The sequence below is a fragment of the Neptunomonas sp. CHC150 genome (assembly GCF_030397555.1).
Lineage (GTDB): Bacteria > Pseudomonadota > Gammaproteobacteria > Pseudomonadales > Balneatricaceae > Neptunomonas > Neptunomonas phycophila.
In genome coordinates, this window is record NZ_JAPNXU010000002.1 from 57,672 (window position 1) to 170,858 (window position 113,187).

The window sequence follows — 113,187 nt, forward strand, 5'->3', positions numbered from 1 at the left end:
GGTTGCGCAAATGATGCATTGTTCTCTAAAAGCAGTGAGATACGCAGAGCTTCTTGGTGCTGTTCATGAGGCTGTAAAGTGAGCTGATAAGCGCGTATCAGATTTGGAGCCGCCCTAGGGGGCATAGGAACTTCTACTAACTCATAAAAAGGCGCGTACAAAGGGCGAAGTGTGGGGTTATTGAGCCAGTCAGTGCGTTTGAACCAAGCAACCTGAAATAGCAATAAAACAATCAACACTAATGAAAACCCAGCAGCTATGGAGTTGGGTAAGGATATTTTGTTGCTAGGAGCAGGGCTGGTTGAAACACTTATTTTTTCAACAGGAATATATAGCTTTGGCTTGGAGGCTGTATTCAGCGAAGGAGAGTGGCGGTTAAAGGCGTCATCCCTACTAGCGGTAAGCGGCTGGCTTTGAGAGGGGCTGCGAGCTGGTTTCGCTGACGATGCCGGTGCCATAGGCTTGGCTGTCGAGCTTTTGCGCTCTGGCGATATGGCAGGCTTCGCTTCAAAAACTTGTAAGCAAACACCGCAGCGTACTTTTCCAGCGGCAATCTTGAGCTGCCCAGCGTTAACACTAAAGCGCGTTTTGCATTCAGGGCAGCTTGTGATGAAAGAAGCTTCGCTCATCGTTTAACGCCAGTTACCCTGATCCATTCTTCTCGTTCTGCAACAGGGTCAAGATCAAACCAAGGGCTGTAGGCTTGGATTATTTCGTCCGCTTGATGGATAAGTAATCCAGATAACGCTAATAGGCCACCCGGTTTGACTCGTTCGGCTAGGGTAGGGGCCAACTCTACCAATGGACCCGCAAGAATATTAGCAACCAGGACATCGGTTGCTGCTTGTGGGGCAGATTCGGGTAAGTAGGCGTCTAAGCGGTCATCACTGAGTTTATTGCGGCCGAGATTGTCGCGTGTAGCTTGGATAGCCTGAATATCAATATCAACAGCGATGACATGGTCTGCCCCTAATAAAAGGGCGGCAATACCCAAAATACCAGAGCCACAGCCGTAATCTGTTACTTTTTTGCCTTCAAGCGTTTGAGCATCTAACCACTCTAAGCATAACGCGGTTGTGGGGTGAGTCCCGGTACCAAAGGCAAGACCCGGATCTAGCATAAGGTTAACGGCGTTTGGGTCTGGAGCTTCTCGCCAGCTTGGGCAGATCCACAGTCGTTGACCAAATTGCATTGGATGGTAATTTTTCATCCACTCGCGTTCCCAATCCTTGTCCTCTAAGATCTCTGCGCTAAAGGTTGGGAAATCGCTGTTCTTGAAAATCGTTGCGTGGGCTTCTCGAATAAAGGCTTCGGTGGCAGCCATATCATAATCAGTATCAAATAATCCTGAGATGGTGGTGCGCTGCCATAAAGGCGTCGTTCCTAAGTCGGGTTCGAAAATAGGCTGGTCTTCACTGTCTTGGTAGGTGACCGCTGCACAACCGGCTTCCAGCAATATATCTTCATAACGTTCTGCTGAATCAGGGTTGATTTCGAGCTTAATTTGTAACCAAGGCATGATGTTGGATCCTAGAAACTAAAGGGCAGATTATTACGTAAACTAATAGGGGCGTAAAATAAAAAAGCCCGCAAGGCGGGCTTTTTATGGCTTGTTAGTCTTAGAGTCCTAACTTTTTCTCTAGGTAGTGGATGTTAACCCCACCTTCCATAAAGTGCGCGTCGCGGACGATCTCTTGGTGTAGCTGAGTGTTCGTGCGGATACCTTCTACCAGCAGTTCTTCTAATGCATTACGCATGCGAATTAAAGCGGTTTCTCGGTCTTCTCCGTACGTGATCAGCTTAGCAATCAGGGAGTCGTAGTGAGGCGGCACTGTGTAGCCATCATAGATATGTGAGTCAACACGTACACCGTTACCACCCGGAGCATGGAAGTGAATGACTTTACCCGGGCTAGGCAAGAATGTTTTTGAGTCTTCGGCATTGATACGGCACTCAAACGCGTGGCCGCGAACGACAATGTCTTCTTGCTTATAGGAAAGCGGTAAGCCCGCGGCAATACGTAATTGCTCTTTTACAATATCAACCCCAGTAACCATCTCTGTTACAGGGTGCTCTACTTGAACTCGAGTGTTCATTTCGATGAAGTAGAAGCCGCCATTCTCGTATAAAAATTCGAAAGTACCAGCGCCGCGATAGCCAATTTTAATACAGGCATCGACACAAGACTGAAGAACTTTGGCACGAGCGTCTTCATCAATTAACGGAGCTGGCGCTTCTTCCACTACTTTTTGGTGACGGCGTTGCATAGAACAATCGCGATCATACAGGTGGATTGCGTTGCCCTGACCGTCCGCTAATACCTGAACCTCCACGTGGCGTGGGTTTTCTAGGTACTTCTCCATGTAAACAGTTTCATCGCCGAAGGCCGCAGCGGCTTCTGACTTAGTAACGTGTACAGAGTTAATTAGCGAGGCTTCAGAGTGAACGACGCGCATACCGCGACCACCACCGCCAGAAGCCGCTTTGATGATGATAGGGTAGCCAATACGTTTGGCAATGGCGCGTATTTCGTCTGGGTTATCTGACAATGGGCCGTCAGAGCCTGGTACGGTTGGTACACCTGCAGCTTTCATAGCTTCAATGGCAGAAACTTTGTCGCCCATGAGACGGATAACATCCGCGGTTGGGCCAATGAAAGTGAAGCCTGAACGCTCTACTTGTTCTGCGAAGCCTGCATTCTCGGCTAAAAAGCCGTAGCCAGGGTGGATAGCGGAGGCATCAGTCACTTCCGCTGCACTAATGATCGCAGGTATGTTGAGGTAACTTTTGGCTGAGGACGCAGGACCAATACACACCGCTTGATCCGCGAGACGCACATGCATCAATTCGCGGTCAGCTTGGGAGTGAATCGCTACTGTCTTAATGCCCAGCTCTTTACACGCGCGGAGGATTCGCAGGGCGATCTCACCACGGTTAGCAATAACTACTTTATCCAGCATCTGGTTAATTTCCTTTCGCTGTATTGGGCAATATTAAACGATCGTTACAAGTGGTTGGTCATATTCAATTGGCTGACCATCTTCTACTAAGATCGACTCAATGACGCCTGATTTGTCGGCTTCGATCTGGTTCATCATTTTCATCGCTTCAACGATACAAATAACATCACCGGCTTTAACTGTTTTTCCTACTTCGATAAATGCAGGAGAGCTCGGAGATGGTGAACGGTAGAATGTGCCAACCATTGGTGACTTAACAACATGGCCATTAAATTGAGCTTCTGCTGGAGCTTCAACAGCTGCAGGAGCCGCCGGTGCTGCTGGCGCCGCCGCAGGAGCCGGAGCTGCCATTGCAGGCATTTGCATCATTTGAGGAACAACACTAGAGGCGCGACTGATACGTACAGATTCTTCGCCCTCTTTAATTTCGATTTCGTTGATGTTCGATTCTTCAAGCAGTTCGATCAGTTTTTTAACTTTGCGAATGTCCATTCTTATCTCTTTCTCTTAATACTGGGCGTTAGCGGCTTGTATTCTAGTCGGTAATTGAGCTTGTAAATCCATTTGGCTGTAATTAGCAGTCAATTGCTAATGTTTAGTTCTAAAACGTCAAATTATTAGCCTGTGATAGAGGGTATTCAGGTTCTGTAAATCCCCTGAAAAGTACTCGATATCACCTGCAAGTTGCTGCAAAAAGCACAACGACGTAATCACTTTTGTGCGACAGCCATTTTTTGCGATAGTTTGCATTAAAGGCATTTACGTGTCCACCGAATGCTAAAAATTTTGCAGGATACATGCAGTTTTGCCGACGTTCGTTGCACTTTTTCTTTGGCCTTAGACTAAAGGATAGTCAATAAATGAAACTTTTCGCATTTTCTGGATATTTTCAACGACAGTAAAGTACAGTTTTTTACATACTTAGAACGATCCTCGCTCGTGATCCAAGGCGGTGATTGATTATCCGCTGTAAATGGGTGATCATCGAAGGCATAAAAGATTCAGTGTGCAGTGCAAAAATACAGGTGGCCATTGCACGTTTAAGGAGTTGTTTTGGATACAGTTAAAAAAATGTGGTTTCGGTTTTGGGATGGTACAACTGGCTTATTTGCAGGAAGCAAAATTGCTAAGGCTATTTCCTCGTTGGTCATTGTGTATTTGTTGGTTTGCGTTGGCTTGGGGATTTATTGGAGTATTGAACCTTCCGAGTTCAGTGTGCGCGATGCGTCGGTTACGGATGCGTCAGCTCAGCCTGTTGTTGGTGCGGGTACGATGGGGGCATTGGTTAAAATTACTGAAACTTTGTTAGAGAAGCCCGGTGGTTATTTAACAAACGACAAAACGCCGCCAGGTCTGTGGTTGGATAATATCGAGCACTGGGAGTTTGGTGTGCTTGTTCAGGCCCGTGACATGGCACGAGCCATGCGAAAAGATTTTAGTCGATCACAGTCGCAATCGACGGAAGATGTCGATCTTGCTAAAGCAGAGCCTTTATTAAACTTTAACAATAACAGCTGGCTGTTTCCGTCTACAGAATCTGAGTACCGAAAATCGCTTTCTTTGCAAAAATCTTACTTCAATCGATTGCTTGACCCTCAGCAAACCGATGCTCAGTTTTATGCTCGTGCTGATAACTTGAATGACTGGCTGGGCGATGTGAGCACACGTTTAGGTAGCTTGTCGCAACGTCTGAGCGCCAGCGTGGGGCAAAAACGTTTAGATACGGATGCTGGGTTTGAGTCTTCAACGGGTGATTCCACGCAAAAAGCGGACGATACCGAGATTAAAACCTCATGGTTAGAAATTGATGATGTTTTCTATGAAGCTAGAGGGACATCATGGGCGCTGATCCATCTCTTGAAAGGAATTGAGCAAGATTTTGGACCTACGCTTGATAAGAAAAATGCACGTGTAAGCTTGTTGCAAATTATTCGTGAACTAGAGGCCACGCAAGCCACAATTTGGAGTCCTATGATTTTGAACGGCACGGAGTTTGGTTTCTTGGCTAACCACTCATTGGTAATGGCTTCGTATATATCGCGGGCTAATGCGGCAATTATTGATCTTCGAGAACTACTTTCTCAAGGATGATACATAAGGGGATTTAGATGAAGCGTGTGGTTTTTAATCAAAAAGGCGGTGTAGGTAAGTCCAGTATTGCTTCAAATCTCGCAGCGATCAGCGCTCAGCGAGGCTTAAAAACCTTACTGATCGATTTAGATCCCCAGTGTAACTCAACTCAATATATCTATGGGGAAGGGAGTGACCAGCTAGATAAAGACATCAAAGCGTTTTTTGAGCAGACACTGACTTTTCAGTTGAAACCGCAAGGGCCTGAGGCTTTTATTCATGAAACGCCTTACAACAATTTGTTTTTGTTACCGGCAAACCCTGATGTCGCAGACTTACAAACCCGGCTAGAGACCAAGCATAAAATTTACAAGTTAAAAGAGGCTTTGGATCAGCTGACCGATTATGACGCTATTTATATTGATACGCCGCCAGCGTTTAACTTTTTTACCCTATCAGCGCTTGTGGCTGCGCAGCGCTGCTTGATTCCGTTTGATTGTGACGAGTTTGCTCGTCATGCACTTTACTCGTTGATGGACAATATTAACGAAACCAAAATGGATCATAATGAAGGTCTGAGCATTGAGGGAATCGTGGTGAATCAATACCAGCCTCGTGCTTCTTTACCTAAGAAAATAGTAGCAGAACTAGAGGCTGATTCATTACCGGTATTGAGCGCTAAAATATCGTCTTCAGTGAAAATGAAAGAATCGCATAACGTATCAAAGCCGCTTATTCATTTGGCTCCCAACCATAAGCTAACGTTAGAATTTATTGATTTATTTGACGAGCTTCATCGTGACTAAGCGCTTGCTCAATTGCGCGTGACTCACTATAAAAAAACGGAGCCTATCGCTCCGTTTTTAATGAACATATGATTTTTTACATCCCTTTAACGGCATAGATACCGTCTGCATTTCTCCAGTAGCCATGGTAGTCCATACCAAAGCCAAAGATGTAGCGATCGATAACTTCTAGGCCTACAAAATCAGCCTGCAAATCAGGGCGAGCTTTTCTATCATGTAGTTTGTTGACTAAGACAGCCGTTTTAACGCTAGCGGCTCCCTCTGCTTTGCAATGCTCTACAATTTCAACCAGTGTGTGGCCTTCGTCAAGAATGTCATCAATGATGAGCACTGGCCTATCTTTAAAGTCGATCATCGGAGCCACTTTCCACTCTAAACCATGGCCTGATGTGCTGTTACGGTAGCGAGTAGCGTGTAAATAACTGGCCTCTAACGGGAAGTCTAATTTGGTCAGTAACTGACCAGCGATCACAAGCCCCCCATTCATTACTGAAAAAACTACAGGGTTGGCATCACGCATGTCTTGAGTAATGGCTTGGGCCATAGTAGTAATTGCGGCTTCGATTTCGGCGGGTGTAAAAAGCAAATCGGCTTCTGCATACACTTGTTTGATATGCTCAATATCTGTCTGCGACATAGTTCTCTCGTACAGCTTGTACAGTCGTTTAGCTGTTTTTAATGGTTTTTAAAACCGAAACGATACGTCTGCCTCTGATAAAGGGCAAGTGCTTGTCGTGAAATCATGACATTTGAGTCAGGTTTCGTTACTCTTTCGTCTGAGATGAATGGCAAAACGGGCAGGTCGGAAGCCCTATCTATTAGGACATTATTTATGAGCGTAAAAGAGATCAAGCACCCGTTAGTTCGACATAAACTGAGCATTATGCGAGAAGCGTCAAAAAGTACCCGAAGCTTTCGACAGTTAGCGGCTGAAGTAGGGGCTTTGTTGACGTACGAGGCAACCAAAGATTTAGAGCTTGAGAGTTATGAAATTGAAGGTTGGTGCGGCACAATTGAAGGTGAGCGTATTAAGGGTAAAAAATTTACGGTAGTCCCTATCTTGCGTGCAGGTATTGGTATGTTAGATGGAGTGCTAGATTTGGTACCTAGTGCAAAAATTAGTGTTGTAGGCCTCTATCGAGATGAAGAAACGCTTGAGCCTGTCCCTTATTTTGAAAAATTAGCGCACGACATCGAAGAGCGTATGGCGTTAATTGTTGACCCCATGTTGGCTACGGGCGGTTCAATGATTGCTACCATCGAGATGCTTAAGGCCGCTGGTTGTACTGATATTCGTGCTTTAGTGTTGGTTGCTGCACCTGAAGGGCTTGATAAAGTAACGAGTGCTCATCCCGATGTGGATATCTATACGGCATCTGTCGATAGCCACTTAAATGAGCAGGGCTATATTATGCCTGGTTTAGGCGATGCGGGTGATAAGATTTTTGGTACGCGCTAATCAACTACGGGTTAGCTGCTGTCTTCCATTGGCTCTATTTTAAAGTAAGGTTTTTTCATGTTATCAACCGACTCGTTCTTGAAGTCGATGCTCTCTGGTGCCCAAATGCTTTTTGTAGCATTCGGAGCACTCGTTTTGGTCCCACTCTTAACCGGCCTAAACCCTAGTGTGGCTCTATTTACCGCGGGTGTGGGCACGCTACTGTTTCAGTGGGTCACACATCGTTCTGTTCCTATCTTTTTGGCCTCTTCTTTTGCCTTTATAGCTCCTATTTTATACAGCACACAAACTTGGGGTGTTTCAGACACCTTAGGTGGCTTAATGGCTGCTGGTGTTGTGTATATGTTGTTAGGCGTGTTTGTTAAGTTTAATGGAGTAGGTTTTCTCCATAGGTTAATGCCGCCTCTTGTGACAGGACCTGTCATTATGGTGATTGGTCTTGGTTTAGCCCCTGTTGCGGTTAATATGGCATTAGGTAAAACAGGTGATGGTTCGGCCGAGCTATTTCCGTATGTTGATGCGTTAATAGTATCGATGTCGGCTTTGCTGGCAACACTTTTAGCGGCTGTCTTTGCTCGTGGAGTGTTTCGGCTGATACCAATATTGTTCGGTGTCGCCGTGGGAATGATAGTGGCAGCTAGCATGGGGATGGTGTCTACAGCGCCTATTGGTGAGGCGTCATGGTTTGCTGTGCCTGATTTTGTATTCCCTACGTTTAATTGGCAAGCGATCTTGTTCATGATCCCTGTGGCTATCGCTCCGGCCATTGAGCATGTGGGTGATATTTTAGCGATCAGCAATATTACGAACAAAGACTTCATTAAAAAACCAGGCTTACATCGCACACTCTTTGGTGATGGGTTGGCAACGTTTGCAGCGGGTGCCTTTGGTGGGCCACCCAATACCACGTATTCGGAAGTGACAGGCGCTGTGATGTTAACGAAAGCGTTTAATCCAATTGTGATGACGTGGGCTGCCATTTTTGCAATTTTGTTGGCTTGGGTTTCTAAGTTTGGGGCTGTTTTACAAACGATTCCCACCCCTGTTATGGGGGGCATTATGATCTTGTTGTTTGGCTCTATTGCCACGGTTGGTCTTAATACCTTAATAAAAGCACGTGTGGATTTAGCCCAATCGCGAAATCTAGTGATTGTTGCTACTACATTGGTCTTTGGTATTGGCGGTATGACGGTCGGTAACGGCGAGTTTAGCCTTCAAGGGATCAGCTTGTGCGGAATAGTGGCCATCTTCTTAAATGCGGTATTACCGGAAGAAAAAAGTAATACGCCTAGCGATTTGCACGAAGAAAAAGCCGTGGTTGATGATTTAATTGATCATGCTCGTTAGACGTTGCACGGTCTGATTGATTCTTTACTCACTCAGCAGATACGGCCGGTTAAAGTCGTATTTGCTGAGCATGTTCTTGCACTATCAGTCTAGTAGCGGGGTTAGGGTTTGTTACTAGTCTATTTTTTAGAAGATTCGCCCGTTTCATCTTTTTTGTGCGTATGGCCTTGGATGAACTGGGTTAGTGGATTAATGAGGTCTTCTTCCTCTTCTTTATGTGATTGCACACCACCTGTTATGGCAATACGCATGGCCTGCTCTACGCTGATATCAAGATAGGTTAAACGCTCTTTTTCAATGTATACCGTGAAGCCCCCAATTTGGTAGCTCATTGGTAGGTATACTCCCACGCGGCCTTCATCTTTGAATAAATCTTTACCGGCTTCCTCGCCCGTTATAAAACCTATTAACTGCATTCCATTAACATCGACACTAACTACACTTTTCATGTCTTTTTTACCGCTCAGGTTGAAGACTGAAATAATGTCCTGTATTGCCCCATAGACTGATTTGACCAGTGGAATGCTTTCCATGATCTGGCTACCTAGGCGCATTAAGTACTGCATGCCGTAGGTATTAACCATTAAGCCGACAAAGAACAGCAGAAATAAGCCAGCAATAATACCCATACCCGGTGGAATGTCGGCACCATCAGGAAGGATAAATAATAATAGCTGTTGGGTACTATCTTCGAGGAAGGTGATGAACCAAATAATGCAGTAGGCAGTCAAAACAAGCGGTAAGACAGCTACTAATCCTTGTAGGACGAGTTTTAGTGTGCGTTTCATTAAATTTCCTCAATGTGAAGCTGACAGCATACCTTATCCCTTCATAGTTGAGGAAGTTCTTGGAATGAGTCGAATACAAAGTAGGGCGATTGAAAAAATTGCATCCTCCCTATGAAGTTTTAACACGAAAGTGGATTGGGTAATTGAAGTTATTTTCTCGAACTTCTTTTATATCAATGCCTTACGGACTTGGCATGCGGGTTGCAACATTGCTACTAAGTTTACTGGTTGTATCTATTGGCTCACTTTGAGCCTTAAAAAACGTTTTATTTTGTATCACTAGGAGAAACATCATGTCTACTGCAAAAAATGTTGAAGAAGTACAAGCTCATAACACAATTGATAAAGTTGCCACTAAAGCGCATGGGGCCGTTGATCGCGCCGCTTCAGCCGCGGGTGCCGGTGAAGAAAAATTACATGTAGTAGCAGAAGAACTGTCAGCGCAAGCACATCAAATTGCAGAAACAGCTAAAGCGCGTTCTTCTCAAGTGTCTAGCGCTGTGGGTGATTATGCACGTGAAAATCCATTAAAAACGGTTGGTATTGCTTTCCTAGCCGGAGCGGTGGTTGCTTCCTTGTTAGGTAAAAAGTAATCCACAGCACAGAGCAGTCCACTGTTCCTGTTTATTGAAGTTTCCGTCTGAGGATGCAGCATGTCACCACACGCAGAACCCTATATAGCTAAAACTCAAAGTCAGGACCAAAGTTTACCCCAGCAGGGCGAACCCTCTCAGTCTGGTAGTGATCGCACAAGCGAAGAAGAGCTACAGTCTACTTTTGAAGGGAGTTCGCTTTCAGATGTGGTTACAGCCTATAGATCTTGGGGAACAGAAGTTCTTAATCTTGCGCAGTTAGAAGCGAAGTTAGTGGTTCGTTCCGCGATGAGAATGCTAGCGTTAGCTTGTAGTATCTCCATTTTATTAGTGTCGGCGTGGATACTCGGCATAGCTTCCCTCTCAGTATGGATATGGCAGGCAGGGGTCTCCCTGCCTGCTGTTCTTTTGATAACCGCTGTCGTCTTGTTGTGCAGTGCTTTTGTTCTATGGAGATGGTTCCTTAAAACTTCGACGCACTTGTCATTTAACAATACGTTGAGCCAGTTGTCGTCCAAGCATACCCAAAGCTCAGCAATGGATAAGGATGCATAAGGTCAGGCTGTAGATACAGCTTAATATTAGAGAGGAATACAATGGACGAATCACTGTCTAGCCTTGAAAAAAGCGTAAAACATCATGCAAGTCATGCCATGATGAAGCGGCAAATCGCGTCTGGAATGAAAACCGACTGGGTGAGTAGCGTAGAGCGAAAAATGGTTAAGCCCCAAAACTTATTTATTACATTTGGTATTGGATTTTTAACGAAAGTTCCGGCATTTGAGTCTTCTCAAAATGCTGAGCAGCCTAAGCAATCGAGCGCTTTAATGGGGATTGTAAAAACACTGTTAATTACGAGTGTACGTAGCCAATTGCTCAAGTGGCTTAATCGTGAATAATCAGCCAAATGCTGGCTTGTTATTGCCACTATGCGCCACTATGCGGGCTCTATTTCCTTATTGCTTCCCTTTAATTCGGCATGCTAATGCTTTCCTTTCTTAATGTGAAACTGCTGAGAAATTAATTTCTTATAGTTTTACACTATCACTGTTCTTGTGAATTGTTATTTTGTTAAATCGTCATATTCCCCTATGATGTCTAATAAGTAAGCTGTTGCGCTAGTCCATAGGTCCTTACTGGCCTCTGATGCGAGCGAGCAGAAGAGCTTGGACAATTAACGTCTACAATATAGTACTAGTACCGAACATGTATTTTGCTCGGTGAATATTGAAATTACTTGAGCTGCTAGTTTCAGTATTTTCATTTTTGAAAGAAGGGGTTGTTGCGATGCAATCAAGAATATCTAAGTTGCCAATTTGGGTACAAAAAATGAATTGGAAAAAAGCCGCTAGTGCGAGCTTTGTGTTCTTTTTCGCTAAAGGCATGCTTTGGGTTGCCGCCGCCGCTTGGGTTGCTTTAACTGTCTAATTTCAGGTGGCTATTGCAAACACTATAGGCGAGTAAACTCTTAACAAGCGAGTTACTAACCGCTAAATAATCCAAAGGTTAATAGTTATTATGGGCACTTCATCTGATAAAGAGATCAGAATGGTTGCTGTGATCTTTCGAGCCAAAATACAATTTTTAGACGAAGATTATCAAATAATGGCCGCAAAAATGCGACAACTGGCGTTTGATCACTATGGCTGTTTAGATTTTTATGCCGTGACCGAAGGTGATCAAGAAGTGGCTGTTTCGTATTGGCCATCACATGAACACGTTAAAGCTTGGCATGCCGATAGTGAACATAAACAGGCACAACGGTTAGGGCGTAACCGTTGGTATAAAGAATATTCCGTAGAGGTAACAGAGGTTGTTAGGCAATACCGAGCCGAACCTAAGTTTTAGAGCTTACTGTTCTTATCCGGGAGAGTTTTTAACAACTGACCGATAGAAAAAGCGCTGCCGATTTTCCTCGCTCAACAAGTCTAAAAGCCGTGTCATAATAAAAATGACAGAGACCGCGAAAATGAGCCTTCCCCAAAAAATCGTATAAAAATCAGCACCTATCATCAGAATGAGTAGGGTGTCCTCAATAAGACTATGCAGTAAGTTCAGTAGCATTATTGACGTGAATACATCTCTGGCCGCTATTTTCCCGTTTTGTGCTTCATTAATAAGTAGTCCTCCTCCAAATGATAAGCCTAATGTAATGCCTATTAGTGTAAGACTGGTCGCTTGTTGGCTTATTCCGAGCACTTTTAAGAAGGGGCGTAGCGCAATAGCGATGAGTTTTTCGATACGCAGAATACGTAGAATTTTTAGAGTGAATAGAAGCACGGAAATGACTGCCAGAATGATAAATAAGCCGACGATCTGGTCTTTTGCCCATCCCACTAGACTGGTATCGGTAGATACTTCAAAGTGTAGCAAGCTATGGGCTGGTGTGGCGAAGTAATCCCCACTGCTGTAAAGCACATTTAACAAAATACCTAGCAATAACCCACCACCGACTCGCACTAGGAGTGTTATCCACAAGCTGATGCCTGCTTTGCGTGCAATGGCCGCTTCAACCGGTAAAGCGTGGGCTAGCAGCATCATGGTGCCTAGTATCGAAACTTGTGCAATTGTTAACGGGGTGTCTAACGGCGTGTTGGCTAATATGATTAAGCCCGCATAGATGTTGGTAAAAATGGTCGTGGCCCACACTAACCCCATGCTCTCAGGCAAACCAACCCATTGCATGAGAGGGGAGATGGCTAGACCAATATAATATACTAGCCCTAGCTCTTCTAAAATTTTTACACAAATAATAGCTGGGATCAGCACTTTGAATAACGTGGTCGATACCGTAAAAATTTCGCGGACAAGTTGGTAGAAAAACTGCTGAAAATTGGCCATTTGGTGCTCGTAGCTACGGTTAATAAAACGCTATTATAATGCTCATTCATTACCTTGAACGACTTTGCGATATTCATCGGGTGTTGTTTGTGTTTGCCGTTTAAACATTGCAATAAACGCTGATGCGCTCGCGTAACCTAAATCTAATGCAATATTTTCTACAGTCAGCCCCGCTTCTAACTTTCCCATCGCCTTGATGACACGTAAACGGTTGCGCCATTCACCAAGGGGCATGCCTAAATCGCGTTGTGCACGCCTAGATAGCGTACGCTCGGTAGTGTTGGCCAAGGTGGCTAATGTGTGCAGCGTGTCATTGGCGTCTGGATGGTTTTCTAAATAGGTTAATACGGTCGATAAAGCCGGATCATTTGTGCTTGGCAAGTAGCTACCCATTTGAGGCGCTTCTGATAACTGATCCACAATAACCGAGATGAAGCGCCTAACTTTCTCAGAATACGGTAGTGTAGGCGACGTTTCTAGTAAGTGTTCTAATAAGTTACGAAGTAAATTAGAGATAGATAAGGCACAGCACGTGGTTGGCATATCGTTTAATAGATCCCGACTGATATATAAGGAACAGTGATGAGCTTCATAGCGATTGAGTCCTTGATGTCGTACGCCTTCCGGTAGCCAAAAACCGTATTGGGGCGGGATAAGATATAGGTCTTTCCCCACTTTAACCTCCATAACACCGCTGTACGAATAGACAAATTCGCCCCACGCATGTTGGTGTTCTGGGTAAGCGGCATTGGCAGGGACAACCGCGCTTCTATATACGGCTGATTCTGGAAGATGATCTCCATAGAGGGGCGAAGTGAGCTGAGTTTTCGTCATTGTCGATATGAGTGTCTATTGTGCATTATGTTTTGTCCTATTCTAGCTATATGTCTTAAAAATGACAGCGCCATAATGCTAGCTCACTTAAGCGAGGTGGTTTATGGATAATCGTAAAGCGTTAGATGGTCAAGCGTATGGTTTGATGACACTGTTTTGTTTGTTGCTGGGGTTGCAGCAAATAGCATTAAAATTTGTTGCGGCTGACATATCCCCTATCTTACAGATCGCTATTCGCTCAGGTATCGCTGCCGTCTTGGTGGGTTTGGTTATTTATTATCGGCGTATTCCTTTGGTGTTTGCTCAAGGAAGCTGGAAGCCTGGGATTTTAGTAGGCGTGCTGTTTTCGCTGGAGTACGTGTTTCTTGGCGAAGCGTTGCGTTATACCTCGGCTGCTCATGCCGTTGTGTTCTTGTACACATCGCCCATTTTTACCGTGCTGGTTTTGCATTTTATGATGCCGTCCGAGCGCTTAGCGCCATTGCAGTGGGGTGGTGTTCTGCTTGCTTTTATTGGAATCGTAATTGCATTTCTAGAAACGGATACCCGCTTATATAATGATCCTAAGGCTGTATTGTGGGGTGATTTTTTGGCAATTCTTGCGGGTGCTTCTTGGGGACTAACCACGATAGTGATCCGTGTGTCATCGTTATCACGAATATCGTCGATGCAAACCTTGATGTATCAGTTAGTGATTGGTTGTTTAGTGTTGTCTGGCAGTGCTGTTGCGCTGGATCAATTGTATTTTAATCCGAGCGTAGCCGCTTTGTTGAGTATTGGCTTTCAGTCGATAATGGTTTCTTTCTTAGCGCTGATGATTTGGTTCTGGCTTATTAATCAGTACTTAGCGAGTCGCATTGGTGTGCTTTCGTTTATGACACCCGTCATTGGTGTCATTATGGGAGCATGGCTGTTAGGCGAGACTCTCACCACCAGCTTTATTGTAGGCAGTATTTGTGTCTTGCTTGGGGTGGTTTTGGTTAGTGCTTATGGGATGATTATGAGCGCTTATGACAAGCGAAAATCTAAGCTATCAATTCAATCTTAATGCTTGAAATAGCCATGCAAGCTTCCCACACTGAGGGTTGGTATGCATGGCTATTTATAAGATGATTAATCGTTAACGTACAATATCAGTACCCGCTTCGTCTTCTTTGACAATCAACGTTTCTTGAAGTGCAGCGTCGTACCATGTCTGCATTGTCTCTGAATTAAGTACATGATCAGCGTATGCTTGGCTTTCTGCTGAAAGGGGAATGCCGTAAGTTTTAAAGCGCGATACAACGGGTGCATACATAGCATCCGCGATGCTTAATGCACCAAACAACCAAGGTCCATCCGCTTTATGTTCCTGGCGTAGAGCTGCCCAAAGATCATCTATGCGAGCAATATCCTGTTGGGCTTGCTCAGAGAGTTCAACATAGCGAGTCGCACGGCAGTTCATTGGGATTTCATTGCGCAACGCTGTAAATCCTGCATGCATTTCGCAGCAGATAGCACGTGCAATAGCCCGTGATTTAGAATTGTGCGGCCAGGCATTTCCATTTAAATAGTGGTCGTTAACGTATTCGCAGATGGCTAGTGAATCCCAAACCTGTAGATCGCCGTCCTGCAAGGCGGGTACTTTTCCGGTAGGTGACAGGGCTGTAATTTTGTTCCTGAATTCGTCTGTGAATAAAGGCAGGACAGTCTCTTCAAAGTCGACGTTGAAGCTGGCGAGCATAAACCAAGCGCGCAATGACCATGATGAATAGTTTTTATTACCAATGATGAGTTCCATGTTACATATCCTTGTGTCGTCTAAAGCTCTTGAAATGTGCTTGCGTGATAAAAAATATAAAGCCATTGTGTATGCTTGTAAGTTAAACGACTAACGAATAGTTTTAATAGCATCTATTTGATTTTTGAATGGGTTGTGGTGGAGGCTAACGATTGGATATTGAGGCGCTAAGGGCGTATATCGCATTTGTTGATACGGGAAGCTTTACGAGAGCAGCGAAACAGACGTTTCGAACGCAGAGCGCCATTAGTATGCAAATGAAAAAACTAGAAGACGAATCAGGACAAAGCCTGTTTCGTAAAAATGGTCGTTACTTAGAGCTAACGGATTCTGGTCGCGTTTTAGTAAGTTACGCTCGTCGTATTATTGCCACGCATGATGAAGCATTAGGGATGCTAGTGGATAGCGGTCAGCAACCGGCTTTACGTATAGGTTGTCCTGATGATTATGCCGAGTCTGTGTTGCCTGAAATAGTGGCTTTGCTGACCGAATTGGTGCCTACATTATCAATCCGAATAGTGTGTGATTGTAGTACTCAATTACGTTTGATGTTAGATAATGGCGATCTTGACCTAGCTATTCTAACGCGGTCTCCCGAAAAAGAAGAAGGCTACTTGTTGAAGCATGATACCGGTGTTTGGGTGCATGGTGGCTTTGAAGCGTTGTTGAAGCGCCCAGTATTACCGCTAATTTTGTATGAAGCTGATTGTAAGTACCATAGCGCAAGTATTGATGGTTTAGAAAAACGGGGACGGGCTTTTCAGCTATTTTGTGCCACACCTAGTGCAACAGTTATTAAAAACCTACTGCGCAAAGGATTGGGGGTTAGTGCCATGGCTCGTTCAAGTTTATCTGTTGGCTTAGTAGAGCTGACGTCAGATCAAAGCGATGCTAATAACTTACCGCCATTGCCCGCTGTTGATATCGTTTTATCGGTAGCGCCTAAGTCTCATCCGCTGATGGGCGTCAGCCAAGCCGCTGAACTTTGTGAGCGTTTCCGCCAACGTGATAAAACAAAGCATCAGAATAGTTAGAGTCGTTGCCAATTTTTAGTAAAAGCAGGGCTTTGCGCCCTGCATAGCAGCGTTTCGGGTGATCAACAGCTCAGAGGAAAATTACTATCTTTTAGAGCTTATGCATAATTGCCCGCTTAAGTTGGCACCTGCAAATTCGTTGCCCGTAGCGGCGATACTGCCGGTGATATTTTGGAAGTAATTTGTGCCTGCTGTTGCGATTAGCTGTTCGTTTGCAAGAAAGTTGGTCAAATCTACTATCCCTGTATCTTTAAATATAATTTTTCCTAAACGATGACCATGAATCGTTTTAGCGTCCAATACTGTGATAGCAGTAAAGAGTTGTTTTTGGTCAAGAGTTGGGAAATTATTGACGGTTTGCCCTGAGTAAGTTTTGCCCTCCATGGGTAGCCCGCCTAATGTGCCTGTCACTGAGCCAGTAAAGCACGTATCAGGTACACCTACTTCTGATAAAAACTGGACATCGGGATACCAGTAGCGGCGACCAGATAGTTTCGTGACGTCACAGTGATTATCGACGGCAATCGTAAAGGTGCCTTCGAAGGTGTGACACATCGGTTTTTTCCCCGCATTAGCTAAAGCTGGCAGCGATGATAAGGTTAAACCTATCAATAGGGGTGAAATAAAGCGTTTCCGTAACATGTGTTCTCCTTATGGAGCAGACCGCAGTCCAAACAATAGACACGCTTAGTCTCTTCCTATTAGGCAGAGTTGTAATGCGAAACCCGCATTGTTATTTGCCTATATAAGATTGTCTAAGGTGCTAACCGAATGGCTACAACAGCGGGGTATTGCCCGAATTTAAGTTTAAAAAAGCCTGCAGAGGGATACGGCGAGGGAGGGGATAGAGCACACTGTATTACCTTCCATAGTGAGACGCTTAGGGCTCCATCCGTGTATTGCCCAGTCAACAGGTTACTCTACTGTAAGAGAGATTTTTAGTGGATAAAAGGATTTCGTTAGAAATCCTTAATATTTAACTTTTTTGTATGATTGGAGCGTCAAAATTATTGGGTTCGTCGCTGTAAATGGTGACATTCCACTTAATTATGGGTCCATGTTCTGCATCACAGTTCTCTGCAAAGAAGGCTTTTATCTCTTCGCGCTGACAATGAGCTTCAAAGCTTTCCATATCAGCCCAGATTTCATGAAATACGATGGGAAAGCTATCGCCATCAGCGAATGGACTACTGATGTGGCGCGTCACTGTATACAAAATACAGGCATCTTCACGGTGAGCGTTTGGCTCTAGTGCTTGTAGTTTGGCGAACACTTCATCTTCTAAGCCCGCTTTAGGTTGGAATTGAGCTGTGCAATATACTTTTTTAGACATATTTGATCCTTAAGTTGTCAGCGTCATTTAATGGGGTTATCAAGCGTTAATTATTGGGTACAAAAAAACCTCCCGAAGGAGGCTTTTTTAACAAGCGCCAGTAATTTACTTAGCGGCTTCGTAAGCTTTTACACCTTCAATAATAGCGGCACGAGCTGCATCAGCACCTTCCCAGCCATTTAGCTTAACCCACTTGCCTTCTTCTAGACCTTTGTAGTTTTCGAAGAAATGCTTGATGCGTGCTAATGTCATTTCAGGCAAGTCACTGATGTCATTTACGTCTTTATACATCTTAGTTAGCTTGTCGTGCGGTACCGCTAGCAATTTAGCATCTTCACCGGCTTCGTCTGTCATGTTAAGCACACCAATTGGGCGGCAACGAATCACAGAACCCGGTACAACAGGGTAAGGCGTTAGTACTAAAACGTCTACCGCATCGCCGTCGTCAGCTAATGTGTTGTTGATATAACCATAGTTCGCTGGGTAGAACATAGGTGCAGCCATGAAGCGGTCAACAAAAAGAGCGTCTTCGTCTTTTTCTATCTCGTATTTAACCGGCGAGCTTTCCGCTGGAATTTCGATGATTACGTAGATGTCGTTCGGGACGTCTTTACCCGCAGATACTTTTGCAAAGCTCATGCGTATTTTCCTATTTAAAATAAAAGGTCAGTTAAGAGGGAATTGATCCGATTATAAAAGCCGTATCCGATAGTTTGAATACGACTTACCGGTGATTAGTCGTCTTTGCTCACACCTTTTTTGTGGTACTCAAGAAGTATCTCTACTTCTTTAGAAGAGCCCAGTGCAACAGAGACACGTTCGTGGATGTCGTCTGGTTGGACATCCATTACGTTTTTGTAGCAGTTTGTGGCTAGACCGCCTGCTTGCTCTACCAGCATGCTCATTGGGTTACCTTCGTACATGATACGTAGTTTGCCAGGCTTCTTAGGCGTGCGTGCGTCCCATGGATACGCAAAGATACCACCGCGTGTCAGAACACGGTGAACTTCGGCGACCATTGATGCGATCCAACGCATGTTAAAGTTCTTTTCTCGAGGGCCATCAGCACCCAATAAAACATCGCCAATGTAGTCACGCATAGGTTGTTCCCAGTGACGGTGGTTTGACATGTTAATAGCAAACTCACGTGTTTCTTCTGGAATTTGGACATTTTCATGCGTTAGCAAGAAATCGCCTGTATGTGACAGGGTGAACATATTCACACCTTGGCCCGTGGTGAGTACTAACAAAGCTGATGGGCCGTATAAAACATATCCAGCCGCCAATTGTTTGCGGCCTGATTGAAGGTAAGGCTGCTCAGTACTGAAATCTTCGCCTTCAGGGGCTTCTAGGATAGAGAAGATGGTACCAACAGACACGTTCACATCAATATTGGACGAGCCGTCAAGCGGGTCAAAGAGAACTAAGAAACGGCCATCTTTGTTACCCGGAACTGGCCAGCTTTCTTCCTCTGAAGCAACACCTGCTACCAAGGTGTGGTTGAGTAGAACGGTTTTCAAAATCTCATTAGAAATAATATCTAACTTTTTCTGGCTCTCCCCCTGCACGTTGGTATTGTCCGTTGTGCCTAATACACCGGCCAACGCCCCTTGTCTCAACTTTAATGCGATTTCCTTGCATGCCACCGTTAAAGTGGTGATTAGATCCATTAATTCTTCATCAGTGTCTTGACGACGTAGAAACTGGCTAAGCAGTTGCATGAGGGTTTTTACCTTTGTTTGGGATTAGATATGAAAGGATTTTACGTGATTCATGGGCGAAAATCATGGGTTTAGGGTAAAAATGCGGGATAAAACCACGCGGTTTTGTGTCAATGACGGTATTATTGGAGGCATTCGTTTTAAGGAGATTGTTGGGTGCATATTCATATATTGGGAATCTGCGGTACCTTCATGGGGTCATTAGCATTATTAGCGCGCGAATTGGGTTATAAAGTGACCGGTTCCGATGCTAACGTGTATCCACCGATGAGTACGCAGTTAGAAGCTCAAGGCATTGAGCTAATGGAAGGCTATCAGGCTGAGCACCTGCAACCGGCTCCTGATTTAGTCGTGGTGGGAAATGCCATGTCTCGTGGTAATCCGGCCGTTGAGTATGTGCTAGATCAAGGCTTGCATTATGTGTCTGGCCCACAGTGGTTATGCGAGCATGTTTTACAAGATAAGTGGGTACTAGCAATCGCGGGGACGCACGGTAAAACCACGACAACCTCTATGCTCACTTGGATACTAGAGTATGCAGGTATGGAGCCAGGTTATCTGATTGGTGGCGTACCCAAAAATTTTGAAGTGTCAGCGCGTCTAGGCGGATCTCCGTTTTTTGTCATCGAGGCAGATGAATACGATACGGCTTTCTTTGATAAACGATCAAAGTTTGTTCACTATCGTCCGCGGACAGTGGTTTTGAATAACCTTGAGTATGATCACGCTGATATTTTTCCTGATTTGGCGGCCATACAGCGCCAATTTCATCATCTGATACGTACTATTCCTGCCAATGGGCAGATCATTTTATCGGACGCTGAGCCTGCGTTGGATGACGTATTGTCCATGGGGTGTTGGTCGCCAGTTGTTAAAGCATCCTTAGACCCATCTTCTAAGCAAACCGATACGCCTTGGCATGTGGAGCTGGTGGCTGAAGACGGCAGTGCATTCAATATTTACCTTGAAGGAGAGCTTCAAGGTTGTGTACGTTGGGGGCAAACAGGCCAGCACAGCGTGTCAAACGGATTAATGGCTATTATTGCCGCACGCCATGTTGGTGTTTTGCCAAAGCATGCTATTGATGCTCTTTGTCAATTTGGTGGCGTGAAACGTCGTATGGAAAAAATTGGTGAAGTGGCGGGCGTGACGGTTTATGACGATTTTGCCCATCACCCAACAGCCATTGAAACTACGCTTGCAGGCTTACGCGCGAGTGTGGGTAAACAGCCGATTGTTGCTGTGATTGAACCTCGCTCTAATACGATGCGTTTGGGGGCTCATCGCGCACTTTTGGCTGAGTCGGCCGCCATCGCTGATCAGGTTATTTGGTATCAACCTGCAGGTATGGGGTGGTCATTAGACGATGTGATAGAAGGGCATCCCCACCAACACGTCTGTGAATCCATAGATTCAATTGTTCAGCAGTGCACCGGCCTACCTTCGGGTACTCAAGTAGTGGTTATGAGTAATGGTGGCTTTGCCGGTATTCATCAGAAGATACTGAATGCGCTGGCTAATTAGTGTGGTCTTTAAATAATTAATAGGTACGATGTGAGCGATTTTAAACAGCGAGTAACGCTAGCAATCACGGGGGCGTCGGGTGTTCAGTATGCGATACGCCTGTTGCAATGTTTAGTGGCTGCCGAGGTGCAGGTGTTTGTGATGATTTCGCAAGCCGCTAAAGTGGTTACTGCGACCGAAACTACCTTGCAGCTCCCTGGAGGTAGTACAGAGCAAGAGCGCTTTTTTACGCAGTTGCTGAGTGCCAAACCAAACCAAATTAAGGTGTTCTCACGAGAGCAGTGGATGGCGCCTGTCGCTTCAGGTTCAGGCGCGCCTTCAACTATGGTGGTTTGTCCATGCAGCACGGGTAGCTTATCGGCTATCGCGACAGGGGCAAGTAACAACCTTATTGAGCGTGCGGCTGATGTCGCGTTAAAGGAGCGCCGGCAGTTAATCTTGGTCCCCCGCGAGGCCCCTTATTCTGAGATTCATCTAGAGAATATGCTGAAACTTACCCGCATGGGGGCTGTAATATTGCCTGCTAGCCCCGGCTTTTATCATCAACCTAAGTGCATTGAAGATCTGGTCGATTTTGTGGTTGCACGGATCCTGTCGCAAATAGGGATTGAGCAAACCCTGATGCCGCGTTGGGGCGAATCTCTAATCTCATCATCTGATTAATATGTACATACCTTGTCGTACGCAAAGTGTCATGCAGGGTGAGTAATATACTGGCTGTACTAACGGAGCAATTTTAATGGCTAAAATTCTGGCACTTGATACGTCAACAGACGCTTGTTCTGTTGCCTTGAGTCTGGATGGCGAAATCCATGAGGATTTTCGTGTAATACCGCGTCAACATACTAAAGAGCTGTTACCCATGATAGATGCATTGTTGAAGGCGTCTTCTATAACAGTGAATGATCTTGATGCAATTGCCTTTGGGCGTGGTCCTGGTTCGTTTGCGGGTATTCGTATTGCGACAGGGGTGGCGCAAGGCCTTGCTTTTGGTGCAGGGATTGCATTGCTTCCGGTATCCACTTTGGCGGCGTTGGCCTTAGCTCAGCACCGCAAAGGCTACCCACAGGTTGTTTCTGTATTGGATGCGCGCATGAATGAAGTTTATTGGGGCGCTTATCAGGAGGTCGATGGATTGCCTCAATTGATTGGGGAGGAACGAGTGGATGCTCCTGCCAATGTGCGTTTACCCCACGCTAAAAGTCTCGCTGACGCTTCATCATGGTTAGGGGCAGGGTCGGGCTGGTGCTACAAAGAAGATATGTCATCTGAATTGACAGATGCTGTCACCCAGATTGAGAAAGACGTGTACCCCAGTGCTGCGGATATGGTGCGTATAGCTGTCGCTGATTGGAAGCAGGGAAAAGCGGTAGCGCCTGAAGAGGCGTTGCCAGTGTACTTACGCGATGATGTCGCATGGAAAAAGAAGGATCAACAATAGATGGATTGGTTTCAGACGGTCGTATTGGCATTAATTCAAGGCTTAACGGAGTTTTTGCCGATATCAAGCTCAGCTCACCTTATTCTGCCGTCTCAACTGCTGGGTTGGGAAGATCAAGGGTTGGCATTTGATGTGGGTGTTCATGTGGGCACATTAGCCGCGGTTGTCTTTTATTTCCGTCAGGATATTTGGTCGATGATTAAGGCTTTTTTTGCTTCATTTAAGGGCGAAAATTCGGCTGATGGGCGTATCGCTTGGTTTGTTATTTTTGCCACGGTGCCGGCGCTAATTTTTGGCTTTTTAATTAATGACTGGATTGATGCGTATGGGCGCTCCATTTTAGTGATCGCCGGTACAACGCTGATTTTTGGTGCGCTTCTGTGGTATGCCGACAGCACACGTACCGAAGTGGAACCACTTGAAAATATCACGTTTAAGCAAGCTATGTGGATTGGTATTGCGCAAGCCGTTGCGATTATCCCAGGGACGTCTCGCTCGGGTATAACGATGACCGCCGCATTAATGTTGGGCTTTACTCGTCAGGCCGCTGCTCGTTTTTCTTTCCTGTTATCAATCCCTATCATTATGGCAGCGGGTAGCTACAAAGGTCTGGAATTGTGGCAAACGGGAACAACAGCGCAATGGGAATATGTGTTGGGGGGCGTTGTTTTATCAGCGATTAGCGCACTTACCTGTATTTACTTGTTTTTAAAATGGCTGAACCAAATTGGTATGTTACCGTTTGTTATTTACCGCTTCGCTCTAGGTGTGTTGCTCTTAGGCGTTTACTTTTTTGCTTGAATTGAATCGCTCCCCCACGCTGCTTTTATCAGAGCTGTGGGGGAGGGCGCAGCTAATTCTTATTATTAACTAATAAGAAGAGTTAGGCGTGCTTTCGGGGTTGATATCACCATCAACTTCGTCGGGATCAACATCGTTTATCAGTAGGGTTTCTCGGACGGCTTCAATATGGTCTAGGACTTTTTGATAACGATCCCCGTATTCGTACTTGGTAACCTCGATTGCTTTGGGCATATAACTAAACGCAATTTTTAGTGCTATTAACGCGCTTTCGTTCATTTTTTCGCTCATAGTTACCTCATCATTGGCCCATTGGGCGTCTTCGTTGTATGGCGTGATATTTTCTGGCCACTATCATACCTATTTTTGTTAAATCTGGGGGTAAATGGCTAAGGCAAAAGCCTTAAATTGCTTTTTTTGCTATCGTATATTCAATTTTTTCTAATGTATAAGGCCTAGTATATGGGTGATGAGTTCAGTGGCCAGCCAGTGGTGGCTGCGGTAGATTCCGTGTTACAGAAAACAGCCCAAGAATTAGCTAGCGCATTGCAGTTAACGTATGTTGGTGTGGTCAGTGATGTTAAACAAGCCGTTGACCCATTGTTATTATGGGTTACGTTTGAGGGCTTTAAATTACAACAAACGGGCAAGAAAGCTCCGGGCCCTGTGTGGGCGGATTTTGTAACAGGCGCTGTGGCGCATCGGCGCAAATTTGGTGGCGGCAGCGGACAGATGATTGCAAAGGCTGTGGGTATCAAAGGTGGGGTGCGCCCAACCGTCTTAGATGCGACAGCAGGCTTAGGCAAGGATAGCTTTGTGCTAGCTACGCTAGGGTGTGAAGTGACGATGACAGAGCGTTCGCCAGTCGTTCACGCACTGTTGGCGGATGGTTTGGCGCGCGCCCTGCAAGATGAAGAAGTTGCTGATATTGCTCAGCGTATGTCGCTGCAGCAGGCCAATGCGATCGAGTACATAACACAGATGAATCAGGCCCAAAGGCCTCAGGTTATCTATCTGGATCCTATGTTTCCTCATACGGACAAAACAGCTTTAGTAAAGAAGGAGATGCGGATCTTTCGCGATGTGGTGGGCGACGATCACGATGCTTCGGGCTTACTAGAAGCGGCCATTGAAAAGGCTATTGCCCGTGTGGTTGTGAAGCGGCCACGTAAATCCCCCACTATTAATGAACGAAAGCCGAGTTATCAGTTAGAAGGTAAATCGAGTCGTTACGATATTTACGCACTGAGCAAACTGGCTTAAGCATTTGTTAAAGCCTATAGCGCCAACAGCGTGTGGTGTTTATAGAAACGAGCTACGTAATTTGGTAGTAGCTCGTAATTTGATAGTAGCTCGTAATTTGATCGTGTTGAATGCCTCATTCTCCTTTATTAACGGTAAGCGTTAATAGCGGTGTAGTTCCCGTTCTACTAACGTCACTAAGCTGCTTGATAGGAACTGGCGCGCGCGGCGAATAAATGCCTTACTGTCATCATGCAGCATGACTATATCATCGGCTTTTGTGAGTACTTCTTGTTCGAAAAGTTGGTCAATGAAAAGCTGCAACATTTTAGCATCACTATACTCGGGTGAATGAAAACCAAAGTGGTGATGTATGCTAAGCGCAATACGTTGGCTTTCACTAATCAAGTCATCAGTTGATAGCCCTGTGTCCGTCAATAGCCTAAATACAATAAAATAACGAATCAGAATAGGTTCTGCAGTACGGATCAATACCCGGTTAATATGCGAATCGACCACTTTAAGGTGCGTGTCTTCGCGAGTCAGCAATTGGTTTTCTTCGAGTCCAATACGTAGCTCCCTAAACGCAGGTGTGGTCTGATTTTGTTTCCACGGTAAGAACAATTCTGCCCGTAGGTAGGGGTAAAGAGTTTGTAACAGCCGCGGCATGTTTTGTGGCGTAGGCTTTTCGTAACGTTTAACGAGCATTACATAACAACCAGCAAGGACGGTTAACGAATGTAATTGGTTGCGGTAAAAACTCATTTCTCGCGCTTGGGCTTCATTTAGGCTAATGATGTGCTGGTCAGCTGTTAATTGATTGCGCTCAACGGCTAAATCAATCCATTCATTAATATCGCCTTGCGCTAGTTGGCGTGGCGCATTGGGTAGTTTACGAAGCACACAGATAAGCTGCTCAATACTTGCTATGAGCCGTGAGCGCGGTAGTGATAGTTTTGATTCTGTTAAAAGCACGGTAGCAATCAGTGCGGTTTGGTTAGCGTACAAAGCACTGTTGATATGCTGCAAAACTTGGAAACCAAGCGTATCGATTTGGGGGCGAATGGCGTTGGTTGTATCAATTGCTTGCTCTAGCAGGATGGGGTCCCCAAAACTCAGCGCTGCTTCGCCAAATTTGTGACTAAACTTGCGTAAGGTTTTAATGGCACCAAGGAAAGATTCACCACTTTTTTCAGCACCATCGAGTTCACGTTGGTAAGTATCGCTTTCCACTAATTTGTCGTAACTAATCCATACGGGTACTAACGCTACGGGCTTGTCAGGTGACTTTGCAAAATTTTCAATTGTCATCGATAACAGGCCTGTTTTAGCTGGCAGTAATCTGCCTGTTCGGCTTCGGCCTCCCTCAATGAAGTATTCTAGCGAGTGCCCTCTGTTGGCCATGTAGGCAAGGTATTCTTTGAACAAATGCGGGTATAAATCACTCCCTTTAAAACGGCGTCGCATAAAAATGGCACCACCGCGTTTTAAAATACTGCCTAACACCGGGACGTTTAAATTTTCGCCAGCGGCCACATGAGGAATCATAAGGCCGTGTTTATATAAAGCCCAAGACAGCATGAGGTAGTCCATATGGCTTTTATGGCAGGGGAGGTACACAAGCTGGTGGTTAGCTGCGCAGGCTTGCAGTTGTTCCGTGCCTTGAATATGCACTCGGTTGTAAACTTTTCGCCATAAAAAGCTTAACAGAGGCTCTAGAACTTTGGCGGTAGAAGGGCTTAGATTAGCCGCTATGCCATCGAGCTTGCGTCGTGCTTGGTTTTCTACTTCGTCAACGAGCTGTCCAGTGTTGGTGGCTATTAGAGCGATTTGTTGACGTATTTGTGGCGCATTAATCACGGTGTTGAGCATGGTTTCGCGGCCTGAGAGTTCTGGGCCTCTAATGGCTATACGTCTTTTAGTAAAGTGAGCGTCTAATGCTTGCTGTATTTGGTGGGCAATCACGCCTGCAGGCTGATGCGGGTGTCGGTGTATTTCATCTTTAAGCGATAAAGGTTGGTCGAGTTGTAACAAGGTTTGCCGACCATTGAGCAAAATCTGAAAGCAATGGCCTATTAGGCTGTTTTCACGTTGCAACCAGCGATTTAAGCGTTGTAGCGGTGTTAGGTTAATCCGCTCGGGAAGGCGACCATGGTAAATCGATACCGGTATTAACTGGATATCAGGCGCCATAGGATCAAAACTGAGTTTCTCAACTTGTGATTCTAGGCGTTTGAGTAAGCTCGGTAAGTCATGTAAGGATAAAATACGCGCGTTAGGCACTTTATTTGAGTTGAGCTTCAAATGTTTGCGCAGCAGTAAACGATGCGAAGGCCTGCCCGATTGCAAAATATAAAGGCGTTGTTTATCCGGCTGCAATAATGCGGCCCCTTGGACGTTAGTTTTTATCCACAGGTGAATGGCTAACTTTCTGATATTCTTAACCAAATGCATAATGGTTAACCTGCTTAATAGTGCGGTGGTGGCGGCTCATCTGATGGAAGGTCTTGCCGAGTATCCACTTTTTTGAGTTGGTCATTCAAGAGAGTGATAGCTCGGCGCAGATCAATAATTATACGATCTTGCTCGGCAATCACATCGCTAAGTTTGTCGAGTGTATCTTCTTGAAAAGCTACGCGCATTTCTAAATCCGAAATACGTTGTTCTTGATCATTTTCTGGCATTTTAATGGCCGTATCGCTGTTTATATCAGCCTTTAGTTTACAGTAAAAAGCTCATTTATGGGTAAGCTATTGAATAGTTGAGTATTATTCTGTATATCTGAGCGGTTGTTGCCTAAGCTTTGAAGGTGGCGTCTTTTATAATAGTAATTATCATGACAAGAGATATATATAAATATGAGCGGTAACTTAATTATTCGTATAGTAGCTAGTGCTGTTGCAGCATTGTTGATTCCAGTTTTGCTTAAGGCGGTTGCTGGAGTAGAAATCGGGCTAACGCCATTGGTGTTAGGTGTGTGTTTTGTAATTGTTTTAATCAGTCAACTGGTTGGTTGTCTTGGTGGGAAAAGTGCCGGTGCAGTGTCTGCTGCTGAGCATTTTGACGACGAAGAAGATGACATTGACTATGAAAATGATGACCGTGAACTGGGCACAGTAAAATGGTTTAACGTGTCAAAAGGGTTTGGTTTTATTACCCGCGAAAACGGCGATGATGTATTTGTTCACTTCCGTAACATCCGTGGTCGTGGGCATCGTTCGTTAAGTGAAGGTCAGCGTGTTCGTTTTAATGCACGTGAAAGTGATAAAGGCTTACAGGCCGAAGACGTATCAATTGTTCGTAGCTAATCGTTAGCTAAAGCATTGTTACAAGAGCGGAAGTCATTTATGGCTTCCGCTTTTTTTATGCCTGTTGAATGCAGTAGTGCTATTGAATTAGGTTTTCGAGGCGTTTGATAATTGTTTCTGGGGCGACATACCCATCACTGACCCTGTAATACTGGCCTTTGTCCTCATAGCGAAGGGCGGGAAATCCTTGAGCGCCCAAAGCGTGAGCAAATTCGATATTTTCTTCTAGAGTGCGTTGGGCTTCTTGGCTGGTTAACGCTGCACTAAAATCCTCTTTATTAACACCTATGGATACGGCCAAGGCGATCAGAGTGCTGTTATCGGAAGGGTTCTTCGCATCTTGATAATAGGCCTGCTGTATTGCCTGCGTCATTAAAGCGGCTCCATTATCGAGCAGTTGTGCGGCTATGTTGACGGCACGACAGGCGGGGTATGTGCTTCTGCGCGGCGCACATGTATCCCAGAACTCTGTATTAAATGAAACACCGGTACGAGCTTCAATTTGCTGCCAGACTGAACGCAGGTGGTTTTGCATTTCCATTGGCATAGGTTCATCTGAGTCCGGTGCTAAACCACCAGTAATGTATTGGATATCCAGTTGAGGCCACTTTTCTCTAATAGCATTAATGCTCGGGTGGAAGCCGTAACACCAACTGCACATAGGGTCCATAATGTAAAAGAGTGTCATTAAAATAGCTCCGTCTGCGATGTATTGTTTAACCACGTATGTGATGGGAGTTGAAGGCTCGGCACTTGCGGGCATAAAGCTTTCAGTTGTTCATTAAAATACTGCGCCAGTTGAGGCGCGGCTTGGTTGTCGGGAGTGTGAAAAAATAAATAAGGTTTTTTCCCTTCGTGAATCCACCCAGCCACTTTTTTTATCCAAGGAGCTAAATAGTCATAGCCTAATTCGATATCTAAAGGTGTAATGAAACGAATAAAAGGGCTGTTACCTGTGGCGATAACGTGCACTGGCATACGAGGTTTCGCTCGAAAAGCTTCCTGAGTAACAGGGTCATTTTTGGGGTGGGCAAAAAGTGCGCGAGTATCAAAGCTGACACGATTAACGCCATGCTGCATCAATATTTGATTAAAGCGCTTTTCATTATCGGCTTTATCAAAAAAACCGAGATTCCTGACTTCTATACCATATTCGAAGTCTGGCGCTAAGTTGCTAAAGAAGCGTGAAAGCCGTTCGAGATGTTCAGGGCTGAATTGATTATTCATCTGCAACCAAAGTACTCCCGTTTTATCACCTAGGGGCGCAATTCGGTTAAGAAATTCAGTGACTTGCCGATCACATTGGTAGAGTGCTGAATGATGAGTAATGCTTTGCGGAAATTTAAAGCAAAAAGCAAAGGGGGAGTGGGCTCTTTTTGCCCAGTCATCAATACTTTTTGTGGATGGTAGTCCGTAAAAGCTACTGTTTCCTTCTACACTGGTAAAAGCCTTAGAATAAAGAGCAAGCGCTAAGGATGAAGAGTCTGCTGTTGTATACCATGCGGGATGGTGCCATTGGGCAAGTCCTAAGTAATAAGGTGTGTGCTGATTAATCGTCATGGTCACTATGGTGCCGATTGATACGTCGAGACACAAGTCATTGAGCTGCGTTAAAGCGGAGTAAAGTTTTAAATGGATATCGCTTCTTTAGTTGGCATTATTTCAGGATTGGTCTTAATTGTATCCGCTATATTTATTGGCGGCAGTGCAGATATTTTTGTCAATGTGCCTGGCTTAATGATCGTCATTGGCGGCACGATGGCAGCAACCTTGTTGACGGTTCAATTTAAAGATGTAACCAATGCCTTTAAAGGAGCCTACATCGTCTTTACACGGGACAACACCAACCCCATTGAGATGATAGATACTATGATTAAGTTGAGTAAAATCAGCCATCGTCATGGGCTACTAAAATTAGGTGATGTAAAGACAGATTCTGCTGTGCTCAAGCGTGCCTGTAATTTGTTGTCTGAGGCAGCTTCTGAGCAAGTGATTCGTAACACATTGCAAAATGAAATTGATTCCCTGCTGGCTAGGCATTTTGCGGTGCAAGACGTCTTTAGGAAAATGGGTACCTATGCTCCTGCGTTTGGGATGTTGGGAACGTTGATAGGGTTGATCCAAATGTTAAGTGAGTTAGACAACCCCGATAAGCTTGGCCCAGCTATGGCTGTTGCGTTGTTAACCACGTTTTACGGATCTGTAATGGCGACTATGATGTTTTTACCTATAGCCGGTAAGCTCAAGGCCCGCACGGTACTTGAGGTGACTAATTTAGAAATTATTCGCGAGGGCAGTATCAGCATATTGACCAATGATCATTATGCACATGTATATGAGCAGTTATCTTCGTATTTGCCAGAGCGCGAACGTAAACCTATCAATAGTGATAAAGCAGCTCCGGCAAAAGGTAAAACAAAATGACGATGAACCGGCTAGTGACAGAAGAGTCTGATCAAGGCTTTTTGACGACCTATGCTGATTTGATGACGCTGTTGTTGGTTTTCTTTGTACTCTTATTCTCGATGTCGTCACTTGAAAAAGTTGAATTTTCTAACATGGCACGTGCATTCCAAAAAGCCCTAGGTGATGATGGCGGTAGTATTATTCCATTACCGGAGGAGCTGAAAGCCCCCACTATCACCCCTCCTGATACCTTAGAAACTGAAAATCCCAGTGAAATGGTGCCGTCAGATTTGATTGTTTCAGAACCTGAAAAGCCAATAGCTCCTGAGTTACCCGAAAACACTGATCTGCAAGATCAAATGTACATCAGCAATAGCTTAAAAGATGTTTTTGCATCCATGGGGGTGCAAGATGACTTAACGGTTACTGACCCTAAAGATGGGAAAATACGAATAAAAGTGAATGGCTCAGTTGCGTTTGAATCAGGAGATACGGCGTTTAAGCGTGGAATGATGCCAATCATGGATAGCGTAATTGAGATTTTAGAAAAGTACCCTGAATATCACGTAGACATTCAAGGTCATACTGACAACGTGCCCATCAACACTCCTCAGTTTCCTACGAATTGGGAACTATCTGCTGTACGTGCAACAACCGTATTACGCTATTTTATGCGCGGAGGAATTCAGCCAGCTCGGGTTACTGCCACCGGATATGGTGATTCAATGCCGTTGGCTTCCAACAGCACACTGGATGGCCAAGCAGAAAATAGGCGTATAGAGTTTGTACTAGAAAAGGTGGAGGAGCCATGAAGCCTAAAATCGAAATCGATATTGATGAAGATGCAAAGCGCCGCAATTTCAGGGTAACGCCTCATGCTGATGATGCTGTTGAGCTAAAAATTGCCGGTATTAGTATGGAAATTATCAATATTTCAGCTCACGGTATTGCGTTTTTGTTCCCCGGTGATGCCAAGAAAGAAATCTACCCAATACAGCTCGCATTTACGACAGACAGGGATTATTTAATAGAATGTGATCTGCGCTTAATTCGTAAACAAAAACCAGAATATGCCGGTGAGTTCGAGAATGCCAGTGAGCGAGACATTAGCCGGATAACGTCGCTTATAGTGGAATGCCAGAAAAAGGAAATCCGCCGTGCTAATAGACCGGATGACGATGGCGAGCCTCAAGCCACGGGTGATGTTGATAAATAGTGCTTGCGTATCGCTAAAAGTCTCTGTAGTATTCGCACCAAGTTGATGCGGGATGGAGCAGTCTGGTAGCTCGTCGGGCTCATAACCCGAAGGTCATAGGTTCAAATCCTGTTCCCGCTACCACTTCAAAATAGCCTAACTAAGCGTCTGAGAAATCAGTCATTTAGTTAGGCTTTTTTGTGTCTAAAGGTAGGGTGCTAGTTAGAGTCAACTGGCGGTTAGAGCTTAGGCATGAACGCTTTAGGAATAACAGCTCCCTTATGTTGTATTACGGTTGATGCAAGCTTATGACCCGATGCGGCGGCATCGGCGGCGGTTCCTTGTAATAAGCGTGTCTTTAAAAATCCAGCGTTAAATGAGTCACCAGCGGCATTCGTATCGACTATGTTGTCTACTTTTAACGCAGGTACTTCTGATACGTTGCCTTCCACTACCACGAAGCAATTGTCGGCGCCACGCTTGATGATCACTTCTCGTACATTGGCGTTAAGCGATCTTTCAATGCAAGCATCGATTGCATGCTCGCCGTATATTTCTATCTCATCATCAAATGTAAGCAGGGCGGTATCTGTCACTTGTAGCGCGCGATTATACCAATAAATCGCTTCCTCCTTTGATGGCCACAATTGTTTGCGAAAGTTGTTATCAAAGAAGACTTTGCCGCCATGTGCCTTATAGCTGCTCAAAAAGGTGAGGAGTGTTTCCCTATCTTGCTCTGACAAGATAGCTAATGAAATTCCGCTTAAATACAGTGCATCAAAGTGCATGAGTTGTTGCAACAAAGAAGGGGTTTCTTTTTGACAAAATAAATAACGGGCCGCTGAGTCATTACGCCAATAGTAAAAGCTTCTTTCACCGGTATGATCGATTTCGATGTAATAAATGCCAGGGCATTTGTCGATTAAGCGCATGACCAAATCGGTATTAATGCCTTCTTGGCGCCAGCTTTCAATCATTGAATGGCTAAAAGGGTCCATACCCAATGCAGTGACATAGTGGACTTGAATATCGTGCTGGGCTGTAAGTCGTGATAGATATACAGCGGTGTTTAGCGTATCTCCACCATAAGACTGTTTTATATCACCTTCTTTGGTTTGTAGTTCAACCATGCACTCGCCGATGCAGGCAATAGTTAATGTTGTCATAAGTTACCTATAGCCAATTTAGTCAAGAAGAAAGTCTTCACGTAATGGAGAGAAAACGTCCAGTAATATGCTGTTGTCTTCGAGCGCGACAGCCCCGTGAATAAAGTGTTTATGGGCAATGTAAGCGTCACCCGCTTTGAGGATTTGTTTTTGTCCGTTAACTTCTGCTTCGAAACTGCCTGCGACGACATAACCGATTTGATCGTGTATTTCATGGGCATGAGGTGTGCCGATAGCTCCTTTTTCGAAGCACACATGGACGGCCATTAAACTGTCGGTATAACCGACAATCTTACGTTTAATACCGCCGCCCAAATCATCCCAAGTATGTTGTTGTGAATTAAAAAAAGGGCTCACATCTAGCCTCCGTCGTTTTCTTTCGCTTAAGTATTATGCAGCTAATGAGATTGATTTCTGTATTAGTGCAATTAGTCAGTAGCTGTGGATAGTTTGTTAACATTGGTTAGCCCTTCTTCTTATCCAAAAAAGAGCCAGTGAGAGGCTCACTGGCTAAAGGAGGTGGAGAGGAGTCACCGTTTAGATTAGTTGGCCAGCCAATTTGGCAGTGTCATGGAAATAGCAGGTATAAAGGTCACTAATAGCAACGCAGCTAGCATGGCTAAATAGAAAGGCCATATGGTCCTAACTGCTTTTTGAATAGTCACGCCACCCACAACACAGCCTACGAATAAACAAGAGCCTACAGGCGGTGTGCATAACCCAAGCCCTAAATTCATCATCATCATAATGCCAAAATGGACGGGGTCCATGCCGAAGCCCACTACGATAGGCAAGAAGATCGGTGTACAAATGAGGATAAGGGCAGCCATATCCATGATCATGCCTAAAAGCAGTAGCAATAGGTTTAATAATATCAAGATGACAATCGGGTTATCCGATATGGAAGTGATAAGGTTAGACAGCACGGCAGGTACTTGATAGAAAGCGAGCATGTAACCAAACGCTGAAGCGCAGCCAATCAAAATCATTACCATGCCGGTAGTTTTTATTGACCCTGACACGGCAGCCCAAAAAGCTTTCACCGTCATCGAACGATAAACAAAGAACGCGACAATCATGGCGTAAACCGCACCAATAGCTCCTGACTCTGTTACGGTGAAGACGCCAGATAATGTACCGCCAACCACAATAATCGCGGTTATTAGGCCGGGCACTGAAGCTAAAAATGATAGCGCTAAAATCTTGAATCCAACGAAAGGCTCAGTAGGGAATTTCTTTTTGATGGCTATCCAGCGCGCGACAAAAGCGAGTAATAAACACATCAAAATACCCGGGACAATACCGGCCATAAATAGGCTAGATATTGAGATGCCTCCACCTGCAGCAACTACAAATAAAATCATATTATGGCTAGGCGGTATAACGATCCCAGCAATTGAGGACGTTACTGTAACGTTGACAGCAAAATCATCATCGTAGCCTTTCTCCTTCATGACCGGTATAAGGAGGGAGCCTAGCGCTGATATATCAGCGACGGCAGAGCCTGAAATTCCCCCAAATAACATGCTAGAGAATACGTTGACCTGCGCAAGTCCTCCACGCATCCAGCCGACCGAGGAAGAAGCAAAGCGAATAAGTCGAGCTGCTATGCCTCCATGAAGCATGAGTTCGCCCGCAAAAATAAAGAAAGGTACGGCCAGTAACGCAAAAGTCGACATACCTGCGACTATCCGCTGATAACCGACCATTAGCGGTAAGCCTTCGTACATGAATGCTGAAATAGCAGCGATGCCTAAAGCGAATGCGACAGGCACCCCCATTAACATCACGCCAGCAAAAACACCTAATAAAATAGCTAAGCCCATTTTAATTATTCTCCTGGCTAAGAGGTTTGGTGCGAGTTAGGTGGTGAATAGTTCTGACCACTCGATCTAAGGAGAAAACAAATATTAATGAGCCAGAAATAATAACGGGGAAGTAGCGGGTGGCATCGCTTATGCCGAGTAACGGGATTTTCTTTGACCAAGCGAACTCCGCTAAATCGACGGCGTTGATTGCCATAAGCAATCCAAAAATGGCCATAATGATATCAGCGGCGATACCCACCATAGCTTGACCAGATACAGGCAGCATCTGCGTTAAAATATCTACACTCAAATGCGTTCTCTCGTGTATACCCACCGCTGCGGTGAGAAAACTAATGGTAATGACGAGAAGCAAAGAGAGTTGTTCTACCCATGTTGGTGTGTCATTTAGAACATATCGACCATAAACTAACCATGCAAATGAAAACACTAAGGTAATCATTGCTAGGCCAGAGACAATGTTGGCAACCCTTTTTATGTATACAAGTAGCTTGTCGTATACATACAGAATATTCTTATTATTCATGATGTGTCTCAAAATAAAAAAAGCGAGAATGTCGTTTCTTACATTCTCGCTAGTTGACGCCTAATCGATGCTCTGAATCTCTTTAATAAAAGGTTCCAGTTCAGGTATCGCTTCAATGGCTTGAGCATAAACGGGTTTCATTGCCTCAGAAAACGCGGCCTTATCAGCTACTTCATTGAATTGAACGCCCGAGTCGATTACCAACTGGCGGCTTTCTGCTTCGCGTTTTTTCCAAAGCTCACGTTGCATAGCGACGCTTTTAGTGGCCTCTTGTTTAAGAGCGGCTTGGTCTGCTTCGGAGAGTGCTCCCCATGCCTTAGTGCTCACACATAAGCATTCAGGGATGATCAAATGCTGAGAATTAGAATAAAACTTGGCGACTTCGTAATGGTTAGTGGATTCGTATGACGGCCAGTTGTTCTCTGCGCCATCAACTACTCCTGTTTTTAGGCTTTGATACACTTCGTTAAAAGCCATTGGAGTCGCGTTGCCTTTTAAGGATTCGATCATGCTAACGTACAGCTCGTTATTCATGACTCGAAACTTCATTCCTTCCACATCACTCGGGTTAACAATCGGTTTTACATGGTTATAAAACGATCGAGCCCCGGCGTCATACCAGCCCAATGAAATAATGCCGTGTTTAGACATAGCTTCGCTCAAGTGCTCACCAAAAGCACCGTCCATGACACGGTGCATATGATCTACGTCTTTGAAAATGAACGGCAATGAAAGCACATTAACTTCGGGAATCGCTGTACCCATAGGGCCAAGGTTAAAGCCTGCAAAATCAACTGAGCCAATTTGCATCATTTGAATTGCATCGCCTTGGCTTCCCAGTACCGCACCGTTGTACAAGGTGCCGGATACTCGGCCATCGGTTACTTTTTCTGCATTCTTAATGAAAGATTCAAGGGCATCCGTAATCGGGTAGTCCTTGTTGTGAATGTTCCATCCCGTCCAAGCAGACAAGGCTGAACCGGAAAAAATCAGACTGGCAATAGCGGTTGATGCAATAAGAGTTTTTCTCATTATTTTTGTCCTCTTTTTTTTATTAGTTGCTTACAAAAAGCAGTTTTATAGTGAGTGGTATAAAGTTTTACCGTATCTATCGAACATTCACAATAGTGTTATTGTATTATTTTATAATATTTATTGATGTGAGAACGAGCCTCATTGCACGCAGTAAACCGTGTTGGGCGCGAAGGGGTTACACCAAGTTGCACTTAAGCTGAAAGGGCGTGGGGAGGGGAAGAATAAAAAAGCCTTCTAAAACAGTTTGGTAGAGATGATTAAAAGGCTTGATAGGGTAAATAGGCGTGTTAAGCGATGCTCTTTTCTGGAAGCCGGTGCTTGTTGGATTGGAGATGATCTAGGGAGGCTTCTTTAGCAAGCTTTGCATTGCCCGCCATAATAGCTTCGTAGATTAACCGGTGCTCATCAAGGCAAACATCCCCATCTTTGGAAGAGTGAATAATAAACGTTTCAAACATGGTAGTAAGAATGTTACCGAAGGGGAGGTAAAAGTCATTATTGGTCGAGTTAAAGATTAGTCGATGGAACTTCAAATCGACCGCTGTCCAAGCCTTCTGGTTAAAATTTTCTGCGATTTTGACCATTTTTTGAAAGGTTTCCGACAGCTCTATTCGTTGTTCAGCCGTTGCGTTAACTGCAGCTAATGCGCAGGCTTCAGGTTCTACAGCACGTCTTAGCCCCAAAAACTGCAAACAAAACTCTTCAGAGTCACTAAGGCCTTCCATCCACTCAATGAGTTGAGGGTCTAAAAAATTCCAATAAGCCCGGTTAACAACTTTAGTGCCAATTTTAGGGCGTGATTCTAATAAACCCTTTGAAGTTAGTAATTTTATTGCTTCACGCAGTGCTGTTCGGCTTACACCAAACTGCTCACACAATGCCATTTCGCTAGGAACTATAGACCCCTGAGCTAATTCGCCCGATAAAATTCGACGCGCAATTGTACGTGCAACTTGCACATGCAAACTTCTTGACGAGGTGGAAATGGTACTGAAATTATTAGTCATAATGTCCTTTACTGGGAGGTAGCAGTCAATTTTTTGTCAATAAATAACACAAATTGCCAAGATAGCTAACAAATTTTAGCACAGGAGTGCGTACCTTCCCTTAATTTCCCGCACTTTTTGTATGTTTAAATCTGAATTCTAGCCATAAGAATCAGGTATTTTGTGGGAGCGCTAGTACCCAGCAGACCATTAACTTCTGCTTTTTTGCCAAAATAATAAAAAAAATCGATTTGTCCTGGTAATGGCTTGTAGTCTGAAAATTTTAAATTTATATTAGCCATATTGTAGTACAAATAAAAATAAATTAAGGAGTATGTAATGTTTGGTGATTTAGTAGGTAAGCGAGTTCTTATTACAGGCTCTACAGCTGGTATTGGTTTAGCCGTTGCGAAATTGTTTGCTCATAAAGGGGCAAAATTGGCCATTAATGGTCGAGCCTTGAGCCCAGCGGCCGAGTCGGCTTTGAAAGAAGTACGTGAGCTAGCTAATGAAGGCGATGTGATTTTTATTCCCGCGGATCTAACCCAATCGAGTGAATGTGAGAAGCTGGTAAATAGTTTTGTAGCGGAGTTTGGTGGCATTGATGTGCTAATCAATAATGCGGGAGGCCTCGGAGGCCGTTCGAGTTTAGAAGATATTGATGATGCGTTTTATGACAAGGTTATGGATCTCAATGCTCGGTCGGCATTAATGGTTACACGGTATTCTATCCCTTATCTTCGTTCTTCAGCGGCAGAGTCAGGCACCACGGCTTCGGTTATTAGTACTGGCTCAATAGCGGGTCGCGAAGGTGGCGGTTTAGGGGCCAGCTTATATGCCGCTTCTAAAGCTTGGTTACACAATGTTCATCGTAATTGGGTCAAAGAGTACACTAAGGATAATATCCGTTTTAACATTATCGCCCCCGGTACAATCGACACTGATTTCCATGCAGATAAGAGTGACGAATTAAAAGAGAAAATTGCATCAACGATTGCTTTTGGTCGCTTTGGTTTGTCAGAAGAAATGGCTCCATCATTTGCATTTTTTGCGTCTCATAACTGCAGTGGGTATATCACAGGACAAATCCTCGATGTTAACGGTGGACAGATGTGTCCATAAGCTGAGTTAGCATGTTTATTACTTATTCAGCGGCCGATCGCTGGATAAGTAATCTTTTTGTAAACAAAGCTTGCGTACTGGTTAACTGGTCTGTAGTATTCGCCCCAAGTTGATGCGGGATGGAGCAGTCTGGTAGCTCGTCGGGCTCATAACCCGAAGGTCATAGGTTCAAATCCTGTTCCCGCTACCACTTCAAAATAGCCTAACTAAGGGTCTGAGAAATCAGTTTTTTAGTTAGGCTTTTTTGTGCTTTTTTATCAGCGCTCCAGCTCTTTTACAACGCTTAATCCTCCATGTATTGCCCTTCCCATACTGCCATTAAAGATCGTGATCCATAATGGTTCGATTTCATCAATACTTGAGTTCAGTTTTAAGGACTTGTTCTGGTTTTCTTTTCTGTTAGCGTTAATGCGAATAAAAATAAATAATCATCAGTACTGGGTAATTCTATGATTGATAACAATCGCAGCAATGGCGTTAGCCCGTTGTCTTTTTTTAAGCCGCGTTTCAATGTTCCAAAGCTTTGCGCGGGAGTAGTCGCGGCATCATTAATAAGCTTATCTGCTACATCGCAAGCTGAATCAAACAGTGAGGATACACGCCCTAATATTTTGGTCATTATGGCTGACGATTTGGGGTATTCTGATTTAAGTGCATTTGGTAGTGAAATCCAGACGCCCAACATCGATTCATTAGCCTCGACAGGTCGAATGCTAACAAACTTCCACACAGCTGCTGTTTGCTCACCAACACGTGCAAGTTTGATGACGGGAGTTGATCATCACTTGGCGGGCTTAGGGAATATGGCTGAGGTTGTTGGTCTTAATATTGTCAGGGATAAACCGCTAAGTGCTCCGTGGGGCCAGTCGAATACATACACATTTGACAACATACCAGACGGCTATCGCGGTTACATAAGCGAGAAGACGGTTACTATGCCGGAGCTATTGTCTGATGCTGGCTATCATACTTACATGGTCGGCAAGTGGCACTTGGCCTTTGATGTGTTGGCCCCAACCCAAAAGCAAAAGCGTTGGTATAGATTGAAAGAAAGCGCTTTGCCTTATGCGCGCGGTTTTGAAAAATCTTTTTCTTTGGTTGACGGAGCGGGAGCTCACTATGCGCCGCCACAAATCCCTACGCCGCTTGATTTAACTCTTTATGCTGAGGATGACCGAGTTTTTCCTGCTAAAGAGTTACCTAAAGATTTTTACTCAACTGAATTTTTTACGGATAAATTGTTAAGTTACATCGATGCGAGTCAGGAAGATGGCAAACCGTTTTTTGCGTATGCGGCATACACTGCCCCGCATTGGCCTTTACAAGCACCACAAGACTTTATCGATGAGCAAAAAGGGCGCTATGATGAAGGATATGAGGTTGTTAAAGAAAAACGACTAGCTCGGATGCAAGAGCTGGGCTTGCTAAAAAATGTATCAGAGCCTAGCCCTGGGGCTATAGGTCCGAAAAGCTGGAACGATCTAACCCCAGAGGAGCAGCAAAAAGAAGCAAAGGCTATGGAAATTTATGCGGCGATGGTGACCAACTTAGATCATCATGTTGGCCGGTTGATTTCTCATCTCAAAGACATAGGTGAATATGATAATACATTCATTATTTTTATGTCTGATAATGGAGCCGAGGCGGCACCAGCGTTTATGTTGCCGATACCGGGGACACAAGTTGATGAGTCGCTAGAGAACATGGGAAAACCAGGCTCAGTTGTCGCTTACGGTCCGCGTTGGGCTGAAGTGAGCTCGGCGCCATTCCGCTTTTTTAAAGGGTTTACCGGTGCGGAAGGTGGAACTGCGTCTCCGTTGATTGTTAAGTTGAATCATCAAGCTGAGCAGCGGCCGACTTCTGATGCTCGTTTGCAAGTAACGGATATTTTCCCGACGGTGTTAGACGTTGCAGGAGTTGATGTGCCGGGTTCAGTGTATAAAGGCAAAGAAATTTTTGAGCCTAAAGGAGTTTCTTTCCTCTCAAGCTTACAAAAGCCTGAAGCGTTTTCTGCAGTCCACCCTGAAGGAACGGTATTTGCTGACGAATTGATGGGTGCTAGTTATGTTGTGAAGGATAACTGGAAATTAGCCCAGCAGGCTCCATTATCGAAAACGCCAGTCTTCAGGAAAGATGTACCATTTTCACTGTACGACTTATCCACGGATAGGGCGGAAACTCGGGACTTGTCGGCTACTCATCCTGAGGTTGTCGAGCAGATGAAACAAGCCTATCAAGTTTATCTTCGTGATAATAATGTGTTAGAACATGCCTCTTCGGCAAATGGGCGATAGGTTAATATCTTGATACAGACGGGATTGATCTGATGGTGCGAATTAATAACTTTGGCGTGATGGCTAAGCCGAGCAGCTCGGTATGTAATATTGATTGCTCTTATTGCTTCTATTTGGAAAAAGAGAAGTTATATCCAAATAGGAAAAAACAATGGCGCATGAATCACGACACATTAGAGAATTATATTCGTGATCAGATTCAATCCCAAAAAAGCGAGGTTGTTGAGTTTGTGTGGCAAGGTGGTGAGCCGACCTTGCTTGGTCTTGATTTCTTTCGTCAAGCAGTTGATTTTCAAGAAAAATACAAAGGCTTTAAACGCATTGTAAATTCGTTGCAAACAAATGGGACGTTAATTGATGCGCAATGGGCCTCTTTTTTTAAAGAACACCAATTTTTGATTGGTATATCAATTGATGGTGATCGGATTAGTAATGATACCTATCGTCTATCGCGTAAAGGGAAAAGCACTTTTGACGAAACGCTTAAAGGTATTGAGTTGCTCAAACAATATCAGGTGGATTTTAATACCCTCACAGTTGTAAATGCCGAAAATGTGAAACGTCCCTTAAATGTCTATGCTTTTCTTAAGCGTATTGGCAGCCAATACATGCAGTTCATTCCTTTAGTAGAGCGCAAAGCGATTTTGCCCGACAGTAACGGACTTACACTGATCCAGCCTACCTTCAACGGCGAGTCAAACTTGGCCGAATGGTCTGTGCCTGCTAAGGCTTATGGTTCATTTCTCAATGCGATTTTTGATCACTGGATTAAAAATGATCTAGGGAAAATATTTGTGATGAACTTTGAGCAAACGATGAGCCAAATGGCGGGGCGTCCAGGCGCTTGCGTCTTTAGCGAAACGTGCGGCAATGGACTTGCAATGGAATCCAATGGTGATGTGTACTCGTGCGATCATTACGTATATCCAGAACATAAGCTGGGTAATGTAAATCAAACGTCGTTAATTGATTTAGTCAATTTGCCGCAAAATCTCCAGTTTGGACAAGATAAATTGACTAATATTAGTACGGACTGCTTAGCGTGTGAGGTCCGCCATGTGTGTCATGGCGGTTGCCCTAAGCATCGGTTTGAAGTGTCTAGCGATGGACGTCAAAATCGCAATTACTTATGTGAAGGTTTTAAAGTCCATTTTTCCCACGCTGTTCCACGCATGGCCGACACGTTAGAGATGTTGCACCATCAATTACCTATTAAAAAAGTAAAGCAAGAAATTAAGAAACGATTTTATTCTTAACTGCTTTCGTCCACTCAAGGTTGCCGGTTGCGTAGCGTCTATCCCTAGGGCGCTTTAGACCTTTTGCTCTAAGTCCATATTGGTTGTTGCTTCCCTTAGCGTTTGAATCAACCACATTAATCCTTCGTCATTATTTCTATACTGATGCCACTGAACAGACTGCTTCATCGGTGGTATATCAAAGGGTAATGCCAGTATTTTCAGAGGCCAAACTTTTGACATTTTTTGGGCCAGCCTCGCGTGTATCGTTGCAATATTTTCAGAACCAATCACTAAGGCAGGGAGAGACGCAAAGCTTGAAGTGGTAGCCACTAATCGGCGATTTATATTGTATTTTGGCGCAAAAACGGTTTCAAAGAAGTCCTTTTTAACAGCAGCGGGTCGCATCAAAACATGACCGGCTTCTGCATATTTTTCGGGTGTGAGTTCTCCCTTTGCTATTTGGCTGTGCTTCCATACAACGCAAACAAACTCCTCTTCGTGTAGTACCTCACTGGTATGTTGCTTGGAAACAAAGTTTGAAGGGATGATTAATAAGTCAGCTGTGCCTTGCTCGAGTTGTTCGTCAGGCTTTTCGACTTGGGCTAAGAACTCAAAACGAGCCGTACTTTTCTGTTTGCCCACAAGTTCTAACACATGCGGGGCCAAAACTGTTTGTGTGTAATCTGAGCAGTAAATGCTAAAGATGCGGTCGGTGGTTTGGGGGTTGAAACTAGGTTGAATAAGAATAGTACTTTCTATGTTGTACAGCGCATTACGTACTTGCACCTTTAAGTTTTCGCCCAGTGGGGTAATCACCATTTTCCTACCAATTTGCGTTAGTAAATCGTCTTCAAAGTATTCCCTTAGCCGAGATAAGGAGTTGCTTAACGCGGATGGGCTCATGTTTAACTTTTGCGCACCTTTCGTGATGCTTTGCTCAGAAAGAAGTGTATCCAATGCTACTAGCAAATTGAGATCAAGTTTTTTAAAACGCATGAAAAAACTCCGAATTTATTATTTTTATCGTTCGATGGTATCGAATGGTTGATTCAGTTTAAAGGGTTTTTCTGAAAGGTTGAAGTCAATTAAATTGTAAGCTTCCTAAATGATAAAAATAAAATACAGAGGAATGCAGGTGAATATAATGACTAAAACGCCGTTTAGGCTAAAGTTAGTTGCTTTAGCTATTGCCTCAAGTGCGAGCAGTGCATACGCCTTTAATTTTGAGACAGGTAACCCTGACCTTAGAATTAGTTTGGATAACACCATCAAATACAGTACATCATTTCGTGTTAAAGATGCCTCAGCGGCCTTAACTGATGGTGACTCTAATAAAAACCAAAATGATGGTAACAATAACTTTGATAAAGGCATGGTGTCTAACCGTCTCGATTTATTAACTCAGTTTGATGCTTCGTATAAAGATAGGTTTGGTGTGCGCGTTACTGGTGCTGCTTGGTACGATGATGTCTACCATGGTTCGACTGATAACGACAATGTAGATGGCACATCTAATCATACACCCGCGAAGGAATTCTCCGACAAGGCAGAAGAGGTGATGGGGGGTGATGCCGAAATTCTAGATGCTTTCGTGTATGCACGCTTCCCTTTTGTAGATGGAATGGATGGGACGATCCGAATTGGTCGGCACACCTTGCTGTGGGGTGAAAGTTTATTCTATGGCGGTAATGGCATTGCTGGTGGTCAAGGGCCTGTAGATGTCGTTAAGTTATCATCTGTCCCAAATTCTCAATTCAAAGAAACACTCCGTCCTACCGGTAAAGTGTCTTTAGATGTTCCTTTATCAGAATCTATGTCGTTAGGTGCTTATGTTGGATATGAGTGGGAAAAATCTCGTTTGTTACCGGCAGGCGCATTTTTGTCGGCAGGTGATGCATTAGAAGGCGAGCGAATTAATACCTTTGGTCCTTTTGCGTTTATTAATGAACACGATATGGATGCATCTGATTCAGGGCAATACGGTATCCAGTTGCGCTATTCAGATTTTGATACTGAGACTGACTATGGTCTCTATGCTACTCGTTATCATGCAGCCGCTCCGAGTAATAACTACTTTATGCCGACAGGCCCAGGTTCGGGTACTTACCGCTGGGTATTTGCTGAAAACATTGAAGCTTATGGTTTCAGTGTTGCAAAAACCGTGGGCCGTTGGAGTTTGGCCGGGGAGGTTTCGTATCGTCGTAACACTCCATTAGCCAGTAAAGGTCAGACATTCGACGTACCTAACCAGTACGACAACAATAAAAACCCAGGCTACGCCGTGGGTGAAACCGCTCATGCGCAGTTTAGCTGGATCGCGAACGTACCTTCTTTTATTGCTCAGGAAGCTTCTTTTCTTGGTGAAATTGCTTGGAATACCCGCCTTAAAACAACTGAAAATGCAGACATGTTAAACACTAATGCTGATAAATCAGCTATTGGTATGAGACTCGTTTATCGACCTACCTATAGGCAGGTATTTGATGGGCTGGATTTAACACCGTCTATTGGTATTAGCCGTACTTGGGGTAAATCTTCTGCTATAGGGCCTGCTTTTGGTGTTGATGGCGGCGGCGATATCAACATTGGCGTGAATGCATTGTACTTGAATAAATGGAATGCCTCGCTGAATTTCGTTTCTTATTATGGCCCGAAAGGCGCCTTCTTGGATGACGAGGGCTCACCACCAAAAGCTCAATATAAACAGGCTCTTAAAGACCGAAACTTTATCTCCGCTTCTATAAGCACCACTTTCTAATTTTGGAGAATGCAATGAATAACAATAAAAAACATCCTCTTAGTGTTCTTGTAGCATCTACGGTACTAGGTTGTTTTTCAATGATGGCTCACGCCGCTGTTAGCCCGGAAGAAGCGGCGCGATTAGGGGCTGATCTAACCCCTTTTGGGGCTGAAAAAGCAGGCAATGCTGACGGATCTATCCCTGCATGGACAGGGGGCTTTAACCAAAAAATACCTGGAGAAGTAGCAGGAGGTAAGCGGGCAGATCCTTTTAAAGATGAAAAACCCCTTTATTCGGTTACGTTCAGCAATATGGATCAGTATGCAGATAAGTTGAGCGATGGCATTAAAGCAATGCTGAAAAAGTATCCCGACTCTTATCGGCTTGATGTTTATCCTACGCATCGAACGGCGGTGGCTCCAGATTGGGTTTACGACTTCACGGCTCAGAATGCGCAAAAAGCGACCCTAGACGGCCATAATATTTCTGGGGCCTATGGGGGGGTTCCATTCCCAATTCCACAAAGTGGTTTGGAAGTAATTAACAACCACCGTCTGTCGTGGAAAGGAAGTAGCTGGGAAACTGAAATCAATCAGTATCAAATTACTTCCAATGGCAAGGTTGTATTAACGACTGATGGTTTTCTAAAAAACCAAATGCCTTATTACTTTAAAGACGGCAGTAGTGACAGCTTTGATGGCTACTTTTGGGAAGTTAATTTAGAAAACTATGGCCCGCCAATCCGTGCTGGTGAGCGAATAGTCGGTCGTACAAATATAGATGCTGACAAAAGCCAATCTTATGTTTATTTGTCCGGTCAGCGACGTGTTCGTAAGCTGCCCAATGCCTGTTGCGATACGCCAACCCCTGCGACAGCTGGTCTGATGTCGTTTGATGAGTTAAGCGTTTTCTCGGGTAAAACAGAGCTCTTTAATTGGAAGTTATTAGGCAAAAAAGAGCTGCTGATCCCTTACAACATGAATCGCTTTTTGCAATATAGCGATGAGGATCTCATCACCGGCAATCACTTGAATCCAGAAGCCGTTCGCTGGGAGCTGCACCGTGTTTGGGTGGTTGAGGCAACCTTGGCTGAAGGCAAGCGCCATCAGGCCGTGCGCAGTGTTTATTATGTTGACGAAGACACTTGGCAAGCGTCCTTGGGAGATCGCTGGGACTCGAACGGTGATCTGTGGAAAACGTTGTATCAGTTCAACTATGTAATGCCTGATTTCCCAGGAACAATTGCGCGGACGATGGGGTTCTATAACCTCCTTTCTGGAGAAGCTTACCTAGCCAACGTTATGAATGAGAAGAAGTTTCAAAGCAGACCCGTTGAGCGCCTTCCAACCTCAACGTTTACAGGGCAGGGTTTGGCTAGGCAAGGTACCCGATAAAGCTGAGCTAGTTTAGTAGTGAAATACATCTAGGTTGTAACGTTTTCATCTCCCCCTTCGTGATTACGTTGCTTCCTAGGTTTTCCTTGGCTTTCAAACACAAATTTTATCCTGAAGCTTTTACGCCTTTTAGTCTCACTTTTTTGGAGTTTTTATGTTTCGTTATTTCCCTACCAACTACCCTTGGGATTTATCCATTAACCTTGCCTTAGAAATGGGCGCTCGTATTGGTGAAATCCAAGAAATGTGTGCGCCATTGCAAGAGGCAGCAAAGGCTAAAGATGCCGCGGGTTCAAAAGCGTTTCGTGAAAGCTGGGAGCGCATGGCTGATAAATTGTGTGAGCTCGCAGCAGAAGATGAAGAACGGGGTCGTTTAATTTCAGCGGGTGACAAATATGGCCGCGCCGCTACCTACTATTTAACGGCTGAACGCCTGCAAGGTCATGGTTCTCCTGGTCGTGAAGCGCTTTATCAGCGTTTCTTGAGCATTTTCGCGCGGGGACTTGAGCTCTCAAAAGAAAACTGTGAACGCGTTGAGATTCCTTATGAAGGTAAGCATCTTTCTGCATTGTATGTACGTGCCGAAGGTGTTGAGGGTAAAGCTCCTATCTTGGTGCAAGTGAATGGTCTGGACTCAACCAAAGAAATGAAATACCGCGTTGGCATGCCTCGTTGGCTAGCTCAGCGCGGTGTCTCCTCCCTTATTGTGGACCAACCCGGCACGGGTGAAGCCATTCGCTTACATGGGCTAACCGCCCGCTACGACAGCGAGCATTGGGCTAGCCGTGTTGTTGATTGGTTGGAAGCGCGAGATGAAATTGATGCTAAACGCATTGGCATGGAAGGTGTTTCATTAGGCGGTTACTACTGTCCGCGTGCGGTTGCATTTGAACCTCGCTTTGCTTGTGGTGTTGTTTGGGGCGCTAACCATGATTGGCGTGATGTCCAAAAACGTCGTCTTGAAAAAGAAGGCAGCTTCCCTGTTCCTCATTATTGGGAACATGTGCGTTGGGTGTGGGGTGCAAAAGATATGGATGAGTTCATGGAAATTGCTGAAAACGTACACCTAGATGGTGTGTTAGATCGCATAAAAGTCCCGTTTCTTGTTACTCACGGTGAAAAAGATTCTCAGATCCCTTTGAAATGGGCTCATCGTACTTACGAACAACTCATTAATAGCCCAAAGCGTGAGCTAAAAATTTTTACGGACCGTGAAGGCGGGGTACAGCACTCTAGCTTTGATAACTCCGCAAATGCAGGAGCATATATCGCGGATTGGGTGGCAGAGACGTTACAAGGTCATACGGCCTAAGGATAATAAAAATGAAGATTGTAGGGTTAGAAACCATTATTTTTGGTGTCGACGATGTGGCAGCATGCTCAACGTTTTTAACAGATTACGGCTTAATCCCGGTAGGTGTTACAGAAGCGGGTGGCCGCTTTGAAGCCTTAGACGGAACTGCGGTTGTATTGGCCCATACTGATGATGATAGCTTGCCTGCCAGCATAGGCAATGGCTGTATGATGCGTAAGACGGTTATGGGTGTCGCTGACGAAAGCACTATAGAGGCTATTCGTGTTGAGTTGAGTAAAGACCGAGACGTACGTCAGCTGGCTGACGGTTCTATTGAATCAACTGATGATTCTGGGTTTGTGATTGGCTTCCAAGTAACACAGCGTAAAGCAGTTAATTTATCAGGCGAGATAGCCAATGTACCTGGCTCACCTTTCCAAAGGCCAGTTAATCATCGCGCTATAAATACTGAAGCGGGCCCGATTAGGCCACGCACGTTATCACACATCGTTTACTTTGTTCCTGACCCAGTTAAGGCTGAAGCGTTTTATGTAGAGCGCTTAGGTTTTCGATGCACCGACCGCTTTGAGGGAGCTGGGCCGTTTTTGCAGCCAGCCGGAACGCTCGATCATCACACGCACTTCTTAATTGGAGCTCCTCCTTTCATGAAAGGTGTAGAGCATTTTACATTCCATTTTGGCGGTCCAACAGAAGTAATGCAGAACGGATCTCAATTTGTTGAGAAAGGTTACCAAGCATTTTGGGGGCCTGGTCGTCATATATTTGGTTCTAATTGGTTCTGGTATTTCAATAGCCCGTTTGGGTGTCATATTGAAATGGATGCAGATATGGACCTACATGATCATAACTGGGAGCCGCGTACTTCGCCTATGGGTGCGGACGCATCGCAAGCATTTTTACTGCGCTACCGTGAAAAATGGTCGCCGGGCAAAGATACACCACACAATGGAGATTATGATTAGTAAGAACCAAATAGCTATAAAAAAAGATCTGAAATAGGCTGTTTAAGGTAGCTTGGGATGCACTGGCTACCTTAAAAAAAGAAGCCTCCAACAGTAAATGACTGTTGCCACAAGATAACAATAAACAAAGTGGATGATAAGAATATGTTGATGATGTCTGTGAAGTGTAGGGCTGATTCTTTTAAGGATCACACCAGTATTACCTCTATTCTAGGAGGTTTGCTATGAGCTTTCGTTTTGGGTTTAAAGGTAATGCCACATTAATGATTTCTCATTGTGCTGGCATGATTGACTTGGTCGCCATGCCACTGTGGGTTGGGGTGCTGGTGGCTTTTTATCAATTTGACAGTCAGGAAGCGGGAGGCTTAGTAACATTCTTCCTAGCGGGAGCTGTGTTAGCGAGCCTGACAGTCGCCCCTAAATTTAAACGTTTAAATCACCGTTTGGTGGCTACATCTGGGTTTTTTGTTAGCGCTATTTGTTTCTTTTTAGCCTCTAAAACGACAGTCTATTTAGAATTAGCGGCCTTACATGCAATGGGCGGCTTAAGCGCAAGCTGCGCACTGAGCATGGCGCATGGCACCATAGCCCGTTACGTAAACCCTCACAGATTATTTGCCATGGCCGGATTCGCTCTGGGGATTATGGGCTTTTTATTCATGGGAATCGCGCCCAAGGTTATTCAGTCTGTGGGCGGGCAATCACTGTTTACTATTTTTGGTGTAACCATGGTAATAGCAGGTGTCATGTGTGCATTATTTTTCCCAAGAATGGATTTAAATTCCAAAAATGCCCAAGAGAAAGAGGGTGTAACGAGCCCGACTAGCGCTAAGATTCCTAGTTGTGTGTGGTATGGCGTTGTAGGCTTTAGCTTGATGGGTCTAACACAAGTGATGACCTTTGCGTTTATGGAGCGAGTGGGTCAAGAGCGCGATTTTGGCACCGATCGTATAACCATGGTGCTTATTGCTTTGGCGCTAATCAATATTATAGCCGCGGTTTGTGCGGGTATCTTTCAGCAAAAAATTTCGCCACGGATCGTCCTTTTTGTAATGCCTATTCTGCAGGTGATCTTGTCTAACATCATGATGAATGCCACCGGCTTTGTGTTTTATGCTGCATCGGCTGCTTTCTTTGTGGCTGCCTTGATTTTTGTGCACCCCTTTTTCTTTGGCCTAGTGGCTAAGTTGGATACATCGGGTAGAGCACTAGCAGCCACGCCCGCCATGATAATGTCTGGCGCTGCTATAGGGCCGGTTTTGGGCGGTACTATCGTTAAGTTAGTGGGTTATCACGGGATAGGAATAGCGGTAGCGGTACTCGGAACCATTACGCTAATCTGTTTTACGCGGTTCTTTGCGGGCCAAGCCAGTTCTACCAAGTCAGAGTTGGCGTTGGGAGGCAATTAAATATGAACATTGTTAACAAGTTAGTGCATAAGTATCTCGTACCTAACCGGCATCGTTTGTTGATAATTGCTTTGGGTGTCTCTCTGCTGGGTCAGAATGAAGCGTCGATCGCTGCTGTTAAGGATGCAATCGAACGTCCTTCTGAAATATCCACACTAGGGCAACGTTCTGTACTGCTGGCTAGCGCGCATGTCGGTAAATCCTTGGTCGCTGTTGGGGAGCGGGGGTTTATTTTATTATCCGATGATCAAGCAAAGTCATGGCGCCAAGTACCTTCGCCGATCAGTGTGACATTAACCGGTGTGGCGTTTGCTGATGAACATACCGGTTACGCCATAGGTCATGGTGGGAGCGTTTTAGGAACCACCGATGGTGGTGAAAGCTGGAAGGTTCTGCTAAACGGTAACACGTTAGTTGAGTCTCTATTGACCGATGCCTTATTAAAGGATGATCAAGAAGCCGCTGAAACGGCTCGTTTTTTGATGGATGATGGCCCAGATAAGCCTTTCCTTGATGTGTTACTGATTAGCCCCGAGCACCTAGTGGTAGTGGGTGCGTATGGGTTCGCCTTTGAAAGTCTTGATGGTGGCCAAACATGGAATTCATGGATGTCCCGGATCGATAACCCGTTTGGTTTGCACTTATACAGTGTTCGTAAGCAAGGGAATCGGATATTGATCGCCGGTGAACAAGGTTTTGTGGCTCTATCCAATAATAATGGCGATTCTTTCGAAACCATTGAAACGCCTTATGAAGGTAGTTTTTTCACCGCTCAGCTACCAGATGCGAACCAAATAGTGCTTGCTGGTTTGCGAGGTAACACGCTTGTCTCAGAGGACAACGGTGCAAATTGGAAGCAGTTAATTAACCCTATACCGGCCACTATTACCGCCTCCTTAATTGACTCAGATGGACAGTTGGTATTTGCAAACCAGGCAGGGTTATTGCTTCGGTTAAAAAATTCGACCCTTGTCCCAGTGAATCAGAAACCTTTACCGCCTCTGACCTTTATCTTGGAAAAATCAGACGGCGATGTGCTTGCGCTAAGTATTAATGGCGCTATCTCTCTTGATTCAGGAAGTGCAAAATGAAGTATCAACCATCCCCCTCAACAGCAAGCACTGCTGAGTTTGATCCGCAAACCGGATCATTACTTGAAAGAGTTCTATTCAATAACCGGATAGTCGTTATTCTTATTTGTAGTTTGTTGACTGTTTTCTTCGCATGGCAGGCTACCAAGCTAACGATTAATGCCAGCTTTGAAAAAACGCTCCCGGAAAACCAAGAATACATACAAAACTATTTGACGTATGAGCAGGAATTAACTGGGTTAGGTAATGCGTTAAGGATAGCCGTGGTGAACCCTAAGGGTTCGATCTATCAGGCAGAGTACCTTGATATATTACGCCAAATGAGTGATGAAGTTTTTTTGTTGCCGGGCGTCGATCGTGTACAGATGAAGTCTTTATGGACTCCTTCGACACGTTGGATAGGTATAACAGAGCAAGGTCTTGATGGCGGGCCTGTTATTCCAGACGATTATGACGGATCGCCTGCCAGCCTTGATCAGCTAAAAAACAATGTAGCGCGCTCAGGTCAAATAGGGCAGCTAATCGCCGTTGATGGTCAATCAACGATCATCTATATGCCGCTTTTAGGTGAAGCCTCTACTGGCGAGCCGTTGGATTACGCTAAATACTCTGATCTTTTAGAAAACCTGAGAACTAAATACCAAGACAAAGGTGTAGAGGTTCATATTACCGGTTTCACTAAGGTAATGGGGGATTTGATCGAAGGGGTTGAGGCTGTACTCTCTTTCTTTGCTCTTGCCGTGCTTATCGCTACGGGTATGGTTTATTGGTACACACGCTGTGTTCGATCTACGTTGCTAGTTGTAGCTGCGTCAATATTAGCGGTGGTCTGGCAACTGGGTATCCTACCAACATTGGGTTATGTTTTAGACCCGTATTCTATCCTTGTCCCATTTTTAGTTTTTGCCATCGGAATGAGCCATGGCGCTCAAAAAATGAACGGCATAATGCAAGACATCGGACGCGGTTATAGCAAGCTTGTCGCCGCTCGTTTTACGTTTCGCCGTTTATTTTTGGCAGGTTTAACTGCGTTATTAGCCGATGCGGTTGGTTTTGCTGTATTACTGGTTATTGACATTAAAGTCATCCAAGAATTGGCTGTAGCTGCTTCAATTGGTGTGGCCGTTTTGGTGTTTACTAACCTTATTTTATTACCAATTTTGCTGTCATATGTGGGTGTGAGTCCTCGTGCTGCTAAACGCAGTGTTATTAATGAAAGTGCGGGCTACGATATAAAACAAGCACCAAAACTATGGGCTTTTTTAGATAAATTTACGCAACGTAAGTGGTCTATAGGGGCGCTTGTTGGAGGAGCCTTTCTCACCATTGGTGCCTTTGCACTTAGCACGCAACTGAAGATAGGCGATCTTGATCAGGGCGCGCCAGAGCTGAGAAAAGACAGCCGCTACAACAACGATGTCGCATTTATGAACGACCATTATGGTGCTTCAAGTGATGTGCTGGCCATCATGATTAAGACGCCTGATGGCGAGTGTTCTCAATACGAAACACTCAATAAAATTGACACATTAGAATGGCAGCTCAAACAATTGCCTGGCGTCGAATCTACTAACTCCTTAGCACTTTTATCACGACGGGTTTTGTCAGGGCTTAATGAAGGCAACCCTAAATGGTATGAGTTTTTGCCTAACCAGAGCATGCTGAATTACATGACAGCTGGCGCGCCACGCGGTTTATATAATGACAGCTGCAATTTATTAACCTTGTATGTCTACTTACAAGATCACAAAGCAGATACATTAACCAATGTTGTTAATCATGTAGAGAATTTTGCTGCTCAAAATGATACCGATCAGGTTCAGTTCCTCTTAGCTGCCGGTAGTGCTGGGATTCAAGCAGCCACTAATATTTCAGTTAAAGCGGCCTGGTATCAAATGCTGTTCTTGGTATATGGCGCCGTTGGTTTACTGTCGTTTGTGACCTTTAGATCGATCAAGGCGGTTATTGTTGCAATCCTACCGCTGATGCTGACATCAATTATGGTTGAAGCGTTGATGGTGCAACTAGGGATGGGTGTAAAAGTTGCCACATTGCCCGTTATTGCTCTTGGGGTAGGTATCGGGATTGACTACGCCTTGTATATTTTGTCCATAACATTAGTCGGCCTAAGGGAAGGGCACAGTCTGTCCCAATCCTATTTGAAAGCACTGAACTTTACCGGAAAAGTGGTGATGTTAACCGGGGTGACGCTTTCGGTCGGTGTTATTACTTGGGTGTTCAGCCCGATTAAATTCCAAGCCGATATGGGGTTGCTACTGTCATTTATGTTCTTGTGGAACATGCTAGGTGCTTTGATCTTGCTGCCTGCCCTAGCGCATTTTCTTTTAAAACCTAATGTCATCAGCCAACCGGTTGAAGCTAAAAATGCAGTCACTGTATGAACGAGGTATCTGACCGTTACCCTCTTGGTAATCTTGAGGACTTAGAGGAAGGAGGTGCAAGAGGCTTTCTTACCAATGATGACGGCAACGATGTTTTTTTTGTTGTTAAGTCAGATGGACAGCTTTTTGGGTGGCGTAATGCATGTCCGCATATTAACGGGGCACCCATGGCATGGCGAAAAGATGCCTACATGAATAGTGCTAAAAGCTATGTATGTTGCCATGCACATGGAGCGTTGTTTGAACCTAAAACAGGGCTTTGTATTCAAGGCCCTTGTCTTGGACAACGGCTAAAAAAAATTGTTATTTGCGTTGATGCTGAGGGTAATGCTTCGGTTTCACGCACTGATTTAGAAAAGAATAAAAATTAATGGGAGTAAGCCTATGTCAGCTGTAAACAGCGTGTTGGTTATTGGTGGTGGTTTTTCCGGGATGTCGGCAGCGATTAGTATGCGGCGCAATGGCTTTAAAGTGGATCTAGTGGAGATCGACCCTGAATGGTGTGAGCTAGGTGCTGGGATCACTATCAATGGTGCTACATTGCGTGCACTTGAAACGCTTGGCCTTTATGAAGAAGTTGTAAAAAAAGGTTGTGTCACTGATGGTGTAAGTATGCACTTAGCCCACGGGCCTTTATTAATGGAGCTGCCTACCCCTAGCCCCGTAGGGTCTAGCGTTGGTGGAAGTGGGGGGGTTTTTAGGCCAACACTGGCTCGAATCATGTCCGAGACGACCATCGCTTCTGGTGTAAATGTACGACTAGGGTGTACCTATAAAGAGATTACATTGACTAATGAGAGTGCCAAAGTCGAGTTTACGGATGGCACCTCTCAAGAATACGATTTAGTTGTTGGAGCGGATGGAGTTAACTCCGGCTTACGTAAAAAGTTTTTCCCGCAAGAACCCGAGCCAGAATACATTGGTCAAGGTGTTTGGCGAGCCATTATGCCGCGGCCACCAGAGATTAAGCGAGTCAATATGTGGATTGGTAACCACTTGAAGCTGGGTGTTAATCCCGTCTCAGATACCCACATGTATATGTTTATTACCGAAGACCGTCCTATCAAAGAGCGGATGGACCGCGCCACTTGGCCTGAAAGGTTTGCCAAGTTAATGGAAGAGTTTCCTAATCCCACGGTTCAATCACTTATACCTCATGCTTATGAAGAAACAGCGAATATTGATTACCGCCCGTTAGCTAATGTGCTGGTAAAAGATTCCTGGAACCGTGGGCGTCTAGTCATGATTGGAGATACGGTTGCTGCTACTACACCACATCTGGCTTCGGGTGCTGGTATTGGTATCGAAAGTGGAATCGTGCTCGCAGAAGAATTGATAAAAACAAATGAGCTTGATACGGCTCTAGACAACTTTTTTAAGCGTCGTTGGGAGCGCTGCCGATTAGTGGTTGAAAACTCAGCTCAACTTTCTCGCATAGAGATACATGGAGGTGATAAGGAAGAGCACTCTAATATCATGAAAGAGTCTCTTATCGCGCTGAGCCAACCTATCTAGCATCCTTTGGGCAGCGTGATTCCTGATCCGAGATCGCTGCTTTTTTTTATTTTTAAGAGGCTGGTTTATGAGCTTTCCTGACATTTACCGAGTGGTCACTGGGCATGATGAGAATGGCCACGCGGTTATTATTGATAATAGCCCTTTAAAAACGGTTGTAGACCTTGAGGCGGTTCCCGGCACTCGTTTTCATGAAGTGTGGAATACCAGTAAGACTCCAGCGCCGATTAGTGCCACTGAAGTGGATCCCACGCTAGGGGATGTTGTATTGCCGCCCCCACAAGAAGGTACGCGTATTCGATTTGTTGATATTCCACCGGACACGCAAGAGTACTTACAGCACGGCCACGAAAAAATGAAAGATATGTTTTCGAGTGTGGGTGATGAAAACCTTTCAACTGTCAAAAACGATTCCCCGCATCCTCTGATGCATCGCACGGAATCAGTTGATTACGGCATCGTGATAGAAGGCGAGTTAACACTCATTGTTGATAAAGATGAAGCCGTCTTAAAGCCGGGTAGTGTTGTTGTTCAAAGAGGAACCAATCATGCCTGGGCTAATCGCTCTGGAAAGATGTGCCGTATTTTGTTCATTCTAGTAGGTGGGCAATATGACGACCAACTAGCTAAAGCTATCGCATAAATCAGGTTTATCGGAACAAGGAGATTACATGAAATTTGCAACATTACCTGATGGTACATTAGATGGTCGTTTACATTTAGTTTCTAACGATTTACGTAAGGCTGTCGATGCTTCAGCCATCGCCCCTAACTTATTAACGGCTGTTCAAAACTGGCAAGCCGTAGAGGCAGACTTACAAGCTTTATATCAACAGTTGAATGATGGCCTGCTATCCAATGCATTTGATTTTGAGCCCTCAGTTTGTAGCGCGCCTTTACCGAGAAGCCCTCAGTGGCTGGACGCTTCAGCGTTTTTAAATCACGGTAAATTAATGGAAGAAGCGTTTAATACAGACCCTATTGCCGACTTCGATACAATTCCGGTTATGTATCAAGGAGCCAGCGATGATTTTCAGGGGCCAACCGTTGATATCCCAATGCCGAGCGAGGCTGACGGAATTGATTTTGAAGGGGAGTTTGGTGTCGTGATGGCCGAAGTTCCCATGTCTGCTTCTGTTGAGCAGGCGGCCCAAGCCATACGATTAATTGTTCAAATTAACGATTGGAGCCTGCGAGCATTAGGCCCCCGAGAAATGAACTCGGGCTTTGGTTTTTTACAGGCTAAGCCTTCGTCAAGTTTTGCACCAATAGCCGTAACACCGGATGAGTTAGGTGCCGCTTGGGAAAATGGCCGTGTCAATATGCACCTGAACGTGACTTGGAACGATGAGCGTTTTGGCGAGCCTCATGCCAGCGAAATGAACTTTTCGTTTCCTGAGTTAATAGCGCATGCGGCAAGAAGTCGGAAACTGACCGCTGGCTGCATACTAGGCTCTGGTACCGTATCTAATAAATCAAGAGCGGCGGGTTCTGCATGTATTGCTGAGCGACGAGTCATTGAAAAAATTGACTTAGGCGACATCAAAACACAATTTATGCGCTTTGGTGACAAGGTGAGAATGCAAGCGGTGTTCGATGACGGCCGTGAAGGCCCTTTTGGTGTGATAGAGCAAAAAGTTGTGCCCAACACCTCCGTTTAAAAAGAGTAAAAAGGGCACATCATGCATGTTGTAATCACTGGTGCTAATGGGTTTGTTGGTCAAGCGTTGACCAACTACCTGCTTTCTATGCCCCCTTCGCTTAAACGCGAAGGGGAGGTAAAAGCCGTTTCTGAACTGACGTTGATCGATCGCCACTTTGATAGCGCATTCCCCTCAAAGCCGGTAAAGAAAAACGTAACCATAGCAATGCACAGCGGCGACTTGGCTGATCAGACATGGTTGTCTGAGCTTCTTAAACAGTCATCCATAGATGTTATTTTTCATCTGGCCAGTATTCCCGGTGGTATGGCAGAACAGAATGAAGCCTTGGCGCGTCAAGTAAATATTGATGCCACTATCACACTGCTAGAGGCCTGCAAAATGCAGACGCTGGCAGGTCAGGGTAAACCTAGGTTGGTCTTTGCTAGTAGTATAGCTGTGTTTGGTCAACTGCCTGACCGAGTTACTGATGCCACTCCACTCAACCCGCAATTGAGTTACGGCGCTCATAAGGTGGTAGGTGAAGTGATGATTAGTGACTTTAGTCGCCGAGGCTGGGTGGATGGTCGCTCTCTGCGTTTGCCTGGTGTTTTGGCTCGTCCACCTGCAGAAACGGGGCAGCTGTCAGCTTTTCTGAGTGACATCATTAGGCAAGTCTCACAAGGGCACGCATTTGTCTGTCCGATGTCTCCCGAGGCAAAAACGTGGGCATCGTCATTACCGAATGTGGTCGAAAATTTGATGTATGCGGCCGTCGTTGAAGAGAGCAAAATGGAAGCAGGGAGGACATTTACCCTACCAACGCTTTGTTTTAGTATGGCTGAGTTAGTATCAGCAATAGGCTCGGTTTACCAGCAAAAGGCGCATGAACTGGTGCGTTACGATGTTGATCCTATGATCGAGCAATTATTCGGTTGCTTCCCACCCCTAGAAACCCCATTGGCAGACTCTGCAGGGTTTCAGCATGATGGAAGTCTTAATAAGCTGGTCGAACGTGCTTTACCGTAAGTTATTGTTGCGCCATGGTCGCAGTTAAGCGGTTGCTAACAGAGCAATTAGCGACATATAGAGGCGACCAAAAAGCTCTGTTCATAAATTATGTGGCAATACTTTTGTTTAGGTTATAGGTCTATGGTCAATGAATCACTCAATGCACGTGAGCAGCAGGGCGTGAATTGATTATTTTTCGACTTCTCATCAGCTGTTAAGAACTCGTCTCTATGGTCTGGCTGACCTTCGATGACGGTGGTCAAGCAAGCACCACATATCCCCATTTCGCAGGACATGTCGATATCAACGCCGGCATCCTCTATGGCTTCAAGTGCGCTTTGATGGACATCTACATCGATTTCGATGCCCGAGCGACTTAGAATTAGTTTGAAGGGCTTGTCACCTGATTCAGTTGGTTTTGGCTGCGCTTGAAAGACTTCTTTATGCAGGTTTTCAGTTTTCCAATGTAAATTCTGGGCGGTGCTAAAAATATAATCCATATATCCGCCAGGGCCGCACGTATATAAATGGGTATTATCTGTGAAGGAGGCTAAGGCGCTTTCAACGCTATGGCCTTTGGCTTCTGGTACGCCGTCGAAGTAAAAAAATACCTTAGAAGAGAATGACGCACTTGATAATTGTTGATAAAAAGCGGTGTCTTGCTTTGAGCGGGTATGGTAATGAAGTTCAAAATCTACCCCTAAACTATCTAGCTCTATTGCCATAGACATAATAGGGGTAATACCGATACCGCCAGCGAATAACATGACTTTGTCACTGTTCACATTTAATGGGAAAAGGTTGCGAGGGGCTGAAATAGTCAGCCGGTCACCTACATTGAAATTTTTATGTAGCGCGACAGAGCCGCCTCGGGAGTTAGCATCATTTAAGACGGCAATCTTATAAAACTCATTGGAGCGCGAATGGTTAATTAAAGAGTATTGGCGGGTAAAGGCGTCGGATATGTGCACATCTATATGGCTACCTGTTTCAAACAAAGGCATGGCTTGGCCATCGGCTCGCACAAGCTCAAAACTCGCAATATTCGGTGTTTCTTGTATTTTATTTTGAATAATAACTTCAAACATAATAATGGATTCCTTTCTTTCTCTTGTTGTCTTAAACCGCGTTAAGGCAACGTAAAAAAGAGTACACAGGTAAAAAAGGATACATAAAGTGCAGCAACGGTTAACCAGCCTCTAAGGGCTAGCTAACCGATGTGTTATTCGTTACAGAAAGTGTACTGGTACTTTATTGTGTCGGGTTCTCTGCAGAGAGCATTGCTTCAACTCTCCTGCGGACCTGCACAGCGGGTTTGTCCGCTGCCACTAACAACTCTCTTTGTTGCTGCACAGCAAACTCAAGTCTTTCTTCAACTGCATTGATGGCGACTACATCTTGGCCTCGGATTTTTTTATCGGCCGCCAGTTGGAAGTTATCAAGTGCCTCATCAGAAAGTCTGAAATTACGGGTAGAAAATCCAAAGTAATGTGTCGTTGTTTCTGTTTCTGGTGTTATTCCATGGAGAATCATTAACGTGCCTAGCTCTTTAGGTACGTCATCTCGTCCTGGAATGGCGGTTATAATCGGAAGGCTGGTAGAAATAAATTCGGGACCGTAAAAATCGCTTCTAATTTGAAAATCGCACAGCCCTTCAAATTCTGCTTTTGGCCCAAATACCATCTTGAAGTAGTCGTTCCAGGGGGCTTTACCATTGCGTAAAACGCGGTAACTTTTTTCATGTTCTTCAGTGACCAAAGGAATTTTAGCCATCGCGTCTTTACCATCAATGTGATGATGCACGTAAGGTAAATGGGTGAGATCCATTAAGTTATCGACTAAAAGCTGTGATCTACCTTCTAAGTGAAAATAGTTGGGCGAATGGAAGTCCCAGCCGGGTTGGTCTAAGCCAAAATCTTCATAAGGCGGGATTAAATCTAAGTCACATTTATCGTCATCTCCCATCCAAATCCAGCAGATAGGCCCGCGCTCTACTAATTTGTAAACAGGCTGACAAATTTTACCGGTCACCTTGTCTTGAGATGGAATGTCGATGCAGTCGCCGTTGTCGGCAAATTTAAAACCGTGATAGCCACATACGATCGAATCACCCTCTACACGGCCCTGTACTAAAGGTAAGTAACGGTGAGGGCATAAGCCATACATTGCTACGGGATCCCCATTTTCTTTCCGATACATGACCACAGGTTTATTTAACAGGGTTCGTTCCATTGGTTCACGTGTGATCTCGTCAGAGAAGGCGGCCATATACCAACGATTACGCACGATGGAGCTTTTAAAATTAAATGGATACATGATTATACTTTTCCTTTTATTTTTTTTGTCGTTGTTGCTGTACTTCTGGTGCACAAGCTTCACAAGTACAGTTTTCTTGTCTTTTTTGGCTAAAGGTTGAGAGATAAGCGTTGAGGAGTGTAATGATTACATCGCCACACGCTGATCTATCAGCAATTAGCTAAATCACATGCCATCACTGCAATATAACAATGCAATTTGCTAGGCACCAATCCTTAGCAGCGTTGGTAGGTATCGTTAAAATAGATGCTATAAAGATGGCTGGGCTTTCCATTTTTAATGGGCCGCGGGGCTACAGTGTAAAATTAAGATCTATTAATTGATGATTTGAATCTCTAAAATAGATTACTTAATACGATAAATAACTATAAAAATAATGGCGGGTTGGTTATGCGATTTAAAGGCCTGGACTTAAACTTGTTGGTTGCATTAGATGCGTTGATAAGTGAGCGAAATATCACGCGAGCGGGTGAGCGTATTCATTTAAGCCAGTCGGGTATGAGCTCGGCGGTCTCACGCTTACGTCAATATTTTAATGATGAGCTCTTTGTGCTTGTGGGGCGTGACCTTGTTCCTACACCTTTAGCAGAGTCTTTATCTAAGTCTGTACGACGTATTCTTATTGATATGGAAAATACCATTATTAATAAGCCTCAATTTGACCCTAAAACTGATGATCGTTGCTACAGAGTGATCGCATCTGAGCTAACCACAATGGTGCTCATGCCAAGTGTTGTTAGTCGATTGGCTCAGGAGTCCCCGCACCTTCGATTAGAAATCCTTACCACGGGTAACGAAGATTTATTGGATAAAGGGGATATTGATCTGATGTTTATTCCTAGGCAGTTCGTGACGAAAGGCCACCCATACGACGAAATTTATCAAGAAGGTTATAAATGTATTTGTTGGGAAGGTAATACAACAATCACAGATAAACTGACCTTTGAAGACTACCAATCTGCTGGCCACGTAGCGGTAAATTACGGTAAAAATCATGCTCCAGCATTTGATGGTTGGTTTATGGGAAACTACGGGGTCAGTAGGCGAGTTGAAATCACTACATCAAACCTGTTGGCGCCGCCTATGTTGATTATTGGCACCCAGCGTATTGCCACAGTTCATAGCCGGTTAGCCGATATTGTTAGCCAGTCGATGCCAATTAGGGTGCTTGAGCCGCCGATGGAAATCCCTCTATTAACTCAAACAATGCAATACCATAGGGACCGAGAAAATGATGAAGGCCTACGTTGGCTGCGAGCATTAATTGCCGATGTCGCTTTGACTATTTAACGCTCGGATAACCCATTTTTGTAAATTGACATCCAGTACAATACCGGTTGGTTTCGGTAAGCGTTGCGGCAATACTAGTGCGGTGGTAGTTCTTTTGCAGCCAGCTGTAATTGTTCGGTTAACCATTGAAGTCCAGGGTCTGAGTCTCTAACGGTATGCCATTGCACGCCTTCCACTAAGTCTGGGAATGGCTCCCACGTTTCGTGTAACTGAATAGGGTATAGCTTGGCAAAGTGGTGCGCATAACGTCTATGCATGGTAGCGAGTCTTTGGGTTCCTACAATGACTTGGCAGAGACCTCCAAACTCTAAGAGTTGAACTTCTACTCGACGTTTCCAACCGCTTTTATCGATATAATAATCAGCAACAGAGGGTCTGCGCTCTGGGCCAAAGGTGGCAATGGCATGTCCACATGATAAAAAAGTTTCTTTGTCTATCTTGGTAAACCCCGCCCCTTTCCAGCTGATAATGACTTCGTCATCGCGCCATAACTCCACAAAGGTATGGTCGGGTAAAGCAAGCTTATCAACGGTTAAAAGCAGGTCTATTTCAGCGCGATCAAAGCGCTCATTGGCTTGCTCGCTAGGTGGGATAATCTCGAAAGTAACAGCAGGAGCGAGTGTTGCCGCTTTCACAATTACATCAGCCAAGAGTGTTGTGTAGGCATAGTCAGACGCGGCGATTACAAAATGGCGAGCAGTCGTAGCTGGATCAAAGCTTCCTGCACGCGTGATCTCGCCACGAATATGTAGTAAAGCTTTGCGCACAGGCTCTGCGAGCGCCTCGGCTTTAGGGGTAAGGAACATTCGGCGACCGCGTTGCACCAAAAGTTCGTCTTCGAAATATTCGCGGAGTCTTTTTAGCGCACCAGTAACGGCTGGTTGGCTGAGATGAATGCGCCTCGCCGCTGCTGAAACATGCCGCTCTTCAATTAAAGCCTCTAAGGCAACTAATAAGTTTAAATCTAAGCCGTCGAATCTCATATAGCATAAGTAACTTGTTGAATTATTTTAGCCAAGCTATCAGCCACACTTATTGATTACAAGGTTAATTCTGATTGGACGTCTGCAAACCTAAGTGGGAAATTAGTTGAATGACTAATAATTATTATAAATAGGTTTAACGCATGGGTATTAATTGTTGTACCAATAAGAATCTTATACAAGTAAACCAGAAGGGGAAGCATTTGGTGGTTGATATTCATTGCCACCTCAATGTTCCTGCGGCAGATAAAATTGTTCAAGAAAAATACCCCGGCCCACCACCGGGTATTCATGAATTTTCGAATGATAAATCCAATGAAGTTAACCGTGCGCAATTTTGTGAAATTGGTGCCACATTAAATAATATTAATTTACGCCTTAAGGATATGGATAAGCTTGGTATTGATGTTCAAGTTATATCGCCTAATCCTGGGCAATATTTCTATTACACCGATCCTGAAACGGGTTTAGCTGCTTCTCAAACTATCAACAACGGTATCGCAGATGCGGTTGCCTCTAACCCGGAGCGGTTTGTTGGTATGGGCACGGTTCCTATGCAAGACATCGACTTGGCTATTACTGAAATGCGCCGGTGTGCAAGTGAGCTTAACTTACGTGGGATCGAAATAAGCACGAATGTAAATGGTAAAGACTTGCATGATGAAGTGCTTCAGCCTTTTTTTGCTGAAGCAGAAGCGCTGGGTATTTTGCTGTTTATACACCCGCTAGGCTTTACGCACGCGCACCGCATGAAAGAGTATTACTTCAATAATCTTATCGGTAACCCGCTTGAATCCACACTCGCCGTTAGTCATTTAATATTTGGTGGCGTTCTTGATCGATATCCCGGCCTAAAAATTTGTGTTGCCCATGGCGGCGGTTATATCCCCGGCTATTGGGGGCGTATGGATCATGGGTGGCGTGCGCGGGCTGACTGTAGTGAACACTGCCAGCACCTTCCTTCCAGTTATTTACGCAAACTTTGGTTTGATACGTTAGTGTTTGATAAAGAGCAGCTAGCCTCATTGGTGCGCACACACGGATCTGATCGTCTGTGCTTAGGAAGTGATTACCCATTTGATATGGCAGAGCCTGACCCCGTGGCCTTTCATGACGAGCTCGATGAAGCGGATAAAGCTAAGGTCATGGGCTTGAATGCCGCAGAACTCTTGGGGATTGAGGTGAAGTTGTAGTGCAAAGACGGCACAAGAGCACGGGTGTTATCTCTTACCTATAAGTATCACTTATACATAAATGGATTTTATTTCATTAGACGCTGATAGATTAAAGGCCTATCGTATTTTGAAATTCAATCAATGAACGCCCTAATAGGCGCGTCTATGCAATTTTTAATAAAGCGAACATAATAATAAACGTTAAGGAGAAAGCTCCGTATGCGACTTAAAAGCCCTCACCATGTTACGTTTCAAGTACCAGACTTAGACCAAACCGAGTCATTTGCACAAGACTTTGGTTTGCTGACGGTAGAGAAAACAGAAGACCGATTAATTATGCGAACTGGCGGAGGCGATGCATATGCCTACATTGCCGAAAAAGCACATGAGCCAAAGTTTTTAGGGTTAGCGTTTGAAGTTGAGTCCAAAGAGGATCTCGACATTGCCGTCACTAAACATGGCGCCACACCTGTTCGCGAATTAACTACGCCCGGCGGCGGGTTGGCTGTCACGTTAACTGATCCCAATGGCTTTAAGATTGATTTGGTTTTTGGTGTAGAGCGCGTCAATAAAGAAGAAGCTTACAAGCATTTAGAAATGAATGCTCCCGGTCAATATACCCGAGAAGGCCGCTTTGAGCCGAAACGTCCAATGGGACCGGCCAAGCTATTTCGTCTTGGACACGTAGGCTTATTTATTCCAAGTTTTGTTGAAACACTGCCTTTTTACAAAGATGTGTTAGGCCTTATCCCAAGTGATGTTTACCACATCCCAGGTCAGCCGCAAGCTCAAATTGTTGGTTTTTGCCGCCTCGACCGTGGAGAGGAACTCGTTGATCATCATGTGATTGCGCTTATGCAAAGTCAAACAGGCGAGACGGCTTGCCACCACATTAGTTTTGAAGCGCAAGACTTTGAAGCGCAGTTCATGACTCATCGTTATTTGGAATCAAAAGATTATGAGTTGGTGTGGGGAGTTGGGCGTCATCCGCACGGTAGTCATATTTTTGATGTGTGGCGTGACCCTAACCGTAATCGCTTCGAAACCTTTTCCGATACCGATTTGTTAAAAGCTAGTGATGGCTCGCGTGTACACAACATTGCTGAAGTTGAGATGGATGTGTGGAGTTCTGATCCTCCGGATCGTTATTTCGCATAAACACTCCATCCAACTTGGCATAGATAATTGATAGGAATATAGCTTATGAGCTCACATGATTTTATGGCGCATTTAGTTGAGCCAGCAGTAGAGCCGGAAAATATCAATCCGGCGACCGGTTTAGTAGAAGGCACTTTTGGAATAGGTACCTATCAAGAAGCAGGTAAGGAGCCTTTCCCAGGTTTGGTATTGCCTAACGGTGATGTACTAGACTTGTCAGACCGTTACGTAGATACCCACGCTATTTTTAACGATTGGGATCGAGCATTAGAGTGGATGAAAGCCGTTGCCGCCAAACCTGATCGTCCTGCAAAATCTTTTGAACAGTTAATGATCTTACCTGTGCTTGCACATCCCAATATGATTTGCGCGGCGTCTAATTATCGTCAGCACGTTGCTGAAATGATGACGTTTAACAAATTCAACCAAGATAAACGCCTACCGGGTGAAGACGACGAAGCTTTCTTTAAGCGTAACTATGAAGAAGTGGATCGTCGTGGCCGTGAAGGTATGCCATTCTTTTTTATTGGCATGCACTCTGCCCTGTGTGGGCCAAATGATGACGTGGCTTTACCACTGATTGGCGAGCAGCCAGATTGGGAGCTGGAATTAGGCATCATCATTGGTAAAACTGAGCGTTATGTAAGACCTGAAGATGCTGATGATCTTATTGCAGCGTACGTGATGGTGAATGATATTGGCACCGTAGATGAATTTAAACGAGCTGATATTAAGTTTAACTTTGATTGGGTAAGTAAATTCCAGCCCAATTTTAAACCTTTTGGTCCTTTTGCTGTGCCTAAAGAGTTTGTTGATCGTCATAAAATGCAAATACGCTTAAACGTAAATGGTGAGAAACGTCAGGATTGGCCAGTAGAAGATATGATTTTTTCGCCTGAACAAGTGTTATCTCACGCTTCGGAGCGCCTTAAGTTATTGCCAGGGGATTTATTAATTATGGGCTCGCCTCCGGGCAATGCAGCCACCTTGGGTGGGCTTTGGCTCAAAGAAGGCGATGTGATGGAAAGCTCAATTACTTACTTAGGTCGCCAACGCAATAACATAGTTAAAGAAGAAACGAATGGGCGTACGCCTACTTATGGTGCTTTTAAAACTGAGTGGTAAGGCTTTTTATAGGGGCAGGGCGATAGAAAATCGTCCTGATTATAAGGCTGTACACATAAGAGCGCAGACGTAGATTCAAGAAAGTGACTAAAAAGAATGCTCAATAACGAGCATTCTTTTTTTTGTTTAATCAAATATAGCTACGGCACGGATAAAACCCGCAGATCCATTTTTAATCTTGTAGGGGAAGCACGAGACCATAAAGCCGTTAGCCGGTAAACTTTCTAGGTTAGAGAGTTTTTCCATTTGGCCATAACCAATATCTCTACCAGCTTTGTGGCCTTCCCAGATGATGGACGCGTCACCCGATTCAGCAAACTTCTCACGTGTGTATTTAAAGGGGGCATCCCAACTCCAAGCGTCTGTTCCCACAACTCGCACACCACGTTCTAATAGATACAACGTCGCTTCTCGGCCCATGCCAACCCCTGCTTCTAAATAACCAGGCTCGCCGTAAATGGCGCCAGCACGCGTATTCACCAATACGATATCTAATGGCTGTAAATCGTGATTAATGCGCTTTAGCTCCGCCTCGACTTGCTCCGCCGTAATAATATGTCCATCGGGGAAGTGGCGAAAGTCAAGTTTGACGCCCGGCTGTAAGCACCAGTCTAGAGGTAACTGATCAATGCCGTAGGCAGGTTTACCGCCATCGGTTGTAGAAGCGTAATGCCACGGCGCGTCCATGTGCGTGCCGTTATGAGCACTCATGACCATCTTTTCAACGGCCCATGCTTCATCACCTGGCATGTCTTCTTTTTTAAGGCCCGGGAACATGTTGGCCATCTCTGGCCAGCCTTCTTGGTGGTCTACATAATCGATCTTTGGAAGTAACGGAGGGGGATCGGTATAAGGGTTATTATCTAAGGTAACAGACAGATCAACGATGCGTCTGGTGTGTGATGGTTTCATGTTTATCCATACCTCTTTTTATTATGGGGCCTTAGTACTTTGGCAAACCATCCAATGGTAAAGAAAAAAGGTAATGCAATTAAGTTGATAGTACGCATGCTACCTGTTGATAAAATAAACTTGACTTTGTTTTTTTATTGTTTTTTAAACATGCAGTGTGAACGATTAAGAAAGAGGAGGTAGGAAAGAGGAAAGAGGACGTACAGTGATGTGAGAGTGCTACTGATGAGTAAAACACTCTCTTGGTATAACGCGCGCTGATTACTCGCCGGGAGTGATACAAGCTCGAATACGGTATGCACCAGAGCCTGGTGTGTAATCGGTTGTTTCTTCGTAGCCAAAATTAGCCGTAGCGCCTGCATTCCAACCATACGAATATTGGCAGGCTTCACTGGCAACCGTGATTGAAAGCGTGGCGTCGATTGAGCCGTCGGACCCTAGGTCCCAATCTTCTCCGTTGCGGATATTGTTGCTCGAATATCGGTAAGTGACGGTCGAGTCTTGAGTATCGTTGGTAAAGTCGGTACGCACACGGCTTAGAACTTCGCCGCCGCTTCCATAGGTGTAGGCTAAGGTAATGTCCGCGTTTCCATCGTCATTAGTATCAACAGCCACTTCTTCTATATAGCCTTCATCTGTCCATGATGTTGTGTAGGTTAGGGTTGACCAAGTAGAGCTAGCCGCTTGCCAAGTTTCCTGTGTTTGAGTTTCTATGCGGCCATCGCCATCATAGGAAAATTGACCACGCGAAATAGGGCTAGAATCCACTGTATTGACGGTGTTATAGCCAGTTAAGCGACCACTGCTATAAGTAAAGGTGGTTCGCTTTTGAGAGACGCTGGCTCCGTTAGTAATGGTTTCTGTCACAGTAGCCAGCTGGTTGGATGAGTTATAAGTGTACTCGCTAAAGGACTCTAGTAAAGCACTTTCAATGTGTAGGTTGCTGAGCTGGCCCGATGGCAGATGTTGGTAGCTGTATACTTCAGCACTCTCGCCAGAACCCTGATAAAAGCGGAATAGATCGGGAGTGCCATCATCGGTGTAGGTGTAGTTTTCGGACTCAATGGATCCGTTGCTGTCATAGGTAATGGCAACGGTTGCGTCGGGCGTACCATTATTGTCGTAATCTAATTGGACTTGGCTGACGCGATACCCAGATTCCGGGACATCGGGTGTATCTGTGCTGCTACTACTTGATGAGCTACCCCCACCACCGCCTCCACCGCAGGCTGTTAATAATAGGCTGCTTGCTAAAGCAACAGAGGTCAATGTAGCGTTTCGTTTAAAGGGCAATAACATACAACGAACTCCTTGTCGGTTGCACAACGGCAAGCATGGACGCCTGCTTGTATAATTTATAATCAATTATAAACTTGTTATATCACATTTGCGGCTAGTGTAATCCCTCAAAGCTGAATATTAGCGTTTTCGTCTTATTTAATAAGGCTTTTTAAAGAATGCGACCTTGTTTTGGTAGAAGTCGACACAGGCTATTGTCTTTAGTCTTAGTGGCTTGCATGCGTTGGTGACTCGCGCGACACTGCAACAAATAATTATGATCGTGAAGGGAGTAAATGTGTGAATAAAGTGACGGAGTTTTACCAATCTCTATGGCATGACTATCTGTTGATTGCACCGCAAGCCGAAAAGGTACATCAGCTCTTTGCCACCACGGATGGTGTCGTGGTAAATGACCACGTGGCCTTTAGAACCTTTGCACACACACCCGTTTCGCTGGATAAATTGGAAACAGTCATTCTCTCGTTAGGCTATGAGCGTCAAGATAGCTACCAATTTAAAGAGAAAAAGCTGAGGGCGCACAGTTATATCCATCCTGACAATCAAGTGCCTAAAGTGTTTTGCTCAGAATTATTAACCGAGAAGTTAAGTGAGGCTAGCCAAGCAATCATTGCCCGCTACACCGATCAGATTAGCGAGGCCACGGCGTTAGCCCCTGAGTTATTTTGGTCTGGCCGACATTGGAATGCCCCCACTTGGGATGAGTACCAACAGGTCTTAGCCGAAAGTGAGTACGGAGCATGGTTGCTGGCTTTAGGATTGCGTGCTAATCACTTTACGGTGAGTGTTAACCACTTAAAATCATCACACTCGATAGAAGAAGTGCTGCACCGCGTTAAGCAAGCCGGTTTTAGTGTGAATACATCGGGTGGTGAGGTTAAAGGCTCGCCTGCCGCGTTGTTGGAGCAAGGCTCAACGATGGCTGACAAAATGACGATATTGTTTGCCGGTGATGACCCACACGAAATCCCGACCTGCTTTTACGAATTTGCCCGCCGTTATCCAGACCCGGACAATGCCAACAAACTTTATCAGGGTTTTAGAGAAGCCAATGCCGATAAAATTTTCGAATCGACCCATGCCAGCTAACTGCTGAGCATCACGCGTGTTATTGGTACACACTAAGCCGCCTTTATGGCGGTTTTTTGTTGGTGGTTTTGCTGACGATTAAGGGGGACGCAGCGAACAACAGCGCCTTGATGCGAAGTAACGAGTAAAGCATCCGCTGTGGCTTGCGTGATGACCAACTGACCATTGGGTAAGGCTGCTGCTGGCGCTAGTGTCACACGGAAGTTAAGCACATCCGTATTACTGATGAGTGTCGGCTGGTGGTTGAGCGGTAGATCATCATCACTAGGAACAATATCAACCGATGATACTGTGCTGTGTTTGACGGTTTGAATATGACCAAGTGAGCTTTCAACATGAGGGCCACCATCAAATAGATCGATTAAACCTTGCCACTGAAAGCCTTCGCGTTTGAGCATAGCGAGAGCGGGTGCGGATGAATCATGTGGCCGTCCGATAACGGCTTGTGCCTCTTCGGCTAACAAATCGATACAGATAGGGTAATCGGGGAGCAATTCCTCGGCAAATGCTAAACCCGCCTCGGCGGTATAAGCCACGGCCTGATCAAAGGTAATCCCCATAAAACGTTGACCTAATGATTCCCACAAAGGTGATTGGCCTTGTGCGTTCTGCCAGCCTCGTAGCTCGGCAAAAATACGATCACCAAAACGCTCGGGGGCATCCGCCATTAGTAAAAAGCGTGCGCGCGAAAGCAGTTGGCCCAAACCGGGTAAACGGTGATCAGGCGCAAGAAACAAAGAGCCTATTTCGGTTGCGCCAGTATATTCGCTTACCCGTTCAAGCACCTGAGAAGAGCGACAAATGTTGAGTGCATCATGAGTACGCTGTTGCTCACTTACACGGAATGCATAAAAAGGGTGCGTGAGCGCAAGGCCGGTGTAAATGGCCGTTGTACCAACAATCTCGCCCGTGGTGTGATCTTCCAAAACCATAAAGTAGCTACCGCTGCGCGCCGGTGTGGCCGAGAACGACTGTTGGGACACATCAATTTTTTGTTTCCAGTGTTCAAGGTCGCATGGCATGGATGTCATACCCGCGCCTGTTAATTCAGAAAGAGCAAGCAATGCCGCAAGATCGTTGGTCTGGCAAGGGCGCAACAGGTACATGGCATTCTCCACACTGGGTCAGTTAGCGTTAGTTATAGTTAGTGTGTTTATTTTAGGTAAGCCATTGGCAAATGTGCTGTTCATTTATTAGGCCTAAATTGCAGAAACTCTCGTTTACCTAAACCTACACCGCAGAATATTTTGTCGCTTTACTCAAAGAAGAGGGCTACCTAAGCCGCTATACTGTGATTGTGTAGCCTGTTAAGCCGCTTGTGCGCTGGGCTTTGGGGTATATTAAGTCAATGTTTCATTAAATAAGTGCGTGCATGGAGTGTTGTAACGTGGATATAGACCGGTTGGACAGAAAGATTATTTCGTTGCTGCAACACGATGCTCGCATCACTAATCAGCATCTTGCTGATTCGGTGGGTTTGTCGCCCAGCGCTTGTTTAAACCGGGTGCGTAAGTTAGAAGCAGCGGGTGTGCTTACTGGTTATCTAGCTGCAATCGATCTTCATAGTTTGTGCCGCTCTGTTACTGTGATAGCCACGGTGAGTGTGCAAGACCAGAGTACCGAGCGCTTTAGGGAATTTAGAGATGCGGTAGAAGCCATTCCCGAAGTGGTCGAAAGCTATACCGTGAGCGGAGCGATCGATCTTTTTTTGCGAATTATTGCGGCTGATATGCCGCGCTACAATGCGGTGAATGATCAAATTTTAGATCTGTTACCCGGTAAGGTTCACATTAGTAGCCATGTTGTATTAGAAAACGGAAAGCCTTTTTCAGGCTATCCGTTATCGGCTTTGTTGGATGATCCTGCTTAGACGACCCTGTCTAAGGAGTGCGTTGAAACGGATAAACCGAGCCCAGTTTCAGTATGTGGGTGAGCTCATCAAGCGCTTGGCGTGATTCGTCTAGCAACGCGGGGTCTGCTAAATCATGCTCAGTCAGTCGGTCACGATAGTGTTGCTCTACCCATGCACACAGACGGTTATACAGCGCATCATTCATAAGCGTGTTTTCATTGGTGGCTGCAAGTTCGCTACTATTTAAAACCACACGCAAACGCAAGCAAGCAGGGCCGCCGCCGTTGCTCATGCTTTGTTTTAGATCAAAAACCTTAAGTGCATCGACGGGCATTTTGCTGGCCACCAAGCCTTCTAAGTATCCCCATACCGCTGGGTTATGGCGGCATTCTTCTGGAACAACCAAGGTGGTTTTGCTGTTAATGGTGAGCAACTGGCTATTAAATAAGTAACTGCTCACCGCATCCTGTACGGATACCAAGCTAGAAGGAACCTCAATAATATTGAATTTATCCTGCATCGCTTGGTTGAGCTGTTCGTACACATCATGCGGGTTTAAAAATGCTTCTTGATGGCAAAATAATGTATTGCGGTTACCTACAGCGATCACGTCGTTATGGAACACACCTTGATCGATCACATCGGGGTTTTGCTGCGCGAATACAACGGCGTTTGCTGATAAGCCGTGCAAACGGGCTACCGCTTGCGAGGCTTCAAACGTGTGGCGAGCTGGGAATAGTTTAGGCGCCGGCTGGCTGTGATCGAAGGCATAGCGGCCAAACACAAAAAACTCCACGCCCGGGTCGCCATACTCATGGCAAAAACGCGTGTGGTTAGCGGCACCTTCATCACCAAAATGCTCAACATTGGGTAAAGCAGGGTGGTGGGCGAAGTGCTCATCATTATTGAAGGTCGCTTGTAGAATACGACCGGTTACAGGGTGCTCGATCGATCGATGAAACTTGTTAGTGAGGTTAGCCGGTGTAAAGTGCACACGGCCGTCGGCGGTGTCAGCGCTGGGTGATACCGTTGCCGCATTAGCCGTCCACATGCTAGAGGCCGAGCAACAAGCCGCTAAAATGCGGGGGGCTTGCTGCTGCGCTTTTTGTAGCACTTGGCTGTCGCTTCCGCTAAAACCCAGATGCCGAAGCGTATGGATGTCGGGGCGCTCTTGCGGTGCTAATACCCCTTGCACTAACCCCAAATCGTGCAAGGCTTTCATTTTAGCTAAGCCCTGTAAGGCAGCCTCTTTGGGGTTAGATGCCTGCGATGAATGCTTTTGCGATGCCAAGTTACCAGACGATAAGCCCGCATAGTTGTGCGTAGGGCCCACCAGACCATCAAAGTTGGCTTCGATAGCACCGTGATGGGGTGCTGATAATCCGTCAGTTGAACTCATGAGTGGTGCTACCTCGTTTAATCCAGCGTAATACCCGGTGAATAGGTGGCCGGCAATGCGAGCTTATCGGCTTCTAAACCCGCCACCGGATATGAGCAGTAGTCGGCTGCATAATAGGCGCTGGCTCGGTGGTTTCCGCTGGCACCTACGCCTCCAAAAGGAGCCGTGCTGCTAGCACCGGTAAGCTGCTTGTTAAAATTCACAATACCGGCGCGTATGTGCTGGTAAAAAGTGTCGTAATTCGCTTCGCTATCGCTGAATAATCCAGCCGATAAGCCAAAGCTGGTTTTATTAGCCCCAGCTATCGCGTCGTCGAAATCGTTGTAGCGAATCACTTGCAGCAAGGGGCCAAAGTATTCCTCGTCAGGCAAATCCGTGATGGCGGTTACATCAATTAACCCCGGCGACACAAAACCAGTGCCTGGTTTGATTTTTACCAAGTTAACTAATGAGGTAGCGCCGAGTTCAATGAGCGCGGACTGCGCCGCCACCATACCATCGGCTGCCCGTTCTGAAATCAAGCTACCCATAAACGGTGTCGGCTCAGCAAATTGCTCGCCCACGCGAATAGCCTTAATCGCTTGCGTAAGCTGCTCGATAAACTGATCACCAAATGCGCCTTTCGGGACAAACAAGCGACGTGCACAAGTACAACGCTGGCCTGAGGTAATAAACGCTGACTGCAGCGTCTCGTAAACGGCGGCTTTAGTATCTGCCACTTCATCGATGATTAGCGGGTTATTACCGCCCATCTCTAAGGCGAGGATTTTACCCGGATGGCCCGCAAACTGTTTATGCAATAAGTGCCCTGTGTTTGAGCTGCCAGTAAAAAACAGGCCATCCAAACCAGCGTGATTGGCTAAAGCAATCCCGGTGTCTTTTTCACCTTGCACCAAGTTAAGGACACCGGCGGGTAAACCGGCCTGCGCCCAAAGCCCCACCATTTGCTCAGCGACATGAGGGGTTAGCTCGCTTGGCTTAAATACCACCGTGTTACCCGCAATTAGTGCCGGAACAATATGTCCGTTCGGCAAATGCCCCGGAAAGTTGTAAGGGCCAAATACAGCCACAACACCATGCGGTTTATGACGCAGCACGGCTTTTGCACCCGGCACATCAGAGACTTTTTGCCCAGTTCGCTCAATGGCCGCGTTAATAGAGATCTCTATTTTATTCACCATGGCGGTTACTTCGGTGAGCGATTCCCAGTAGGGTTTACCCGTTTCTTCGGCAATGGTGCGGCCTAGCGTTTCTTTGTGCTCGTCTAACAGCTTGGCATAAGCCCGCGCAATCGCGCAGCGTGCATCAAACCCAACAAATGCCCACTGGTTAGCCGCTAATCTCGCCGCTGACACGGCCGCATCCACCTGTTCTGCATTGGCGGCTTCACCTTCCCATACTGGCTCTCCAGTGGCAGGGTTAAGTGAATAAAAAAGCTCACCTTGGCCTGTTAACCATTCGCCATTGATATATAAACCGGGCATTTATACTCTCCTTTTAGTCGATAGCGGCACGATACGAACCGTACTGCCATCTTCAATCTCCAGAGCCTTTGCGACGGCCGGAGGAACCGAAATAAGATTACGACTAATTTTATTAATCGCAGATACACAACAGCGATAGTTGGCAAAGCGCGTGTTACTGATCAGGTATTGATCGTTATCCTCATGCGCTTGCTCATCATCCATTTCTAGCTGGATTTTTACGTACTGACTCTTACGAATCGCACGGATATCATTAACTTGGGCTTCCAGGGTTGGTCCGGCATCAAAGATATCCACATAGCCTGAATAGCGCATACCTTCGTTTTCGAGCATACGCCGCGCCGGTGTCGTGAAGTTATGCGTCTTGCCAATAGCCTCCTGTGCCTCTTTGGGTAGCAGGTTGGTATAGATCGCGTTGAGCGGCATTAGCTCAGCAATAAAGACTTTATTCATGGCGGAGAACTGATCAGCCTTATCAAAGTCCATCGAGAAGAAATGACGGCCTAAACCTTCCCAAAAAGGCGATACGCCGTTTTCATCAGAATAACCGCGCATCTCAGCAATCAAGCGCTGGCTAAAGTGCTTGGGGTATTCCGCCATAAACAGAAAACGCGATTTGGAGAGCAGTGAGCCATTTTTACCTTCGCGCGCATCGGGTTTTAAAAAGAGGGTGCATAACTCGGCACAACCGGTGTGGTCGTTCGTAATTGTTAGCGTATTAAACTGGTTGTATACATTGAGCTCCCGCGACGCGTGCACCATGGTGCCAACTCGGTAGTTATACCAAGGCTCGGATAACCCCACAGCCGATTCAACCCCGCACACACCAACAATTTCGTGAGTGTCGGTATCTTCCATGACAAATAAATAGAGGGCTTCTTTAGCGGGCTTGTCCGAAGAAAAGGCCGCTACGCCACGGTCTAATTTGGCTTTTACTTGGGTGTCATTATCTTGCAGCGAGGTGAAACCAGGCCCGGTTAAACGGCCTAGTTCTCGTAAACCTGCATAATCCTCGTCCTTTACAGGGCGGATTACCATCATAAAGCGATTTCTCCTACACGACGCATCGTGTTTGTGGCTCTGTTCGTATTTGTGTGGTGTCGGTCTGGTTAGGAGCGTGTGTTTTATAAGTCTCCTGAGGGGTGTCCGCCTCTAATTGTAAAGCAGCACTTAACGCGGCAATCGTGTCTGCATCTTGCGTGGCTTGCGCCTGTATACAGCGGAAATGGGTGAGTAGCGTGTTACTGACCAATAGCGGTGTATCCCCTTCATGGGTTGCTAGGCATTGTAGACCCGTGCTCAGTTGGCTTTGAATCACCGATTTAGCGTAGGCTGTGCGTGTTTCCAGTGTAGGCCCCGCGTCAAAAATATCCACATAGCGGCTGGTGCCAAAACCTTCGGTTTTAAGCAACTCAACCACTGGGTTCATATCGGCGCGCGCTACACCAATCACCTCTTGTGCGGCCTCCGGTAATAGCGGAACATACAGCGGATAATGTGGCATTAACTCGGCAATAAAGCCTTTGGAGTTAATACCGGTTAAATAGTTAGCCCGGGTAAAATCCATAAAGAAGAAATGATTACCCACGCATTCCCAAAACGGCGAGCGGTTTTGGTCATCGGCTACGCCTTGAATCTCGGCAATCAGCCGATCCGAAAAGCGCTCTGGGTGTTGGGCAATAAATAGAAAACGGGCACGCGACAGCAAACTGAGGTTCTCGGCGGTGCGGTAGTCTGCATCGATAAACAGCGTGCATAACCGAGCAGCGCCTGTGTAATCCTGACATAGATGTAACGAGGGGATACGGTTATGAATTTGTAGATCCTGAGACGCATGCACAATCTCATCTAAGCGATAGCTATAAAAAGGCGTATTCAGCCCAACGCACGCATCAATACCGCTTATGCCCACAATCGATCCGGTATCGGTATCTTCTAGCACAAAGTGATAACTCTCATCACCGTAGCGCGTTACCTCTTTGCGTAACGATTGTTGCGTGCGGTTAATCAAATCGCTTAAGTGATCGCGGTTAGCCGGTAAGGTTGTCATGCTGCCGCCGGATATAACCGCCAAACGTTCTAGCCCAGGTAAATCTGCAAAAGTAACAGGCCTCACTAACAACATGGTTTGTCTCCAGTAGTTGAGGTCTTGGTTGTTGAGATCTTAGTTGTTGTTAACCAGCGGGTATCCTCGGTGGCTAATTTCATTAATAGCAATGCGCTGAGCTTAGCACGCTCGCTTAAGCTGTTAACGAACATGTACTCTTGATCCGAATGGATGCTACCGCCTTGCACGCCCAAGGTATCAATATTAGGAATACCAGCAGCCGCTAAGTTATTACCATCACAGCAACCGCCCGTGGGGTGCCAACTTAACGACATACCCAAGTCGTTGCCGCAGGCCTTTAGCCATTCAAACAATTGGGTGTTAGCCGGTGTTAGTTGTTTGGGCTTGCGGCCAAAGCCACCGTGCAGCTCGGCATGGATACCATCGCGGCTATTGAGCTGCTGGAGCAACGCATCGATATGTTGAGTGCACCAGCTTTCGTCTTCGGTACGCTCTAAGCGGATGTTGAACCGCATGGTGCATAAATCCGGCACAATATTCACTGCACCACCGCCTTGAATAAAGCCGGGGTTGATGGTTATACCGTCACGCTGGCCGTTTAGATCATCCAACGCTGATACAAAATCGCTAACCGCACGGATCGCATTGCGGCCAAGGTGGTGCTCGCGTCCCGCATGGGCAGCTTTACCATTAACGACCAGCGTAAAATTACCACTGCCTTTGCGCGCACCCGCTAAATTGCCATCGGGCATGCAGGGCTCGTAAATCATCCCTACATCCACTTTTGACGCCGCCTCTGCAATCAACGCAGCCGAAGAGGGCGAGCCTATCTCTTCGTCGGGGTTGAACAAAATCTGCCAACCAATCTGATCCGCCCACGGCGATCGCTCAAACGCCTCAATTGCTTTTAGCATCACCAATAGCCCACCTTTAAGGTCGGCTACTCCGGGGCCGTTGATGGTGTTATCGTCAAGCCAAGTAACGGTCTGAAACGCGCTGTCTTTAGGGAATACGGTATCCATGTGCCCGCAAAAAAACACCTGCAAGGGAGCATCGGGCCGTTTAGTAATCCGCACCGCATCACCCAGTAAAGACTCCTGCTTAACGCCTTGTGTGTTCACCGACACATAAGGGGCTACCGGCAAACGCTCAACCTCACCGCCCAAACCGCTGGCCAGCTCAATTAACGCATCCGCGACACGGTTAACCCCTTCGGCATGTAACGTACCCGAGTTAATCGACGCCAGTGCTATCGTTTGCTCCAGCATCATCGTTTGCTGGGTGTCCAACCACTCTAACCACGGTGCAAATGTTTCAGAACTCACTATCAGACCCCTAGGTAATCAAAGAAACCGCCTATACCTCTACCATTATTGGACATCTAGCGTGTGATATCTGCTGCTTAAGCGACCTTAATTTCAAAAATGCGTCTTTTAATGAGTATTTTAGAGCGGTGGATAACTCGGGTTAAAACATAACCGTTTATACAGTGTATTTTGTGTTTGAGTAAAAACGTGCGCGTTTACACTCTAAAGAAGGCACGCTTTGCCACTGGACAAAGCGAGAAAAGCATCCATAATCAAGGAACTACCGTTATCAACAGGGAAGATAACGCGCCCAGCCAAGAATGATCATGCGCATGCGCGTTTACAGGGAGCCGTACTTTTTGAATAACCTCACTTATGTTTTATTAAACAATACGTTAAATGCTATTCCTGATTTTATAGTCAGGGGTGTAAACGCGCATGCGTGTGGATGAAAATGTTACACATATAAGCGAGATCCGAGACAAGTGAGAGTTTTTAAATATAGGGGTGGGGATGAAGGTATATTTATTAGAGATCTCGAATCTTTAGAAAAAGATACTTTCTGGTCTCCAACTATTAATAGGTTGAATGATCCATGCGAAGGATTGGTTTTTCACGAAGACCTTCTAACCCAAATTGATTTGACTGCTGGGCTTCTTGGGAGAGGCAGCAAAGAAGTGTCGAGTTCTGCAGAAGCAGTTAAGCAATCACTAAGAGAACTTATTGAAAAAAAAGATTCAGTAGGAATTTATTCACTTAGTAAAAACGGCACAGACGAATTGATGTGGGCCCACTATGCAAACGGCCATGAGGGCTTTTGCATTGAATATGAATTAGATACCTTGGTTTATTTTGGCCGAAACGATTATCACACATTTGACGTCAACTACAGTAATAATCCGCCTAGCCTTCATATCAATGATATGTTAAAAATTAAGGACAAAGTCAGTTTTATTCAGAAACTTATTGGCATTAAGTCTAAAAGATGGGCTCATGAAAAAGAAATTAGAGTGGTTACTTCTGTAGCGGGCCTCCAACACTATGATTACAGGGCTGTAAAAGCTATTTATTTCGGGCTCCGAATGCCTGAAGAAAGAAAGCAGGAAGTAATGAAAAGTCTTTGTGGTAGAGGAATTAAATACTATCAGATTCATTTAAAAAATAAATCATATAAGTTTGGTGCCGAAGCTATTGATGACCAATATCCAACAGATGTGAAACATTTGTATTCGATTGCTCCTATTGCTGAATATGCGGTTGATCCAAGTACTTTACATGAGAAATGGTCTGAATTTTCTCCTTACCTACATAAAATGGCTGAGATTGTACGGCGAGAGCCATATTGTAGTGAAGTTCAAATGGTTGAAGTGAGTCACGATAAAAGTCAGCCAGGGAAGCCAGTATTTTTCGGCCAGTATCAAAGATCAGAATATCGATATGAGAATATGTATCTTACTCCAGAACAAATTGATGAAAGGTATTCAGCAATAACAGATCTTGAGCATGAAAGCGTGTAGCAGGGACAAGCCTACGCTGCGCTTCGGTTTACCCCCAGAGCGCGGCTTTATAAGTTAAGGAGCTAAAGTGCCAACAACGACTATCGAAGTTATTGATACCGCAGTAAAGATCGGCCTTGGTGGCTCTATTACTCTTATAGGCACCTTGTTGGTAACTAAACTCAATCACAAGCACGACCACTCTAAGGAAAAGGGAAAGCGCCACTACGACGCTCTTGAGTCTGTTGGAGCTGATATAGAAGAAATAACACACGTATCATTAAAATATTGGGCGCTAATTATTGAATGGGTGAGAAACAACAACCAAGGAATGGATTTAACTGAAAAACGAAAAGATGAATTAGAAAAAACTAAAGATGACCTATTCAATTCATTTAAAAGCCTGACAGTAGCCGAATCTAAATTGTTACTGCTAGGTCTTATAGAGCCAGCAAAGCTACTTCGCTCTTACGGTGATTATCTCAAAGCAATGCGACGTAACTGTTACTACGAAAAAGAATCTCTTACCGAAGGGCATATGAATGAAGTAAGAGAAGAGCTTTTGAATAAACGGGAAGCTCTTTTTTCTGCTCTATCATTTGCGTATAAAAATGGCTTATAACAAGGTGGTCAAGTTTGCTTCGGCGTCTTAAGAGCCGCCTACGCGGGACAGCCACAGCTTCGCTTTGCCTGCCCCTTGCTATGGCGTTGAGGCTGTCGGATTACTCCTACACCTCTCGACCTGCGGCCAAAATCTCAGTTAAACTGTTCCAAACTAACATTACCTCGTTAGGTGCAACGGATGGCACGATTTAAACACTACGATTACGAGCAAACCAAGATGATCCCGCTGCGTTTTGCGGATCAGATACAACCGGGTACGTTTGAATACACCCTTAACCATGTTGTTGATAATGAACTCGACCTCACTGTGTTTGAATCCCGTTATCGAAATGACTACAACGGCGCTCCCGCTTATGATCCTGCGCTCTTGCTCAAAATTGACCTTTTCGCGTATTCACGTGGCATTACCTCCAGCCGAAAAATAGCGCAAGCCTGCCGAGAGAACATCATCTTCATAGCGCTGCCAACCGCATCGCACAAGCCAAGACAGACATCCCGATGGGTCGGCATATCTACAGCAAACGGCTAGGGACAGTAGAGCCGGTGTTCGGTAATTTAGAGAGTAATAAAGGCCTGAAGCGATTTACGTTAAGAGTTAAAGACAAGGTCAATGCGCAATGGTTGCTGTACTGCATGGTGCACAACATTGAGAAAATAGCGACGCAGGGTCAGGTGATGCATTAATAATCAACAAGGAGCGCTGTGGGATGAGGTTTTATTGTGTTAAATGTCTAATCCGACAGTCTTGTTAGTTTGCTAAAGGCTAGAGGTTAACTAGCCTAAGCTTGCTCTCACATCTGCAATGGTGATGAAGAGTTTGTTTTCGGCGTCTTGAAATGCTTGAAAACCATAGCGTTCATAGAATTGTTTTGCTCCGTCTTTGGCATCAACGATAACAACTGGAAATGCAACGCTATCACTAGCGGCTAATAGCTTTCTGAGTGCGTCGATAAGCAGCCACTCACCAAAGCCTTTCCCTTTGTATCGGTCATCGACAGCAAGACGGGCAATCAGACCACCAGAGGTGGATGATTGGTGCTTTTTTTGTAACTTATCAGGCAATGCCTGTAAGTCAATTGGTGTCATTGTTAGCGTGTAAAAGCCGATGACATGTGAGTTGTCGCTATCATCTTCCAAAACAAACGTTCTGGTGTTGTCCTTCTTTGCTTGCTGACTCGCCATTACTTTTAAGTAATTATTGAGAGCTTCGATGCCACAGTTGAATCGGTTTCTATCGTGTTTAGCTTTATCTAGAAGTACCGTATTCATCATTGAGTTTTGCTCTCGTATCGATCAGCAGCAGCTTTTAGTTTTGAGTTCTGTGTTGCAGGACGGTCTAAAGCTTCCATGAGCAATATCGCATCTGCTTGGCTCAGTTTTAAAGCCTGTTCACGTTCGATGACTTGTTTAGCTTTTTCGATTGCAGCGCTTAGAACAAACGAGTTGATGCTAGACATGCCAGCGATCGCGGCAGCCTTAGTAAGTAAGTCTTGTGTATCGACATCAACTCTAGCGGTGATGCGAGGCAAAGTAGTAGCCATAATGTTATCTCCTATTGTGTCAAAATGTCACATATGTATTATGGTCTTAAAGTGTGCAATAAGCAATCCGTGTGTCACTTTGGCACGCAAAATAACAAACAATTTAAGAGCCTAAATGGCGTCGATTACTCCAAACCTGACAGCTAAGAAGTGCGTAAGCTTAAGCGTGAGCTGTCTGAAATTAAAAAAGAAAATGAGTTCTTAAAGAAGGTGGCGGCGTATTGATGCCCTTAGGTGCTTCGCGAAGCAGCAAGAGTGAAGTACGCGCTGATCGCTGAATTTAGATCAGAATATATGTTAAGCCTTATGTGTCGAGTTATGAGTGTATCGCGATCAGGTTATTATAAATGGATAGCCAGAGATAAAATCCCAGTGAGCCAACGTAGGGAAGCTGTGAAACAAGCGGTGATTCATTATTCATTCTGATCGAGGTGCGTAGTACCGGTCGATTAAATACAAAGATTTCATGCGCCGATATGGCTGCCAAATCAGCATGAGTAGGCGAGCGAATTGCTGGGATGGAGTCTTTCTTTAGTCGCTTAAAAGTAGAGTTGGTGTATGCGGAGGATTATCACTCGATAGAGGACGCGAAGTCGGGTATCTTCGGGTACATTGAAGTATTTTATAACCGTGTAAGAAGGCATTCAGCTTTGGGTTATATCAGCCCCGCTGAGTATGAGCGTATAAACGCATAACGAGTGTCTACTTTTTATGGGTAAGACCAAAGCCAAAGGGAATGAATGTGAATGAAATTGGATTTCGAAAATCACATCAGAGTAGAACACGGTTATTTTTTATTTCCTCTACCTGATGAAAAGTACAAAGCTCTACCTGAGGTTTACGATAAAACTTGTGCCGTAATTTATATAGCGTCAAAAATAGAATCAGAACCTGATAAACATAAGGTGCCTTGTAAACCAATAGTTGAAGCATACATCAGGGCTGCATTAAGTGAATTGATTGCATTAGAAGAATTCATTCTTGATGAGTACCATGACATTGATCCACCGTTGTTCAAAATTTATAAAACTACAGACCCTATTTTGCATATGATCAAGCTATTGAGAAACTACAATATACATGTTTCATCCAGTATGGTGTCTCAAAAGTCGATGCGAGTAAGAACCCTTAGTGAAAAAATTCCATGAAGTAGCGTATATTTCAAATTTAAATTTTGAGGCTATACGTAATTTACGAAGTAGTAAAGATTACACTGACGATCAGCTTCGAAGAATGCTAGACATATTTGAAGAACAACAAAATGTTTTTGGTATATCAACGTTGTTAATTAAAGTGGCGCTTTCCTATATTGGGAGATTTGAACGATATATTAAGTCAATACCAGAAAATGGCTTATAACAAAGAGCACCATCAACCCAAGTTTAGTTCGGCGCTTGTGGTTTAAAGTGATTTGCTGGTACAGGGTCGTGGTTTTGCTGTGCTAGTCGTTAGGAGTTAGGAGGATCGATGGAAGATATCACAAAATTAGTAGGTGTATTTGTAAGTTTATTCGCGATATATAAGGTAGTTATAGATCTCGTGTTGGCGCATTCTTCTAAGAGAAGAGATGAATATGCGTTCACGAAACAATATATATCAGATCTACATACAAATGAAGAGCATCGGTATACTCTTGAAAAGGGTTTCTTCGCTATTACTGGAAAGCTATATTCTATTGAAGAAATCAAGTTGCTACTTTCGCAATCAACCCCTTCATCTTCAATTTCACAACGCGGCACAATTGGTAATTTTGTTACATTCAGTCAGGAGTCTCAAAAATATAGTTGGAAAAAAAATACGATAAGGACATCGTACGAAAGTATGCAAGTACTTGGTTTCTTATATGTTATATAGTAACTGCCTCTTTAGCATTAATACCCATTTATATCCAAGGAATTTCTATCCTGAGTGATTTATCCGTTGTGACGTTTGTAATATCTTTGTTTGTGGTAGCTGTTTCTTCTCTAGTACAGCATTCAAATTTTGATACAGCAAAGAAATTTATGGAAAATATTAAGTATGACAATACCTAAGAAGGGCGTTGAGGCAGCTAGATTAGCACTCATCAACCTACGACCAAAAGCTCAGTTAAACTGTACCAAACTAACTTTACCTCGTTAGGTGCAACGGATGGCACGATTTAAACACTACAATTACGAGCAAACCAAGATGATCCCGCTGCTTTTTGCGGGATTAGTAGCTATAGATATCGATTGATATCTAATTCGATATGGATTTCGGTTTCTTGCGTTGAATCTAAAAAAACAAAATTACTTTTGGCCTTAATGAAGTTTTTAGCCATTAAATACTGTGTGATTTTTTCTTTTAAAGTGCTATCGAGTGCCGTCTTGAAATATAGTGTCTCTTTAATAGGGCCGTTGTCCCCGAACGTGTATTCGTAGCGAGTTATAGAAGACGGGGTTACTTTTACTATCTCTTTTGCTTGTCCGCTTGCTAAAATATGGTAATTAATACTGCCGATATTGGTTTGATAATTCTCGGCAAAGCCTAGCTTTATTAGGTGATGGCCAGAATAAACAATAACTAATAAAAATATCGAAGAAAGTAATATGTAGTTTTTTTTCATTTTACTTCCTCATAGAGGCTTTCTGCCTTGCGAATGTTAATAGTATTAAAAAATCAGGTAGGACTCCTTTTTCATTATTTTTCAGCTTTATACGGTAGGTTACCGTAAAAAATAAATTGTCGGTATAGCTTGTAGGCGAAAACCAGACAACATATCGGGCGACATTGTACCTGAAATCTACGAAAAATAAGGGTTATTTGAGAATGCACTTTCGGAGTGCTTTGTGTGTTTTAGCAGGTCTTGCTTAAGAGTGTCATATTGTCCTTGTTTGTTTCTATGTAGAAACATTAGATCTGGCTCGTCGTGTTTCTGAATTTTCTGTTGATGCTGTCTTATAAGTACCAGAGACCCTATACTTGAGATCGAACGTTTGTTCGTTGCTCTAAACATACGCTACCCACTAGGTGCAATGGATGGCACGTTTTAAACACTACAAAGTTACAGAATTAGCCCAATAAATTTTTCGCGCTGAGCGAGCGCTATGTTGTTTTGAGGTTTGTATGAAATATTGGATACTGTCTGTTGCTATCTCTTTCTTTGCATCCAGTGCACTAGGTAATGAATGCTTGCACCAAAAATACAAAAAATACGCAGATTTACAAACCCAGTGGCAGCATGACTACTCTAATTTAATGGTAGCTAACCACCCGGAGCTTAAGGAGGTTACGTATCGCTACAGAGATACCCAGTTAGCCCTTATTGAACAACGTTTTATCGCCTTTACTATTTATGTTGCTGATGCTCCTGAAAAAATACAAACAGAGAAGCCATTACATCAATGGCTAGTTTTAAATCCATCGATAAAAAATGAATTAAGCCTCCAATACCCTAAATTCAAGATAAGTGACGACAAAGTCGAATTGTACAATTCACTGGGCGATCACAAGGATGGGGACAAGGCTCGTGAGGTATTTAGGAGCGAAGTAGCACCCTCGCAGGAATTTTCACGTCTGTTGAGTCGCTTTAATTCAAACGTATCTGTCTTAAATGACACCAGTTGTCCAACTACATAATAACAAGGCGTTCGAAAGGGGGAATACATGGTGCGGCTTCGCCATTACAGCGTCATTAATGCTCCTCATTAGCGTAAGTTAAACAGTTAAACCACAGGGATGTATCGTGCAAGAATCACGGAAGTTAAAAGACTATTTGATTGAAAGGCCTAAGCCGCAAGGGATAGATGTTTTATGTAGCTTAAAACATTTTGCAATCATTACCTATGCCGTTCCGGCGGATAGGTTTAAGGGGATTTTTCCTGAGCGGTTTCAGTTAGATACGGTCGAGATAGGCGGCCAAGAAATGGGGCTGATTTCGGTTGTGCCCTTTATTGATGTTGATTTTACTTCAGCCGTTTTTCCATTTCCTAAATTTACGATGGGGCAGACAAACTACCGAATCTACATAATAGACACCGAGACGGGAGAGCGGTGTGTATGGTTTCTCGGTACGACATTAGACTCGAGGACACTCGCGGTGCCAAGATATGTTTGGAACCTTCCGTGGCATGCGGGAAAAGTGAAGTTTGATTGCACGGTCAATGAAGCTTCTGGTCTTTATGATAAGTATCACATGCAAACCACTTCCAACTGGGCAGAGGCGACGGTGAGCTTGATTCAGTCAGAATCTGATCAGTTTGATTTCCCCGGGTTTCCTGACGTTGAATCAGCTTTGGTGTACTTAACACACCCATTAGCAGGTTTCTATTATCGCCGGGATGGTAAACTCGGGACATATCGAGTCTGGCATAAAGAGCTAGCAGTTAAGCCAGCGCAGTTAGGATCAGCTAATTTCAAGCTATTATCTACGCTAGGAATTGTTATGGAATCGGAGCAAAGCTCGCCCTACAGCGTATTAATCGAGCCTATCAATGAGTTCACTATTTATTTACCACCCACTGTCATTGAGTAGAATATGAACGGTTCAAGTAAGCCTCAGTTTTGGCGAGATTCGCGTATGCCTTATGTGGAGTTGCGCAAGGTTATCAACGGCAGGGAGGTTTGCTACGCTCCCCACAGCCATACCCAATGGTCCTTAGGCGCCATAACAGAAGGCCAAAGCACGTTTCTCTATCGGGGTAATCAACTAACGCTCAATGAAGGAAATTTGGTTGTTATTAATCCTCACTCGGTCCATGCCTGTAACCCAATCAAGGATCAGCCTTGGGGCTACCTGATGCTCTATATCGACACTGATTGGTTAACGAATTTGCGATATGAGGCGGGCCTTTTGGATAAACCTCATTGGGAAGATATCATGACAGCCACTATGTCTGATAACGGGTGGTATGTGGGTTTTTGTCAGATGGCAGATTGCTTACTTCGGTCGGATCGAGAGCTACTGGAAAAGCAAACAACTGTTGTGGAATACCTGACAGCTCTGATGCACGAATTGTCAGATCAAACGGCTCAACCGCGAATAAAGGCACCTGACAAGTTGCAAGCGGTGGCTGAGTACGTAAAGGCTAATGCTGCGTTGGAGGTGTCCTTGGATAGCTTGTGTGAGCTTTCCGGGTATAGCCCAGGGCATCTAATTCGCTCTTTTAAACATCACTTTGGTTTAACCCCACATGCGTATCAGATCAATTACCGGATCCAATACGGGCAACGAGAGCTGAAACGAGGCAAGCCTATTGCCGAAACCGCCGTAAATGTGGGCTTTGCTGATCAGCCACATTTTCAGCGCACCTTCAAAAAATTGCTGGCTGCAACTCCAATGCAATACCGTCAATCTTTACCCAATCATCAGGTAGATACAACTGGCGACGAGTAGCAGTGCCAGTACGCGGTTCAGTATAACCAAGACAATGGGGCGTTGAATGTAGCGACGCAAGTAAACGCCAGCATAAACCCAACAACTTAGCGATAGCCAGCAGATGGGCATATAGAGCATCGCAAATATGATGACCTCTCGTAGGTCGTGGCCACTCGTGTAAGCACCAATCCCCGACGCTGAAGCTAACCAAGCTTTTGGGTTGAGCCATTGCATAATCGCGCCGGTTAAAAACCCCGGTGCTTTGTGGGTCTCTCCTTCATGTAGGCGCCCGTCATCACGTAATAGCTGAACACTAAGATAAAGTAAAAATACAATGCCGGCCCAGCGTAATAATTCATTGAGCCCCGGAACAGCCGTCATTATTGAATAAAGACCCAAACCAATGGCAACGAAAAGAACGATAAAACCTAGAGTTGCGCCGGTGACGAACATTAGCCCTTTGGAGAGGGGGTAGCGAGTACCGCTGCTTAGGCATACCAAATTGACAGGCCCGGGTGAAATGGAGGCTGCTAGGGCAAATGCCGTCATTGGTAAAATTAGTGTGATTGTCATGTTAGTCTCTTTTTCGATTAGCTTTTGTTAGAGTTTGCGTAATCCTCAAGGCGAAGTATTGAACAAAATTGCGGTGGTTCTTTTTGGCTAATTTCCGCTGAATGCTATACCTGCCGCAATCAGAACGTCATAAATCAGTAAGTGCGAGATGCTAATGATTACCGGTAGCTGCCTATGTGGCAAAGTTAGTTATGAAATATCAGGGGAAGTAGGGGACATCGTTCACTGTCATTGTGTAACCTGCCGAAAAGCGCATGGCGCTGCGTTTTCAAGTGTAGCAGCGGTTAAGGACTGTGATTTCACTTTGTCAGGTCAAGAGTGGTTAAGCTCATATGAGTCATCCCCAGGCAAGGTGCGTTATTTTTGTTCTAGTTGCGGCACTCAAATTTATGCCAAGCGAGAAAGAACCGAGCATCTTATACTGCGCTTAGGCTCTTTAGATACGGATCTTGCTAGCAAAGAAAAGAACCATATCTGGGTATCACAAAAAGCGAACTGGTATTCAATCACCAACAACTTGCCAGAGTGCCAAGAGTTTGAGTAAAACTCGTTTCAATGTGGGGGATGTGAAGCGCTGGTTTTAACCCCTTCGGTATGCAATGTGCTTTCGGTCAAAACACTGTCAGTGGTTGTTATTATCGAGCCAGAGCATAAAGCCTCCGTTAGGGTGGCGGAGAAGGCCGGGTTCAAAGACTATACGTATAAGGAGTTTCATGAGCGACTTGTGCGGGTGTATCGAATGACGTGCGATGACTGGGCGTTACCTACATGGAGTGTATATGAATCATAGAGTTGCTGGTTTTGATATTGCTAGAGCGTTAGCAATTTTTGGAATGGTTATTGTTAATTTCAAAATAGCTATGAATGCAGAGACAGGCAGTCCATTGTTAATGAGCTTTGCGCATTTGTTTGAAGGGCGAGCTTCTGCTGTGTTTGTTATTCTGGCCGGCATTGGGATAACCTTTATGACCGATAAGGCTAGAGTATCCTCGGATAGTCAATATATTTATAAAAGTCGTGTGTCGCTCATAAAGCGTGGCTTATTATTGATATTTATAGGGTTGTTATATACGCCAATTTGGCAAGCAGATATTCTACATTTTTACGGGTTCTATTTTTTAATTGCCTCTGTTGTCTTTATGTTTAATAACAGAACGCTACTATTAATATCAGCTGTTATTATTCTAGTATTTCCTTGTTTGATGTTGTTTTTTAACTACGAGAAAAACTGGAATTGGGGAACATTCGTCTATGAGAACTTTTGGTCGATTGATGGGATGGTTAGGCATATATTGTTTAACGGGTTTCACCCAATATTCCCGTGGGCCGCTTTTTTACTATTCGGTATGTGGCTGGGTAGGCAGGATTTAACTCAACAGGCTGTCAGAAAAAAATTGCTTTTAGGTTCTATAGTATCCTTGGTCCTCATCGAGGTGGCGTTTTATTTCATAAAATTAAGTATTGGAGACGGCTCTTTACTAGAAATGACCGAAGATGAAGTTAACTTCTTATTTTCGATTTCTATTATTCCCCCTTTACCTCAATACATGATCTCGGCAGCAAGCTCCGCAGTAATTACGATAGTGGGTTGTTTATATTTTTCTGATAAGTTTTCAGAAAGTAAAATACATAAGTGGTTATGTCAGACAGGTAAGTTGTCTTTAACCCTTTATGTTGCCCATGTTATTTTAGGCATGGGAATTCTTGAATACTTGGGATTACTAGTAAACCAAACAATTGATTTTTCATTATTTAGTGCATTAATATTCTGTGTTTGCGGAATTATCTTTAGCGTTATTTGGCTCAAATATTTTAAAGCTGGCCCTCTGGAGTGGCTTTTTCGTAAATGCGCAAGCTAACAAGAGACTACCGCTATTTTTCGTTTAATAAAGCGCTATACACAAAAAGGACCCCTAATGCTTCTAAAAGGTCATTTTGAGCTGTTATCTATTTACAATCAGTGGATGAACTCAAAGCTTTATGAGGCGGCGAGCCAGCTATCAGATACAGAGTTAGCTAAAGATCGTGGTGCTTTTTTTGGTTCTATTTTGGGCACACTTAATCACATCATGGTGGGTGATATTATTTGGTTAAAGCGGCTGGCTAACCATCCAGCTTGCGTAAGTTTGTTACGTGAGACGGCTGGCATTGAACAGCCAACGCGCCTGGATCAAATGCTTTTTAAAGACTTGGGTCGCTTGTCTCAACAACGAACGCGGTTGGATAGCATAATTATTAATTGGATAGCCGAGCTATCCGAAGATGATCTGAATGTTGTGCTCACTTACCACAACACGCAAGGGGTTGCGGCTAATAAGCGGTATTCGAGTCTGGTTTATCATTTTTTTAACCATCAGACTCATCATCGCGGGCAAGTGTCTACGTTGCTCTTGCAAGCTGGTGTTGATATCGGGGTCACGGATTTGCTAGCGTTGATTCCGGATGAGTCTGGTGTATAACCAAGCCATTGGGGGGGCATCGCCTTTATTAACAGTCGTATAGGGATACCTTGGATGCTAAGGATAAATTTTGGACAATAATTGGAAGCCGAAAATTTGGGTAGCAATAGCTTTAGGTGTAATCCTGCAAGCATTTACATTTTTATACTTGAATAGGCCTAAAATATTCTGGGTTTATTTTTTGCTATCTTGCGTTGTTTCTATCATTGATTGGAAGTTTCAAACGTTTTTTTCAGTAGTCTTTTCATTGATCTGCCCCATTCATGCATTGTTTGTGGTTAAGCACTTTAAACATGCTACTAAGCGGGGGTGGTACTCCACGCGGTGGGGCTTACCAGTTATCTGTGCTACCTATTTTGTGAGTGTTTTTCTATTTAGATCTTTTCTGTATGAGCCTTTTATTTTTCCTTCCGCTTCAATGCGGCCCACTATTAATCAAGGTAACCATTTAGTTGTTAAGAAGCTTGGCTTCGGAACTTATGGAACATACGGTATGGATTTAATTAGCAGTGCAGTATCTTCTTCTAATCTTATGCAGAGGGGGAAACTGTATGCATTTTATCCTCCTCATACAGATACTCCTTTTGTGAAGCGGTTAATGGCCATTCCCGGTGATAAAGTGGCTATTAGGGATAACGCTATTCGTGTTAATGGTGCTTTATTAACCAAAGATAGGTTGTATAAAACAGACGACGTAACTGTGTATCAGCAACAGCTGGACGGTATTAGTTACTCAATTCAACATATCAATGGACAGCGCTCTAAAGACATGGAAGCCGTTGTTATTCCCGAAAATAGCTATTTTTTTCTGGGTGACAATAGAGATAATTCAGCAGATAGCAGGGTTTGGGGTTACGTAACCGGTGATAGAATTATTGGTGAAGTACTTTATATCATCGAATAAAGTCTCTCTACACTAGAGCTGTTTGTTGTTTATCTTATCCACAAAAGTGCGATAACTTATGGTGCCCGATATCTAATTTGGTGTTCCATGGGAAAGACAATTCAATAGATAAGTCAGCAAGCAGAAACAGAGCAGCTAGCCGTAAACGCAGCCAGCTGCTTTGGCCGTTATAACCCATCGACTAACTTGAATGTGCAATTCATGGCTTGGTCTCTTAAGGGGATTAATGCTTGGTAGCTTTCGCTGAAATACCAGGCTTGAGCGGCTTCTTTATTCTCAAAGCGAATAATTGCGCCATTCGCTGTCTGTGATTTCCCTGTTAATAGTGTGGCCTTACCTTTGGCAATAAATTCTCCGTGGCTGGCGGTAACTGTTTTCGCTGCCTGTTGGCTGTATTGCGCAAGCTTGTCTGCATCAATAACGTTTGATTCAACAATGATATAGGCGCTCATAATGTTCTCCTGTGTTATGTGTTGACAAAGGGTAAATAGGTCTGGATATTTAAACAATAATCAATAAATTAACGTATCGTTTAAAATTATGAACACTGTGAAAATAGCTCCATTGCTTCTCGTTTTTGTTGAAGTGGCTCAGTTGGGCTCATTTACGCAGGCGGGGAAAAAGCTAAATCTAAGTAAGTCGGCGATTAGTCAGCAGATTAAGCGCTTAGAGGAGGAGCTTAATGCCCAGCTCATCTCTCGAAATAGTCGGGGTTTAACACTAACGCCAGCGGGCGAGATGCTGCTGAGTAAAGGCGCTTTTTTGTCTGAGCATTTATTCAATACGCTGCAAGATGTTAACACTGAGAAGGAACAGCCAAGTGGCGTTTTTCGGGTGTCCATACCGCCTTTTTTTGAAAGGAATATTTTGGTGCCTGCGCTTAAACAGTTTTGTTTGGAATACCCTTTGATAAAACCCGAGGTGCTCGTTAGCGGTCGCTGGCAGGATTTAATTCATAATCATTTAGATGCGGCTATTTTTGGCGGTAAGCTTAAAGATAGTGAGTATAAAGCGCAGTCCATTGGTCGGGTGAGGGATGTGTTTTGTTGCACTCCAAACTACATGAACCAAGCGGGGGCGTTGCATCAGTTGGCCGATATTGAGCAGCAGTCCTTCATTGCGACACCTTGGCAAAAGGATGCCATAAAACTCTACCGTGTTAATCATGAAGCAGAGATAACCCTCAAGACGAATCATCAATACTTTACCAACAGTTTGAGTACGTTGGTCGATATGACGATGGCTGGTATGGGGTTGGCACTTATTCCTGAATTTATTGCGCACCACGAGCTTCGCCAAGGGCGTTTGATTCGCGTGTTACCTGATTATCATGGACAGGATTGGCACTTTTATTATTTGCACCGCTATAGCCATTCGAAACCTATCCATGTTGAGCGTTTCTATTCGCTAATTAAGCACTTTTTTAGCATTGCCAACGAGAATCTGTAATGCTGAATAGATAACAAGGGCACTGATATTGGGTGCCATTAAATAATATGCAGATAATGCTAACGCGTTCTATCGCTTTCACATGTCGAGTATGCAGAGGATGTTATGCCAAGAAGACTGACTCAAACAAAACCCAATACCCATCAAACATTAAAGAACATGAGTTTTGAAAGTATGGTGGTTAGTTGGCTGATGTACGATGGGTGGCAGGTTTTTACGCCGATTTTAGATAACGGACACCAAACGGATATTCTTATTTCTGATGGCCCCAATTATTTTCGTATTCAGATTAAAACGGTAGAGGCGTCTGGGGAAGATCATCTCGTTGAAAATAAATGGGAAGAGAGCAATGTGGACTATGTTATATATTTCGCTAGAAACTCGACATGGGGGTATATTGCTCCGGCATTTGATAATAAAAAGCGCCCTTTAAATCACCCTGAGCATGCCCGGTTTGAAGCCAATAGCCGGACTCAGTTTCTTAAAGAGTTCCATAAAATTGATTAAGCCTTCGGTAATTAGGAGTCTTCATGAATCATCATTCAGGATCATGCCTTTGTGGTGCGGTTAGCTATGAGCTTTTAGGGGATTTTCAGTCGTTCTTTTTATGCCATTGCACCCGTTGTCAAAAGGGCACCGGCTCGGCTCACGCGGCTAACTTGTTTGCTGCGGGTAGCCGGTTAACATGGTTGCGGGGCGAATCGGATATTAAAACCTATCAATACCCCGACTCACTACATATCAAAAGCTTTTGTCAGCATTGTGGGGCGGCTCTGCCGGTGTTGATTGAGAGTATTAATAGTGTGGTTGTGCCCGCGGGCAGTTTGGATACCCCAGTTCCGATACCGCCAACGGCGAAAATCTACGTGGCTGATGGCGCACCGTGGTTTAAAAATATTGATGACGTGCCCAGTTTTGATGAGCTACCCACACGCGGTGATTGAGTACATGTCTTATCACTCGCCCGCGAGTGTGGGGTCAAGGACCATGGATATGTGCTCAATACCGTCCTCCATGTAGGGTGGGGATACCGTCTTAAAGCCCTGTGCTTGGTAAAAATGCGCTAATCGAGATTGAGCTCCAATCTTTATGGGCTGCTGTGGCCACGTTTCTAAAGTCGTTTTAATGGCCTGCTGGATTAGCGTGTGCCCTAGTTTTTCTTGTCTATACTCTTGTATAACCAATACGCGGCCTATACTGCTATGCGAGGGGTAGCTCACATCGGGCGCTAAGACTCTAGCGTATGCAATAGGCTGGTTTTGGTGCGTGGCGTACAGGTGCAAAGTACTTGGGTGTGTGTCTAGATCGTCTAGTTCTGGGTATGCACAGGCTTGTTCTACCACAAAGACATCGCAGCGTATTTTGAGTAATGAATACAAGGTGTGAACGGTAAGTTCGTTAAACGGGGAACAATGCCATGCGATCATGGGTCTTCCTTGGGTAAGCGTTTCTAATAATGCAGCCGCGTTTATATCCTAGTCTGATTCTTGAGTGCAGCGCCGAGTGCTGTTTGGATGGCAGCAGGATTAAGGGGTGTTAGCCCTCTGTAAATGTAGACGTGTGAAGGAGTGCGATTGTGATAAAACCTGAAATTCCGCAAGACGAAGCAAAACGGCTTGAGGCGTTAAGGTCGCTGGGTATTTTGGATACGCCGCCAGAGGAGCGTTTTGATCGGCTAACCCGCCTTGCTAAGCGTTTATTTGATGTGCCGGTTGCTTCGGTGAGCCTAATAGACTCAAACCGTGAATGGTTTAAATCCTGTATTGGTCTAGATGTGAAGGAGTTACCGCGGGATATTTCTTTTTGTGGTCATGCTATTTTGGGTGACCAGATGTTGGTGATTCCTAATGCGCTTGAAGATGAGCGATTTGCTGACAACCCTTTGGTGAATGATGAGACACATGTGCGTTTTTATGCCGGATATCCGTTGAGAGCGCCGGATGGCAGTAAATTAGGCACCTTGTGCATTGTTGATTATAAGCCACGATATTTTGAGCTCGATGACTTACAAGCGCTAGCTGATTTGGCATGCATAGCCGAGCGTGAGTTTTCGATGATGCAACTAGCTACTAAAGACGACCTAACGGGCATTTTAAACCGGCGTGGGTTTATGATGTTGTCGCGCCATAGCTTGAGCTTATCCGCACGTGACAATGTGACTCATTCGCTAGTGTTTATGGATTTAGATTATTTTAAATCGGTTAATGATCAGTTTGGACATCCAGAAGGGGATAGAGCCTTAGCTACGTTTGCTCGTGTAATGGAACATGAATTACGGTACTCTGATATTGTGGCTCGCTTGGGTGGCGATGAGTTTGCGGCGTTATTGAGCCATAGCACCAAAGCGGATGGCGAGGCTTTAATGGCGCGTTTGCAATCATCAATAGCGGCCATTAACCAGCAAGAGGGCCGTGGTTATGTGATTGCTTTCTCGTATGGGATTGTTGAATACGATCGTAAAAAGCATGATTCGATTGAATCATTGATCGCGGAGTGTGATGCGCTGATGTACGAGGTTAAAAAAGCTAAACGCTAATGATTTTTTCTCTTCTTTTTTAGGGTGTTTACTGCGCCGCATAAGATCTCGACGCTTTAGCGCCTTATATTTTATAATGCCTATTCTATTTTTTACCCCATGATGGATTGCAGGGTGTTCCTATGCTGGAAAGTTTTGGCGTTATCAATATCTGGACGTACATTGCAGGCTTGGTTGTGATTATTCTTGCCCCTGGCCCCAATTCTTTATATGTGCTTAAAACGGGTTCTACGTTAGGCTTTAATGCGGGGTATCGTGCGGCTTCCGGTGTGCTGATCGGTGATGCGATACTGATATTATTATCATACCTTGGCGTAGCGTCGCTCATACAAACATCGCCTATCCTTTTTACCATCATTCGTTATTTGGGGGCGATTTATCTGCTGTATCTGGGCGGATCGTTAATTTACAGTAACTGGATCGCAAAAAAAGGGCATTCTTCGAGCCCTAAAGTGAAGCAAGAAAGAGTGTTTCGTAAGTCTTTGATGTTGAGCTTGACCAACCCAAAAGCGATTTTATTTTACGTATCGTTCTTTATTCAGTTTATCGATTTCAACTACGAACACACGTGGATCTCCTACAGCATTTTGGCGGTTATTTTGGAAGTGGTGAGCTTTACGTACTTAACGATGCTGATCCTTATCGGTAGCTCGCTTTCCCGTTACTTTCGTCAAAATCAAACGATGGCAAAAGCTGGAAATAGCTTGTTAGGGCTTATCTTTATGGGGTTTGCTGCTCGATTGGCTGCTATCAACTAGGGGCTATTCGCTGTTTAAAGCACTGTGAACGTGCGCTTTTTTAACATGGATGAATAACGATAATAATGACTGATCAATACGAATATAAACCGCGTCAAATCGAGAAAAACCCCGCAAAAGAGTTCCGCTTTGGCGAAGGTCGCATTAGTTGTTATTTGTCGGTCACGCTGGGCATTTTAAGCCTGCTCGCGGTGTTGGCTTATTTATATCCGTCGTATTTAACGACCACTGAGTTGCGCAAAGTCTATGATGCCAAGCAGCTACAAGATGTTCTTAAGTACGGTATGTATTTTTCGCTGATGTTTGGTGCGTTAACCTTGGTGCTTAACCGAGCCAAATATAAGTATTACGCGTTAACGGGTATCGGGTTTACCTTAATCGCTTTTGCGTTGGGAGGTTACAGTATTCCTGTTGGTCCGGTTGAACCGCGAGAGCTATCATTAGGCGTTGATTGGTTGATTTTGGCGTTTTTGGCGTCTACGGCTGTTTTTATGGTATTGGAAAAGGTGTTCCCTAAATACCGTGACCAGTTGATTACCCGGCCCGAGTGGGGCACGGATATGTTCTATTTCTGCTTTAACCATTTGGCAATTTCTGCCATTTTGATTTTTGCTAACTATCATGCGAGTCACTTTAGCTGGGCATTAAGCCCAAGCGTGCAGGCGTCTGTTCAATCGTTACCGATTTTAGTGCAGTTTGTTCTCATCGTATTATGTGCAGACTTTGTTTTGTACTGGGAACACCGTGCTTACCATGAGATAAAAGCGCTGTGGCCGATTCATGCGGTTCACCACTCTATCGAAAATTTAGATTGGCTAGCAGGCTCGCGTGGGCATTTTATTCAGGTGTTTTCGGAGCGAGCAATGGTTATGATACCGCTTTACTTGCTCGGGGCTGATGAGGTTGCGTTAAATGCTTATGTTACCTTTGCCGCGCTTCAAGCTATTTTGATCCACTGCAATTTGGATCTTCCTTTTGGGCCGCTTAAGTATATTTTAGTGACGCCGCAATTCCACCACTGGCACCATAGCTCCGAAAAGCCCGCTATTGATACCAACTATTCGGCACATACGGTTTTATTTGATCGCATGTTTGGCACTTATCACTTGCCGGGCAATCACTGGCCAGCTGAATATGGAACGACAGTTCGTTTACCCCGTTCTATTTACGGGCAAACGTTTTATCCCATTGAAGCCAATCGAAAACGGCTAAAAAATAAGTAAGTTCTAACGGCTTACTTAGCCCTGTTGGACGTTTGTTTGATTAGCATTTCGCGCATAGTCCGTATAAATAATTCTTTGCTGCGACCACGACGACAGATCATCGAAAAAGGTGCTTGATAGCCAAATTCGCTTGGCAGGAGTGGGCGCAGGCGCTTCTCTTTTACCGCAATTTGCACATAGTGTTCGGGCAGGTAACCAACATATTTTCCGGACAGTATAAGAGCTAGTTGTGCCTCCATGCTTTCTACGGTTGCCGTGCTGTGACCAAATCCGCGTTTTCTAAGATCGGCGGCATTCCAATAGCTTCGGGTCACTAATCCATAGCGCGTAACTTGTTCTACGGTGACACCACGGTCAGGAAACAGTGGATGAGTATTGCTGCAGTAAAGCCAATGCTGCTCGCGATAGAGTTTTTCTTCTATGACATTGTTTACGCTAGATGGGAAGTTACCAATGGCGAGATCTAGTTGGTTATTGAGGATGCCTTGTACTTGCTCGTGCGGGCTGCGTATTTGTAAGTTTAGATGCACGGCGGGGAAGCGGTCGTTAAATTGCTGAATAATTTCTGGCAGTGATAGAACTTCATCCATAACGGTAGCGTCTAAAACCGCAATACGAAATGTGCCGCCCATATCGCCTTTTAAGGCTTCTGCATGCCTTTCTAGTTCGTCCATCTCAGCCAGTAGCTTTACGGCTTGATGAAGGAATTCTTGGCCTTTTTCGGTCAGCATAAAGCCTGACCGACCTCGTTGACACACGACAAAGCCTAAATAACTTTCAAGCTCGCTCATGTAATTACTAATAGCCGAGGTCGTGAGATTGAGCTCTTGTTGGGCACCTGAATACCCTTGGTGTTTTACAACCGTTATAAACACTTCTAAAAGCCGGATATTGATGCGCTTTTCAGATCTCATTTAGGGTGTTTCCACGTAATTTTGGAAGGTTTTTTACTTCAGTAATTTCTGAACTGATTATTTCAGGTTTGCTATTTAACCGTCAAGGTCGCTTACCTAGGATGAATATATGCCATAGGCGCACTTTGTTATTGCGCATCATCAGTTGAGGAATATTTAGAATGGAAAAGCCATTACATCAGCCCCAAAGCGGAAACGATATGCCACGTTTTGGTGGACGAGCAACCATGATGCGGTTGCCTTTTGTTGAAGACTTAGCCGGTTTAGATGCAGCTTTTATTGGTATTCCGTTGGACATAGGTACATCGCAGCGGGCCGGAACGCGATATGGGCCGCGTCAAATTCGCGCCGAGTCGGTTATGATTCGCCCTTATAATATGGCAACTGGCGCGGCACCCTTTGATGCATTATCGGTAGCAGATATTGGCGATGTCCCCATTAATACTTATAACTTGCTTAAGTCTGTCGACATCATTGAAGATTACTACACACAGTTAAACCCTTATCCTTTAATACCGCTTACCTTAGGCGGAGATCACACGCTTACCTTACCGATTTTACGGGCGCTGACTAAAAAGCACGGTCCTGTTGCCTTAATTCATATTGATGCCCACACCGATACGAACGACACCATGTTTGGCGAGAAGATTGCTCACGGTACCACTTTTCGCCGTGCTGTTGAGGAAGGGTTGTTGGATTGTGAGCATGTTTTCCAGATAGGTCAGCGTGCTCAGGGGTATTCGGCTGAGGATTTCAAATGGGGTGAAAGCCAAGGGTTTACGCTCAAGACCGCTGAGCAATGTTGGCATAAATCACTCGAACCGCTCATGGCCGAAATCCGTCAAGCTATTGGTGATCGTCCTGTTTATTTGTCGTTTGACATCGATGGTATTGATCCTGCTTGGGCTCCGGGTACAGGAACACCGGAGGTTGGCGGCTTAACCTCTATTCAAGCGCTAGAGATTGTACGAGGTTGCAAAGGGTTGAACCTAGTCGGCTGTGATTTGGTAGAGGTGGCACCGCCTTACGACGTGAGCGGCAACACATCACAATTGGCGGCTAACCTGTTGTACGAAATGTTATGCGTTTTGCCGGGTGTGACTTATCGATAATCCAATGTTGAGCAAGCGGGTGCGCTATGAAGTTAGATATTTTCCGGACCTTGTGGGGTGTTCAAACCCCAATTGAGTGCTTGGCTGGGGCACTAAAAGCAAAGGGATTTTGCGGTGTTGAATCGCGCTTTTCCGAAGAGAAGCATGAACGCCTGCACTTTAGGCGCGTGCTAGAAGATGAAGGTTTGAGCTTTATAGGTATTATTTTTACCGGTTCAGACGTGATTCCTGATCAGTCTGAAACCAGCGCTCAGCACTTAGAACGTTTAGCCCGCAAACTAAGGGACGCCCATGATCTAGCGCCACGTTTTATCAATGTTCTTCCTGGGAATGATCGTTGGTCGCTGACAGAACAAGTGGACTTTTTTGGTAAAGCGCAAGCGTTAGCAAAAGACCACAATATGCTTTGCAGCTTTGAAACACACCGCGCATCGTCTCTATATAGCCCGTGGGTAACCATGGATTTAATTCGACAATTACCCGACCTGCAATTTACGACAGATATTAGCCATTGGGTGTTGGTCTGCGAGCGATTACTGAACAGTGAGCAAGATGATTTATCACCATTTCTAGAACGCGTTCATCATATTCAAGCTCGGGTCGGTTATGACCAAGGCCCTCAAGTGCCTCATCCTGCTGCTCCAGAATATGCGGAATCGTTGGCTTTTCATCAAGGGATTTGGGAAAGCGTTTGGCGACAGCACCTAAAAAAGGGTTACGAAAAAACCACCTTAACTACAGAGTTTGGGGCCGATGGTTATTTGCACCATCTGCCTTTTACCAATGTGCCAGTGGCTGATTTGGCGTCGTTGAATGATTGGATGGCTTTGACTGAGCGGCAGCACTTTCAAGAATTTTTAGCACACATGCACGCCACACAATAGTGTCGATTTTACATGATTTATAAACAGGGGATTTTCATGTCAGATACACAACCTATCGCTTTTACTTCGATTCCGGTCGTCAACATTGCTGATCTGTGGAGTGATTCGTTAACCGATCGTAAAAAAGTTGCCTTCGAAATGGGTCAGGCGGCTAGCGCAGTTGGTTTTTTGTATGTGACGGGTCATGGTATTCCGGCTGACAAAATTAAGGCTTTACGTGAGGCTAGTCGGCAGTTTTTTGCTCAACCCTTAGAGCAGAAGATGCGGTACTACATTGGTGCATCTACAAGTCATAAAGGGTTTGTACCAGAGGGCGAAGAAATTTATGGCAGCGGTAAACCTGATAAAAAAGAAGCCTTTGATGTAGGTTTTCAGGCTCCTGATGATCATCCGCTTGTTTTAAAAGGGACGCCTCTTATTGGTGCTAATGAGTGGCCTGATATGCCTCAATTTAGGGCGTCTATATTGGATTATTACGAATCCGTTTTCGCATTAGGCCGCAAACTGTTCTCTGGATTTGCACTGGCGCTTAATTTACCTGAAGACCATTTTGAATCCATGGTGACTTGCCCGCCGTCAAAACTTCGCCTTATTCATTATCCGTTTAATGCAGACGCAGAAGATCGCCCTGGTATTGGGGCACATACGGATTATGAGTGTTTCACCATGCTTTTATCAGACCAACCTGGCTTGGAAGTTATGAATGAAAAAGGCGATTGGGTTGATGCGCCACCTTTGGTTGAAAATGGTGAAGAAGCGCTGGTTATAAATATTGGTGACATGCTGGAAGTGTTAACAGCTGGCCAGTTTATTGCTACATCGCATCGTGTCCGTAAGGTTAGCCAAGAGCGTTATTCATTTCCGTTATTTTTTGCTTGCGATTACCACACATTGATTAAGCCGCTTCCGCAATTTGATTCACAGGAGCAATCCTACAAAGAGTTAAGCATTGGCGAACATATGTATAGCCAAGCATTGCAGACTTATCGTTATTTACGAGAAAAAGTAGCCAATGGCGAAGCCGCATTACCTGAACGCGCAACGGGAGTAGCGACGTTTGGGCATTTAAAAAAGCATAAAAATTAATCGTAACGACAAAACCGAGATCAATAGATCTAAAAGGAGCTTTACTATGAAAATGACAACATCATTACTACTTGCTGGTATCTCCACGTTAGCGACTCTTGGTGTGAGCCAAATGACGCATGCTGAAGGGCTATTGTCAGCAGATACGTTAAGCGTTGGTATGGAAGTGAGTTACCCGCCGTTTGAATCGTATAAAGACGGTAAAATTGTGGGCTTTGATCCAGAGATTTCGGCCCTTTTAGCGGCCAAAATGGGTGCTAAGCCGCAGTTTAATGATACCAAGTTCACCAGCTTAATTTTGGGGCTAGGATCGAATAAATTCGACGCGGTGATTTCTGGAATGTACGTGACGCCTGAACGAGTAAAAATTGCAGACGCGATTCCATACGCGAAAACCGGCGCCTCGATTATGGTGCTTAAAGGCGCTGAGGTTCAGCCTAAAACCGAACAAGATTTATGCGGTATGAAAGTAGGTTTACAGCAGGGAACAACTTGGGTAAAAGCGTTGAATGATTTATCGGCAGACTATTGCCTGCCAAATGGTAAAGAAAGCATTACGGTTCAAGAGTTCCCCTCAGCGCCAGAAGTATCTCAAGCTCTTTTATCACGTAACGTTCAAGCACAGTTAGAGATAGCCGGCGCGGCAAAAATGTTTGCTGAGCGCACAAAAGGGCGTATCGAAATTAGTTCGCCAGATCTCGTTTATCCACAGACTCTGGGCATGTATGTGAAAAAAGACAACGCGGCTCTTAAAGCAAGCCTTGAAAGTGCGCTGTCAGCAATCAAGGCTGATGGCTCTTACATGGCATTAATTGATAAGTACGAACTTACCCCGGTTAACGACTAACTCCATTCATTTAAGACATAACTAATACGATTTAGGTAGGAGCCGCTATGAGCTTAGATTGGGAGTATTTCTTCTCGTTATTCACGATGAGTGCGTTTTGGAAAGCATGTGTCACCGTGGTGTTAATTAGTACATTATCGTGGGGGATTGGTCTCGTTCTAGGCTTCTTTATCGCTTCTGCCAAAATGTCTTCACATAAATGGTTGAATCTACCAGCAAAGACCTTCGTTTGGTTCTTTCGCAGCGTGCCTTTGCTGGTTGTTTTAGTGTTTGTTTACAATTTACCTCAGCTTTTTCCGTCCACTGGCGCCTTCTTGGGGGTGCCTTTCATCGCTGGTTTGGTGAGTTTGGTGGTCACAGAAGCCGCTTATATGGCGGAGATTCACCGTAGCGGCTTACTTTCTGTTGCTAAAGGGCAAAAGGAAGCGGGCCATGCGTTAAATATCAGTTATTTGGGTATTCAACGCTTGATTGTTATTCCACAAGCGATTCGTATTTCTATGCCGACGCTGATTAATGAATACGTCACTATTATTAAGTTGAGCTCGTTGGTGTCGGCTATCTCTTTACCCGAGCTTTTACAAACGGGTCAGCGTTTATATGCACAAAACTTCTTGGTACTAGAAACCTTGTTGGCTGTTGCAGTGTATTACGTATTGATTGTGACGGTTTTTGGTTCGGTTTTGCAGTGGATTGAGCGGCGGATGGACGTTCCGTCACGTGCGCCACAGACCCTGAATAATGACCGTTGTAATGAGTTGCGTGATACCGCGCTGCCTATGCCTATCCGGGAGCCATCCCAGACAGCAGGTGCTCCGCCGGCATTACAGTTACGTGATATACGTAAGTCTTATGGCGAACATACGGTGTTGCAGGGGGTTAATCTAAAAATTAAAGAAGGGGAAGTCGTTAGCATTATAGGCCCTTCAGGTTCTGGTAAAACGACCTTGATCCGTACAATAAATAAGCTCGAAACGATTGATAGTGGTGAGATAGTGTTGTTTGGTGAAGATTTTATAAAAGACCAAAACAACACGAATCCAACGGTGCTACGAAAAGGTATGCTAAGGATTGGAATGGTGTTCCAGAGCTTTAACCTTTTCCCTCATATGACAGTATTAGACAACATTATGATGGCGCCGCGCTATCACGGTAAATCCAGTGATTCCGAACTCAACCGTCAACAAGCTTATTACTTGTTAGACCGAGTTGGTTTGTTGGCCCATGCCGATAAATATCCTCACCAGTTATCCGGTGGTCAACAGCAGCGTGTTGCAATCGCCCGTACATTGGCCTTATCGCCCGATATTATTTTATTTGATGAACCTACCTCCGCGCTGGACCCTGAGATGGTCTCTGAAGTGTTAAAAGTGATCCAAGATTTAGCGAAAGAGGGTATGACAATGATTATTGTGACCCATGAAATGGACTTTGCACTGAGCGTTTCTGATCGTGTGGTTATGATGGAGCATGGTGTGATCCAATTAAATGCGGAACCGACGGCTATTATTGATGAGCAAAATCAGCAAATCGAGTATGTCCGCATGCGTGAGTTTATGGGGAGAAGCGCGTGATGAATCATTTACCTGAGAGCGAAACCGTTCTACGTGAGCAGTTAGCGGCCGCTTATCGCTTAGCTGCCATGATGGGGTGGGAAGACACCATTTATACACATTTTTCGGTGAGGCTTCCTGGCGCGGGTGAGCCTCGTTTCTTGATCAACCCGTTCGGTTTAATGTTTGATGAAATATGTGCCAGTGACCTCATTGTGGTTGATGTGAATGGTCGTGTGTTGGACGGAAAATCCGATTACAATCTCGCCGGGTTTACGATACACAGTGCTGTGCATATGGCGCGTGATGATGCGCATTGTGTTATGCACACGCACACATTAGCAGGTATGGCTGTTGTCGCTTGTGAGCGGGGCTTGTTAAATCTTAATCAGATTAGCACTGAGTTCCATGGCCGCTTGGGGTATCACGAGTACGAAGGTGTTGCTTTTAACATAGAAGAGCGGGCGCGTATCCAAACGTCTTTGGGTAACCATATCGCGCTCATGCTGAAGCATCATGGCTTGTTGAGTGTGGGCCAAAGTGTGGCAGATGCGTTTCAGATTATGTTTTACCTGAACCGGGCTTGCGAAATTCAGTTAGCTACGGCTCAATTAGCGTCGTTATCACCTATTAATGAGATTCCGGATTCATTAGCTGAACATGTGTGCGGGCAGTTTAAAGGTGTGGAACATGAACGCCATGTGGTTTGGGACGCATGGGTTAGAAAGCTCGACCGTCTAGACCCAAGTTATAAGGATTAAATGATGTCTCCTACTGTTCTAATTTCTATTGATGATGCTGAGCTTTCGAGCAGTTTGTTAATGGAGCTGGGTAAATTTGATGATATTACCGTGTGTCTGCCGCAGGACTCGAATGCTGGTGATGCTCAAATGGCGGTGTGCTGGCATCCTGATCAAGCATTATTGGATAAGTTTCCGCAGATACAATGTCTTCATTCTGCCGCGGCAGGTGTCGATCATTTAGGTCAAAGCTTGTTGGCGTCGGGTTTACCCGTTGCGCGTATCGTCGACCCCGATCAAAAGCAAGGCATGTTGGAGTATGTCCTTTGGTGTGTTTTAAATCACCATCGTGATTTTGATCGCACTGTTAAGAATCAAGCTCAGCAACGATGGCATCTTTACCCACAGCTCCCTGCAAATGAGGTCCGAGTAGGGGTGATGGGCTTGGGTGAAATAGGAGCGCATGTAGCGACGGGCTTAGCACAGTTTGGTTACTCCGTATCGGGCTGGTCTCGCCGCCCTAAACAGCTTGAGCGCGTCTCAACTTTTTCTGGGCCGTCAGAGTTTACGGGCTTTTTGGAGCAAGTCGATGTGCTGGTAAATTTGCTGCCGCTTAACCAAGCAACGCAAGGCATTCTTAACCATTCATTGTTTCAGGCTCTGCCAAAAGGTGCGTGCTTGGTGAATACCGGGCGAGGTGGGCATTTGGTCGAAGCAGACTTGATAAGTGCTCTGGAAACAGGGTGGCTAAGAAGCGCGGTGTTAGATGTCTTTACCGCTGAACCTCTACCAGCTGATCATCCGCTTTGGACGACCGAGGGGGTGATTGTAACGCCTCATATGGCTTCTTCATCTTCAGCGGCCATGATCGCGCATCAAGTACATCAGAACGTTTTGCGCTTTATTAAAGACCAACCACTACTGAATACCATTGACCGCACCTTAGGCTACTAAGCGTTTTTCTTTTTGTACCCGTCTAAGATCGAAGTTCTACGCTTTGGTCTTAGTCTTTAGTATAACGTCTCTGTAAAACTTGCAATGCACTTTTGCGATATTGAAATAAAAAAAACACAATTCCTTGGCTTGTTACTCGCTGTCTTTTATCAGTAGACTTGTCTCATCTGTTAAAACCAATAGTTAAAATAACGATAAACTTAATAAATATAATGATGTTTCCTAAATCAGGTTGACGTTTTTGTTGATTTTTTTAAGGTTTCACAGGGTAAACTTTTGGCTATTTCTATTACTCCTTCGTATTCTAAATTTTTTTTCCATGCAACGGCTGTTGTTGTTTTGGTGCAGGCTATCTATTTCTACAACTCACTAGTGGGGTGGATTCATATGCCGTTGCTTGTCCTGTTCATGATGGTTGTGGATGTCTACAAGTTTGAGCGCAGGGATATCAAGTTAGAGATGTTAACCTTGTTAAGCTTCTCTTTACTCGCTGTTATTACTATTTTTATGGAAAAAATCGGCTCTGTTGGTTTGTATATAGCCAATATGTTGCTGTTAGTTATTTGTTTGCAATGTATTTTATTGGTTTATAAAACCTTTAATTTGTTTAGGTCTGATGAGGAATTTAGTTTTATTAATGATGCTAATAAAAAGATTGCTAATAATAAAAAAATGTTTATGCCAATCTTTTTAATAATAGTACAAGTGTGTCTTGTGTGTGTTGCAGTGCTTGTTGTTCTTAGAATTATAAAAAGTTAAGGAGAAAATGAATGGACATTATAGCGGTTGTTCTATCGCTGGTGTTGTTAATGTACTTTGCTTACCGCGGGGTGACGGTGCTTGTGTTGGCTCCGTTATTAGCAATGGGGACAGTGTTTGTAACCGGTGATTTCCCTATGCTGGTGGCATGGACAGGCAAATTTATGCCTGCTGCCGCAAACTATATTCAAACCTACTTCCCGGTATTTTTAACCGGTGCTATTTTCGGGAAATTGATGGGGGCCAGTGGGTGTGCTCGCTCAATAGCGCGTTTTATCTCTGAAAAATTTGGCAAAGAAAGAGCGATAGCGGCTGTTATTATTGCCACGGGCTTGCTGGTTTATGGGGGTGTTTCTTTATTTGTTGTGGTATTCGCTATTTATCCTATTGGTGCTTCGTTATTCCGCGAGGCGACCATCCCTAAGCGTTTTTTACCGGCGGCGATTGCAGCGGGGGCGTTCACCTTTGCAATGACTGCAATCCCGGGGACACCGCAATATATCAATACAATTCCGATTCCTGTCTTTGGAACTGATATCTACGCCGCTCCTATGATCGGTTTGATAGGTGCTGCACTGATGTGCATAGGTTCTATTGCTTGGTTAAATTTACGCTCTTCTAAAGCGATGGCTAAAGGCGAAGGGTACGGTGATCACCCGGACGAAAATATCCGCATAGATGGCGATGTGCCAGCGGTTTGGTTGGCATTTTTGCCGATTGTTCTGGTTTTTATTATTAATTTTGTGCTGACCAATGGTTACTTCAAAAGTGAAGCGGCGGTTGAGCGCTATGCCTCTTTTGGTGGGATTAATGGTATCTGGTCGGTCGTTGTTGCTTTGTCTGTTGCTATTGTTCTGTTGCTGGTGGTGTTTAGAAAACGCATTGCTGAGCCTAATCAGGAAGTTTTCGATGGGGCTGTTGGTGGGCTTTTACCTATCTTTAATACCGCTTCAGAAGTGGGCTACGGCGGTGTAATCAAATCACTAGCCGTTTTTGCGGGGATTAAAGCCGCTATTATGGCGATTCCTGGACCTCCATTAGTGGTTGTAGCGGTATCTACTACGCTCTTGGCCGGTATTATTGGTTCGTCGTCAGGCGGTACGGCCCTTGCGGTGGAAGCGTTAGGCCCCGACTTTTTAGCGTTGGCAACGGCTAATGGTATCGACCCCGGTGTTATCCATCGAATAATGATTATGGCAGCAGGCGGTTTAGATACGCTACCTCATTGCGGTGCGGTTATTACATTGCTGGCCGTGACCAAGCTCAACCACAAGCAGTCTTACTTTGATATTGCTATCTGTACGATGGCTATCCCGTTAATTGCGACTACTATCGTGATCGTGCTTGCAACGTTGGGCGTGGTGTAGGGGAAACATAAAGCAGCCTTCAACCTATATGAGGGCTGCTATTATTCATGCTTGCTGTTTTTCCAGCTCTTCTATTTTTGCCCAAATCTCCTCCGCTTCTTTTGTTAACATCGCGTATCCTTGAATGTCGCCATTGCGCTGTGCATTCATAGCATCTTCTAGTTTTTCATCATGCTGCTTGCGGAGTTTTTTGCTGGGGTTGGATTTGAAAAAAGAGAACATATCATCGCCTATTGAATGATTGATAATTCATATCTATACGTGTCAGTCTTGTTTTAGATATATTTTTTAATCGAGCGATTAGCATCTCACAGGGAATCAATGAGGAGAAATGATGGTCTCGAAATTACCGCGCTGGGTTGAATACGGGGCTTTTATTCTTGCGTTAATTGCCGGTTGTGTAAATGCAATCGGTTTGCTGGGTTTTGAGCATCAGTCGGTATCCCATTTGTCGGGTACCGCAACTTTGTTGGGGACCAGCTTAGTCAACACATCCTTTACGGCTGCGTTGCATTTACTAATGATCTTAGTGTGCTTCTTTTTGGGCGCTTCACTGTCTGGCTTTTTACTGCATGGTAGCGCACTCAAGTTGGGGCGACATTACGATACGGCGCTGTTAATCGAAGCCGTATTGCTGTTGGGCGCTATCTTTTTGCTATCGCATGAACTCTCGTATGGTCATTTTTTAGCATCGGCTGCTTGCGGTTTACAAAATGCGCTGGCTACCACTTATAGCGGGGCTGTTGTTCGAACGACTCATGTGACGGGGATTTTTACGGACTTGGGGATAATGGTTGGTGAAAAGCTGCGAGGCGAGCGTTTTGATAAGCGCAAAGCTATTTTATTTTTGCTGATTATTACCGGGTTTATTGTGGGGGGTGTCGTGGGCGCTTTACTGTTTGTTATGTGGCGCTTTTACGCGTTATTGGTCCCTGCGGTTATCTGTTTGATGTTGTCTATGTGGTATCGAATTTACAGTTATCAGGCGCTCAGGTCAGAGCGCGCAGACGGCCATTGAGTTGGCACGGCTGCGTTGGCTAACGACTAGGTCAGCTTGTTTTCTTCTGACATTAGACTCCAAAAAGCATTGACCATCGGGTTTTTTAAGCTCTTTTTTAGAGTGAATAACCCGATGTCATAAGGTTCTAGTTCCGGTTGTACGTCCAGCACTTTGATTCGATCAACCAGTGGGCTGTTATCCAATACTATTTTAGGGACGACACCAATACCGAAGCCTAAGCTGACCATGCTGACAATGGCCTCATTGCCGGTTACCTGCGCATAGATTGTCGGTGTAATGTCTAGTTTACGAAACCAGGTGTCTACCCGGTTACGGGACACGCCACCTTCTGACAAAATCATGGGTACATTGGCCCATTGCTTGGCCGTAGTGGGCGGATGGGTAGGTACGTTGGGTACGTGTTGTTCGGCGGGTGCTATAAATAACAAAGGCGAGACAGTGATGTGTTTAAACACTAGACCGTGCGCTAAGTTAGCAGGCTTGGCTGCAATAGTAATATCTTCTTTACCATCCAGTATGCGTGATACCGCGTGTTCGGGGTCGCCTGTATGGAGTTTTATCTCAATGCCGGGATGCGCTATGCGAAAGCGGTTAAGTAAATCAAACAAAAAACTATAGCTGGCGGTTACCGAGCAATAAAGGCTAATTTCACCGTGAAGCTGATCGCTATTGTCGGTTAGCTCATGCCGAATCAGGTTCCATTGGCTGCTGGCTTCACGCGCATAGGCCAGAAATTTTTCGCCTTCTAGCGTCAGCGCTACCATACGATTGTCGCGGTTAAATAAAGCCACGCCAACTTCTTCTTCGAGTTGTCGAATATTTCGCGATAGGGCTGAAATGCTGATATTGCACTCTTCGCTAGCGCGCCCAAAATGTAACGTATCCGCCAACGCTAAGAAGTGTTTGATTGTTCGTGTATTCATGGTGCCATTGTAACGGATAAGAAAGCACCAAATATAGGAATCATTGCATAAAGTGGGACGTAATATTGCGTTTATATCAATTTACGAAAGGTTGTCTTTTCTATAGAGTAGCCACCACTTAATAATTTATGCATTTTTGTACCGCAACCTCATCGATGCTGGCTTGGCTGATATGAGAATGGTGGTTAACAAGGGTGTAATACTTTTTCAATCTCGGTGTGCTTTGCTACCACGATTGATCACAACAAGTTAATGGATGTGTTTAACATGGCTAATTATTTCAATACGCTGCCACTGCGTGAGCAACTTGCTCAACTGGCTAAATGTCGTTTCATGGATATGTCAGAGTTTTCTGACGGTGTTGAAGCGCTTAAAGGCAAAAAAATTGTTGTTATCGGTTGTGGCGCTCAGGGCCTTAACCAAGGTTTAAACTTGCGCGATAGCGGTTTAGACGTGTCTTACACACTGCGTGCTGCAGCAATTGCTGAGAAGCGTCAGTCGTGGAAAAACGCTACTGAAAATGGCTTTACTGTTGGTACATACGAAGAGCTAATCCCAACAGCCGATGTTGTTCTTAACTTAACGCCGGATAAGCAGCACACACCCGTTGTTACTGAAATTATGCCATTGATGAAGAAAGGCGCTTGCTTGTCTTACTCACATGGTTTCAACATCGTAGAAGAAGGCATGAAAATCCGTGAAGATTTGACGGTTATCATGGTTGCACCTAAGTGCCCTGGTTCTGAAGTACGTGCTGAATACGTTCGTGGTTTTGGTGTTCCTACCCTGATCGCTGTTCACGAAGACAATGACCCTAAAGGTGAAGGTTTAGCGTTGGCTAAAGCTTACGCTGTAGGTACTGGCGGCCACAAAGCCGGCGTATTGATGTCTTCTTTCATCGCTGAAGTAAAATCTGACTTGATGGGTGAGCAAACTATCCTATGTGGTATGTTGCAAACGGGTTCTATTCTTTGCTTTGACAAAATGGTTGAAGAAGGTATCGACCCAGGTTACGCATCGAAGTTGATTCAGTACGGTTGGGAAACAATCACTGAAGCACTTAAGTATGGTGGCGTGACTAACATGCTAGATCGTCTTTCTAACCCAGCTAAGATCAAAGCATTCGATCTTTCTGAAGAGTTGAAAGAAATCATGCGCCCACTGTACAACAAGCACCAAGATGACATTATCGACGGTACTTTCTCACGCGTAATGATGGAAGACTGGGCTAACGATGACGCTAACTTGCTGAAGTGGCGTGCAGAAACAGCCGAAACTAATTTCGAAAAAACACCAGCTGGCGATGTTGAAATCTCTGAGCAAGAGTTCTTCGACAACGGTATTTTGATGGTTGCTATGGTTAAAGCAGGCGTTGAATTAGCATTCGAAACAATGACAGCGGCGGGTATCATTGCTGAATCTGCTTACTACGAGTCTTTACACGAGACTCCTCTGATTGCTAACACAATCGCACGCAAGAAGTTGTACGAAATGAACGCAACAATTTCTGATACAGCAGAATACGGTTGCTACTTGTACAACCATGCTTGCTTGCCGTTGCTAGGCGACTTCATGAAAGGCATCAAAACAGACGTTATCGGTAAAGGCTTAGACCTTGACGATACCGGTGTTGATAACGCTCGTTTGATCGAAGTTAACACAGCGTTGCGCAGCCACCCGGTTGAAGCGATTGGTGCTGTTCTTCGTGGCCACATGGCTGACATGAAGAAAATCGTTTAATCGACTCGTTACTCCTGACCGATATGTTCGGTAGGTGTTGAGATTAAAAAGGCTGAGACTGATATCTCGGCCTTTTTTGTGGACTGCTATTAATTAGGATATCTGCGTTATGGATACTTCAATTTGCCTGGAAAATGTAACAGTAAACTTTGATGACCGCTTTTTACTAAGCGAAGTTAATTGGACCATTGAGCCAAACCAACATTGGGTCATAACGGGCACGAATGGCGCAGGTAAGTCAGCGTTAGCCGCAGTTTTGGCTGGGGTTGGTGATATCGAGTCTGGTGGGGTATCGGGTCTTCCGTCACGGGTCGGTGTTGTTTCCTTTGAAGCGCAAGCAGACCTTATTGCGGCTGAGTTAAAAAAAGATGATGCCGATATCATGGATGTTATCTCAGAGGGAACACCGGTTAAGGAGATGATATTCGAGGGATGCCAAGACCCACAGCTAGCCAATGAGTTAGTGAGTAAGTTTGGCTTAAGCGGATTATTAGAACGTGCTTTTCGTAAACTCTCTACCGGTGAAAGCCGAAAAGTTATGTTAATCCGTGCGCTCACAAGTAAGCCTGACCTGCTGATCTTAGACGAGCCTTTTGATGGTTTAGATGCCGCGACCTTATCTATGCTGCAGGCGCATTTGGCAACGCTTATCTCCACTGTACCTATGGTTTTTGTGCTGAATAGATTTGACGAAATGCCAGACTTTATTACGCATGTCGCTTACGTAGAAAAAGGGCGTTTACCTCATACCGTTTGCCGTGATGATGAGTCGGCGTTTAGCGAGTTGTATCAACTTTTGCATTTGAAAACCACTGACCTCAGTGTCCCCGAAGCCGATCCAGAAACGGCGTTGCCCGCGCTAGACCCCACTCAGCCTTTAGTGCGTTTAACGGACATCACCATCAAGTATGGTGATACGGTAATTGTGGATAAGTTGAATTGGACAATCGAGCCTAATCAACATTGGCAACTCAGTGGCCCTAACGGTAGTGGCAAGACCGGCATTTTGTCGTTAATTACGGGCGATCACCCTCAGTGTTATGTAAATGATATCTTTGTATTTGGCTTTAAACGCGGCAGTGGCGAAAGTATTTGGCAAATAAAGCAGTTTATAGGATACGTTTCTACGGCATTACAGTGGGAATACCGCGTCAGTACTAGCTTGCGAAATGTCATCATCTCTGGTTTTTACGACAGCATTGGGTTGTACAGTAAATGCACTGACCGCCAAAAGAAAATTGCTGACCAGTGGCTCGCTTTATTGGGGATGCAGGATCGCGCCGATCAGCCCTTTAATAAATTGTCTTACGGTGACCAGCGGTTATTATTAATTGCCAGAGCCATGGTTAAACATCCGCCTTTACTGATACTGGATGAGCCGTGTTTAGGGCTAGACGATATGAACCGCCAGTTGGTGCTGGCCTTGATTGAGAAAATTTGCGCCGGTTCTGAAACGGCTGTGTTGTATGTTAACCATCACCCAGAAGATCAGATAGCGGGTATTGATAATTATTTGGCGTTGACTAAGAACGAATGAGCACCGTCAGCAATGAGCCACTTTTACAGAGGCTCATTGCTGGTTAGTTGTTGTTAGGCCGTAACCAGTGTTTGCTTGTTGTCTAGCCAACCGCTTAGCCGAGTTAGCAATAGTGCAATGATGACAATAATGCCACCTACCCATGCTGTGTCTATAAGGCGGTATTGGTCGACAATGTGACCACCGATTATAGCGCCTAACGCAATGCCTACATTAAAAGCGGCAATGTTTAACCCTGAAGCGACTTCTACGGCATGTGGCGCTTCGCGCTCAGCTATTTGCACCACATATACTTGCAGGCCAGGTACGTTGCCAAACGCAAATGCACCCCATATTAGTACCGTTCCTAAAGCGAGTAAGGGGTAGGGAGCTGTGAAGTAGAATATAAACAGCACACCTGAAAGCGCTGTGAAAATAGTGGTTAGTGCCGAAACAGGCCCGACTTTATCAGCCAGTTTACCACCCCAAATATTTCCCGCTGCTACTGAAACTCCGTAAACCAGCATGATTAGAGCAATGCTTGATTGGGGAAAGCCACTAACAGACTCTAAAATAGAAGCAAGAAAAGTAAAGGCAACAAAGGTGCCGCCATAACCTATCGCCGTCATCGCATAAACCAGTAGTAGTCTAGGCTTGAGAAGAACAGAAACCTGCTTCACGATACTAGCGCTGGGTGAGCTTTTTAGGTTGTTAGGTACGAGTATAAAGCTTCCAATTAGCGCAATTATCCCCAACGTTGAAACAACAAGAAACGTCGCACGCCAGCCAAAATGTTGACCTATCCATGTCCCTAAAGGAACACCGGTTACCAATGCTACGGTCAGGCCGGTGAACATGAGGGCGATTGCGCTCGCTTCTTTGTCCTTTGATACTAGGCGGGTAGCGATGGTAGAGCCAATAGAAAAGAATACGCCATGAGCTAGCCCTGTGAGGATCCTAGCCATAATGAGCGCTTCATAATTAGGTGAGCTCCACGCTAATAAGTTGCCTATAATGAACAAGCTCATTAAGGCGAGTAACAGCCATTTTCTATTTAGCTTCCCTGTTAACGCTGTGAGCACTGGGGCGCCCACAGCAACCCCTAATGCATAAAGGCTTACGAGAAGACCTGCGCTGGGTAGGGTTACGGAAAGGTCATTGGCAATCGTGGGAATTAACCCCACAATGACAAATTCTGTTGTACCGATGGCGAAGGCGCCTAGGGTAAGCGCCCAAAGGGCAAGCGGCATAATCTGTACTCCTAATAAAGTTGTAATAGGAGGCAGTATGAAGTGTTTTAATATTTGCAAAAATAGCATTAGTTCCAAAATACTTTATCATTTGGTGCAATAATATGAGCGGAATCCGATCTAAAACAGAAGATCTAGAGATCTTGTTAGCCGTGGCTGATCATGGCGGTTTTTCTGCCGCCGCTGCCGTCCTTGATCTTCAGGTAGCTAAAGTGTCCCGTGCTGTTGCTCGTTTAGAGTTAGAACATGGCTGTAGCTTTTTTACACGAACGACTCGCAAAGTGAACCTAACGCCGGAAGGCGAGCAATTTATAATGGCAATTCGCCAAGCTATGGACAGTATTGCCGCTGCCGAGTTTGCGTTAGCAGAGCAAAAGGTACGTCCTAGCGGACGCTTGCGGGTTGATGCTGCGAGTCCGTTTGTGCTCCATCAATTAGTTCCCTTGATTAAGCCATTTAGGGAAGCACACCCTGAAATTGATTTAGAGCTTGTATCTAATGATCGAATTATTGATCTCATTGAGAAACGGACAGATCTTGCTGTGCGAATTGGTGAGTTATCAGATTCGGGGCTGAATGCGACGTTCTTAGGAAGAAGCCGCTTACATCTTGTCGCTTCTCCTGCTTATCTAGCTCAAAATGGTGAGCCTGCAACGCTGGCAGACCTTGATCAGCATGAAGTGATCGGCTTCTCTGATAATCCCAACTTAAATAAGCTATACACCTCTCCGCCTACGGTATTACCCGTAAGCCTTAGTGCAAGTAGCGGGGAAACGGTTCGCCAATTATGTTTGGCGGGTAATGGTATTGCTTTGCTGTCTAATTTTATGGTGAAAAAAGACTTGGATGAAGGGCGTTTGATTAAGGTATTGGGTGATATCAAAGACAGCCCGAACCCCAGGGAGCTGGTTCAGGCTGTGTACTACAAACATACTGTGCTTGCCTCACGCATTGAGGCGTTTTTGTCTTTTATTAAAACGAATATTAGTTTGTGATAAAGCCTGTTTT

120 protein-coding genes and 2 tRNA genes (1 of these 122 cut by a window edge) are annotated in these 113,187 nt (G+C 44.8%); 76 read left to right on the forward strand and 46 right to left on the reverse strand.

The features are described 5' to 3' along the window. The 4 genes from OW491_RS01925 to accB form a co-directional block, all read right to left on the reverse strand. Nucleotides 1–629, reverse strand: the 5' portion of a protein-coding gene (locus OW491_RS01925) for a DUF3426 domain-containing protein (RefSeq protein ID WP_290034481.1). 214 nt of this gene lie to the left of the window's left edge; the window shows 629 of its 843 coding nt (coding positions 1–629); it begins with the start codon at nt 627–629; its stop codon lies off the left edge, out of view. Then, a complete protein-coding gene (gene prmA / locus OW491_RS01930) occupies nt 626–1,519 on the reverse strand; it encodes a 50S ribosomal protein L11 methyltransferase (protein ID WP_290034482.1) in 894 nt (297 codons plus the stop codon). Before prmA ends, OW491_RS01925 begins: the two co-directional genes overlap by 4 nt. A 100-nt stretch (nt 1,520–1,619) precedes the next feature. Further along, a complete protein-coding gene (gene accC, locus OW491_RS01935; protein WP_075172991.1) occupies nt 1,620–2,960 on the reverse strand; it encodes an acetyl-CoA carboxylase biotin carboxylase subunit in 1,341 nt (446 codons plus the stop codon). 33 nt (nt 2,961–2,993) lie between these two features. Beyond that, nucleotides 2,994–3,452, reverse strand: coding sequence for an acetyl-CoA carboxylase biotin carboxyl carrier protein (accB, locus tag OW491_RS01940; protein ID WP_075172990.1), 459 nt, complete (start codon nt 3,450–3,452; stop codon nt 2,994–2,996). A gap of 561 nt (nt 3,453–4,013) precedes the next feature. On the opposite strand from accB, the gene OW491_RS01945 reads away from it, so the two are divergent. Together OW491_RS01945 and OW491_RS01950 are read left to right on the forward strand one after the other, a co-directional pair. Continuing rightward, the gene (locus tag OW491_RS01945) at nt 4,014–5,051 is read left to right on the forward strand and encodes a DUF2333 family protein (protein ID WP_075178560.1); all 1,038 of its coding nucleotides are present in this window, start codon (nt 4,014–4,016) and stop codon (nt 5,049–5,051) included. A 17-nt stretch (nt 5,052–5,068) separates the two neighbouring features. After that, complete coding sequence (locus tag OW491_RS01950; RefSeq protein WP_075172988.1) at nt 5,069–5,836, forward strand: ParA family protein; 768 nt, start codon at nt 5,069–5,071, stop codon at nt 5,834–5,836. Between the two features lie 76 nt (nt 5,837–5,912). Here the strand turns inward: OW491_RS01950 and OW491_RS01955 are convergent, their stop codons facing one another. Continuing rightward, entirely contained in the window at nt 5,913–6,473 is a 561-nt protein-coding gene (locus OW491_RS01955) for a hypoxanthine-guanine phosphoribosyltransferase (protein ID WP_075178559.1), read from the reverse strand. 195 nt (nt 6,474–6,668) lie between these two features. Between OW491_RS01955 and upp the strand changes: the two genes are divergently transcribed. Together upp and OW491_RS01965 are read left to right on the forward strand one after the other, a co-directional pair. Continuing rightward, nucleotides 6,669–7,295, forward strand: a complete 627-nt coding sequence (upp, locus tag OW491_RS01960; RefSeq protein ID WP_075172986.1) for a uracil phosphoribosyltransferase — start codon at nt 6,669–6,671, stop codon at nt 7,293–7,295. Between the two features lie 57 nt (nt 7,296–7,352). Next, entirely contained in the window at nt 7,353–8,642 is a 1,290-nt protein-coding gene (locus tag OW491_RS01965; protein WP_075172985.1) for a uracil-xanthine permease family protein, read from the forward strand. 119 nt (nt 8,643–8,761) lie between these two features. Here the strand turns inward: OW491_RS01965 and OW491_RS01970 are convergent, their stop codons facing one another. Further along, on the reverse strand, nt 8,762–9,430 hold the full coding sequence (locus tag OW491_RS01970) for a DUF502 domain-containing protein (protein ID WP_215152458.1): 669 nt from the start codon (nt 9,428–9,430) through the stop codon (nt 8,762–8,764). 293 nt (nt 9,431–9,723) lie between these two features. Between OW491_RS01970 and OW491_RS01975 the strand changes: the two genes are divergently transcribed. From OW491_RS01975 to OW491_RS01995, 5 genes are all read left to right on the forward strand, one after another. Then, a complete protein-coding gene (locus OW491_RS01975) occupies nt 9,724–10,023 on the forward strand; it encodes a hypothetical protein (protein WP_075172983.1) in 300 nt (99 codons plus the stop codon). Nucleotides 10,024–10,083: 60 nt separating this feature from the next. Beyond that, on the forward strand, nt 10,084–10,578 hold the full coding sequence (locus OW491_RS01980; RefSeq protein ID WP_290034483.1) for a hypothetical protein: 495 nt from the start codon (nt 10,084–10,086) through the stop codon (nt 10,576–10,578). A gap of 41 nt (nt 10,579–10,619) precedes the next feature. Next, the gene (locus OW491_RS01985) at nt 10,620–10,922 is read left to right on the forward strand and encodes a hypothetical protein (protein WP_290034484.1); all 303 of its coding nucleotides are present in this window, start codon (nt 10,620–10,622) and stop codon (nt 10,920–10,922) included. 388 nt (nt 10,923–11,310) lie between these two features. Continuing rightward, nucleotides 11,311–11,451: a hypothetical protein gene (locus OW491_RS01990; RefSeq protein ID WP_290034485.1), complete on the forward strand. Its 141-nt coding sequence runs from the start codon at nt 11,311–11,313 to the stop codon at nt 11,449–11,451. A 90-nt stretch (nt 11,452–11,541) separates the two neighbouring features. After that, complete coding sequence (locus tag OW491_RS01995) at nt 11,542–11,871, forward strand: antibiotic biosynthesis monooxygenase (RefSeq protein ID WP_246283253.1); 330 nt, start codon at nt 11,542–11,544, stop codon at nt 11,869–11,871. Between the two features lie 12 nt (nt 11,872–11,883). Here OW491_RS01995 and OW491_RS02000 read toward each other — a convergent pair whose 3' ends face one another. Next, nucleotides 11,884–12,864: a nucleoside recognition domain-containing protein gene (locus OW491_RS02000; protein WP_290034486.1), complete on the reverse strand. Its 981-nt coding sequence runs from the start codon at nt 12,862–12,864 to the stop codon at nt 11,884–11,886. Nucleotides 12,865–12,906: 42 nt separating this feature from the next. Further along, a complete protein-coding gene (locus tag OW491_RS02005) occupies nt 12,907–13,698 on the reverse strand; it encodes a helix-turn-helix transcriptional regulator (RefSeq protein WP_290034487.1) in 792 nt (263 codons plus the stop codon). A 103-nt stretch (nt 13,699–13,801) separates the two neighbouring features. Between OW491_RS02005 and OW491_RS02010 the strand changes: the two genes are divergently transcribed. Further along, nucleotides 13,802–14,746 (forward strand): DMT family transporter, encoded by a 945-nt coding sequence (locus OW491_RS02010; RefSeq protein WP_290034488.1) that lies wholly within the window; start codon nt 13,802–13,804, stop codon nt 14,744–14,746. A gap of 72 nt (nt 14,747–14,818) precedes the next feature. On the opposite strand, the gene OW491_RS02015 is transcribed toward OW491_RS02010, so the two are convergent. After that, entirely contained in the window at nt 14,819–15,478 is a 660-nt protein-coding gene (locus OW491_RS02015) for a glutathione S-transferase family protein (RefSeq protein WP_290034489.1), read from the reverse strand. Nucleotides 15,479–15,630: 152 nt separating this feature from the next. Here OW491_RS02015 and OW491_RS02020 point away from each other — a divergent pair, with 152 nt between their 5' ends. Beyond that, nucleotides 15,631–16,512 (forward strand): LysR substrate-binding domain-containing protein, encoded by an 882-nt coding sequence (locus OW491_RS02020; RefSeq protein WP_075172976.1) that lies wholly within the window; start codon nt 15,631–15,633, stop codon nt 16,510–16,512. Between the two features lie 84 nt (nt 16,513–16,596). Here OW491_RS02020 and OW491_RS02025 read toward each other — a convergent pair whose 3' ends face one another. The 4 genes from OW491_RS02025 to OW491_RS02040 form a co-directional block, all read right to left on the reverse strand. After that, nucleotides 16,597–17,154 carry a hypothetical protein gene (locus OW491_RS02025; protein WP_075178554.1) on the reverse strand — a complete coding sequence of 186 codons (558 nt, stop codon included), beginning with the start codon at nt 17,152–17,154 and terminating at the stop codon, nt 16,597–16,599. 334 nt (nt 17,155–17,488) lie between these two features. Further along, nucleotides 17,489–17,845, reverse strand: coding sequence for an antibiotic biosynthesis monooxygenase (locus OW491_RS02030; protein ID WP_075172974.1), 357 nt, complete (start codon nt 17,843–17,845; stop codon nt 17,489–17,491). 105 nt (nt 17,846–17,950) lie between these two features. Further along, nucleotides 17,951–18,484 carry an inorganic diphosphatase gene (gene ppa / locus OW491_RS02035; protein ID WP_075172973.1) on the reverse strand — a complete coding sequence of 178 codons (534 nt, stop codon included), beginning with the start codon at nt 18,482–18,484 and terminating at the stop codon, nt 17,951–17,953. Between the two features lie 95 nt (nt 18,485–18,579). Then, the gene (locus tag OW491_RS02040; protein ID WP_075172972.1) at nt 18,580–19,566 is read right to left on the reverse strand and encodes a class 1 fructose-bisphosphatase; all 987 of its coding nucleotides are present in this window, start codon (nt 19,564–19,566) and stop codon (nt 18,580–18,582) included. A gap of 156 nt (nt 19,567–19,722) precedes the next feature. On the opposite strand from OW491_RS02040, the gene mpl reads away from it, so the two are divergent. From mpl to OW491_RS02060, 4 genes are all read left to right on the forward strand, one after another. After that, nucleotides 19,723–21,090 carry a UDP-N-acetylmuramate:L-alanyl-gamma-D-glutamyl-meso-diaminopimelate ligase gene (mpl, locus tag OW491_RS02045; RefSeq protein ID WP_290034490.1) on the forward strand — a complete coding sequence of 456 codons (1,368 nt, stop codon included), beginning with the start codon at nt 19,723–19,725 and terminating at the stop codon, nt 21,088–21,090. A gap of 30 nt (nt 21,091–21,120) precedes the next feature. Continuing rightward, complete coding sequence (locus tag OW491_RS02050) at nt 21,121–21,753, forward strand: flavin prenyltransferase UbiX (protein ID WP_178969193.1); 633 nt, start codon at nt 21,121–21,123, stop codon at nt 21,751–21,753. Nucleotides 21,754–21,829: 76 nt separating this feature from the next. Beyond that, a complete protein-coding gene (gene tsaB, locus OW491_RS02055) occupies nt 21,830–22,531 on the forward strand; it encodes a tRNA (adenosine(37)-N6)-threonylcarbamoyltransferase complex dimerization subunit type 1 TsaB (RefSeq protein WP_290034491.1) in 702 nt (233 codons plus the stop codon). After that, nucleotides 22,532–23,332, forward strand: coding sequence for an undecaprenyl-diphosphate phosphatase (locus tag OW491_RS02060; protein WP_075172968.1), 801 nt, complete (start codon nt 22,532–22,534; stop codon nt 23,330–23,332). It begins immediately after the preceding gene. A 69-nt stretch (nt 23,333–23,401) separates the two neighbouring features. On the opposite strand, the gene OW491_RS02065 is transcribed toward OW491_RS02060, so the two are convergent. Further along, the gene (locus OW491_RS02065; protein ID WP_075178552.1) at nt 23,402–23,623 is read right to left on the reverse strand and encodes a penicillin-binding protein; all 222 of its coding nucleotides are present in this window, start codon (nt 23,621–23,623) and stop codon (nt 23,402–23,404) included. Nucleotides 23,624–23,794: 171 nt separating this feature from the next. Between OW491_RS02065 and OW491_RS02070 the strand changes: the two genes are divergently transcribed. Further along, nucleotides 23,795–24,595: a class I SAM-dependent methyltransferase gene (locus OW491_RS02070; protein ID WP_075172966.1), complete on the forward strand. Its 801-nt coding sequence runs from the start codon at nt 23,795–23,797 to the stop codon at nt 24,593–24,595. Between the two features lie 141 nt (nt 24,596–24,736). Here OW491_RS02070 and OW491_RS02075 read toward each other — a convergent pair whose 3' ends face one another. Both OW491_RS02075 and OW491_RS02080 read right to left on the reverse strand, forming a co-directional pair. Continuing rightward, entirely contained in the window at nt 24,737–27,028 is a 2,292-nt protein-coding gene (locus OW491_RS02075) for a 1-acyl-sn-glycerol-3-phosphate acyltransferase (RefSeq protein WP_290034492.1), read from the reverse strand. A 14-nt stretch (nt 27,029–27,042) separates the two neighbouring features. Next, nucleotides 27,043–27,258, reverse strand: coding sequence for a SlyX family protein (locus tag OW491_RS02080; protein WP_075178551.1), 216 nt, complete (start codon nt 27,256–27,258; stop codon nt 27,043–27,045). Between the two features lie 174 nt (nt 27,259–27,432). Here OW491_RS02080 and OW491_RS02085 point away from each other — a divergent pair, with 174 nt between their 5' ends. Beyond that, nucleotides 27,433–27,882, forward strand: a complete 450-nt coding sequence (locus OW491_RS02085; protein ID WP_075172963.1) for a cold shock domain-containing protein — start codon at nt 27,433–27,435, stop codon at nt 27,880–27,882. 79 nt (nt 27,883–27,961) lie between these two features. Here OW491_RS02085 and OW491_RS02090 read toward each other — a convergent pair whose 3' ends face one another. Together OW491_RS02090 and OW491_RS02095 are read right to left on the reverse strand one after the other, a co-directional pair. Beyond that, entirely contained in the window at nt 27,962–28,570 is a 609-nt protein-coding gene (locus tag OW491_RS02090) for a DsbA family protein (protein WP_290034493.1), read from the reverse strand. Further along, the gene (locus OW491_RS02095; protein ID WP_290034494.1) at nt 28,570–29,442 is read right to left on the reverse strand and encodes a DUF72 domain-containing protein; all 873 of its coding nucleotides are present in this window, start codon (nt 29,440–29,442) and stop codon (nt 28,570–28,572) included. The genes OW491_RS02090 and OW491_RS02095 overlap by 1 nt, the downstream gene beginning before the upstream one ends. A 72-nt stretch (nt 29,443–29,514) precedes the next feature. On the opposite strand from OW491_RS02095, the gene OW491_RS02100 reads away from it, so the two are divergent. From OW491_RS02100 to OW491_RS02115, 4 genes are all read left to right on the forward strand, one after another. Continuing rightward, nucleotides 29,515–30,306, forward strand: coding sequence for a MotA/TolQ/ExbB proton channel family protein (locus OW491_RS02100; RefSeq protein ID WP_075172960.1), 792 nt, complete (start codon nt 29,515–29,517; stop codon nt 30,304–30,306). Further along, complete coding sequence (locus OW491_RS02105) at nt 30,303–31,100, forward strand: OmpA family protein (protein WP_075178547.1); 798 nt, start codon at nt 30,303–30,305, stop codon at nt 31,098–31,100. The genes OW491_RS02100 and OW491_RS02105 overlap by 4 nt, the downstream gene beginning before the upstream one ends. After that, nucleotides 31,097–31,504: a PilZ domain-containing protein gene (locus OW491_RS02110; protein WP_277252108.1), complete on the forward strand. Its 408-nt coding sequence runs from the start codon at nt 31,097–31,099 to the stop codon at nt 31,502–31,504. The genes OW491_RS02105 and OW491_RS02110 overlap by 4 nt, the downstream gene beginning before the upstream one ends. 46 nt (nt 31,505–31,550) lie before the next feature. Next, a tRNA-Met gene (locus OW491_RS02115) sits at nt 31,551–31,627 on the forward strand. A gap of 95 nt (nt 31,628–31,722) precedes the next feature. Here OW491_RS02115 and OW491_RS02120 read toward each other — a convergent pair. From OW491_RS02120 to OW491_RS02145, 6 genes are all read right to left on the reverse strand, one after another. Further along, on the reverse strand, nt 31,723–32,649 hold the full coding sequence (locus OW491_RS02120) for a sugar kinase (protein ID WP_290034495.1): 927 nt from the start codon (nt 32,647–32,649) through the stop codon (nt 31,723–31,725). 18 nt (nt 32,650–32,667) lie between these two features. Next, nucleotides 32,668–33,006 carry a cupin domain-containing protein gene (locus OW491_RS02125; protein WP_075178545.1) on the reverse strand — a complete coding sequence of 113 codons (339 nt, stop codon included), beginning with the start codon at nt 33,004–33,006 and terminating at the stop codon, nt 32,668–32,670. A gap of 185 nt (nt 33,007–33,191) precedes the next feature. Next, on the reverse strand, nt 33,192–34,475 hold the full coding sequence (locus OW491_RS02130) for a TRAP transporter large permease (RefSeq protein ID WP_075172955.1): 1,284 nt from the start codon (nt 34,473–34,475) through the stop codon (nt 33,192–33,194). Between the two features lies 1 nt (nt 34,476). Next, nucleotides 34,477–35,001, reverse strand: coding sequence for a TRAP transporter small permease (locus OW491_RS02135; RefSeq protein WP_290034496.1), 525 nt, complete (start codon nt 34,999–35,001; stop codon nt 34,477–34,479). Nucleotides 35,002–35,061: 60 nt separating this feature from the next. Next, a complete protein-coding gene (locus OW491_RS02140; RefSeq protein ID WP_075172953.1) occupies nt 35,062–36,033 on the reverse strand; it encodes a TRAP transporter substrate-binding protein in 972 nt (323 codons plus the stop codon). A 290-nt stretch (nt 36,034–36,323) separates the two neighbouring features. Further along, entirely contained in the window at nt 36,324–37,043 is a 720-nt protein-coding gene (locus OW491_RS02145) for a FadR/GntR family transcriptional regulator (RefSeq protein WP_290034497.1), read from the reverse strand. Nucleotides 37,044–37,361: 318 nt separating this feature from the next. Between OW491_RS02145 and OW491_RS02150 the strand changes: the two genes are divergently transcribed. The 4 genes from OW491_RS02150 (at nt 37,362) to OW491_RS02165 (ending at nt 41,694) form a co-directional block, all read left to right on the forward strand. Beyond that, the gene (locus tag OW491_RS02150) at nt 37,362–38,144 is read left to right on the forward strand and encodes an SDR family oxidoreductase (RefSeq protein WP_290034498.1); all 783 of its coding nucleotides are present in this window, start codon (nt 37,362–37,364) and stop codon (nt 38,142–38,144) included. A 113-nt stretch (nt 38,145–38,257) separates the two neighbouring features. Then, nucleotides 38,258–38,334, forward strand: a tRNA-Met gene (locus OW491_RS02155). 259 nt (nt 38,335–38,593) lie between these two features. Beyond that, nucleotides 38,594–40,438 (forward strand): arylsulfatase, encoded by a 1,845-nt coding sequence (locus OW491_RS02160; RefSeq protein ID WP_290034499.1) that lies wholly within the window; start codon nt 38,594–38,596, stop codon nt 40,436–40,438. Nucleotides 40,439–40,470: 32 nt separating this feature from the next. After that, nucleotides 40,471–41,694, forward strand: coding sequence for an anaerobic sulfatase maturase (locus tag OW491_RS02165; protein WP_290034500.1), 1,224 nt, complete (start codon nt 40,471–40,473; stop codon nt 41,692–41,694). 54 nt (nt 41,695–41,748) lie between these two features. Here OW491_RS02165 and OW491_RS02170 read toward each other — a convergent pair whose 3' ends face one another. Next, nucleotides 41,749–42,672: a LysR family transcriptional regulator gene (locus OW491_RS02170; protein WP_075172949.1), complete on the reverse strand. Its 924-nt coding sequence runs from the start codon at nt 42,670–42,672 to the stop codon at nt 41,749–41,751. A 148-nt stretch (nt 42,673–42,820) separates the two neighbouring features. Here OW491_RS02170 and OW491_RS02175 point away from each other — a divergent pair, with 148 nt between their 5' ends. The 12 genes from OW491_RS02175 (at nt 42,821) to OW491_RS02230 (ending at nt 57,173) form a co-directional block, all read left to right on the forward strand. After that, the gene (locus OW491_RS02175) at nt 42,821–44,434 is read left to right on the forward strand and encodes a DUF1302 family protein (protein ID WP_290034501.1); all 1,614 of its coding nucleotides are present in this window, start codon (nt 42,821–42,823) and stop codon (nt 44,432–44,434) included. A gap of 14 nt (nt 44,435–44,448) precedes the next feature. Continuing rightward, the gene (locus tag OW491_RS02180; RefSeq protein WP_075172947.1) at nt 44,449–45,810 is read left to right on the forward strand and encodes a DUF1329 domain-containing protein; all 1,362 of its coding nucleotides are present in this window, start codon (nt 44,449–44,451) and stop codon (nt 45,808–45,810) included. Between the two features lie 154 nt (nt 45,811–45,964). Continuing rightward, nucleotides 45,965–47,122 (forward strand): prolyl oligopeptidase family serine peptidase, encoded by a 1,158-nt coding sequence (locus OW491_RS02185; protein ID WP_075172946.1) that lies wholly within the window; start codon nt 45,965–45,967, stop codon nt 47,120–47,122. A gap of 11 nt (nt 47,123–47,133) precedes the next feature. Next, nucleotides 47,134–48,087, forward strand: coding sequence for a VOC family protein (locus tag OW491_RS02190; protein WP_075178540.1), 954 nt, complete (start codon nt 47,134–47,136; stop codon nt 48,085–48,087). A 224-nt stretch (nt 48,088–48,311) separates the two neighbouring features. After that, the gene (locus OW491_RS02195) at nt 48,312–49,496 is read left to right on the forward strand and encodes an MFS transporter (RefSeq protein ID WP_290034502.1); all 1,185 of its coding nucleotides are present in this window, start codon (nt 48,312–48,314) and stop codon (nt 49,494–49,496) included. 2 nt (nt 49,497–49,498) lie between these two features. Beyond that, nucleotides 49,499–50,587, forward strand: coding sequence for a YCF48-related protein (locus tag OW491_RS02200; RefSeq protein ID WP_290034503.1), 1,089 nt, complete (start codon nt 49,499–49,501; stop codon nt 50,585–50,587). Beyond that, nucleotides 50,584–52,989 carry an MMPL family transporter gene (locus OW491_RS02205; protein WP_290034504.1) on the forward strand — a complete coding sequence of 802 codons (2,406 nt, stop codon included), beginning with the start codon at nt 50,584–50,586 and terminating at the stop codon, nt 52,987–52,989. The genes OW491_RS02200 and OW491_RS02205 overlap by 4 nt, the downstream gene beginning before the upstream one ends. After that, complete coding sequence (locus tag OW491_RS02210) at nt 52,986–53,360, forward strand: Rieske (2Fe-2S) protein (protein WP_075172941.1); 375 nt, start codon at nt 52,986–52,988, stop codon at nt 53,358–53,360. Before OW491_RS02205 ends, OW491_RS02210 begins: the two co-directional genes overlap by 4 nt. Before the next feature lie 13 nt (nt 53,361–53,373). Further along, nucleotides 53,374–54,504, forward strand: a complete 1,131-nt coding sequence (locus tag OW491_RS02215) for an FAD-dependent oxidoreductase (protein WP_290034505.1) — start codon at nt 53,374–53,376, stop codon at nt 54,502–54,504. A 67-nt stretch (nt 54,505–54,571) separates the two neighbouring features. Further along, nucleotides 54,572–55,147, forward strand: coding sequence for a cupin domain-containing protein (locus OW491_RS02220; protein ID WP_075172939.1), 576 nt, complete (start codon nt 54,572–54,574; stop codon nt 55,145–55,147). 28 nt (nt 55,148–55,175) lie between these two features. Then, the gene (locus tag OW491_RS02225; RefSeq protein ID WP_290034506.1) at nt 55,176–56,165 is read left to right on the forward strand and encodes a fumarylacetoacetate hydrolase family protein; all 990 of its coding nucleotides are present in this window, start codon (nt 55,176–55,178) and stop codon (nt 56,163–56,165) included. A gap of 21 nt (nt 56,166–56,186) precedes the next feature. After that, the gene (locus OW491_RS02230; RefSeq protein ID WP_290034507.1) at nt 56,187–57,173 is read left to right on the forward strand and encodes an NAD-dependent epimerase/dehydratase family protein; all 987 of its coding nucleotides are present in this window, start codon (nt 56,187–56,189) and stop codon (nt 57,171–57,173) included. Nucleotides 57,174–57,286: 113 nt separating this feature from the next. Here the strand turns inward: OW491_RS02230 and OW491_RS02235 are convergent, their stop codons facing one another. Beyond that, nucleotides 57,287–58,243: a PDR/VanB family oxidoreductase gene (locus OW491_RS02235; RefSeq protein WP_290034508.1), complete on the reverse strand. Its 957-nt coding sequence runs from the start codon at nt 58,241–58,243 to the stop codon at nt 57,287–57,289. Between the two features lie 163 nt (nt 58,244–58,406). Then, complete coding sequence (locus OW491_RS02240) at nt 58,407–59,471, reverse strand: aromatic ring-hydroxylating dioxygenase subunit alpha (RefSeq protein ID WP_075172935.1); 1,065 nt, start codon at nt 59,469–59,471, stop codon at nt 58,407–58,409. A 390-nt stretch (nt 59,472–59,861) separates the two neighbouring features. On the opposite strand from OW491_RS02240, the gene OW491_RS02245 reads away from it, so the two are divergent. Then, entirely contained in the window at nt 59,862–60,761 is a 900-nt protein-coding gene (locus tag OW491_RS02245; protein WP_075172934.1) for a LysR substrate-binding domain-containing protein, read from the forward strand. Nucleotides 60,762–60,835: 74 nt separating this feature from the next. On the opposite strand, the gene OW491_RS02250 is transcribed toward OW491_RS02245, so the two are convergent. Then, nucleotides 60,836–61,744 (reverse strand): LysR family transcriptional regulator, encoded by a 909-nt coding sequence (locus OW491_RS02250; RefSeq protein WP_075172933.1) that lies wholly within the window; start codon nt 61,742–61,744, stop codon nt 60,836–60,838. A gap of 143 nt (nt 61,745–61,887) precedes the next feature. On the opposite strand from OW491_RS02250, the gene OW491_RS02255 reads away from it, so the two are divergent. The 3 genes from OW491_RS02255 (at nt 61,888) to OW491_RS02265 (ending at nt 65,202) form a co-directional block, all read left to right on the forward strand. Then, the gene (locus OW491_RS02255) at nt 61,888–62,937 is read left to right on the forward strand and encodes an amidohydrolase family protein (RefSeq protein WP_290034509.1); all 1,050 of its coding nucleotides are present in this window, start codon (nt 61,888–61,890) and stop codon (nt 62,935–62,937) included. Nucleotides 62,938–63,138: 201 nt separating this feature from the next. Further along, nucleotides 63,139–64,077, forward strand: coding sequence for a VOC family protein (locus OW491_RS02260; RefSeq protein ID WP_075172931.1), 939 nt, complete (start codon nt 63,139–63,141; stop codon nt 64,075–64,077). Between the two features lie 45 nt (nt 64,078–64,122). Further along, nucleotides 64,123–65,202, forward strand: a complete 1,080-nt coding sequence (locus tag OW491_RS02265) for a fumarylacetoacetate hydrolase family protein (protein ID WP_075172930.1) — start codon at nt 64,123–64,125, stop codon at nt 65,200–65,202. A 126-nt stretch (nt 65,203–65,328) separates the two neighbouring features. Here the strand turns inward: OW491_RS02265 and OW491_RS02270 are convergent, their stop codons facing one another. After that, nucleotides 65,329–66,114: a cyclase family protein gene (locus OW491_RS02270; protein ID WP_075172929.1), complete on the reverse strand. Its 786-nt coding sequence runs from the start codon at nt 66,112–66,114 to the stop codon at nt 65,329–65,331. Between the two features lie 261 nt (nt 66,115–66,375). Further along, nucleotides 66,376–67,413 (reverse strand): hypothetical protein, encoded by a 1,038-nt coding sequence (locus tag OW491_RS02275; RefSeq protein WP_290034510.1) that lies wholly within the window; start codon nt 67,411–67,413, stop codon nt 66,376–66,378. A gap of 279 nt (nt 67,414–67,692) precedes the next feature. Here OW491_RS02275 and OW491_RS02280 point away from each other — a divergent pair, with 279 nt between their 5' ends. Further along, nucleotides 67,693–68,502: a DUF1338 domain-containing protein gene (locus tag OW491_RS02280; RefSeq protein ID WP_290034511.1), complete on the forward strand. Its 810-nt coding sequence runs from the start codon at nt 67,693–67,695 to the stop codon at nt 68,500–68,502. A 32-nt stretch (nt 68,503–68,534) separates the two neighbouring features. On the opposite strand, the gene OW491_RS02285 is transcribed toward OW491_RS02280, so the two are convergent. Beyond that, complete coding sequence (locus tag OW491_RS02285; protein WP_290034512.1) at nt 68,535–69,608, reverse strand: arginine N-succinyltransferase; 1,074 nt, start codon at nt 69,606–69,608, stop codon at nt 68,535–68,537. A gap of 281 nt (nt 69,609–69,889) precedes the next feature. Here OW491_RS02285 and OW491_RS02290 point away from each other — a divergent pair, with 281 nt between their 5' ends. Beyond that, the gene (locus OW491_RS02290; RefSeq protein ID WP_083610010.1) at nt 69,890–70,372 is read left to right on the forward strand and encodes an Lrp/AsnC family transcriptional regulator; all 483 of its coding nucleotides are present in this window, start codon (nt 69,890–69,892) and stop codon (nt 70,370–70,372) included. A 10-nt stretch (nt 70,373–70,382) separates the two neighbouring features. Here the strand turns inward: OW491_RS02290 and astB are convergent, their stop codons facing one another. From astB to OW491_RS02315, 5 genes are read right to left on the reverse strand one after another with little or no spacing between them, the layout of a single operon-like run. After that, entirely contained in the window at nt 70,383–71,753 is a 1,371-nt protein-coding gene (astB, locus tag OW491_RS02295) for an N-succinylarginine dihydrolase (RefSeq protein WP_075178529.1), read from the reverse strand. 17 nt (nt 71,754–71,770) lie between these two features. Then, the gene (astD, locus tag OW491_RS02300; protein ID WP_290034513.1) at nt 71,771–73,237 is read right to left on the reverse strand and encodes a succinylglutamate-semialdehyde dehydrogenase; all 1,467 of its coding nucleotides are present in this window, start codon (nt 73,235–73,237) and stop codon (nt 71,771–71,773) included. Beyond that, nucleotides 73,238–74,278: an arginine N-succinyltransferase gene (gene astA, locus OW491_RS02305; protein ID WP_075172922.1), complete on the reverse strand. Its 1,041-nt coding sequence runs from the start codon at nt 74,276–74,278 to the stop codon at nt 73,238–73,240. A 13-nt stretch (nt 74,279–74,291) separates the two neighbouring features. Beyond that, a complete protein-coding gene (locus tag OW491_RS02310) occupies nt 74,292–75,362 on the reverse strand; it encodes an arginine N-succinyltransferase (RefSeq protein WP_290034514.1) in 1,071 nt (356 codons plus the stop codon). Further along, on the reverse strand, nt 75,353–76,630 hold the full coding sequence (locus OW491_RS02315; protein WP_290034515.1) for a hydrolase: 1,278 nt from the start codon (nt 76,628–76,630) through the stop codon (nt 75,353–75,355). Before OW491_RS02315 ends, OW491_RS02310 begins: the two co-directional genes overlap by 10 nt. Before the next feature lie 467 nt (nt 76,631–77,097). On the opposite strand from OW491_RS02315, the gene OW491_RS02320 reads away from it, so the two are divergent. From OW491_RS02320 to OW491_RS02335, 4 genes are all read left to right on the forward strand, one after another. Further along, nucleotides 77,098–78,129 carry a DUF2971 domain-containing protein gene (locus OW491_RS02320; RefSeq protein ID WP_290034516.1) on the forward strand — a complete coding sequence of 344 codons (1,032 nt, stop codon included), beginning with the start codon at nt 77,098–77,100 and terminating at the stop codon, nt 78,127–78,129. A 67-nt stretch (nt 78,130–78,196) separates the two neighbouring features. Beyond that, nucleotides 78,197–78,730, forward strand: a complete 534-nt coding sequence (locus OW491_RS02325; protein ID WP_290034517.1) for a hypothetical protein — start codon at nt 78,197–78,199, stop codon at nt 78,728–78,730. Nucleotides 78,731–78,910: 180 nt separating this feature from the next. Further along, the gene (locus tag OW491_RS02330) at nt 78,911–79,261 is read left to right on the forward strand and encodes a transposase (RefSeq protein ID WP_290034518.1); all 351 of its coding nucleotides are present in this window, start codon (nt 78,911–78,913) and stop codon (nt 79,259–79,261) included. Beyond that, nucleotides 79,204–79,416 (forward strand): transposase, encoded by a 213-nt coding sequence (locus OW491_RS02335; protein WP_290034548.1) that lies wholly within the window; start codon nt 79,204–79,206, stop codon nt 79,414–79,416. The genes OW491_RS02330 and OW491_RS02335 overlap by 58 nt, the downstream gene beginning before the upstream one ends. Nucleotides 79,417–79,506: 90 nt before the next feature. Here OW491_RS02335 and OW491_RS02340 read toward each other — a convergent pair whose 3' ends face one another. Together OW491_RS02340 and OW491_RS02345 are read right to left on the reverse strand one after the other, a co-directional pair. Continuing rightward, nucleotides 79,507–80,004, reverse strand: a complete 498-nt coding sequence (locus OW491_RS02340; RefSeq protein WP_290034519.1) for a GNAT family N-acetyltransferase — start codon at nt 80,002–80,004, stop codon at nt 79,507–79,509. After that, nucleotides 80,001–80,273, reverse strand: a complete 273-nt coding sequence (locus OW491_RS02345; RefSeq protein ID WP_075172915.1) for a DUF1778 domain-containing protein — start codon at nt 80,271–80,273, stop codon at nt 80,001–80,003. The genes OW491_RS02340 and OW491_RS02345 overlap by 4 nt, the downstream gene beginning before the upstream one ends. Nucleotides 80,274–80,791: 518 nt before the next feature. On the opposite strand from OW491_RS02345, the gene OW491_RS18245 reads away from it, so the two are divergent. From OW491_RS18245 to OW491_RS02355, 3 genes are all read left to right on the forward strand, one after another. Then, complete coding sequence (locus OW491_RS18245; RefSeq protein WP_354669555.1) at nt 80,792–80,968, forward strand: IS3 family transposase; 177 nt, start codon at nt 80,792–80,794, stop codon at nt 80,966–80,968. Between the two features lie 51 nt (nt 80,969–81,019). Continuing rightward, complete coding sequence (locus OW491_RS02350; RefSeq protein WP_290034520.1) at nt 81,020–81,421, forward strand: hypothetical protein; 402 nt, start codon at nt 81,020–81,022, stop codon at nt 81,419–81,421. A 319-nt stretch (nt 81,422–81,740) separates the two neighbouring features. Then, nucleotides 81,741–82,127 carry a hypothetical protein gene (locus OW491_RS02355; RefSeq protein WP_290034521.1) on the forward strand — a complete coding sequence of 129 codons (387 nt, stop codon included), beginning with the start codon at nt 81,741–81,743 and terminating at the stop codon, nt 82,125–82,127. 346 nt (nt 82,128–82,473) lie between these two features. Here the strand turns inward: OW491_RS02355 and OW491_RS02360 are convergent, their stop codons facing one another. Then, nucleotides 82,474–82,860, reverse strand: coding sequence for a hypothetical protein (locus tag OW491_RS02360; protein WP_290034522.1), 387 nt, complete (start codon nt 82,858–82,860; stop codon nt 82,474–82,476). A 500-nt stretch (nt 82,861–83,360) separates the two neighbouring features. Here OW491_RS02360 and OW491_RS02365 point away from each other — a divergent pair, with 500 nt between their 5' ends. The 3 genes from OW491_RS02365 (at nt 83,361) to OW491_RS02375 (ending at nt 85,629) form a co-directional block, all read left to right on the forward strand. Further along, on the forward strand, nt 83,361–83,873 hold the full coding sequence (locus OW491_RS02365) for a hypothetical protein (protein ID WP_290034523.1): 513 nt from the start codon (nt 83,361–83,363) through the stop codon (nt 83,871–83,873). A 106-nt stretch (nt 83,874–83,979) separates the two neighbouring features. Further along, nucleotides 83,980–84,768: a DUF2071 domain-containing protein gene (locus tag OW491_RS02370; RefSeq protein ID WP_290034524.1), complete on the forward strand. Its 789-nt coding sequence runs from the start codon at nt 83,980–83,982 to the stop codon at nt 84,766–84,768. Nucleotides 84,769–84,771: 3 nt separating this feature from the next. Next, the gene (locus tag OW491_RS02375; protein WP_290034525.1) at nt 84,772–85,629 is read left to right on the forward strand and encodes an AraC family transcriptional regulator; all 858 of its coding nucleotides are present in this window, start codon (nt 84,772–84,774) and stop codon (nt 85,627–85,629) included. On the opposite strand, the gene OW491_RS02380 is transcribed toward OW491_RS02375, so the two are convergent. Continuing rightward, nucleotides 85,591–86,184 (reverse strand): LysE family translocator, encoded by a 594-nt coding sequence (locus tag OW491_RS02380; protein ID WP_290034526.1) that lies wholly within the window; start codon nt 86,182–86,184, stop codon nt 85,591–85,593. The two genes, OW491_RS02375 and OW491_RS02380, sit on opposite strands and share 39 nt — an antisense overlap. 154 nt (nt 86,185–86,338) lie before the next feature. On the opposite strand from OW491_RS02380, the gene OW491_RS02385 reads away from it, so the two are divergent. The 4 genes from OW491_RS02385 to lepB all read left to right on the forward strand — a co-directional run bounded on the left by OW491_RS02385 (nt 86,339) and on the right by lepB (nt 89,547). After that, complete coding sequence (locus OW491_RS02385) at nt 86,339–86,728, forward strand: GFA family protein (RefSeq protein WP_075173554.1); 390 nt, start codon at nt 86,339–86,341, stop codon at nt 86,726–86,728. Nucleotides 86,729–86,963: 235 nt separating this feature from the next. Continuing rightward, on the forward strand, nt 86,964–88,043 hold the full coding sequence (locus OW491_RS02390) for a DUF418 domain-containing protein (protein WP_290034527.1): 1,080 nt from the start codon (nt 86,964–86,966) through the stop codon (nt 88,041–88,043). Between the two features lie 57 nt (nt 88,044–88,100). Then, a complete protein-coding gene (locus OW491_RS02395) occupies nt 88,101–88,643 on the forward strand; it encodes a DinB family protein (protein ID WP_290034528.1) in 543 nt (180 codons plus the stop codon). 70 nt (nt 88,644–88,713) lie between these two features. Further along, nucleotides 88,714–89,547: a signal peptidase I gene (gene lepB, locus OW491_RS02400; RefSeq protein ID WP_290034529.1), complete on the forward strand. Its 834-nt coding sequence runs from the start codon at nt 88,714–88,716 to the stop codon at nt 89,545–89,547. A 167-nt stretch (nt 89,548–89,714) separates the two neighbouring features. On the opposite strand, the gene OW491_RS02405 is transcribed toward lepB, so the two are convergent. Next, the gene (locus OW491_RS02405; protein ID WP_290034530.1) at nt 89,715–89,999 is read right to left on the reverse strand and encodes a DUF1330 domain-containing protein; all 285 of its coding nucleotides are present in this window, start codon (nt 89,997–89,999) and stop codon (nt 89,715–89,717) included. 88 nt (nt 90,000–90,087) lie between these two features. On the opposite strand from OW491_RS02405, the gene OW491_RS02410 reads away from it, so the two are divergent. The 3 genes from OW491_RS02410 (at nt 90,088) to OW491_RS02420 (ending at nt 91,940) form a co-directional block, all read left to right on the forward strand. Next, on the forward strand, nt 90,088–90,996 hold the full coding sequence (locus OW491_RS02410; protein WP_290034531.1) for a LysR family transcriptional regulator: 909 nt from the start codon (nt 90,088–90,090) through the stop codon (nt 90,994–90,996). Nucleotides 90,997–91,101: 105 nt separating this feature from the next. After that, nucleotides 91,102–91,503, forward strand: coding sequence for a hypothetical protein (locus tag OW491_RS02415; RefSeq protein ID WP_215152408.1), 402 nt, complete (start codon nt 91,102–91,104; stop codon nt 91,501–91,503). A gap of 23 nt (nt 91,504–91,526) precedes the next feature. Continuing rightward, on the forward strand, nt 91,527–91,940 hold the full coding sequence (locus tag OW491_RS02420; RefSeq protein ID WP_215152407.1) for a GFA family protein: 414 nt from the start codon (nt 91,527–91,529) through the stop codon (nt 91,938–91,940). 12 nt (nt 91,941–91,952) lie between these two features. Here OW491_RS02420 and OW491_RS02425 read toward each other — a convergent pair whose 3' ends face one another. Continuing rightward, complete coding sequence (locus OW491_RS02425) at nt 91,953–92,423, reverse strand: GNAT family N-acetyltransferase (RefSeq protein ID WP_178969162.1); 471 nt, start codon at nt 92,421–92,423, stop codon at nt 91,953–91,955. Between the two features lie 149 nt (nt 92,424–92,572). Between OW491_RS02425 and OW491_RS02430 the strand changes: the two genes are divergently transcribed. From OW491_RS02430 to OW491_RS02440, 3 genes are all read left to right on the forward strand, one after another. Then, nucleotides 92,573–93,532, forward strand: a complete 960-nt coding sequence (locus OW491_RS02430) for a sensor domain-containing diguanylate cyclase (protein WP_290034532.1) — start codon at nt 92,573–92,575, stop codon at nt 93,530–93,532. Between the two features lie 122 nt (nt 93,533–93,654). Continuing rightward, nucleotides 93,655–94,290, forward strand: coding sequence for a leucine efflux protein LeuE (gene leuE / locus OW491_RS02435; protein WP_215152404.1), 636 nt, complete (start codon nt 93,655–93,657; stop codon nt 94,288–94,290). Between the two features lie 65 nt (nt 94,291–94,355). Next, the gene (locus OW491_RS02440; RefSeq protein WP_290034533.1) at nt 94,356–95,513 is read left to right on the forward strand and encodes a sterol desaturase family protein; all 1,158 of its coding nucleotides are present in this window, start codon (nt 94,356–94,358) and stop codon (nt 95,511–95,513) included. 11 nt (nt 95,514–95,524) lie between these two features. Here OW491_RS02440 and OW491_RS02445 read toward each other — a convergent pair whose 3' ends face one another. Beyond that, a complete protein-coding gene (locus OW491_RS02445; RefSeq protein WP_290034534.1) occupies nt 95,525–96,427 on the reverse strand; it encodes a LysR family transcriptional regulator in 903 nt (300 codons plus the stop codon). A 161-nt stretch (nt 96,428–96,588) separates the two neighbouring features. Here OW491_RS02445 and speB point away from each other — a divergent pair, with 161 nt between their 5' ends. The 9 genes from speB (at nt 96,589) to OW491_RS02490 (ending at nt 105,729) form a co-directional block, all read left to right on the forward strand. Next, complete coding sequence (speB, locus tag OW491_RS02450; protein ID WP_290034535.1) at nt 96,589–97,539, forward strand: agmatinase; 951 nt, start codon at nt 96,589–96,591, stop codon at nt 97,537–97,539. Between the two features lie 26 nt (nt 97,540–97,565). Continuing rightward, on the forward strand, nt 97,566–98,423 hold the full coding sequence (locus OW491_RS02455; RefSeq protein ID WP_290034536.1) for a TIM barrel protein: 858 nt from the start codon (nt 97,566–97,568) through the stop codon (nt 98,421–98,423). A gap of 36 nt (nt 98,424–98,459) precedes the next feature. Continuing rightward, entirely contained in the window at nt 98,460–99,509 is a 1,050-nt protein-coding gene (locus OW491_RS02460; protein WP_290034537.1) for a 2-oxoglutarate and iron-dependent oxygenase domain-containing protein, read from the forward strand. A 46-nt stretch (nt 99,510–99,555) separates the two neighbouring features. Then, nucleotides 99,556–100,356, forward strand: coding sequence for an ABC transporter substrate-binding protein (locus OW491_RS02465; RefSeq protein ID WP_290034538.1), 801 nt, complete (start codon nt 99,556–99,558; stop codon nt 100,354–100,356). A gap of 47 nt (nt 100,357–100,403) precedes the next feature. Then, entirely contained in the window at nt 100,404–101,930 is a 1,527-nt protein-coding gene (locus OW491_RS02470) for an amino acid ABC transporter permease/ATP-binding protein (RefSeq protein WP_354669556.1), read from the forward strand. Further along, nucleotides 101,930–102,670, forward strand: a complete 741-nt coding sequence (locus tag OW491_RS02475; RefSeq protein WP_290034549.1) for a class II aldolase/adducin family protein — start codon at nt 101,930–101,932, stop codon at nt 102,668–102,670. The genes OW491_RS02470 and OW491_RS02475 overlap by 1 nt, the downstream gene beginning before the upstream one ends. A 3-nt stretch (nt 102,671–102,673) precedes the next feature. Continuing rightward, complete coding sequence (locus OW491_RS02480; RefSeq protein WP_290034539.1) at nt 102,674–103,603, forward strand: glyoxylate/hydroxypyruvate reductase A; 930 nt, start codon at nt 102,674–102,676, stop codon at nt 103,601–103,603. Nucleotides 103,604–103,879: 276 nt separating this feature from the next. Further along, nucleotides 103,880–104,362: a hypothetical protein gene (locus tag OW491_RS02485; protein WP_290034540.1), complete on the forward strand. Its 483-nt coding sequence runs from the start codon at nt 103,880–103,882 to the stop codon at nt 104,360–104,362. An 11-nt stretch (nt 104,363–104,373) separates the two neighbouring features. Then, nucleotides 104,374–105,729 carry a GntP family permease gene (locus OW491_RS02490; RefSeq protein ID WP_075172885.1) on the forward strand — a complete coding sequence of 452 codons (1,356 nt, stop codon included), beginning with the start codon at nt 104,374–104,376 and terminating at the stop codon, nt 105,727–105,729. A 45-nt stretch (nt 105,730–105,774) separates the two neighbouring features. Here the strand turns inward: OW491_RS02490 and OW491_RS02495 are convergent, their stop codons facing one another. After that, on the reverse strand, nt 105,775–105,951 hold the full coding sequence (locus OW491_RS02495) for a DUF6435 family protein (protein WP_139303158.1): 177 nt from the start codon (nt 105,949–105,951) through the stop codon (nt 105,775–105,777). Nucleotides 105,952–106,060: 109 nt separating this feature from the next. On the opposite strand from OW491_RS02495, the gene OW491_RS02500 reads away from it, so the two are divergent. Further along, nucleotides 106,061–106,747: a YoaK family protein gene (locus OW491_RS02500; protein ID WP_290034541.1), complete on the forward strand. Its 687-nt coding sequence runs from the start codon at nt 106,061–106,063 to the stop codon at nt 106,745–106,747. A gap of 26 nt (nt 106,748–106,773) precedes the next feature. Here OW491_RS02500 and ilvY read toward each other — a convergent pair whose 3' ends face one another. Further along, nucleotides 106,774–107,673 carry an HTH-type transcriptional activator IlvY gene (gene ilvY / locus OW491_RS02505; protein ID WP_290034542.1) on the reverse strand — a complete coding sequence of 300 codons (900 nt, stop codon included), beginning with the start codon at nt 107,671–107,673 and terminating at the stop codon, nt 106,774–106,776. Between the two features lie 267 nt (nt 107,674–107,940). Here ilvY and ilvC point away from each other — a divergent pair, with 267 nt between their 5' ends. Together ilvC and modF are read left to right on the forward strand one after the other, a co-directional pair. Beyond that, entirely contained in the window at nt 107,941–109,413 is a 1,473-nt protein-coding gene (gene ilvC, locus OW491_RS02510; RefSeq protein WP_075172882.1) for a ketol-acid reductoisomerase, read from the forward strand. 109 nt (nt 109,414–109,522) lie between these two features. Beyond that, nucleotides 109,523–110,950, forward strand: a complete 1,428-nt coding sequence (gene modF, locus OW491_RS02515; RefSeq protein ID WP_290034543.1) for a molybdate ABC transporter ATP-binding protein ModF — start codon at nt 109,523–109,525, stop codon at nt 110,948–110,950. 53 nt (nt 110,951–111,003) lie between these two features. Here the strand turns inward: modF and OW491_RS02520 are convergent, their stop codons facing one another. Further along, complete coding sequence (locus tag OW491_RS02520; RefSeq protein WP_290034544.1) at nt 111,004–112,179, reverse strand: MFS transporter; 1,176 nt, start codon at nt 112,177–112,179, stop codon at nt 111,004–111,006. Between the two features lie 104 nt (nt 112,180–112,283). Here OW491_RS02520 and OW491_RS02525 point away from each other — a divergent pair, with 104 nt between their 5' ends. Beyond that, nucleotides 112,284–113,174 carry a LysR family transcriptional regulator gene (locus OW491_RS02525; protein ID WP_075178488.1) on the forward strand — a complete coding sequence of 297 codons (891 nt, stop codon included), beginning with the start codon at nt 112,284–112,286 and terminating at the stop codon, nt 113,172–113,174. The last annotated feature ends 13 nt before the right edge of the window (nt 113,175–113,187 follow it).

Bases quoted from the DNA above. Each gene is read 5' to 3' on its own strand.
- OW491_RS02005 (WP_290034487.1), bottom strand. From the start codon at position 13,698: ATGACGAAAACTCAGCTCACTTCGCCCCTCTATGGAGATCATCTTCCA.
- OW491_RS02075 (WP_290034492.1), bottom strand. From the start codon at position 27,028: ATGCATTTGGTTAAGAATATCAGAAAGTTAGCCATTCACCTGTGGATA.
- OW491_RS02100 (WP_075172960.1), top strand. From the start codon at position 29,515: ATGGATATCGCTTCTTTAGTTGGCATTATTTCAGGATTGGTCTTAATT.
- OW491_RS02495 (WP_139303158.1), bottom strand. From the start codon at position 105,951: ATGTTCTCTTTTTTCAAATCCAACCCCAGCAAAAAACTCCGCAAGCAG.
- OW491_RS02405 (WP_290034530.1), bottom strand. From the start codon at position 89,999: ATGAGCGCCTATATCATTGTTGAATCAAACGTTATTGATGCAGACAAG.
- ppa (WP_075172973.1), bottom strand. From the start codon at position 18,484: ATGAGCTTTGCAAAAGTATCTGCGGGTAAAGACGTCCCGAACGACATC.
- OW491_RS01995 (WP_246283253.1), top strand. From the start codon at position 11,542: ATGGGCACTTCATCTGATAAAGAGATCAGAATGGTTGCTGTGATCTTT.
- OW491_RS02040 (WP_075172972.1), bottom strand. From the start codon at position 19,566: ATGCAACTGCTTAGCCAGTTTCTACGTCGTCAAGACACTGATGAAGAA.
- OW491_RS02350 (WP_290034520.1), top strand. From the start codon at position 81,020: ATGAAATTGGATTTCGAAAATCACATCAGAGTAGAACACGGTTATTTT.
- OW491_RS02410 (WP_290034531.1), top strand. From the start codon at position 90,088: ATGAACACTGTGAAAATAGCTCCATTGCTTCTCGTTTTTGTTGAAGTG.
- OW491_RS02385 (WP_075173554.1), top strand. From the start codon at position 86,339: ATGATTACCGGTAGCTGCCTATGTGGCAAAGTTAGTTATGAAATATCA.
- OW491_RS02275 (WP_290034510.1), bottom strand. From the start codon at position 67,413: ATGTTATTGCCCTTTAAACGAAACGCTACATTGACCTCTGTTGCTTTA.
- OW491_RS02210 (WP_075172941.1), top strand. From the start codon at position 52,986: ATGAACGAGGTATCTGACCGTTACCCTCTTGGTAATCTTGAGGACTTA.
- OW491_RS02215 (WP_290034505.1), top strand. From the start codon at position 53,374: ATGTCAGCTGTAAACAGCGTGTTGGTTATTGGTGGTGGTTTTTCCGGG.
- OW491_RS02010 (WP_290034488.1), top strand. From the start codon at position 13,802: ATGGATAATCGTAAAGCGTTAGATGGTCAAGCGTATGGTTTGATGACA.
- OW491_RS01985 (WP_290034484.1), top strand. From the start codon at position 10,620: ATGGACGAATCACTGTCTAGCCTTGAAAAAAGCGTAAAACATCATGCA.
- OW491_RS02165 (WP_290034500.1), top strand. From the start codon at position 40,471: ATGGTGCGAATTAATAACTTTGGCGTGATGGCTAAGCCGAGCAGCTCG.
- OW491_RS02110 (WP_277252108.1), top strand. From the start codon at position 31,097: ATGAAGCCTAAAATCGAAATCGATATTGATGAAGATGCAAAGCGCCGC.
- astD (WP_290034513.1), bottom strand. From the start codon at position 73,237: ATGCCCGGTTTATATATCAATGGCGAATGGTTAACAGGCCAAGGTGAG.
- OW491_RS02360 (WP_290034522.1), bottom strand. From the start codon at position 82,860: ATGAAAAAAAACTACATATTACTTTCTTCGATATTTTTATTAGTTATT.
- leuE (WP_215152404.1), top strand. From the start codon at position 93,655: ATGCTGGAAAGTTTTGGCGTTATCAATATCTGGACGTACATTGCAGGC.
- OW491_RS02255 (WP_290034509.1), top strand. From the start codon at position 61,888: ATGGGTATTAATTGTTGTACCAATAAGAATCTTATACAAGTAAACCAG.
- OW491_RS02220 (WP_075172939.1), top strand. From the start codon at position 54,572: ATGAGCTTTCCTGACATTTACCGAGTGGTCACTGGGCATGATGAGAAT.
- OW491_RS02120 (WP_290034495.1), bottom strand. From the start codon at position 32,649: ATGACAACATTAACTATTGCCTGCATCGGCGAGTGCATGGTTGAACTA.
- OW491_RS02455 (WP_290034536.1), top strand. From the start codon at position 97,566: ATGAAGTTAGATATTTTCCGGACCTTGTGGGGTGTTCAAACCCCAATT.
- OW491_RS02395 (WP_290034528.1), top strand. From the start codon at position 88,101: ATGCTTCTAAAAGGTCATTTTGAGCTGTTATCTATTTACAATCAGTGG.
- OW491_RS02105 (WP_075178547.1), top strand. From the start codon at position 30,303: ATGACGATGAACCGGCTAGTGACAGAAGAGTCTGATCAAGGCTTTTTG.
- OW491_RS02195 (WP_290034502.1), top strand. From the start codon at position 48,312: ATGAGCTTTCGTTTTGGGTTTAAAGGTAATGCCACATTAATGATTTCT.
- OW491_RS01990 (WP_290034485.1), top strand. From the start codon at position 11,311: ATGCAATCAAGAATATCTAAGTTGCCAATTTGGGTACAAAAAATGAAT.
- OW491_RS01980 (WP_290034483.1), top strand. From the start codon at position 10,084: ATGTCACCACACGCAGAACCCTATATAGCTAAAACTCAAAGTCAGGAC.
- OW491_RS02200 (WP_290034503.1), top strand. From the start codon at position 49,499: ATGAACATTGTTAACAAGTTAGTGCATAAGTATCTCGTACCTAACCGG.
- OW491_RS02240 (WP_075172935.1), bottom strand. From the start codon at position 59,471: ATGTATCCATTTAATTTTAAAAGCTCCATCGTGCGTAATCGTTGGTAT.
- OW491_RS02520 (WP_290034544.1), bottom strand. From the start codon at position 112,179: ATGCCGCTTGCCCTTTGGGCGCTTACCCTAGGCGCCTTCGCCATCGGT.
- OW491_RS02340 (WP_290034519.1), bottom strand. From the start codon at position 80,004: ATGATGAATACGGTACTTCTAGATAAAGCTAAACACGATAGAAACCGA.
- OW491_RS02420 (WP_215152407.1), top strand. From the start codon at position 91,527: ATGAATCATCATTCAGGATCATGCCTTTGTGGTGCGGTTAGCTATGAG.
- OW491_RS02390 (WP_290034527.1), top strand. From the start codon at position 86,964: ATGAATCATAGAGTTGCTGGTTTTGATATTGCTAGAGCGTTAGCAATT.
- OW491_RS02130 (WP_075172955.1), bottom strand. From the start codon at position 34,475: ATGGGCTTAGCTATTTTATTAGGTGTTTTTGCTGGCGTGATGTTAATG.
- OW491_RS02250 (WP_075172933.1), bottom strand. From the start codon at position 61,744: ATGAGATTCGACGGCTTAGATTTAAACTTATTAGTTGCCTTAGAGGCT.
- OW491_RS02185 (WP_075172946.1), top strand. From the start codon at position 45,965: ATGTTTCGTTATTTCCCTACCAACTACCCTTGGGATTTATCCATTAAC.
- OW491_RS02490 (WP_075172885.1), top strand. From the start codon at position 104,374: ATGGACATTATAGCGGTTGTTCTATCGCTGGTGTTGTTAATGTACTTT.
- astB (WP_075178529.1), bottom strand. From the start codon at position 71,753: ATGAGTTCAACTGACGGATTATCAGCACCCCATCACGGTGCTATCGAA.
- prmA (WP_290034482.1), bottom strand. From the start codon at position 1,519: ATGCCTTGGTTACAAATTAAGCTCGAAATCAACCCTGATTCAGCAGAA.
- OW491_RS02415 (WP_215152408.1), top strand. From the start codon at position 91,102: ATGCCAAGAAGACTGACTCAAACAAAACCCAATACCCATCAAACATTA.
- OW491_RS01955 (WP_075178559.1), bottom strand. From the start codon at position 6,473: ATGTCGCAGACAGATATTGAGCATATCAAACAAGTGTATGCAGAAGCC.
- OW491_RS02230 (WP_290034507.1), top strand. From the start codon at position 56,187: ATGCATGTTGTAATCACTGGTGCTAATGGGTTTGTTGGTCAAGCGTTG.
- OW491_RS02270 (WP_075172929.1), bottom strand. From the start codon at position 66,114: ATGAAACCATCACACACCAGACGCATCGTTGATCTGTCTGTTACCTTA.
- OW491_RS02025 (WP_075178554.1), bottom strand. From the start codon at position 17,154: ATGTTACGGAAACGCTTTATTTCACCCCTATTGATAGGTTTAACCTTA.
- OW491_RS02330 (WP_290034518.1), top strand. From the start codon at position 78,911: ATGGCACGATTTAAACACTACGATTACGAGCAAACCAAGATGATCCCG.
- OW491_RS02150 (WP_290034498.1), top strand. From the start codon at position 37,362: ATGTTTGGTGATTTAGTAGGTAAGCGAGTTCTTATTACAGGCTCTACA.
- OW491_RS02260 (WP_075172931.1), top strand. From the start codon at position 63,139: ATGCGACTTAAAAGCCCTCACCATGTTACGTTTCAAGTACCAGACTTA.
- tsaB (WP_290034491.1), top strand. From the start codon at position 21,830: ATGGCTAAAATTCTGGCACTTGATACGTCAACAGACGCTTGTTCTGTT.
- OW491_RS02065 (WP_075178552.1), bottom strand. From the start codon at position 23,623: ATGAGCGAAAAAATGAACGAAAGCGCGTTAATAGCACTAAAAATTGCG.
- ilvC (WP_075172882.1), top strand. From the start codon at position 107,941: ATGGCTAATTATTTCAATACGCTGCCACTGCGTGAGCAACTTGCTCAA.
- OW491_RS02080 (WP_075178551.1), bottom strand. From the start codon at position 27,258: ATGCCAGAAAATGATCAAGAACAACGTATTTCGGATTTAGAAATGCGC.
- OW491_RS02000 (WP_290034486.1), bottom strand. From the start codon at position 12,864: ATGGCCAATTTTCAGCAGTTTTTCTACCAACTTGTCCGCGAAATTTTT.
- modF (WP_290034543.1), top strand. From the start codon at position 109,523: ATGGATACTTCAATTTGCCTGGAAAATGTAACAGTAAACTTTGATGAC.
- OW491_RS01950 (WP_075172988.1), top strand. From the start codon at position 5,069: ATGAAGCGTGTGGTTTTTAATCAAAAAGGCGGTGTAGGTAAGTCCAGT.
- OW491_RS02470 (WP_354669556.1), top strand. From the start codon at position 100,404: ATGAGCTTAGATTGGGAGTATTTCTTCTCGTTATTCACGATGAGTGCG.
- accB (WP_075172990.1), bottom strand. From the start codon at position 3,452: ATGGACATTCGCAAAGTTAAAAAACTGATCGAACTGCTTGAAGAATCG.
- OW491_RS02475 (WP_290034549.1), top strand. From the start codon at position 101,930: ATGAATCATTTACCTGAGAGCGAAACCGTTCTACGTGAGCAGTTAGCG.
- OW491_RS02465 (WP_290034538.1), top strand. From the start codon at position 99,556: ATGAAAATGACAACATCATTACTACTTGCTGGTATCTCCACGTTAGCG.
- OW491_RS02525 (WP_075178488.1), top strand. From the start codon at position 112,284: ATGAGCGGAATCCGATCTAAAACAGAAGATCTAGAGATCTTGTTAGCC.
- OW491_RS02365 (WP_290034523.1), top strand. From the start codon at position 83,361: ATGAAATATTGGATACTGTCTGTTGCTATCTCTTTCTTTGCATCCAGT.
- OW491_RS02425 (WP_178969162.1), bottom strand. From the start codon at position 92,423: ATGATCGCATGGCATTGTTCCCCGTTTAACGAACTTACCGTTCACACC.
- OW491_RS02090 (WP_290034493.1), bottom strand. From the start codon at position 28,570: ATGACACTCTTTTACATTATGGACCCTATGTGCAGTTGGTGTTACGGC.
- OW491_RS02375 (WP_290034525.1), top strand. From the start codon at position 84,772: ATGAACGGTTCAAGTAAGCCTCAGTTTTGGCGAGATTCGCGTATGCCT.
- OW491_RS02135 (WP_290034496.1), bottom strand. From the start codon at position 35,001: ATGAATAATAAGAATATTCTGTATGTATACGACAAGCTACTTGTATAC.
- OW491_RS02355 (WP_290034521.1), top strand. From the start codon at position 81,741: ATGGAAGATATCACAAAATTAGTAGGTGTATTTGTAAGTTTATTCGCG.
- OW491_RS02440 (WP_290034533.1), top strand. From the start codon at position 94,356: ATGACTGATCAATACGAATATAAACCGCGTCAAATCGAGAAAAACCCC.
- OW491_RS02380 (WP_290034526.1), bottom strand. From the start codon at position 86,184: ATGACAATCACACTAATTTTACCAATGACGGCATTTGCCCTAGCAGCC.
- OW491_RS18245 (WP_354669555.1), top strand. From the start codon at position 80,792: ATGGAGTCTTTCTTTAGTCGCTTAAAAGTAGAGTTGGTGTATGCGGAG.
- OW491_RS02175 (WP_290034501.1), top strand. From the start codon at position 42,821: ATGACTAAAACGCCGTTTAGGCTAAAGTTAGTTGCTTTAGCTATTGCC.
- accC (WP_075172991.1), bottom strand. From the start codon at position 2,960: ATGCTGGATAAAGTAGTTATTGCTAACCGTGGTGAGATCGCCCTGCGA.
- astA (WP_075172922.1), bottom strand. From the start codon at position 74,278: ATGATGGTAATCCGCCCTGTAAAGGACGAGGATTATGCAGGTTTACGA.
- OW491_RS02310 (WP_290034514.1), bottom strand. From the start codon at position 75,362: ATGTTGTTAGTGAGGCCTGTTACTTTTGCAGATTTACCTGGGCTAGAA.
- OW491_RS02265 (WP_075172930.1), top strand. From the start codon at position 64,123: ATGAGCTCACATGATTTTATGGCGCATTTAGTTGAGCCAGCAGTAGAG.
- OW491_RS02095 (WP_290034494.1), bottom strand. From the start codon at position 29,442: ATGACGATTAATCAGCACACACCTTATTACTTAGGACTTGCCCAATGG.
- speB (WP_290034535.1), top strand. From the start codon at position 96,589: ATGGAAAAGCCATTACATCAGCCCCAAAGCGGAAACGATATGCCACGT.
- OW491_RS02205 (WP_290034504.1), top strand. From the start codon at position 50,584: ATGAAGTATCAACCATCCCCCTCAACAGCAAGCACTGCTGAGTTTGAT.
- OW491_RS02170 (WP_075172949.1), bottom strand. From the start codon at position 42,672: ATGCGTTTTAAAAAACTTGATCTCAATTTGCTAGTAGCATTGGATACA.
- OW491_RS02500 (WP_290034541.1), top strand. From the start codon at position 106,061: ATGATGGTCTCGAAATTACCGCGCTGGGTTGAATACGGGGCTTTTATT.
- OW491_RS02480 (WP_290034539.1), top strand. From the start codon at position 102,674: ATGTCTCCTACTGTTCTAATTTCTATTGATGATGCTGAGCTTTCGAGC.
- OW491_RS02225 (WP_290034506.1), top strand. From the start codon at position 55,176: ATGAAATTTGCAACATTACCTGATGGTACATTAGATGGTCGTTTACAT.
- OW491_RS02460 (WP_290034537.1), top strand. From the start codon at position 98,460: ATGTCAGATACACAACCTATCGCTTTTACTTCGATTCCGGTCGTCAAC.
- OW491_RS02030 (WP_075172974.1), bottom strand. From the start codon at position 17,845: ATGTCTAAAAAAGTATATTGCACAGCTCAATTCCAACCTAAAGCGGGC.
- OW491_RS01970 (WP_215152458.1), bottom strand. From the start codon at position 9,430: ATGAAACGCACACTAAAACTCGTCCTACAAGGATTAGTAGCTGTCTTA.
- OW491_RS02060 (WP_075172968.1), top strand. From the start codon at position 22,532: ATGGATTGGTTTCAGACGGTCGTATTGGCATTAATTCAAGGCTTAACG.
- OW491_RS02245 (WP_075172934.1), top strand. From the start codon at position 59,862: ATGCGATTTAAAGGCCTGGACTTAAACTTGTTGGTTGCATTAGATGCG.
- OW491_RS02085 (WP_075172963.1), top strand. From the start codon at position 27,433: ATGAGCGGTAACTTAATTATTCGTATAGTAGCTAGTGCTGTTGCAGCA.
- OW491_RS01975 (WP_075172983.1), top strand. From the start codon at position 9,724: ATGTCTACTGCAAAAAATGTTGAAGAAGTACAAGCTCATAACACAATT.
- OW491_RS02285 (WP_290034512.1), bottom strand. From the start codon at position 69,608: ATGTACCTGTTGCGCCCTTGCCAGACCAACGATCTTGCGGCATTGCTT.
- OW491_RS02145 (WP_290034497.1), bottom strand. From the start codon at position 37,043: ATGACTAATAATTTCAGTACCATTTCCACCTCGTCAAGAAGTTTGCAT.
- OW491_RS01965 (WP_075172985.1), top strand. From the start codon at position 7,353: ATGTTATCAACCGACTCGTTCTTGAAGTCGATGCTCTCTGGTGCCCAA.
- OW491_RS02235 (WP_290034508.1), bottom strand. From the start codon at position 58,243: ATGTTTGAAGTTATTATTCAAAATAAAATACAAGAAACACCGAATATT.
- OW491_RS02015 (WP_290034489.1), bottom strand. From the start codon at position 15,478: ATGGAACTCATCATTGGTAATAAAAACTATTCATCATGGTCATTGCGC.
- OW491_RS02180 (WP_075172947.1), top strand. From the start codon at position 44,449: ATGAATAACAATAAAAAACATCCTCTTAGTGTTCTTGTAGCATCTACG.
- OW491_RS02140 (WP_075172953.1), bottom strand. From the start codon at position 36,033: ATGAGAAAAACTCTTATTGCATCAACCGCTATTGCCAGTCTGATTTTT.
- OW491_RS02160 (WP_290034499.1), top strand. From the start codon at position 38,594: ATGATTGATAACAATCGCAGCAATGGCGTTAGCCCGTTGTCTTTTTTT.
- ilvY (WP_290034542.1), bottom strand. From the start codon at position 107,673: ATGAATACACGAACAATCAAACACTTCTTAGCGTTGGCGGATACGTTA.
- OW491_RS02070 (WP_075172966.1), top strand. From the start codon at position 23,795: ATGGGTGATGAGTTCAGTGGCCAGCCAGTGGTGGCTGCGGTAGATTCC.
- OW491_RS02445 (WP_290034534.1), bottom strand. From the start codon at position 96,427: ATGAGATCTGAAAAGCGCATCAATATCCGGCTTTTAGAAGTGTTTATA.
- OW491_RS02190 (WP_075178540.1), top strand. From the start codon at position 47,134: ATGAAGATTGTAGGGTTAGAAACCATTATTTTTGGTGTCGACGATGTG.
- upp (WP_075172986.1), top strand. From the start codon at position 6,669: ATGAGCGTAAAAGAGATCAAGCACCCGTTAGTTCGACATAAACTGAGC.
- OW491_RS02345 (WP_075172915.1), bottom strand. From the start codon at position 80,273: ATGGCTACTACTTTGCCTCGCATCACCGCTAGAGTTGATGTCGATACA.